The organism is Eudoraea sp., from assembly GCF_039969275.1.
GTDB lineage: Bacteria > Bacteroidota > Bacteroidia > Flavobacteriales > Flavobacteriaceae > Eudoraea.
This window is the reverse complement of record NZ_JBDVOC010000007.1, coordinates 403,699-519,041: the sequence shown is the minus strand read 5'-3', so window position 1 is coordinate 519,041 and position 115,343 is coordinate 403,699. Positions and strand designations below refer to the sequence as shown.

The following is a 115,343-nucleotide window of genomic DNA, read 5'->3' as shown; positions in this document are numbered from 1 at the left end:
CTGTCTCTTTGCCATCCGGCAACATCAACAGGATCAAAAAGTTCCTGCCCTAAAAGTCGGCTTGTATCAATCACATTAAGTAAAGTTCCATTGTCATACGCGAAATTGGTTTCATTAATTAGATTAAGGTAAATATCAAACGGACTCTTTATAATGACTCCTATTGCTTCATCATCAAAAAAGTGCTGACTTGAGAAAAGTTGTGTAAGCACAGGGGCAATTTCAAAGTTATTGGCAACAAAGGTGCTTGCCATACCTGAAATTATCGTTTGTGCATTGCCGGCGTCATCACTGGAATCAGGATGAACAAAATATTCGTATAATTTCCCACATATAAACCCGGCTATTTCATTTGGTCTTTGTTGGAAAAGGATATTTATTACATCATCATAACCCCAATTGCCAGTCTGACCTAAGATAGTTTTAGGGCCGGCGTCAAATCGTGTAGGATCAAAAAGAACAGGTTCACAACCTATTTCACCTCTTTCAACATAACCAGTTAGGGCTTTTGCTGTTTCAATAATATCCTGTTCGGTATAACCGTTTCCTTCACCCAATGTAAAAAGCTCATACAATTCCCTTGCATAATTTTCATTGGGATTGTTACCATTGTTATAAACACCATCCAAATAATATAGCATGGCACTGGTAAGGCCCATCTCACTAATAAAGGTTCTGAAATTACCAATGGCGTTTCGCTGAAGACAATTCACATAATAGTAAAGGAAGGAATTACAATCATAGACGTCCAATTCCGTAACTAAATGGTTACTCCAGAAAAAGCTTAGCCGCTCCCTGAGATTGTTATTCAACATACCATTGGTATAGCTTATCCGCCATTCCTCTCTTTGGGCACGTCTAACTTGTCCTGCCGCATCATCGTCGGCCGGATAGTTGCTGTTGTTCCAATCTGCCCATGCAGGAGCAGGAGTAGGGGCCATATTGACCGCTTCATTGATTAAGCTATTTACCAAATTTCCGGCCGTTTGGCCAACCGCCAGGTTGATAGTCTGTACTGAGGCACTAAAACCCAGTCTTCTGTACAAATGCGCCGCCCTATTTTTATCCAAGGGTGTTGTGTACGGCGCTAATGTAGAGGTATTACAATTAACGAAGTATTCCATAGTTTTTTAGGCTTTAAGAACGTTCATGTGTTTAGGGGCAAATTCTTAACGCTTAAACTTAATGGATATTATGGTCATCCAAGTATATTCGTTATTCTGCAAGGAAATTACAATCTTCTTCTTGAAATTAGGACCAATTTCCCCAAATTTTCGACAAACTGCTTTATTTTTTAAGAAATTGGACAATTTATGGGTTCTCATAATGAGTTTGGGAAGGAAGGTGAAGAATTAGCTACAGCTTATTTAGTGGAAAAAGGATACCGTATTATATGTCGTAATTACCGCTATTTAAAAGGCGAAATTGATATTATTGCGCAAAAGGGTAATATAATTGCTATAATTGAAGTAAAGTCGAGAAGCTCTGCATATTTTGAAAATATTGCTGAAACGGTAAGCAAAAAGAAAATAAGGTTGCTGGTAACCGCGGCGGATTATTATGTAAACACAAATAAATTTGAGAGGGAGGTAAGGTTTGATATCATTACTATTCTTAAAAAAAAGAACAAATTTCTCATAGAGCATTTGGAGGACGCTTTCTATCATTTTTAAAAATTTGTTTTATTTATAACATTATGTTATTTTTGAAGCAATACTTAAAATATGAAAACAATCTCGTCTGTTGTAGAACATTACATTAAAAAGAAACCATTTTTACAAAGCGCTCTTGCACAGGGAATTATTAATCTCACTTCTCTATCGCGACTTATCAAACCGGAAATTCAGGAAGAATTGGGGAAAGATATCAGAAATGGGGCTATAGTTATGGCGCTTAAACGTTTGTCCGATGATCTTGAATTCAGAGCGACCCACAAAATAATAAAAGTTCTTAAAAATATTGGGGAAATCACTGTACGCTCATCACTAACTGATTTTACTTTTCTGGTTTCTGATACTATTTTAGAGCACCAAACTGAACTCCTGGAAGAGGTTAATAAAAATAAAGATGTCTTTTACACTTCGTCAAGAGGAGTTAATGAAATTAATATAGTAGTAAGTAATAGTTTGGATGGCACCGTAGAAGAATTATTTAAAAAAGAAAAGTGTACACAAAAGGCGGAAAACCTGTCTTCCATTACTGTAAAACTTCCCGCAGAGAATGTTTCAGTTCCGGGGATTTACTATTTCATTTTTCAGCGATTAGCGTGGGAGGGAATTGTCCTATACGAAGTTATTTCTACAACCAATGAATTCACTATTATTGTAAATGACGACCAGGTAGACATTGCATTCAAAACAATAAAGAATTTAAAATCTTTGTAAAACAGCGATTATAGATTAATGCTGATCTGCTTTATAGGGCCCATATACAGCATCCCGGAAGCTTTTATGCAGACCTATTTGGTCATAAGGAAATAGTTGTACAAATAAGACGGCTGTAAGTTTATTTACCGGGTCTATCCAAAATAGGGTACTCGCAGCGCCATCCCAAAAAAATTCACCTACTATGCCGTTGTTTTCTTCCACAGATACAGGAGGACGTAATCTAACTGCGAAATCTATTCCAAAACCTACCTGTCCCTTGCTTGGCAGAAAGGACCGCTTTTCAATACTGTCATCCAAATGATTTGTAGACATTAATTTTACGGTTTCAGGTTTTAAAATGGTAACAGAATCCAACGTCCCTTCATTAACCATCATAAGAGCAAAACGCATATAATTGTCTAGTGTTGAAGTAAGTCCAGACCCGCCCCTGGTTAAAGGCCAATGATTAAAATAATCAGTTTTTGATTCCTCGTTGGGCAGTTGGCTGAGTACACCGTTGTCATCTTGTAAATACATAGCTGAAAAACGATCACGGTCATTTTGCGGGACATAATAACGAGTCTCTTTCATACCAAGTGGATCCAATACATTTTCCCTCACATATTCACCATAAGGCTGTCCGGAAATCCGTTCAACCATAAAAGCCTGAACATCTACGCAGGGCCCGTATTCCCATTGTTCACCCGGATGAAAATAAAGAGGGGTCTCACTCATTTTTTGAGCCATTTCCTCAAGGGTATTGTTCCTGTTTAATGCATCTGCTTCTTTTATTAATTTACCCAGACCTGGGATGTCAGCGTTTCTTCCAAATCCTGCAGTATGGCGGGTAAGGTCGCGGATAGTCATGGAACGTTTAGGATCTGTTAGAACTGGATTACCCGAAGCATCTTCGCCCTCATAGACTTTAATGTTGGCAAATTCTGGCGCATATTTGGAAACCGGATCGTCTAACTCAAAGGCACCGTCCTCAAACAAGGTCATAAGTGCCGTTCCGGTTATGGGTTTGGTCATGGAATATATCTGCACAATAGTATTGCGGTCCATGGGCTTTTTCATCTCGCGATCGGCATAGCCGAAGGCATTGTAATATACTTCCTCGTTTTTTTCATAGATGAGTGCCGACACCCCAGCTATTTTACCGGAATCAACAAAACTTTTTAAGGTAGAGTCAATACGACTAATAGCCAAATTATCTATTGTTGCTGAAGAACTTTTAGATTCCTCAGGAGACTTATTAGATTCTTTACAAGCAACATTAATTAGTAAAAAACCCACTAAAATAAATAGTCTATACTTTTTCATATATGATTCGTTTTTGTTTACTCATAATGCATAGTTAATAGTTATACCGTCAAAATTTCATTAAAACAAAGTTTACCCCTTACACTTATAAGGTAGTTATCAAAGCCGTACTGTAAGGCGTGAAGAGATGTATATTTATTTACCTGGCAGATGATACAGATAAAGATAATGAAATACCGCTAAGCCAACGTAAGTAGTTTATCATATTAAAAAAAAAGCTGTAAGTTCTTTTCAGGGAAGCATCTCCGGGAATTTACTCTAGAAGCTTGTTAGCGAATATTAGATTAAATTTAAATAACTATCTTCTGATTTTTTGACAATGGTTGAAGTACTTCCAGGGCTTTATTTACAGATTTAATATGATCGAAAATTAAAAGTAGCCTAAGCCCGTTACGGGTTTGTTTTTCTTTAAGTGTACATGTTTCATTATGCTGTTGTGCATAGGTAAGAACGTTTGAAAATTCCGGGCTTTGGAAAAAGGCAGACTCCTGATCTGAAATAAAGTAGCCCAATAGTTTTTCTTTTTTTAAAACTACTTTTTCTAATCCAATACCAGTGGCAATCCACTTGATTCGTACTGAGTTTAGCAAATCCTCTACCTGTGTTGGATACGCGCCAAATCTGTCAAGTAGTTGAGACTCGAATTTTTGAAGTTCTTCTTCAGTTTTAAGGGTATTTAATTCGGTATAAAGGTTTAATCGTTCTGTGGTGTTATTAATATAATCATCGGGGAACAGTAATTCAAAATCTGAATCTAACTGTGTATCCTTTACAAATATTTTTTCCTTTCCTTCAGTTTCCTCATAAAGGTCCTTGAATTCATTTTCTTTTAATTCCTCAATAGCTTCGGACAATATTTTCTGATATGTTTCAAAGCCAATTTCGTTTATAAATCCACTTTGTTCGCCCCCCAACAGGTCTCCTGCACCTCTAATTTCCAGGTCTTTCATTGCTATATTAAAACCACTTCCCAATGCGGTGTACTGTTCCAATGCCTCAATTCGCTTCCTTGCATCGGGAGTCATTACCTCATATGGGGGTGTAATAAAATAACAAAAGGCCTTCTTATTACTTCGGCCAACACGTCCCCTCATCTGATGCAGATCACTTAGTCCAAAGTTATTTGCATTATTAATAAAGATGGTATTAGCATTTGTCACATCCAAACCACTTTCTACAATGGTAGTAGAGACCAACACATCAAATTCCCCGTTCATAAAAGCCAGCATCAAAGTTTCCAATTTCCTGCCCTCCATTTGGCCGTGGCCTATACCTACTTTTGCATCAGGCACCAACCGCTGTATCATTCCTGCAACCTCCTTAATATTTTCTATTCTGTTGTGAATAAAAAATATTTGCCCGCCTCTTTGAATTTCATAGGATATGGCATCACGTATTACTTCTTCATTAAATTGTGTTACATGACTTTCAATTGGATACCTGTTTGGCGGTGGTGTGTTTATAACAGATAAATCCCTCGCCGCCATTAAACTAAATTGCAGCGTTCTTGGAATAGGAGTAGCCGTAAGCGTAAGAACGTCTACATTCTCTTTTATTGATTTTAATTTGTCTTTTACTGCTACTCCGAATTTTTGTTCTTCGTCAACTATAAGCAATCCCAGGTCTTTAAACTGAACATTTTTGCTAGCCAATTGATGTGTGCCTATAATGATATCTATTTTGCCTGATTGTAATTCATCAAGAATTATACGCTTCTCTTTTGCAGTTCTGAATCGGTTGAGATAATCTACTTTAACCGGCATTTCTTTCAATCGTTTGGAGAATGTTCTGTGGTGTTGAAAGGCAAGGATAGTGGTAGGTACCAACACCGCCACTTGTTTTCCGTTTTCTGCCGCCTTGAATGCCGCCCTTATGGCAACTTCAGTTTTTCCAAACCCAACATCGCCGCAAACCAGCCTATCCATAGGCCTTTCACTTTCCATGTCTTTTTTGATATCTTCTGTAGCAGTGCCTTGATCGGGGGTGTCCTCATAAATAAAAGAGGCTTCCAGCTCCAGTTGCAGGTAGCTGTCTGGTGCGTATTGAAATCCTTTGTCCAGTCTTCTTTTAGCATATACTTTAATAAGATCAAAGGCTATTTTCTTTACTCTCGACTTTGTCTTTTGTTTAAGTTTTTTCCAGGCTGCAGATCCTAATTTGTAAATTTTAGGGACAGCTCCATCCTTTCCATTGTATTTGGAGATCTTGTGCAATGAATGAATACTTACATAAAGAATGTCGCGCTCACCGTACATTAATTTAATGGCCTCTTGTTTTTTGCCTTCTACATCAATTTTTTGAAGCCCTCCAAATTTGCCTATCCCATGGTCTATATGGGTAACATAGTCGCCTATTTCCAGTTTGTTGAGGTCTTTTAGGGTAATGGCCTGTTTTTTGGCATAACCATTTCGCAAATGAAATTTGTGATAGCGCTCAAAAATCTGGTGGTCTGTATAACATGCAACCTTGAGGTCATGGTCTATAAAACCCTGATATAATGGAAAGACTTTTGTTTTATAATGTACATTTTCATCTACTTCATCAAAAATGTCATGGAACCTTCTGGTTTGTACTTCCGAAGAACAGAAAATATAATTTTCATAACCCTGGAGGTTGTTCTCATTGAGATTAGTGATAAGTAAATCAAATTTCTTGTTGAAAGAAGGCTGAGGTGTAGTATTAAAATCTAAATGCTCAGAATTTGGAATATTATCAAAACCACCTAAAGTAGCAAGGGTAAAACTTGTTAATTGTTCTTTAAGCAAGTTGGAATTAGTAAATAATTCTTCGGGTTTTGATTGTTTTATGTCAGAATTGAGTTCTACAAATGCCTTTTGCGCTTTTTCAAAAAACAAATCAATCCTGTTATATATTAATTCAGGGTTTTTTAAGAATATGACGGTATCTGCACTAATATATTTCAGGAAGCTTTCACGACTTTCATTGAGGTGTTTTTTTTCAACATTGGGAATTATTCTAATCCTGTTAACCTGGTCGGTTGATAATTGGGTTTCTACGTCAAAAGTCCGGATACTCTCTACTTCATCACCAAAAAATTCTATTCTGTAGGGTTCATCATGCGAAAAGGAAAAAACATCCAGGATACCACCGCGTACAGAGAATTCACCAGGCTCAGTAACAAAATCGACCCGTTTGAAATGGTACTCAAAAAGCACTTCATTTAGAAAGTCCAATGAAAGCGTATCAGACTTATTTATTTTCAGGGTGTTTTTGCTCAGTTCTTTTCTGGTGACAACTTTTTCAAAAAGCGCATCGGGGTAGGTAATGATAACGGCAGGTTTTTTACGAGAATTTATGCGGTTCAAAACTTCGGCCCTAAGTAATACATTAGCATTATCGGTTTCTTCAATTTGGTAGGGCCTTCGGTAGCTTCCCGGATAGAAGAGCACATCCTTTTCACCTATGAGTTGTTCAAGATCGTTAAGTATATATGCGGCTTCTTCTTTATCATTCAAAACCAGGAGAAAAGGTCGGTCTATTTTATTGAAGATTGCAGAGGTTATAAAGGAAAAAGAAGATCCGCTAAGGCCATTTAAAGTAATATTCGGCCGGTTTTGGACAATAAAATCCTGCAGTTTCCTGAGTTGAGGAGACTGTGCATACAGTTGCTGCAATGAAGATTTGGTCAACCGTTAAATTTTTTGCAAATATAAATGCTGAATGTATGGCAGACCAAGATTTGGCTCAAATTTTTATAATAATGTCATCCGCAATGGCAAAAACTTCATCTTTCTCCGCTTTTTTCATGGTGTAAGTTCCTGTAAATTTGCCGAATGCAGGAAGTATTAATTGGTCTTGAGTCTTGAAAAAACAGGGAAGGCGAAGTGATTGTTTTCCTCTACCTCTAAGCTTAATTGCCGGATGAATATGACCTGAAAAATTGAAATATCCTTGTCGCTCTTCCGGATGATGAGTGAGCAGAAATTTTTCTGAGGTTAACTCTGATACTACCTGAATTCCAATTCGCTCATATCTCAGAGGTGAAATAATATCGTGATTGCCCCTGACTAAAATAAATTTCAACTCAGAATTCTTAACCCATTTTTCAAAGAGTTCCCATTCCCGGTTTAAAGAAGAGTGAAACAAATCACCTAAAAAACAAACCACTTTGGGATTAAAAAATGCGATAGTTGAATCGAGTAATTCAAAATTTTTGTAAATGGCACTCTGAGGTACTGCTGCACCGAATTTTCTAAAATGGGAGATTTTACCCAAATGCACATCACTGATCAGAAGGATGGCCTGTTCCTGCCAAAAAAGGGTGCCACTTGGATGCAGGATGAAATTCTGATCTTGAATTTGAATGGTTTGGGTCATCTTTTCAAAGATAGAGAATGTAATATTTATGAGATAAATGAATTCTTATTCGAATTGCCATTTCACTGATCTTTCATTTGCTTTTGGTTAAAATGGCCGCCATTCTTTTGATACGGTCCGCCAGCTTTTCGCTGGATAGTTTTTCCCTCAATCTGTCCGTGATTAATGGGAATGAGAAGGGTGTAGGACTGGTACAAGACCTCCACACGATGTCTTGCCCGGCAATACGTTCCAGAGCAATTCGCAAACGACCTTCCTCCAACTGATGCTCAAAAGTCTCTCTGAACGCCTGCTGAAACAATAGGTTATCCGATTCATAATCCCTGAAAACATCAAATAAAAGTTGCGAATTACTCTGCAAATGCTTCATTTTGATACCTTTTTCCGGGTATCCTGTAAAAACCATTCCACTAATCACCGCAATGTCACGGAACTTTCGACGCGCCATCTCGGTTGAATTCAAACTTTTTTGAAGATCATCAATCAAGTATGAGGTCGTAAATAAATTGTTATCAAGAACCTGTTGCATATCCACTTCTTTATCCGACAAGAGTTCAAAGCCATAGTCATTAAAAGCAAGGGAAAAAGTAATCGGAGATAACAGGCTAATTCTGTAACTCAGTAAACTGCCCATCGCCTCATGTACAAACCGGCCTTCAAAGGGATAAAAAATATGATGGTAACCTTCCTGAGTTTGAAAGGTCTCTATTAAAAATTCATCGGGTTTAGGGACAATACTTTCCAATTGCTGTCTGGTAAAGATGGAGTTTAGCGCCCTAATCTCAGGAGACTGATCTTTTGGGTCCAATTGAACTGAATAAAGTTCCTCTCTCAATAATTTTGACATCTGTGCAGATAGTGTTAATCTACCACCCATCCATGCCGGGACCTTGGAGGATTTTTTGGATGAATTTCGCACCTGAGCCTGCATTTCCTTTATGCGAATAAATTCAAGATTTCTCCCTGCAAAGGTAAAAACATCACCCTGCTTTAATTTGGAAATAAAAGATTCTTCAATGGTTCCTATATAGCCTCCTTTTTGATAACGAACAGTAATATTTGCATCGCTAACAATGGTACCTATCTGAAACCTATGCCTCATGGCAACCCCACGATTGGTAACTTTGAATTTTCCATTTTCATCCACCTCTACCTTTTTGTATTCGTCATAGGACTGCAAACTTTGACTGCCCAAAACAATAAAGTTTAAAAGCCAGTGCCATTCATCGACTGTGATGCTTTGATAACAAAAGGTTTGCTTAATTTCCGGAAAAATCTTCTCCGGTAAAAATCCATCTGAGACTGCAAGAGTTATTAAGTATTGGACCAGTACATCAAAACTATTTAGATAGGGGATCCTGTCTTCAACTGCTTTCTTTTCTGCAGCTTTTTTCAGCGCGGAAGCTTCCACAAGCTCAATAGCATGGGTAGGAAGGAAATATATAATGCTTTCTTCTCCCGGTCTGTGACCGCTTCTTCCCGCCCTTTGCATAAACCTTGCAACTCCTTTAGGACCACCAATTTGAACTACGGTTTCCACAGGGGCGAAATCTACTCCAAGATCCAGGCTGGAAGTACATACCACAGCTTTTAGACTTTCATTTCTTATGGCTTGTTCTACCCATTGCCTTGTTTCCTTATTAATACTTCCGTGATGCATAGCAATTTCGCCGGCCAATTCCGGATGTTTTTCCAGGATTTTTTGAAACCAAATTTCACATTGACTTCTGGTATTCGTAAATAGTAGGGTTGTTCTGCTATTATTTATTATGGGAATAACTTCATCAAGCAAGCGCAGGCCCAAATGGCCCCGCCAGGGAAAAGTTTCCATCTCTTTGGGAATAATACTCTTTACGGTGATCTTTTTTTTGAGATTTGCTTTAATAAGCACAGAATTTTGGTGAGCAGAAGATTCCGGACCCAAAAGTACTTCCCGGGCCTGCTCAAGATTGCCAATCGTAGCGGAAATACCCCAAATACGTATATCTTTTGCAATTCCCTTAAGTCGTGATAATCCTAGTTCTGTTTGTACGCCTCGTTTGGTACCCAGCAATTCATGCCATTCATCTACCACAATCGCAGAACAGTTCTTAAAAATTGTATCATATCCTTTTGTGGCTAAAAGCAATTGCAGACTTTCTGGGGTGGTGATAAGCAGGTCGGGCATAATTCTCCGTTGCCTGGCCCTTTCGGAAGTTGAAGTATCTCCTGAACGTATACCTACGGTAAGTGGAGTATCCAGATCCTGTATTACTCTTTCTGCAGATTGCTTAATTTCCTGCGACAAGGCCCTTAAGGGGGTAATCCAGATTGCTTTAAGTCCTTTATTATGTTTAGTCTTATAATCAGGATTATTTTTGATATAGTTCAGGATTATAGGAAACCACAATGCATAGGTCTTACCACTCCCGGTAGGAGCGTTTAGAAGACCGTGTTTTCCGTTTAAAAAGGCTGACCAGGTTTTTAGTTGAAATGGGTGAGGCTTCCAATCTTGTTGCCTAAACCAATCTTCTGCCAGATTATAAAGTTGTTTTTTTGTCATTCTTTCCTTTCTGGCTTTTGATCTTTTATAGGGGGTTATTCCTTTCCTGCATGAGATTTTGCTTTCAACACAAAATGAGCCTGCGGATAGCTTAGTGAATTTACAAATTTCTCTTAGAAACCAATCAGGAATATAGAATCCCAATTTGAAGAGATTTGTTAAATATTTTGAATATTTATTAAAAGTATAACCTTTAAAAAAAGTATCTTTACAGCTTAAATCAGTACTGTTTTATGGCTATAATAGATTTATACTTTCATAGTGAACATCGTCGAAATTTAGCACATTTTGCCTCTTTAGCATCCCTTGCTGCAGCTGATGGCGAAGTTAATCCTAAAGAAAAAGGTCTATTAGACCGTTTTGCCCTTAAACTTGATATTTCCAATGAGGAATATAGAGAAGTTATGAAGAAATCTAACAAATATCCCATAACTCCTTCAAACAGTTTAGAAGAACGCCTTGAACGCTTATACGATCTATTTAAATTGATATATGTGGATCATATGGTTGACGATGAAGAAATGGTCTTGCTAAAGAAATACGCTATAGGATTGGGATTTCCAGTTAAAAAGGCCAACCGCATAATAGAAAAGTCCGTAGCCATATTTAATGGAAGGTTTAATTTTGATGATTATCTGTATATCCTAAAGCATTAGGAAATAAATAAAAATCGAAAGAATTACCCTTTTTGTAGGGCCATAAATTCCTCCGCTTTTTCTACCATTTTAGGGCTGCCACAGAAGAAAGGTACACGTTCGTGTAATTCTGTTGGTTGTATTTCCATAATTCTTGTAAAACCATCACTGGCTTTTCCATTTGCCTGCTCTGCTATAAAGGCCATAGGGTTGCATTCGTAGAGAAGCCGTAATTTACCATTAGAAGCAACGCTGCTTTTTGGGTACATATAAATACCCCCTTTTATCATATTTCTGTGAAAATCTGAAACCAGAGAACCAATATATCTTGAAGTGTATGGTCTGTCATCTTCTTCTAATTGGCAGTATTTGATATAATCCTTTACTCCCTGATGAAAATGAATATAGTTACCTTCATTCACCGAATATATTTTACCCGTTTCCGGATACTGCATATCCGGATGAGAAAGATAGAACGTACCTATGGCCGGATTTAGAGTAAAACCGTTAACACCATGTCCGGTAGTATATACGAGCATAGTTGAGGTGCCATAGATTATATAACCTGCCGCTACCTGGTTAATGCCTGGCTGAAGAAAATCTTCAAGGGTAACAGGGGTTCCAACAGGAGTAATTCTTCGGTATATTGAGAAGATGGTACCCACAGAAACGTTTACGTCAATATTAGAAGAACCATCTAAAGGATCAATAAGGACAACATATTTATTCTGATGTTTTTCATCATGGCTATTAATGCTTATAAAATCGTCTTCCTCCTCCGATGCGATACCGCAAACGATTTCCCTGTTTTTTAAGGTCTGAATAAATTTTTCATTTGCAAGTACGTCAAGTTTTTGCTGATTTTCACCCTGGATATTCGTGTCTCCTGCCGCTCCGAGGATATCTACAAGTCCTGCCTTATTAACCTCATGGTTTACTACCTTACAGGCAAGTCTTATGGCGTTTATCAGTCTGGAAAATTCCCCTGAAGAGTATTGGAATGAAGTCTGATTTTCAATGACGAATTCACCAAGAGTTTTATTTTTTTTATCCATGAAGGAAGGTTGTTTTATTTGAGTACAAATATCGGTTATTTTGTTAAACTATAAGGTTTTCGTAAACGCATAATATTTTAAATTTATAACTTTGTGTTTGATTTGTAACAGTTATGGAATATCAAATAAGGAAAGCAGTGGCAGAGGATATGCCGGCAGTTTTGGAATTAATAAAAGAACTGGCAAGATTCGAAAAAGAAGCGAATGCCGTTGAGATGACAGCAGAGGGTCTGGTAAATGACGGATTTGTTAATGAGAAATTATTTCATTGTTTCGTTGGGGTAATGAATAACAGGGTTGGAGGGATGGCATTGATATATCCCAGGTATTCAACCTGGAAAGGTCCTGTGATACATTTGGAAGATTTAATTGTTTCGGAAGCCTTCCGAGGAAGTGGCCTTGGTACGGCCCTGCTTGATGAGGTTGTAAAATTTGGAGCGAATTTGGGCGTTAAACGTATATCGTGGGATGTACTCGACTGGAATGAACCGGCCATTGATTTTTATGAAAAGAAAGGAGCCAGGGTATTGCGCGATTGGGATGTGGTGCATTTAGATGAAAGAGGTATTCAGGAATATTTAAGCAAGTTATGAGAGTATTTAAGTTTGGAGGAGCATCTGTTAAAGATGCTGAAGGAATCAAAAATTTAGTTAAGGTCCTTGAGGAGACAGGACATCAGAACACCTTTTTAGTGGTTTCGGCAATGGGAAAAATGACCAATGCAATGGAGGCTGTAGTTAAAGCGTATTTTGATAATAAGGTGGGATTAAAAAATGCTTTTGAGGAAGTAGTCTTGTATCACCAAACTATACTGGAGGACTTATTTGAAGATAAAAAGCATCCGGTTTATCAAAAGGTTGCTCTTCTTTTTGAAGAAGTACAAGGCTTTTTAGCCTGGAACAAATCTCCTAATTACAGTTTTGTTTATGACCAGGTAGTAGGATATGGGGAATTACTTTCAACTACCATAGTGAGTATGTACCTAAATGAAGTTGGTATAAATAATTCCTGGATGGACATTCGAGATTTTATAAAGACTGATGACAACTATAGAGATGCGAGGGTAAACTGGGAAAAAACACAACAGTTAATTTCAGAGGGTGTAGAAAAGAATAAATTATATATCACACAGGGGTTTTTGGCTAGTGACGATAATAATTTTACCACAACACTTGGCAGAGAAGGTTCTGATTATACTGCTGCCATTCTGGCCTACTGTCTCAACGCCAATTCTGTTACAATATGGAAAGATGTACCCGGAGTTCTTAATGCAGATCCGAGGTATTTTGAAGAGACAAGTCTTTTAAACAAAATATCTTATCGCGAGGCTATAGAACTGGCTTTTTATGGGGCATCTGTAATCCACCCCAAGACCTTACAGCCACTGCAGAGAAAGGAAATACCACTGCACGTAAAATCGTTTATTAATCCTAAAGATACCGGCACTACAGTTGGCAAAGGTATAAAGATTGAACCTGAAATACCTTGTTTTATCGTTAAGAAGAACCAGGTGTTGATGAAACTCTCATCCCTGGATTTTTCATTTATTGTTGAGGACAGTATAGGTGACCTCTTTAAATTGCTTCATGATTATAAAATGAAGGTAGACCTTATTCAAAATTCCGCAATTAGTTTTTCCGTTTGTGTAGATAATAAGTTTAACCGGCTTAATGATTTATTGGATCAACTATCTGGTAAGTTTAAGGTAATCTGTCAGGAAGACGTTTCTTTGTATACCATTCGACATTTTAATACAGACGCCATAAAATCATTGCAAAATGGAAGAGATGTTCTTTTGGAACAACGCGGTAAAGAAACTTTGCAATTAGTAGTAAAGGAATAAACAAAAAGGGATTTTTTTCCTATGTTAAAATTGGGGTGCTCTCTCAGTGATTTTCCTATATTTACTCATATATAGTTACACAATCTATGGGTTTAGTTACCATTAAAGAAGTTACCAAAGCAATAAATCTCCAGCGGTATGGTTTTTTCGGAACATTCATGGGATGGATCCTGGTAAGGTTAACCAAATTGTCAGACATTAATAAGTTTTATGACAAGCATAAACAATTGGAAGGACCTGAATTCCTCGAAGCCATCCTGGAACATTATGAAATAAACTTTGAAATTCCGGAAGATGATATTAAACGATTACCCAGGGAGGGGGCCTATATAACTATTAGCAATCATCCGCTGGGAGGAATTGATGGGGTTTTATTGCTGAAGTTAATGTTGCGACAAAGACCCGATTTCAAGATTATTGCTAATTTTTTACTTCACAGGGTAGAACCACTGGCTCAATATATCATGCCTGTGAATCCTTTCGAAAACCACAAAGATGCCCAAAGCAGTATTGCCGGTTTCAAAAGTGCTTTAAGCCACTTAAGGGATGGACACCCCCTGGGGATATTCCCGGCAGGGGAAGTATCTACATATAAAGATGGGAAACTAATAGTTGACAAACCCTGGGAGGAATCATCTTTAAAACTTATTCGAAAAGCTGAGGTGCCTATTGTCCCCATTTATTTCCATGCAAAAAACAGTAAATTATTCTATCATTTATCTAAGTTCAACGATATTTTCAGGACAGCCAAATTACCTTCTGAAGTTACTACTCAAAGAAACAGGGCCATCAAAGTAAGGATAGGGCAACCCATTAGCGTGAAATCGCAGAAGGAATATGAAAACCTGGAGGAGTTTTCAGAACTTTTGCGTAAAAAAACATATATGCTCGCAAATGCGTATGAAAAAGAACGCTTGATAGATCAGATACCCACCTCTTTAAAAATACCAAAACCTCCAAGAAAGATAGCAGGGGAAATAAGGACAGAGGTAATACTAGGCGAATTAGAAAAATTAAGAGAGAAGGATTGTCGTTTATTGCAAAGTAAGAATTATGAGGTATTCCTGGCCCAGGAAAAAGATATGCCTTTTATTCTTAAGGAAATAGGAAGACAAAGAGAACTTACATTCAGGGCAATAGGCGAGGGCACCAATAATTCTATCGATCTGGATAAATTTGATTATTATTATCACCATTTATTCTTATGGGATAACGATGAAAAAAAAATAGTAGGTGCCTATAGAATGGGGATGGGTTCCGAGATATTTAAGAACTACGGGATTGATGGTTTCTATCTACAGGACCTGTTTGGGTTTGAACCTGAACTGTACGGAATGATGCGCCAGTCAATTGAAATGGGCCGCGCCTATATTGTTAAGGAATACCAGCAAAAACCAATGCCTTTGTTTTTGCTTTGGAAGGGAATAGTTCATACCACGCTAAGACATCCTGAACATAAATTTTTAATAGGAGGTGTTAGTATAAGCAACCAATTTTCAAACTTCTCCAAATCCCTTATGATAGAATTTATGAAATCAAACTATTGGGATCCATATGTAGCACAATATATCAGGCCGAAAAAAGAATTTAAAGTGAAATTAAATGATGCGGATAAGGATTTTATATTTGATGAAACGGAGGCAGATCTCAATAAATTTGACCGTTTAATTGATGAGGTTGAACCCGGCAGCCTTAGGTTACCAGTACTTATAAAAAAGTATATTAAACAAAATGCCAGGGTAGTAGCATTTAATGTTGACCCGTTATTTAATAATTCGGTAGACGGCTTGATGTATATAAAAATAGCAGACTTGCCAGAGAGTACGGTAAGGCCTGTGATGGAGGAATTTCAGGCAGAGTTGGAAAGAAAACTTACTGAAAATAGCGAGACTTCCTAATTTAATCCCTTCTCTTCAAATCGTTTACAAAAACCTTTTAATTTATACCTACAGTTTTACTTCGTCTTTCAAATAGTAAATTGTCTTTCCAAACCCCGTCCAACTGGCCTATCCTTTTGCGTTTACCCAAATATCGAAATCCTACTTTCTCATGAAGTTTGATGCTACCCTTATTTTCCGGAAAAATGCCAGATTGTAAAGTCCAGAAACCTTCCTTTTCACTAGCGGGAATAAGTTCTTCCATAAGAAGTTTACCAAGACCGAAACCTCTTGCTTTTTCTGCTACATAAACACTTACCTCGGCAACACCACCATAAACACACCTGCCAGAGACCGGGGATAGTGCTGCCCATCCTGCGACTTTATCATCTCTTAATGCAACTAATCTGCATCTTGAAATATGATTTCTGTTCCATTGCTCATAGGAGGGAACCTCCTTCTCAAATGTTGCAAAACCCGTATCAATGCCTTGCTTATAAATTTGAGCAACTGCCGGCCAATGAGCCTCGGACATTTTCCTAATTAGGAAGTCGGGCTTCGTTAAATGGTTTATGGACATCTTGGCTATATTACCGAATTACTAACAGCAACCTCCACCTGGAGAACAACAGACTTCTTTTTCCGCATTAACTTCAATGGGGACCACACATTCCTCTTTTGCCTTACAGTCTGTTTTTTCCACGGAAAGTTTAATAAGTAAACGGTCTTCATGTATTTCGTATTCATCAATAAATAGCTGAGCGGTGTGAAAGTTAGCATTGCTATATTCAATCTTAAGCTCGGCTTCCAATTCCATTGGTTTAATTCCGTTTACCCTGTTAAGAATTTGAAGTGCTTTAGAAACAGACATATACTTAGTCTTGTCTAATTCGGACGGACTTTCCCAGAGTTGAACTATGGTTTCTTTCCAAAAGTCAGTTCCTGCTCCACAATCCACAGAGTCAACCACAATATTTTTTACCTCGGTAAGGTGATAGTTGGCGCCCACCAGAGACCCTTTGTTGTAGTCAAATACTAATTCTTTACTTCCGTTATCCCTTAGGAGAGATAAAAATTCTTTTGTTTTCATTAATTTGTTTTTAGCAACAGTTCACATTTGTTTTATTAAAGAAGTCATTAATTATCGCTTGTATTTCCACCCATTTCTTTTGGTTGATGCAATAACAGACCCTTTTACCACTTATTTCACCCTCAATTAAATCAATGCTTTTGAGTTCCTTTAAATGCTGGGAAATGGTAGGTTGTGCGAGTCCTATTTCTTCAACAATATCGTTACAAATACAGTCTTTCTGACAGCTAATATGCTGTAAGATCGCAATCCGGGCCGGGTTGGCCAATACCTTTAATATGGTAGCCAATTGATTTTGTTCGGCAGTAAATATTTGCGTTTTGGTTGTTCCCATTACATATTTATATATTGCAATATTACGATAATAAATGCAATAAAAAAAGTCAGATCGTAAAAAACCCGACTTTTTAGATTTTAGAACCAGGGCTTTCTACCCACCTGGTAGGTGTTATAGAAATCCTCATCAGACTTGGTGAGGTAAATAATACCTTCTATTAATCCAATCATACCACTGATCCATACCATGAATATACCTATACCAATGCAACTAAGCACGAAGCCAACAATGGTTATTCCCAACAGGATAAATCCTTCCTTCTGATACCCTAATATAAACTTATGAACTCCAAAAGCACCTAATACAATACCGAGTATCCCTGCAAGTATTTTTTTGTTTTCTGCTTCAGTTACCCCTTTCACGCCCTCAGAAAATTCATCTGCAGTTTTCTTGGCGTCCTCAGTGAAATCACTGGCAGCTTCTTTAGTTTCTTCTGCAAATTCTTTAGCAGATTCTTTGGCTTCATCTGCAAACTCTTTAGCAGATTCCTTGGCTTCTTCGGTAAATTCCTTGGCCTTCTCTTTGGCTTCTTCAGTAAATTCCTTGGCTTTCTCTTTGGCTTCCTTGGCTTTCTCTTTGGCTTTACCTTTAGCTTTATCAAAGGCACCCTCTGCTTTGTCTTCAGGATCCTTATTTTCTTCTGACATGATTATTTTGTGTTGGTTAATACTCTCTTAAATGTAGTAATTATTTTGGTATCAAAGAAATGCTTTATCCACTGGTTCCCAAAGCTCTAGCTTATTGCCTTCCGGATCCAGGATCCATCCAAATATTCCATACTCATATTCCTCAATTTCTCCAACAATGGTAACACCTTCCTTTTTTAAAGCGGCTAATAATTCTACCAAATTTTCTACCCGAAAATTCATCATAAATTCTTTTTTGCTGGGTTTAAAATAGGAGGTATCTTCTTTAAAAGGACTCCATTGTGTAGAACAATCATTTCCTTCCTTATCTTTCCACCAGAAGGTGCAGCCGTATTGGTCCGTATTCAATCCTAGATGATTTTTATACCAGTCCTTTATTTTATCAGGATCTGCAGTTTTAAAGAAAAACCCACCTAATCCGGTAACTCTTTGTTTCATAATAAATCGCTTATTTTTTCCAGGCCTGTTCGTAAATAGTTATCCATTGTTCAACAGTCATCTTTGATGCTAATTCACCTATTAAAGAATAGGGAATATGATTTATGTTTTTAAAACGAATACAACTTTTACCCATATCTAATTTGGTTTTTACATGTTTAGGATATGCCGAAACAAACCATTTTAACAAACCTTTATTGCTATAAATTCCCATATGGTAAAGAGCTATGAAGTTTTTTTGCGAAGCAATATTTATAAATGGTAAAGGAAGCACGGGATTCGTATGGTATCCATCCGGGTATATTGCGTGAGGCACCACGTACCCTATCATCCCATAGCTCATAACTTCCTGAAAACCCTCAGGAAGGTTTTTTAAGATAGTTTCACGTAACTTCATTATGGGCTGTTTCCTGTCCGGAGGTAATTCGGCAATATACTCTTTAGGCGTTTTGGCATTTGATTGCATAGCTGTTCTATTTTCGTTGAAATACTAAGGCCCCTATCAAAGAAACTACTATACCAATACACAACACAGTAATGTACATAAGCATAGCCATAAATGCACTGCTGTATACCGGAACTTCACCTTCATTCCCTATCCCTTGCAAACATTATATTTATAAAATCAAACCCTTTGTTACTCAACGAAATTATCAAGCAATAGAGTTGTATTTTATATTTAAGACTTTTTCTTTTTTTTGCCCTTTTTGTTATCCTTATTAATAATATTTTGGACAGCCTTTCCAGGAACAATTCTGGTAAACCCATGAATTAATCCTTGAACAATATAATTAATAGGTGATCGATATACGTTTCTCCTCGACTGATACGCCGCTACAAGATAATTGTGCTTACCGGGTAAATTATTTGCCCGAATTGCAGTATTGGCAACTGCAGAAAGCAACACTTTCTTCTTAGATTTATCCTTGCTCTTTTCGCTAGTCAATTTCACATGTAAGTCACTATAATCAAATACCAGATTGTTTTGGGATTGAACTGCACCGGCATTCATATGAAACTGAATTCGGCTCATTTGTCCGGTTACCATTTCAACGCCAGCCAGGGGTTTTAAGGTTGGGTTTAAGCTGGTCATATCCATTGCTCCAACATCTACGGCTAATGAAAATGTTTCTTTATCATATGGAACGCTTAAATCAATATTAATTCCAGCCTTACCAATTAGGCTGGCACTAATTGTTGCGTCTAACTGACCTTTATTTATTTGTTCTTTGGGTATGTTAGTGACCTCAGTAATAGTTCCATTAATTTCCTGAAATTTAAGCGATCCTGATTCACTTTTTTTAACTCCAAGTTCGCCATAGGTTACCGAAGAATTGGAAATTTGAATGGAGTCTATAAGAATTTCCATGGGAATTGAGTTAATAATACCTTGAAACATAGGTTTAACTACATCCGGAGGCCTGGGAATATTCTTATTTCTTTGCAGTTTAATGTTCAGTTCGTCAATGGAAACCATTTGGGCTACAATATCTAATTGTGTATAAAATTTATTTGAATGCTCAAACTTATGTATACCAATTTCTTTTACATTTAACTCAATGATATCGTTTTGGACCCCCGCACGCTTACTAACTTCAATCCAATCGATAGAATAGCCCAGGGAAATATCACTCAATAAAATCTCCTTCTCTTTCAGGTTGTAATGAAAATGACCTAATTTAATATCTGTATAGTCGTTGGGTTTGAATGTTACACTATCCAGATCTACATTTATATTACCGACTTGAAATGGTATCAGGTTTTTAAATTTCAAAGAATCAGTTTCTATTTCGGTAGCCAGTATATTTAATCGCTTTACCTGACCTTTTATACCTTGTGAATCAGGATCTCTTAGAATAATAGAACCATTTTGAATGCGAAAATGCTTTAGATCTGCACGCGATAATATATCACCAAACATTTCCTGAAACCCTTTGCCACTGGTACTTTTAGTAGTGTCTGCACTAAGTGTGACTTCAAATAACGGTTGTTCAAAAGCAATCTCATTTAAATTCAATTTTTTTCCAAACAAGAATTTTCTCCATACTATCCCTTTAATGGTAGCATAATCTACATGCCCAATAATTACGGTTCCTTTTCCAGGGTTTAAAGGTACAATACTAACATCGTGTAAAGTTACCCCTTTAAAAAAGGTGCCTAAATCAAAATCAGAATACGTAATGTTGTAAGCTCTATCAGGATTTGAATTTAATCTAGCCTGGAATGTCGATTCCAACCTCCATTCAAAACCCTTCATCATGATAAATAATATCCCAAGAACTATTAGAACCCAAATAACAATCTTTTTCATATTATTATAAGTTATTTTTTCTGTTTTACTAATTTACGGCCTTTTGATGAACAATGTTTTATTGCATAATCAATCCAATATAAATACAAGACGCGTTACAAGTCCGTGGTTTGAACCTGTTTGTCCTGTGCGATCAAGTGTTGAATACCTGTAGTTTACATTAGCCTGTAAGGCTGAAATAGGACTCCAATTTAATCCAAGTGAAAATGTGTCCATTTTACCACCATCAATACCATTATCGGTCAAATCAATGGATGACCATCGGCTGTAAACTTCCAACTCACCCCAGCCCCCTGAATTAATTCCATTGGCGACCTTAACTCTTTTGAAAGTACCACTTCGTTTATTATATTGACGCATTTCCCCGGTAATTACATAAGAAGCCACTACATAGTACCCCTTAAAACTGGGGTCATTGAAGGTAGAAGAACGGACATTGGATTGGATATACTCACCCAATAAAATGAAAGGTCCTTTTCTCCATGCCATTTCCAACCCATAGTGAAAAGTTGATTCTGCATCATCAAGCAGGTCGGTATCAACCGAAACCGGCCCACTGAAAATCTCAGTTTTTGTTTTATAGCGAATCCCTCCTGCCGCATTGGAATACCGACCTGCTATCCCAAGGTGTAAGAGATTGCTTTCATCTTTGGTGATAAATGGCAGTCCTGTAATACGCCCTGTCAGGACCGTGGGATTGTCAGAAAAAGATCGATCTGTCTCAATCCAGTTGTTAAATACTCCGGCAGCCCAGGTCATTCGTTCCTTCACAAAGGTATTATTGATGACGATCCCAATATTTCTGGCTGGCAAAAGGCCATCTGCAACTGACGCCCGCTCCTGCTGACTGGGTTCGTATATCATGGCTGATAATCTTGAAACAGAAAAAGTTTCCTTTGTTTTTCCCAGGCTCAATGTAGCTGATCCTACAGGAATATCTACTCTGTAATCATAAAGTACAAATTCACTTAGATCACCTTGCTTAAAACCCCGATCAAAAGCACGTGTACCAAAAGTAAAAAGATACATCCAGGGTTTTTTGAAATTGAAGGTGCCGCCTAAACCGGCCCGAAACCCACGGATGGAACCTCCTTTGAATTCGCTGAGATCACCTACCTGTTCTTCATTTACCGGTTCATCTGAAAGCCAGCGCGTATTTTCCATAAGAATAGCGCCTCCGAACACTGCAGTAATTGGCTTTGTCCTGAATACATTCCATTTTCGTTTATTTTGATAGGATAAGGGCAAAGCCACGGCTGGTGGTGCATACGATTGCCAGCCACTTATTTGCTCTTGAGAATCAACATCAATCCGGATCAACTTATTCAAAACAACTTCTCCCTTAGAAACAGCGAATACTGCAAATGATTTGGTGTCGAGCAACACGTCATCATTTATTCGAGGATCCTGATCGAGGATAATAAACGCTGCCGGGTTTCCCACTTCAAGTTTGCCAAGAATATATCCCCCATTAGCATCAAAAGCAATATCAGCTTTGGTCATGGCGATCTTATCCTGAGTCACCATTACAAGTTTCTTTTGATCAATGAGAATACTGACGACCACATCCCCGGTTTTTCCTGCCTGATCGATCACCGTTACATTCCGGATCATGATCTTTTGCATATCATTTATCATATCTTGTGTAATCCCAAAAAAAGGAATCATCATCAGAATTGCTGCATAGAGAAACTTAGTTTTTACCATTATGATCTATTTGGTTTTGCATGGCATAAGAATATTAGCCGATTGCGGGCTTCAATCCTTTCAAGTTGAAAGAGAGTTGAAGCGGGCTACTACATTTTATTTTACTGCTATTTCCATTATTATTTTTATACATTGTTAGCTGTAGATTTTTTAAAACCAATTCTTTCTTTTGAAGTAAATTATCATTACAATAAATACGATAATCATTATAAACCAGGCTCCAAAATATCCCCATTCCCAGTTTAATTCGGGCATATTTGAAAAATTCATCCCATAAACACCAGCAATAAAAGTCAAAGGGATAAATATTGTGGCTACAATTGTTAGGATTTTCATTACTTGATTCATTCGATGTCCCTGAACCGAAAAAAACAAATTTATGCTGCTTTCCAATCTCACTTCAATGTACTCACAATCATCAATAAGAGATAAACAAAGGTCTCTTAGTTCATAGAAATATTTGATGTGTTTTTCATGTATGAAACCAAATTTTTCTCTTTCAATTTTTGTTACAAATTCTTTTATTGGAATGATCGTCTTTTTTATCTGATGAATTTGTCGTTTATAAAGCTCAATTGTTTTTAAGGTAAAAGGTGATGGGTCAGTTTCTGTGTCAACAAGTCCCAGCTTTTCAATTTTACCATCAATATCATTTACTGTTTTAAAGTAGTTATCCAAAATTGATTCAAGTAATAAAAACAATAGATAATCGGAACCACGTTCACGTATTATTCCTGCTTTATTCCTTAGTCTTTGTCTGATATGATCGAAATAATCTGCCTTTTTTTCTTGAAATGAGACTAAGAAGTTGCTCCCCAATATGAAACTTAACTGTTGCTGTTCGATTAGTGAATTATTTGTAGGAATAATAGATTTTAAAGTAAAAAACCAATGTTTTTCAAATTCCTGGAATTTCGGTCTCTGATTTACATCGAGTATATCCTGAATTGCCAGATCATGAACCCCCAACTTACTGCAAATGTTTTTTATCTTTTCAACATCATGTATTCCATATACATTGAGCCAATATTGATATTCATTTTGTTGAAAACCGTTGAATTCCTTTTGAATATAATCTGAATCTTCAATACATTCCGCTTGATTGTATTTGAATAACTGAAGGCTGAGTGTTTCAGTATATTTAACCCCAGTAAAGATTGGGACTGAGGGATTTGTCTTTTTCCTATTTAGAATTTTTCTCATCTTATTTTAAGTCCTTTTTGTAAACAATTGTTCTGTAAGGAAATGGGATTTCAATACCTTCTCTGTCAAATCTTTGTTTTACAGATTTTAAAAGATCACAGCTCATGGAAAAGGCATTACTAATATCTGCAGCCCAGAGATATGCTTTGATATCGATTGAAAAGTCAGAAAGTGAGATAACACGAACAGCTACCACAGGAGCGTTATTAGAAATTTCTTCTTTAGTTCGATTGTCAATTAATAACGGGTGATTTTGCGCTTCATCCCGTATGATATCAATTGCCTTGTCAATATTAGAATCGTAGCTAATTGAAAATACCACATGCTTCCTTATTTTTTCATCTTTAATATGACTATTAATAATAGTTTCATCACTTATGACACTATTTGGAATTACAATTCTCTTGTTTTCAAAATCTTTGATCAAAATATGCCTGAGCGTAATCTCTTCAACAGTACCCCTTAGGCCATCTTTAAATTCAATGATATCAGATACTTTTACAGGTTTAAAAATTAAAATAAAAACACCGCTAATTATATTAGACAATGCACTTTGTGATGCAAACCCAATAACAACAGCTAATATACCTGCACCCGCAAAAAGGGCAGTTCCAAGTGACTTTAAATATGGTATTTGGGAAAAGATAAAAATTATAGCTGCTGTGTATATTATAAATCCAACTGAATTTTTAATGAATAAAAAGTTCGTAGGGTCTGTTTTTAATTTCTCCGCATAATTCTTAATATATGCACTAAGCAATTTCCTTAAAATTAGTGATAGAACAATAGCAATGGCTAAAGTTATAACTACCAATAAAATGTAATTCATCGTTTCTTTACTCATTGCTATTGTCTTCTTTTAAGTTTATAATTACTATTAATTTATGTTTAGCTTATTTAACTTCCAACGGCTTAGGAAATTTCCAGTTTCCATCTAAAATATTTGTTCCGTCAACTGCCTGATTCCTTCTTTTTAAACAGGTTTGGAATCAGTATAATTTGCAACTGAAACATATTGGTTTTAAAGTTTTGCTTGAGCCCATAGGACCCCGTATACTTTGCATTGGTATATAAATTGGGCAAGAACCAATAACTAATTCCTAAACCGAATACACTCATCTGATCTTTAACCGAAGGATCCCAATAGACGTCACTACCAGAATCTTCACCCATTTGCCAGGCGTGTCCACCCTGTAGCGTTACTTCAAGCTTTTCAGATAAATACTGGCTGATGCCGTATTCCATAATAAACCGGCTTCCCGGTCGTACGTCAGCATCTTTTATGTTTCCGTGAAATTCATAAGAGGGCATAAACATGAAAGCAGTAGATTTGTCTGGTTTGGGATAATAATAAGAAGCCATTTGAATGACGTGTGACCAATAACCAAGACCGATATTGTCATCGGCACCTGTTTCATATCTTCCGGTAGGAGCATAAAATAAATATCCGCCGGTAAAATCGAATTTATCCAATGTCCAGGATAACATAAGGGGAGAAACGGTTAGGTCTCCAAAACCGGAAGCACCTCCTTCAACAGTCTTACCATTTAGTAATTCACCGAGGCCAACCGTTGCTTTTGCGGTAGTATAATTTGGAGCTGCAATAAAAAGATATTGGGCATTACCTAAGAAGGGAAGATTTGGTGATGCATAAACGAGCATAAGACTATTAATGTAGCCCGAGATATCAATATCCAAGGGTATAGTATTTCCCAGGGGGCCTTCTATCGTATTTACTTTGTTTCCATTTCGGTCGTAATAGGAATTTGCATTTACAAATATGTTGTAGTCAAAAATAAATAGTCCGTCTTGGCCCGGATTTGCATAATCACGAACGCCATTGATACCAGGTACATATCCACCAGATTGAGCAGGGGATACAATTTGAGCCTTAGTATTCAAAATGCCCAGCACCATAAAAATTGTAGTTAGAATAATGCTTTTTGTTTTCATTCGTTTTCTTGACTTAGTTTGTTAGCTACAAACAGAATATTCATCTGTAATCCAGCTATTTTAAATGAAGCCCAAGGCTTAAGTATAAAGGGCATTTTCCTGCCCGACCGGCAGGCGGGAATACCCTTTATACAAAGTTTTATTATTTAACAGGCTTCGGTTTGGGAAATGTCCAGCTACCGTCTAATATTTCAGCTCTCGGTCTGTATAACCTCACGAGGTAATTCCAGCCATCCATGATTTCAAGATAATTATCTGCACTTGGAACACCTCCGAAGTGGATCGTAGCGCTTCCATCCTCTGCCTTCTTTGCGGTGATTGAGTTGTAAGAATAGATGCCCCGTGTATTTTTTGGTATCCAGGACTCACTGTCGTATACGATCACAGACCAAAAGGCATCAACCGGCACATCATCCTTCACAGTAAGGGTATAAGCTGTTTTTCCGTCATTCTTCTCTAGAGGAAAATTGACATAAATAGCGTCATGACTTGGCTGACCACCCCATCCGAATGCAGTACCCAACAGGCGGTTAACGGGATCGAGTTTGTCCTTCTCGCCAAACCATCCAACGGTAGACCCCATAGTAGAGCCCAGCACATTGATCGCATTACGCAAGGTCTCGACACCCTGCTTATCCCAATTCGGCAACTCAAGTTTACCCATCTCGGCCTGTTCGACTACGACCGCATCCTGCAGGTCGTGACAAATCTTAATATCGGCAGGGTCATTAGGATCCGCAAAGGTTCGGATGCCAATTAAGATATATCGGGTCCCCATTTCCTCCATCGTATAGGTCTTTGTTGCTGGGCCGTAGATAGAAGGTGGAATGTTGTGATCCTGACTAATCGCCTGCATTGACATGTACCGACCTCCGGCGTCTGGTATCGTTATGGTCAGCGGTGAAGTAAGGTCAAAGACTCCGAACATATAGTACGTGTCGCGGTTTCCGCGAACGGTCACCTGGTTGTCAACATTATAGCGCGTCCGGTTGATGGCGAATTTGCCAAAGGCATCCATAGCCAAGGCGTATCCCTTCATTTGAACGTCGCTCTCGGCACGAACGTAGTTGTCGATGGTGACCTTAACGAGGTCCTGAGCCTGTGCTGGCGCAACGGCAAAGGTTGAAAGCACAGCAATTAGCAATGCCGAAGTAATTTTATTAAATCTCAATTTTGTTTTCATAATTATCATGTTTTACTATTATTTCACTTTTGTAATTTCACTAGGTCTCCAACTTTTATCTATCCATGCTTCTAAAGGACCATACATTCTAAACCCAGCGAACCAACTTTTTCCGGGAATGGTTTGTAACCAATTATTCTCAAAACCAGCAGGTGCTTCAGGACCAAGATAGATGTCAACCGATCCATCGTCATTCATTTTAAGACCTTCGGTTTGACTTCCAACTGTTGGAAATTTCTGGTCTGTTTGTAGTTGAGAACGTGTTTGTGTGTCATAGACTGTTACGGCCCAAAAATCTTTGGCAGGAGGATTAGCCGGAACATGTATTTTATAGGTAAGTGCCCCATCCATAGGCTGTTTGTCAGCATCTACATAGGCAATACCATAATCAGAACCAGCTCCGGGAATAGTAACGGCCATTGCCGGTGTAACAGCGGTGTAAGGATAGTAGAACATAACCCTTGCATCTGTATTCATGGTCTGTCCGTCCTTACCGTTAAAAAATACATTTTTATCAACCCATGCCATTAACCAGGCGCTGTGGGTATCAGGATAAACTTCTATTCCATTCATGTTATCCACACTTCCGCTAACCCTTGGGTACCATACTATTGATCGGGCAGTAGCATTTGCTATGGCAACAGCATCTGTTAATATGCGTTTCATTCTTTCATCAGGATTAAATTCTTCGCCTTTCTCAATACCAATTGAAGCTAATAGTCCGCGAGTTTCTGCATCAATCATTTCCAAGGGTTCTTCCTGAATAACAGCATTTACATGCTCATAAAAATGATAATCGTTGTCGTGGATTGTATTTATATGTTTCCCTGATCCACTAATAAACTCCATTTTAGAAGGATTGTCTTTTTGTGCTAAAGGATACACCTTCAGATTTTCTGTTACGTTTTTGACCGCAGCTTCCATACCATTGGCGATGGAGCCACGCATAAATGTCCAAACTCGGTAAGTAGGAGATTTTACTACAAAATAACCTGTTGGAATGTCTCCCTCGTAATCAGGTGGTAGTAATAAGAATTTTCCACCTGCTCCCTTATCCGGACCCATAGGACCCACATCCTGCATATACCTGAACCATGCATCATTAAAAGCGCCCAGCATACCCGGTGGTACTTCAACAACCGTTGCTCCGGTTTCTTTCAAATTAAAGGTTGGTAATACATAAAGTGTAGAGGTGTTACCCGTTAAAAAATAAGGCTTCGAATCCATTAATTTGTCATAAATAAACACTTTATTATTATGGTTAGTTCCAAGAGCTTCAGGTCCCACCATAAGCTGTCTTACAGAGGCTGCAGACATACATTTTAAAAATACATCCACACCACGCATTCTGTCCAGGTTTTCGTAAACCAATTCTGCAGTTTCAGGAAGCGGAGCTCCATCCGTGAATTTCAAGGTCCCAATAGAAGTTTCAACGACGTCAGGGGTATGAAGCCCCTCCGGTAGTTCAGTTGTTTGCGCATACGTCTTTAGCTCTTTAGCGGGAGACTTTGCTTCCTCTGTTTTTTTACCATTGTCCTGGCATCCTAACATAGCCAAGGAGAACAATGCTATTATCCATAATTTTGAATTCATAATTGTCATTTTTAAAGTGTTGCTATTCATCTGTTTTATTCTTATTTATAATTAAGGTTTATTCCTTTTTAAGGTATATATCGCGTAATTTTTTTTGCATGGTGGCATCAATGCCCAAGCCTTCTGAAAAGTAGTTCTCGATGGTGCCGTAATTAGTCTGCATTTCATCAAAAGATGCTTCAAGATACTCTTCTTTGACACCAAAAATGGCCTGCGGAATAGACGGTTCTCCACCTCCCGAAACGTAACCGTCAATTACCTCTTTATAGAGTGGAAGGATATAGTCATTGCTGCGCAGGTAATCTTTCATCACAGTTTCTTTGGGCACATCGAGTAGCGTTAATAAGGCTGCTGCTGCCCATCCCGTGCGGTCCTTGCCCGTGGTACAGTGAAACAATGCAGGTAACTTATTTTTATTGGCCAGCGAAGTAAAGAACTCGTGGTAGGCCGTTTTTGCGCTGGACAAGGAGACGAAATCACGGTAGGACGTTATGAAAACGGCTTCAATTTTACCATCGCCCAATTCTTTGTTTCCTTCTTCCGGATCCTGCAATAACGCTAAAAGATTTGTTGGTGCAGATCCGCTAGCGTCTTTCAGTACGTCTAGCCAGATATTGTTCACACCGGGAGGAAGTTCGTCTGGCAAAGGTGTTCGTTCTGCCTCCGTCCGCAGGTCATAGTCATTCTTAAGTCCGAGTTTAGCAATCTTCTCCATGTCTTCCGGACTAATCTTGGCAAGCTGATTAGAGCGATACACGAGACCTCGGACGACAGTTGCGCCATCGTTTGTTTCGTATCCTCCAAGATCACGCAGGTTCGGCACCGAAGCGATTCCGAGGCTTATACCGGGTTCAGAAAGAATTACTTTTTTTGCTGTTGTTACTTCAGTAGCAGCTGATGGATCCTGCTTGTTTTTGCAACTAGTGATTCCTACAAGCAGCACCAAAATTAGAACTACTTTCATTATTCCATCTAAATGGATCTTAATATGTTTAGTTTTCATTTTAATTAGTTTCATTATTTAAGTTGATTATTTTTAATGTTTGCCAATATCGAAATGTGATTACCCCTAGGTTTATCATTAAGATGAATTGTGGATTTCTCACAAAGGGCGGTTATTGCACCGGATAGTATTGTGAATGCTTTGCTTATGATTGCTCGGTGCATTTGATCTTCCGTTTCCCATTCCCCTATAATGGTGTAGGATTGAAGATTGTTAGTTTCTTTAATTTTTAGACTAGAACAGTCTTTTTGTAGTTCCTCACTGAGATGGTATAGCGTTTGTTTAAACTCAACGATCTTAGACGGTTTTATCCTTAATGCTATTTTCAATCGTTCCATAGGCTGTTTAAATTATCTTACCAACACCGTTTTAAAACTTGTTCAGTAGGACAATTTGTATTCAATTGTTAGGCCAAATTTTTAAAAAAGGCATAACAGTCTTGCAATCAAATATGTAGATTGATTTTTTGTATTGTATATGAAACTAAGCAATGAGATAAAACATGATATATGATGAAAAACAATATATATCATGATATTTAAAGAAGTGTATTAGGAATGCTTAGGATGTTTCATTCCTAACTTTTTAATTCGAGACCGAAGTGTCTCGGGATGCATATCCAGAATGAGAGCGGCCCCTTTAGGCCCATTAATTCGCCATAGGGTTTGTGCGAGTACTTTATTGATATAGTCTCGTTCATGATCCTCCAAGGATTGGAGCTTTTTTTTGGTAACATTCTTAGTTGATGGCATCGGTTCCATTGATAAAGTTGAAGAATGAGAGAGAATCATAGCACGTTCAATGATATTTTCAAGCTCACGGATGTTACCCGGCCAATGATATGTTTTTAGTTGCTCCATTACTTTTTTTGGAATTTTGGTGATATTTTTCCCAATCTTCTGGTTAAATCGCCTGACAAAATATTCTACTAATAAAGGGATATCACTTACTCTTTTTCTCAATGGTGTAATGGTGATGGGAAATACATTTAAGCGGTAATATAAATCCTCACGAAAACGCCCCTTTTGGACTTCCTCCTCCAGGACCTTATTAGTTGCTGCGATCACCCTTACGTTAACTTTCAGTGTACGTGGATTTCCAATCCGTTCAAACTCTCCTTCCTGCAGCACTCGTAATAATTTGGACTGAAGTTCTATGGGAATTTCGCCTATCTCATCCAGAAACAGCGTTCCGCCATCGGCCAACTCAAATCGGCCAATCTGTTTTTGGACGGCATCCGTAAAAGCACCTTTCTCATGCCCGAATAATTCACTTTCAATTAGAGTTGCTGGTAAGGAGGCGCAATTTACCGTGATAAATGGTTTGTCTTTCCGTTTGCTTTTTTGATGTAAATAGCGCGCAAACAATTCTTTTCCTGTTCCTGTTTCCCCTTCGAGCAAAACAGTGGTGTCCAGGGCGGCAACCTGATCCGCCCGGTAAAAGATGTGTTTTAGACTGTCGCTTTCACCAATGATCTCGCTGGAGGAATTAGCATTCATCAGCTCCTGACGCAGGTAAATATTTTCTACTTCCAGTTGATCTTTTAACTCCCTAATTTCTTGCAGTTGGATGGTGATTTTTCTTTGAGCTTGCTTCATCTCAGAAATATCAATAGTTTGTCCAACAAAAAAAGATTCGTCTCCAACTTTAACCAACTTTCCGGACCCATAATAGTCGGGCACTATTTTACCATCTTTAGTAATAATATCATATTCAACACTACGTTCCTTCCCATCCTCAATTATTTTCTGGAGTTCTTCCGTTACCTTTTTGTTATGCTCTTCACTTAGGAAATCACTTGGGTATTTATTAGTTAATTCCTCCGCAGAATATCCTGTGAGATCTTGATAATTCTTATTCCAACGTATTAACCTTCCCTCCAAATTCATGACATAGGTTAGTTGTGGCATTCCTTCCATAATAGCCTCTGTCCATTCTTTTTCTTCTAATAGTTGTTTGAGAGCGATTTTTCTGTGCATCACATTAGCCAAAATGTTTCCCACAATTTTAATTTGATTGATTGTATGTTTTTTCCATTCTTGCTGTTTACGAACCGTAGATAAAGAAAGGCCGAAATGAACAGCATTGTCAATCTTTAATGGAAGTAAGAACAGCGACTTTAAACCCATTTTTTCAATTACAGCTCTATCATGACGGGCATTATTGGGAAATTCGGTGATTTTGGTGAAGGCCAATAACTTGTCTTTCTTGATGCTCTTATAGATGAATGGCAGAAAGTCTTCTCCAATTCCCGTAATTGGAGGAATGTTAATACCGGGTCGAGAATAGAAATAGGAAATGACAAATTTGGTTTGATCATCAGAGAAAGTACCCAGATGACAGCGATCTGCCTCAAAGAATTCTACAATCGATTTCAGGCTCGATTCAATAGCTGCATCTATAGATTCGAGTGGCAGATTTGCCAGTTTTGCTGATAAATCTCCGAGCATTGATTCAAAGCTGGAATTTTCGATCAAAACTTTTGTGTGTTGATTTGCTATTTTATCTTTCTGCATATTCATTACAAGATACATTTCATATTCGAATATCAAAAGAAAGCTATTATGATAAGACCCTCTTAATAAAGATAGTGCATTTGAAAATTTAGACAATAATTTTCACTATTGATTTTTTGATCGCATACAGTTTTTTTTACACCTTAAATTGACCAATTCTGGATTTGATTTTATCTACAATTGTCTGTGCTAATTTCTCCTTGCTCTCAATGGTCCACCCGGCAACATGCGGAGAGAGAATAACATTTTCGGCATCAATTAGATATTTAAAAGTATCCGGAAGTTCACCTTCTGCAAACATATCTTCGAAGGAGGTTTTTTCATATTCAAGTACATCTAATCCCGCACCTAATATTTTACCAGATTTTAAAGCGGAAACCAGATCTTCGGTCACTACGCATTTTCCTCTTGCCGTATTTAACAACCAAAATGGTTTTTGAAATGCACTGATAAATTCGGTGTTAATCATTCCCAGGGTTTCGGGCGTTTGAGGTACGTGCAGGCTTATTATGTCTGATCTTTGCTCCAATTCCATGATCCCTACCTGCCTGGCATTTTCATCAGATACGCCCCCAACTATGTCATAGCAAATTACTTCAACATCAAAACCACTGAGTTTTTTAGCAAAGGCTTTCCCTGTATTGCCATAACCAATTATACCCACTGTTTTGCCATCCAATTCAAATCCTCTATTCCCTTCTCTGTCCCAAATTCCCGATTTTACTTCACGATTGGCTTTGGTGAGCTTATTAAAAAGCGCCAATAATAATCCCAGGGAATGTTCCCCTACAGCATTACGATTTCCTTCGGGAGCGGCTGCCAGATAAATTCCTTTATCCCAGGCGTAATCCACATCAATATTTTCCAATCCAGACCCAAGCCTACCAATAAATTTCAAGTTTTTAGCTTTGTCCAGAAAGGATTGGTCTATGCTAAATCTGCTTCTGATAATAAGCCCGTCATAGAGGTGAATTGTCTTTTCAACCTCAGATTTCGGTGCAGTATATTCTTCAACATTTTCAAAACCCAGAGCTTTGAATTCCTCTATGAGCAAAGGATGGTTGTTGTCTAAGTGGAGGATTTTCATTCTTGTTTAAATTTTAGGATATTCAGTTTGTGTCCTTGCGTGCTGTACCTTACCGGTGTGCGCTGTTGTTAACTTTTCAAAGAGTAATAAATGTACTTCTTCATTGTTTTTTGTAGACGGATTGTGTTCTACCCCTTTTGGGACAACTATAATTTCGCCTGCTTTCACTGTCTCTGTCCGGTCTCTGAATTGCATATACAAAGTGCCTTTTAAAACCTGGAATAGTTCATCCTCATTTTCGTGGGAATGCCATACAAACTCTCCCTGAATCTTTGCCAGGATTACCTGCATATCATCTACCTGCGCTATTTGATGCGGGTGCCATGTTTTACTAAATGCGGCATGTTTCTGTTTTAAATTTATAGTTTTCATTTTCATTAACTTAAGTCTAATTTTTTATAAAACAAATCTTACTCCTTTTTGGTTTCAGGCTGGTCTTTTGCATCAAATTCAAAAATATCATTTCTGGCATAATGACCTATTACATCAAAATCGAGTTTGTTTAACTTAATTTCTTCAAGATCTATTTCAGAGACAAGAACTCCGGCTTTATCATATAATGGACCGGCAAGAATTTTTCCGTTAGGAGCCACTATAATACTGCCTCCCCGACACATTGTTTCGGGTTCATTAGCAACAAGTGACTGGTAGTTTTCAGGATACATAGATTTGGTAAAATACTGGTTGCAACCAAGTACGTAGCATCTGCCTTCCAAAGCGATATGTTGCATAGTGGAGGTCCATTCTTCCCTGGCATCTGCCGTAGGGGCAATATAAATTTCAACCCCTTTTCTGTACATTGACATTCTGGCCAGAGGCATATAATTTTCCCAGCAGATAAGTCCACCCAACTTGCCAATATTAGTTTGATAGGTAGTTAATGATTCACCGGAAGCTTCTGCCCAGATGATCCTTTCTGTGCCTGTAGGTTTAATTTTCCGATGGGTGCCCAGTAACCCCGAAGTTGGGGATATATATAGCATGGAACAATAAAGGCTGCCACTTATATTATCTTTTTCGGTTACTCCAATAACCAGGTAGGTTTTATTTTTTTTTGAAATGTCTTCGAGTCTTTTAAGGTCTTCACTCTGCACATTGAGGCTGTTTTCATAGTATTCAGCATAAAGCTTGCGCCCCTTTTCAGATCTGCTGCCTATGGTGGCGCCGAAGGTAAATCCTCTTGGGTAACCCGGAATAAAAGATTCCGGAAAAACCAACAAATCACATCCCTTCGCTGCATATGTTTTCGTAAGCCTTTCAACTTTAGAAATGGTTTCTTTTTTATTAAAAAAAACAGGGCTTTCCTGGACTAATCCTACTTTTATTGGCATAGATTGAAATTCTTAAATAGAATTTATTTTAGATTTCGGGGACTCTAAGGTATCCAATTTTAATAAAAGTGAGGTCTAAATTCCCAAAATAACTTTTGCTATCCAGAAATAAATCAAGATCCCGAAGATATCATTACTTGTCGTAATAAAAGGGCCTGTAGCAATAGCCGGATCTATACCCCTTTTGTTTAGAAACAAGGGAATAAAGGTTCCAATTATTCCGGCAACGATGATTACCACAACCAGCGAAATTGAAATGGCAAGTGCTGCAGGAAAATTGCCTTGCCAGAACCAGGTAAAAACTAAAAGAACCATTCCCAGGATTAGACCATTTAGTGTGGCCAGGAGCATTTCCTTAATCAGGCGGTTACTAATGCTACCCTTGAGGTCATCATTTGCAATTCCCTGTACTATGATGGCACTTGATTGCACTCCAACATTACCGGCCATGGCGGCAATTAATGGTGTAAAAAAGAACAGGATTGCATGATTACTTATCAGTTCTTCAAAGCCTCCCATGATAGCTGCTGCCCCAATACCGCCTATAAGGCCCAAAAACAGCCAGGGTAAACGGGCTCTGGTTAACTCCCAAATACTATCATCGGCCTCCACATCCTGCGAGATACCTGCCGCCAGCTGGTAATCTTTCTCAGCTTCTTCCCTTATTACATCTACGATGTCATCAATGGTAATTCTGCCAACCAACCTCCCAATCTCATCAACTACGGGAATGGCTTCCAGATCGTATTTGGACATAATTTTTGCCACTTCCTCAGGTTCTTCGTTTACGGTAACCCTATCCACTTTTGGAATATAAATATCTTTAATCGGAGATTTGGTTGAGGTGGTTAAAAGATCCTTAAGTGAGAGCCTGCCTTTTAGTTTGTCATCGTCATCTACTACATAAATAGAATGTACCCTTGTCACATTTTCTGCCTGTGCCCTCATTTCTTTAACGCAGGTAAGGACGTTCCAATTTTCATTTACTTTTACCAATTCCTTGGCCATAAGTCCACCTGCAGAATCTTCATCATAGCGTAAAAGATCTACAATATCCTTGGCATGATCACGGTCCTCTATTTCCGAAATTACTTCTTCAACAATTTCCTCAGGGAGTTCTCCCACGATATCCGCGGCATCATCGGTATCCAGTTCTTCTAATTCTTCTGCGATTTCCTTGGAAGACAAATTATTAAGGACAGCCTCCCGCATATCATCATCCAATTCAATGAGTACGTCGGAGGTTTTATCACTATCCAGAAGTTTAATAAGATAAGTAGCCGATTCTTCACTAAGATCATTAGCAATTTCTGCGATATCGGCATAGTGGATCTCTGCCATGAAAGACCTTAAATCTGCGTCTTTCCCGGATTCTATAAGCAGTTCAATTTCTGCCAGCAGCTCGTCTGTGAGTTTAAATGGAGTCATCACCTATCTTCTTGGTCAGCGAAATAAATTGGGCTACAGCCAATTCTTCGGGACGCCGGTCAAAGATAGCATCTTCTTTTAGATTATCAGAAAGGTTAAATATTTTTAAGCTGTTTCTTAAAGTCTTTCGGCGCTGGTTAAAACCTGTTTTTACTACCCTAAAAAACAATTTTTCATCACAATCCATTGTTAAATCATCTTTTCTTACAAGTCTTAACACCCCCGACTCTACTTTTGGAGGGGGATCAAAAACCTCAGGATTTACAGTGAAAAGATATTCTGCATGATAAAATGCCTGGACCAAAACAGAAAGAATGCCATAGGTTTTATTTCCTTCTTTGGCACAAATGCGTTGAGCCACCTCTTTTTGGAACATCCCTGAAAATTCCGGAACCCTGTTTCGAATCTCCAATAACCTGAAAACAATCTGCGTAGAAATGTTATAAGGAAAATTACCGGTTATGGCAAAAGGCTCCATATTAAATAAAGTTGAAAGATCGTATTTTAGGAAGTCGGCCTGAATTACCTCAAGGGAATTGTTTTGCTGCAGAATTTCATTGTGTTCCAACTGAAAGCTATGGTTGAGGTAAATAATAGATTCCTCATCCAGTTCCATAGCGACAAGGTTCATAGAGCGCTGCAACAAATATTTTGTAAGGACTCCAGTACCGGGCCCAATTTCAAGTACATTGGTATAACCGTCCATTGAAAGCGTATCGGCTATTTTTTTGGCAATTTCTTCATCTCTAAGAAAGTGCTGCCCCAGATATTTTTTAGCTTTAACCGGACTTTCTACCTGGTAGGCACTCTTCTTAAACGAGCTGTGTTTTTTACGTTTTTTGGCCATAGTCTAATTCGGTTGCGGAGTTGAGCTTATATAAGCCCAGGCACTTTTTCCGGAGTTCAGAACTACTTTAATTCTTTTATAAGCCGGTCCTTCATATTTATCAACTTCCAAAATTTCTTCATTACTACACATAAAGACTCTGCCATTCACAAAATCCGCAGGCTCATCCGAACTTTGCATTACAGGATATACACCAACTACTTTCTCATCTGATAACTTATAACCTATAAGGGTGTCGTTAAAACCGGAAAGTGTTCTTGAAAAAACAGTTAACTGTATATTTTCCTCCTGCAAGGTACCGTAAGTAAAAAGATATTCAGTTGCATTTAATCTATGTGCAGTATACTCTTTAATCACAGCCAGTTCAGTTCTAAAGGCTACAAATTTATTTCCGAAGTGCTTTACTACATCCTCGCGCATTCTTTCGGCATCCTCAGCGTAATATTTATCTAAAATTTCCTTGTTTTCAGCGGTGTATTGTATAGAATAGGTAATTCCTCCCATTTCTTCTTCCACAAGTACTTTTGCCATTTTAGCCTTTATGAATTTTCCAGTCTCCAGGACCTCCGGAATATGCGTTTCCTGCATCCATTCTAACCATTTATCGTGAACAGTTTCATCAATATTAATGGTAACATTGTAGATAATCATACATCAAATATTATAAGTCAGTAAATGCAAATTTAGTTAATACTATCGCCACGCAATATTCGGAAATTTTTGCGTGCCTGGGGAAAGTAGTAGCTGTCCTGATAATTGTAAATTATTTTCTCGTAATGTTCTTTAGCTTTCTCGGTTTCATTTAAGATGTTTCGATATAGCTCTGCAAGTGCAAAATGCGCATCATCGGCCAAAATATCATTTCCATAAAACTCAACAATTTTAAGATAGTTAAATTCTGCTGCCTCATAATCTTTGATAAGTACCAAAAGCTCACCTTGTTTTAAAAGTGCCTCATCTTCTATTTTTTCTCCCTTGTGATTTATGAGAATATCATCGAGGACTTTAATCGCTTCATTCGTGTTCTGCTGATAAGACAGGAGGTCTGCTCTGGCATACTTCTTTAATGCGATCTGAGTTGAATCTTCCAAAGAATTATCTGAAATTAAAAGGCTTAACTGCATGGCATCGTTTGCAATAAGTTGCGAAGTTGAACCTCTCAGGACCTTTAATTGAGTAAAAGCCCAATCAAAATCGCCCTTGTAAAAACTCGTCTGAGCTACTTTAAATCGCGCATCCTGCCCTAAAACATCATTTTTTAAACTTTTTTGGACCTGGGAAAAATTAATTAGTGCTTCGTTGAATTTCTGATCAAAAACAAGGATATCTCCAAGGGCAAGTTTTACATAAGCTTTACTGAAGCGTTCCAGGGGGAGATCTAAACATTTCTTAAGGATAGCAATAGCCTCCCGGGGTTTACCTTTTTTAAAAGTGAGGAAATGGGAATAGGCAATTTGCAATTGTAAGGTGTGATTTTCATATCCATATACTTCCATTAAAGATTCGAACCGGGCTTCTACTTCATCTAACTGTTTTGTGTTAGCGTCTATAAGTTCAATGTCAATAAGATTCAGGCGTGCATTGAGTTTGATTACCGGATCTTTAGAATTTTTATCGATATAGGTAAAAATTGCTTCAGCATCATCAACGGCATTGTCCTCCAAAGCAATGTCACCCAGACCAATCAAACGTTGCAATGTAAAAGACCCGGATCTTTTATAGATGGCTTTTTCCTGATTGAAGGCACTGTTGTATTGCTTTTGTTGCACAAATAACCAGCTTAAAATTTCATTCCAAAGGATATCCGGATTTTTTTGTGCCTTTATCAGCAGTATTTTTTTGAGCTTGAGGTTGTTAGGATTCTCAGGGTCTGAGGTAATAAAATTATCAAGATTCCGAAGTACATTGGTCTGAGTAGCCTTTCCTGCAGAAATTAGTTCCAAATAGGAGTCGTACATCCTTTCTATATCTCCTTGTTCTCCATAAATACGGGCCATTTGAAAATTATAGTCTAACTCCGGGTTTAGCTCCATAGCTTTCGAGTAGGCCCTTAGTGCATAGTCTAAAAGCGCATAGCGCTGAAATCTGAACCCTATACCATAACCAAAGTTTGGATTTACCTCAATTTTTGAAAGTGCAATTTCATAATTCTCTTTAGCCTTTTCTGTCTGGTCCTGCAGAAGGTAATTATACCCCAATTCAATATAAATAGTTGGGTATGGGTTACCTGATTCTATTTTCCTTAAAAGAAAGGCCTGGGCTTCTTCATACTTTTCCAGTTGCTGGTAGCACGCAATCAGACCTTCGGCATAATCTGTACGTCTGGGGTTTTTTTCTGCCAGATTTTTATAAAAGACTTCCGCTTTCTTAAATTCACCATCTTTGAAATACTGCTTTGCCAGAAAATCTTCTTGTGTCCAGCATTGGGAGGTACAGATAAGACAAATAAATAATAAGGCAAATCTCATATTGGAAATTTATCAAATTTAACCAAGCTCTATAAAAAACACTGTCAAAGAAAACATAATATCGCTGAACTGACCTTTTTCCCGTATTGATTAAGCATCAATATAGGGTGCAAATAATGGTAATTCGCTCAATAAGTCAATCAAGTAAAATAATTTAATCTATCCTACTAAAACCTGTATAAGGGACCAGGATATCAGGAATATTTATCCCGTCAGCGGTCTGGTAATTTTCCAGTATCCCTGCCAAAACCCTTGGTAATGCCAGTGAACTGCCATTAAGCGTATGAGCCAATTGTGTTTTGTTGTTTTCATCTCTGTAACGAAGCTTTAATCTGTTCGCCTGAAAAGTTTCGAAATTAGAGACTGAACTAATTTCCAACCATCGGTCCTGAGCAGTAGAAAACACCTCGAAATCATAGGTAAGGGCTGCGGTAAAGCCAAGGTCGCCGGCACAAAGACGCAGGACTCTGAAAGGCAACTTTAATTCCCTCAAGATATTTTTTACATGTTCTACCATAGCATCCAATGCCTGGTAAGAATTATCCGGATGTTCTACCCGTACTATTTCCACCTTGTCGAATTGGTGCAGACGGTTGAGCCCCCTTACATGCGCCCCGTAGCTGCCTGCTTCCCTTCTGAAACAAGGAGTATAACCCGTATAGCAAATGGGGAGATCATTTTTATCGAGGATAGAATTTCTTAAAACATTGGTTACAGGCACTTCTGCTGTTGGTATCAGGTAGAGATCTTCCTCAGTAACATGATACATCTGACCTTCTTTATCCGGGAGTTGTCCCGTGCCATAGCCGGAAGCTTCATTAACCAGGAGGGGTACCTGCATTTCGGTATACCCAGCTTCCGTATTTTTATCTAAGAAATAGGCAATCAAGGCTCGTTGCAAACGGGCGCCTTTACCCTTGTATACCGGAAATCCTGCCCCGGTGATTTTAACACCCAGTTCAAAATCTATGATGTCATATTTTTTTGCCAGCTCCCAATGTGGTTTGGCATCGCCACCCAGCACAGGAATATCTCCTTCCCTGAAGACTTCTTCGTTATCTTCTTCACTATTTCCGGCCGGGACTGATTCATGCGGGACATTGGGAATTTGATAAAGTGCTTCCTCCAGCTCGTCTGCAACAGCATTTAGTTCTTCGGTTAGCCTTTTAGAATCTTCTTTTAGCTGAGTTGTTTTTTGTTTAATCTGGTTTGCTTCTTCTGCTTTTCCACTTTTAAATAACAAGCCAATCTCTTTGGAAAGTTTATTGCCTTCTGCCAGTGTATTATCCAAATCTGTTTGAAGCGCACGTCTTTTTTCATCAAGGTTAAGAACCTTATCCAAATGAAGTTCTGCATCAAAATTGCGTTTTTTTAAAGCTTTCGCAATCTGATCTTTATTTGTTCGTAAGGCTTGTAATTGCAACATGTTAAGATGTTTTAAGGCGCAAATTTAGGGTTAAATGATCAATGTATCAATTTGGAATGGCAACATTTTATTTTATCACCCATATTTATTTAACAAAAAGGATTCCTATTTAGAAGCCGGTAATTCAGCTTTAGATTCTTTAGAGGGCAAAATCCAGTTATTATGCCAAAAATAGTCCCATCGTTCTGTGGCGAGATCTACGTCAGGATCTATAAAGGGTTTTAATTTACTGCCATTAATCCGGACCCTGGAATTAACATAAACGGAAATATCTGCACCGTCTTCAGAATAAATTTTCTTAAGGTGCTGTGCAAACTGCCAAATAAGATCGGGATATCCCGAAATTCTGCCCCTTTGCTTTTTTGTTAAGCAGTCCCTCAGATTAACATTAATGACATTGCCATTATCATTATTTATCACTTTAAAACTAATTATACCAGACCTGCTTCTGAGCATCATCCGCCAACTCAATCTATGTCCCTCTTCGGTCCATAGAACATCATCTTTTATAAAATGATGTCTTAAGGGAAGAATAAGTTGTATTGTAAAGTAAATTGCAAATCCCAGAAAAAAGAGGTTTCTGTATTTAGGGATAATGACTTCAGAAGGTTCCGGTAACGGTTTCTTTTTAAAGAATATCCGCCTAATAGTTTCCGGTTCAAAAAAGAAAACGGTAAAAGCCAGGGCAAGGTAGGGAAAGATCCCAATTTGAAATACGACAGAATTGAACAGGTGAAAGAATATCGCGAAGGCAAAAGCAATTTTTCTGGAGGGTTTCCACAGTAAGGCAGGAACTATGAGTAAATCGAATAAAATTCCCATGACTGAAATAAACTTATGGACCCAGGATTCCTGTAACAAATCACCTATGAGCCAAAAATGAGCCTTGTTTTGCATTAGTATTCCAACAAAACTAAAATCGAGCCAATCTGCGTAGAGTTTGGCCAGGGCTGCATAGGTATACACAATAAAAAGTTGTAGTACTATTATCCATTTTACATAGCTGTACATGCTTTCACTCCTAATCTGTGGCTTAGCCCTGGCATCTAAGGAATATGCCTGGTTAGCCGGGAGAAAACACATAATAAGTGAGATTAGCACCAACAAATAATAGTGATTGTTATATGATGTTTTTTGCATCAGGTAAACAGCTGTCCAGAGAATGGTAAATGAAAGTATACTGAACCTATACTTATAACCAAGAGCAATGAAAATTCCCAGGGTACCCATAATAAAAAAGTAGATATACATGCCCGGACCGGGTAAGGGTTGTAACCATTCAAAACCAATAAAGGAGAATGTAAATGTGGGTTCTATCAAAGTTCTCCTGACCCATCCTGTTAAGATGGCACCATAGCATTCCAGGCTGATAAGAATCCCCAGAAAGATGCGAAAAATTAGTAAAGGACTGTTGTCTATTCTTTTAAAAAAAAAGGAATTAAACATCTAGCTTGAAATTAAGGCAATTGACGTTTCTTTATCTTTTAGCAACTGCGCTTTAAGTTCCTCCAACGAGTTGAACTTATGTTCATCGCGGATGCGTTCCAGGATATCTACCTGGATATTTTGCTCATATAAATCTGCTTTAAAATCAAAAAAATGGATTTCAATACTCTTTGAGGAACCATTTACAGTGGGATTAAAACCGATGTTCATCATCCCATAATAAAGTTTGTCATTAAGGATGCTTTTTACCACATAAACCCCGTTTTTAGGGATGAGTTTATATTCTTCTGCAATAAATAAATTAGCTGTGGGAAAGTTTAATTGTCGCCCCAGACCTTTACCTTTTTTAACATCACCCGTTAACATATAGTTATATCCCAGGTATTCATTGGCAGTCTTTATATCTCCTTCTATAAGCGCATTTCTGATTTTTGTAGAACTTACAGAAACATCATCAATTTCCTGTGCCGGAATTTCTTCAACTTCAAAATTTAGAGTATTACCAAAGGCGGAAAGATCCTGGATATTGGCATTTCTGTTACGGCCAAAGCGGTGGTCATAACCTATAATAATTTTTTTGACCTTTAATTCATTCACCAGGATGTCTCTAACGAATTCTGTAGAAGAAAGGCGTGAAAATTCAAGAGTGAAGGGATGAATAATCAGGTAATCCAGGCCAATAAATTCTAAAATTTTGATTTTTTCCTGGATGGTATTCAGAAGCCTTATTTCGGTATCTTTTTGTAAAACCATTCTGGGATGCGGGAAAAAAGTAAGTACCGTAGCTCGCAGACCAGTTTTTTTGGCATCATTTATGAGGCGTTCAAGTATTTTTCTGTGACCTATGTGAACACCGTCAAAAGTGCCAATGGTTATGGCAGTAGGGTGCTTTTTATCGTAATTGGAAATGCTTTGAACTGTGACCACACAAATAAAATAATAAAAAGGCTTACTTTTAAAACTTTAAAAATCCCTTGATGTTAGCAAAACTACGTCTTGTTTTATCAATTTCCATATTATTTCTCTCCTTTTACGGATCTTCGCAATCCAAATATTGGGGGCAGGAAATTTCTCCCAGTAAGTTTTCTTCGCCTTCACTATCCAATCCGGACGTGACTAAGGTAAGGGTTTTTGATTTGGACCAGGCATCTTTATCTGAGGAACTCTTATCTATATCTACCCAAAAGAAAGTTACCGGAATAATTTATTTTCCAGATGTTAAGGGGAAACTAAGGGCGTTCAGAGTTTCAGAAAATTCGGTCCTGGCGCCCGAATTGGCAAAAAAATATCCGGGTATAAAGTCCTATTCAGGTTATAGTTTGGATGGAAGTAAAGACCGTATTCGATTTAGCATTTCACACAAGGGTGTACAAAGTATGATTGTTCATGCAGGAAGCGAAAAGACCACTTTCATGGAAAAAGTCTTAGATGGAGGCGGTGCTTATGTAGTTTATGACAGAAGTTTACATTCTAAGCTCAACAGCGACTTTATATGTTTTACCCAATCAGCGATTGAAAAAAGTTTAAACGGTTCCGTTTCAAAACTTGTGGATGATCAAACCCTTAGAAAATACAGAATAGCAATTTCTGCTACAGGAGAATATACCGAATTCCATGGAGGAACCGTGGCCGACGCCCTTGCGGCAATAAATGCTACACTTACGAGGGTAAACCAGGTTTTTGAGACCGATTTGGGTGTTACTTTAGAATTGATTGCCAATACAGATTTGGTGATATTTACAGACCCTGATACCGATCCCTATGGAGGAAATTTAAATTCAGAAGTTCAAAATACACTTACCTCAACAATTGGCGAGGCAAATTATGATGTGGGTCATTTATTTCATGAAGATACAGATGGAGGTAATGCGGGCTTTATAGGTTCTGTTTGTATAGATAACCAAAAAGGAAGTGGATACGCTGCCGCCTTAAATCCGCAGGGTGATATCTATGATCTCGATTTTGTATCACATGAATTGGGGCATCAATTTGGTGCAAATCATACCTGGTCCTTTGAATCTGAAGGCACTTTGGTTCAGGCAGAACCTGGTACAGGAACCACGATTATGGGATACGCCGGTATAATACCCGGACAAAACGTTGCGCCAAACGGGGATGACTATTTCCATTATAACAGCATATTTCAAATCATAGAATATCTTCAGACTACAAGCTGTGGAGAACTTACGCCTTTAACAAACAACCCTCCGGTTATTAATCCTATTCCTGATTATATTATTCCCAAAGGAACACCATTTGTATTGGCAGGAAATGCCATAGATCCCGATACTACAGATATACTTACTTATGTATGGGAACAGATTGATGACGGCGTGGTCACTACAGAAAATTTCGGACCCGATAATCCAAGTGGCGCAAATTTCAGATCTCTTAAGCCTACTACAGATCCCGACAGATATTTTCCAAAATTATCGGAGGTTAACCAGGGGAATCTTACGCAAACCAATCCACCGATAAATTCGGCCTGGGAAACGGTTTCCAATGTGGAACGCGAAATGAACTTCGCCTTAACCGTTAGAGATAACGCAGCAGGAGGGGGTCAGGTAGCTTCAGAGCTGGTAAAGCTTAATGTTTTAAATAGCGCGGGACCATTTGTTGTAAACTCTCAAAACACAGCGGAGACCTATACGGCCGGATCTGTACAGATCATCAGCTGGGATGTCGCCAACACGAACAAAACACCAATAAATACACAGGAGGTAGATATATTTCTTTCTACAGACGGAGGTTTGAGTTTTCCAATACAGCTGGCAACCGCAGTTCCAAACGATGGCAGTCACGAGGTTATTGTTCCCGGCAATAGCACTACAACGGCCCGTATCATGGTTAAGGGCACAAACAATATTTTCTTCAGTATGAACACTACTGATTTTGCAATTGAGGATTCTGAAGTTATCTTGAATTTTGCAGACCTCAATTATGAAGTTTGTGAACCTAATGACCTTTTGACACCGTTTATATATGAAACCTATTTGGGGTTTAGTGAGGAAGTTACCTTTAGTGTTCAAGGTATGCCTGCCGGCCTCACAGCAGTTTTTACACCGCCAACTGCAACAATAAATAATACTCCGGTTTCCATTACTTTTTCAAATACAAATCTTGTTCTTCCCGGGAATTATCCTGTGACCGTCACAGCCACTTCTTTGAGCATCACTAAAGAGGTAACATTAAATATTAATATTAACGATGCCAACTTCTCAGATGTGGTTTTACAGACTCCCATTGATATGGCAACAGGGGTAGGTCTGCAACAACAACTTAGCTGGGAGTTGAATGCGCAGTACACCTCATACGATATAGAAATTGCCACAGATATGCTGTTCACTTCAGTTATTGAATCTTCCAGCGATGTTATTTTTAACACTTATTTACCCGAAAATCTACAGGAAGAAACCACTTATTACTGGAGAATAAAACCAAAAAATTCTTGTGGAGAAGGAACTTTTGGTCCACCATTCAGCTTTACGACTATAACAATCAGTTGCGACATTGAAACGGCTAAAGACCTGCCCGTAGATATAACCTCTATAGGTACACCAACAGTAACTTCTAAAATTACATTCTTAAATGATTTGCCGATAACGGATGTAAATGTAGGCTTGGAATTAGAGCATACTTTTCTGGCAGATCTGATAATTAGTATTACATCGCCCCAGGGTACACAAGTTATTTTAACTTCCAACTCTTGCGGGGAATTGGAAAATATTGATGCTGTTTTTGACGATGACGGAGATGCTTTTATCTGTGGTGGCGGAGCGGCGGCAATTAGTGGTACGGTAAGCCCCCTGGGTTCACTGGCCTCCTTTAATGGTGAATCTTCTTTTGGCGAATGGATATTAACAGTTTCTGATACTGCCCCGGCCGATGGGGGTAGCATTAATGACTTTTACCTGGAAATCTGTGGTGAAGGTGAATTGAGACCTGACGATGATGGAGATGGTGTTTTTGACGATGGGGATGACCTTTGCCTCGGAACACCTCCCGGAACCGAGGTGAACACAGATGGATGTCCCGTTTTTCGTTTTGCTACGGATAATTTCAATCTGGTAATAGAAAGTGAATCCTGTATTACCAGTGATAACGGATCATTTGAAATAACGGCTGTAATGTCTATGGATTACACGGTTAGTGTATCGGGCAACGGATTGAATATTACCGAGGACTTTACCAAGGATTATAAATTGGAAAATTTAGCTGCGGGCACTTACTCGGTTTGCATAAATGGAACGGACGGAGTAAATACTTTTGAGGAAATCTGTTTTGACATAGTAATAAATGAGCCCGAACCTTTAAGTGTAAGTTCTGTGGTCTCCCTAGATGGGTTGCAGGCAGTTCTGACGTTATCAGGTGCCCGATTGTATAATATTGAATTAAATGGGAGCCTTACCCAGACGGAAGGTTCAGAAGTTGTACTGGATCTGAAACAAGGGACAAATACCCTAAAAGTTTCTACAAATCTGCCCTGTCAGGGGTCATATGACGAGACAGTTTTTATTTCCGCTGCTCCATTTATATATCCGAATCCTGTAGTTGAGACTTTAAACATATTCTTAGGACCATCTTCAGATCTGGTTGACATTGTTATTTTTGCTTCTGACGGCCGACTTATCAGTAGTCAAAAGTATGAGGGTAATGAGGATACACTGACACTTAATTTTGCTGGATTACCTTCAGGGTTGTATTATGTAAATGTCAGAGGAGGAAATCTTAAAAGAACTTTTAAAGTGTTGAAGCGATGAGAATTGTTTTAGTAATTTTCATAAGCCTGCTTTTTACGGCCTGTAAAAAGGACTCACCCAAGCCACCTTCAGCGGCGGGTTTAGTTTTCCCTTTACAGAACTCTCTGTGTACTACTGGAGTAAACATAACTCCCACCTCAAGCAGGGTAGAGTTCATGTGGCAAACTGCAAACAACACAAATACCTATGAATTAAGGGTAACGAATCTTTTAACTGATATTACCCAAACGGTTAATACGCAATCCACCAGTACAGAACTTACCATAGAAAAAGGAGCTCCGTATTCATGGGTAGTTATTACCAGGAATACAGAAGTACAGGAAACTGCATCAAGTGCAACCTGGCAGTTTTTTAATGCGGGTTCCCAAATTACCTATGCTCCCTTTCCGGCACAAATAATAACACCATTATCCGGGGCTTCGGTGGTTCGGGATATCAATGGAGAAATCGTTTTGGAATGGTCCGGGGCAGATGTTGATGATGATATAGTTGGTTATGAGATATTTCTTGATACTGTATCTCCTCCCCAGGTTTTGGTAGCTTCGCCTGCATCTTCTGTTTCCAGTATTAAAATAAATACAAGTGCTAATACAGTATATTATTGGAAGGTGATCACCAAAGATATTGAGGGAAATAATTCAGATTCAGGAATTTATTCCTTTAGGGCGTTATAAATTCTAAGCATTTAAGTTAATAAAAAAGGTCTGTGTGAAAAGGCAGGCTAGGTATTGTTATACTCATTCATGGTTATCTTTACCCCGGCAAGGACAAAAGATGCGATAAGTTCATTGGCTCTCTCCAGCCGTTCAGGCAGTGCAAGTTTTTCTTCATCATTCCATTTTCCAAGCACATAGTCTACTTGTCTTCCCTTATTAAATTCAGAACCAACTCCAATTCGCAATCGGTTGTAATTCACAGTTTGTAAGCTGTTTTGAATATCCTTAAGACCATTGTGGCCGCCATCACTTCCTTTAGTTTTTAGCCTTAGGGTCCCAAAGGGGAGGTTTAAATCATCGGTAATGACAAGGATATTTTCTAATGGAATTTTTTCTTTTTCCATCCAGTATTTTACAGATTTACCACTGAGGTTCATATAGGTAGATGGTTTTAAACATAAAACACTTCTGCCTTTTATCTTGAAGGAACCCAAATCTCCTAATTTCAGGGTCTCAAAGGAGAATTTTTGTTTTTCAGATAGCTTGTTAAGCACCTGAAAACCAATATTATGCCTGGTGTTGGCATATTCATTACCTATGTTTCCCAAGCCAATTAGCAGGTACTTTTTCATGGAATCTGTTTCTTCTAATAGTCGTTTTTCCTTCCCAAAAAGAAATTCAAAAAATCTTTTCATACCCTCAATTGGTTAAGGGTAAAAATACAAAAGCATCCCGAATCCTGATATATTTGGATGGGATGCTTAGTATGAATAGCTTTAGTTTATTTATTCAGCACCTTCTTTTGGGGCTTCTCCACCTTCAGCGCCAGTTTCTGTTGCACCTTCAACGCCTTCAGCACCTTCAGCACCTTCTTCTCCTTCTTCTAATCCTTCTTCATCTTCAACTTCATCTTCAATGGCTGCACGAGCAGTTTTAACCTGTACGACCACAGTAGAATCTGGTTGTAAAATTATAAAATCATCATTTAGTAAAGATTCTACCAGGATGTTATCTCCAATTTTTAAATCAGAAATATCTATATCAAAGAAATCGGGAAGATGGTCTGGTAAAGCTTTAATGGTTAGCTTCCTGTTTCTGAATAATAAACGCCCCCCATTTCTTACTCCCGGGGAACTACCATGTAAACGAACAGGAATTTCCATTGTAACCTCCTTGTCATCAAACAGTTGGTAAAAATCTACGTGTAGAATTCTATCAGTTACAGGATGAAACTGTATATCCTGCATTACTGCTTTTACTTTGTCACCTTTTTCCAAATCTACCTTTACAGTGTGGGCGTTTGGAGTGTACACTAATTTTTTGAATGCTAATTCATCCGCTGAAAAGTGTAATGGTTTTTCCCCTCCGTATACCACGCAAGGAACCTTTCCAGCATTACGTAGGGCCTTCGTTGCCTTTTTGCCCACGCTTTCTCTTTCTGATCCTTTGATTGTAATTGATTTCATTATCTAAGTTTAATTAATATTTACATTAAAAATTTGGACGAAATTGAGGTGTTATGATGAACTCTGTGCATAACGTCTGCAAACAGGTCGGCACAACTCAAAACTCTTATTTTTCCACTTTCTTTCTTGATAGGGATAGAATCTGTAACGATCAATTCTAACAATTGCGATTTTTCTATTTTTTCATAGGCATTACCTGATAACAAAGCATGTGTGGTTATAGCTCTTACACTTTTGGCGCCTCGTTCCATCATAAGATCGGCGGCTTTGGTTAATGTCCCGGCGGTATCCACCATGTCATCTACCAGTACTACATTTTTGTCCTGTACATCGCCAATAAGTTCCATATGCGATATTACGTTGGCTTTAGATCTTTGTTTATAACAGATCACCACATCAGATTGGAGTGCTTTGGAATAGGCATAGGCTCTTTTTGAGCCACCCATATCGGGAGAGGCGATGGTAAGGTTCTCTAAATTAAGTTCTTTAAGATACGGCAGGAATAATGTAGACGCAAACAAATGGTCTACTGGTTTTTCAAAGAACCCCTGTATCTGATCTGCATGCAGGTCCATAGTAACTATCCGTGTTGCCCCGGCAGCTTCTAACATCTTGGCTATTAGTTTAGCGGCGATAGGAACTCTTGGTTTATCCTTTCTGTCTTGTCTGGCCCAACCATAATAGGGAATTACAGCGGTAATATGCCTGGCCGATGCCCGCTTTGCAGCGTCTAACATTAGCAGCATTTCCATAAGATTTTCAGAACTTGGATTGGTAGAACCTATTACAAAAATTCTTGTCCCGCGAATAGACTCTTCAAACGAAGGTTGAAACTCCCCGTCGCTAAAATGAGAAAACAAAACCTTGCCTAAATCCGTGCCATAAGACTTGGCAATTTTTTTACCTAATTCCATACTCTGGGTGCAGGCAAAAATCTTCGGTTCTGGTACTTGATAAGCCATGGTTAATCTCTTGTTTACTAGTTTCTTAAAACCCCTGATTCTTAAGGAGGTGCAAATTTAAAAATTTATTTGGGTTGCTAAAGGATAAATGTGGGTTATTTTAGTTTTGTAAACGAAATTATTTTTTAGCTTTGCAGTCCGTTTGCCTCGGTGGAGCTCCGGATTGTTATCGGGATGGTAGACCTGCCTGACTACAGACGGGATCGCTGGGGTTGGTATTTGAAATCATGGTTTGGGTTTATATTATATCTGGTTTAAGTTATAACTATATTTATTTAGGAATCCACTAATGATTCATGCAATAGGATTTAAAGACACAATAATTGAGTGCCACATTTAAAATGCTCGAGTGGCGGAATTGGTAGACGCGCTGGATTCAAAATCCAGTGTCCTTGGACGTGTGGGTTCGATTCCCACCTCGAGTACATAAAGAGAAAGCCGAGATTTAGATTTCGGCTTTTTATTTTAGGTACAACAATCAATTAAATTTTAATGGTAATATTTAGTGAATGTGTTTGATGGCATTTATTGATAAAAACAATGCCCTTTTTTGGACGGGACTTGAACTTTAATTTCAACTCAGGGGAAGGCTATGGTGTCATAGGGTGTTATTTTAACTTTGGTGCAATTGGAGAGGTCTTTAGGTAATTGTTACCCACTCTATAGTTACCGAATTAACAATTAACAATGGGCAATGATCTGAAGTTATCCCAAGTCACAATAAAGACCATAAAATTGCAACCGCTCTTGTGTATCGTTCTCCTAAATAGTATTGCCCTCAGCTCAAGAATGACCGTCCCTGAGGTAGTACTGTCCCAATATCCATAACCTTACCTTACTTTAGCCAGTAACGATAACCAAGAGGTAATCTGGCTGAACAGTGTAAAATTTTCAATAACCCTTATTTGTCCATTAAAGCCCCATTTGTCCCTTTCTTTTGGGTTGTTGAGCATAGTTTTTAGCATGTTGGCCAAACTAGGTATATCAGTGGGGTCCTCATTAATTTTTCCGTTGATATTGTGCTGTACCTGAAACCGCAATCCTGCTGCGCCCGAGACCAAAACCGCTCGCTGTTTCCACATGGCTTCGGTGGCCGTTAATCCAAATCCCTCCTGGATGGAATTTTGGACAATGATATTCGAAAAGCGCTGCAAGGCGTTTACAATCAAGGCATTTTCTTTGGGATTGTCCAATGGAAGCAGCAGTATGGCAATATCTGCCTGTAGTTCGGGATCGATGGATCGGTACTGTTCAATCAATTCGTTCAGCACTTCCTCTCCTTCAGGATCGTCAGATACAAATGCGGGATCGGGTCCGCCCAAGATCAATCGGGTATATTTAATTCTTTTATAAGGGACACTGGAACTATCAGGGGAAGCTTCATTTTCCCTTTTCATCATAATAAAGGCATCCATAAGTTCCTTAAAACCTTTCAGCCTGTCCCAACGGGAGATTTCGGTAACAGTGGGTCTATAGAGAAGATCCAAATTACTATCGTGGTTAACCGTATTAAAGGTGCCATCTGGCATTACACGCCTTGCCTGATGTCCATAAAAACCGTAAAGCAAAGGTTCACGGCCATTAATGATGCCCGATTGCAATAAGATGCTGATACATTTATCCATATGTAATGTTCTGTTCTTATGGCTCAAGGGATCGATGGCAGGGGGTATAATGGCGGTTTTTTTCTTCAGTTCTTCAGGAACATAGGAGGGGAGACTGAAAACGAAGTGATCATAGGATTCAAAATACCTTGATAGAAATGACCACACTCCTTTGGTCGTTTCATTTTGCTCCTCCAAACCGATATGACATCGCCATACCATTTTTACATTTCTCTTTTTAGCTATCATTGCCGCGAGTGGCATAGGTTGTGGATCATGGATCACTACCAGGTCCCCATCCCGTATAGCAGCAACAGCTCGATCTGCGTTCTGGGTGTTTACCTGTTCAAAAACAGCACGATCTTCATCGGTAAATATGCCGTTACCACTGCCATGTATGGCATTGTGTATTCGTTTGGTAAGGTTAAAAAATGATTGATCCCTCGCCTCAATGACCATCCACTCTATTTTTACACCCAAAAATCGCATAATCCGCATTTGGCTGGGAAGCATCTCTGCCACTCCGCCACCTGTGGCCGTTGAATTGATCATCCATATGGTGCAGCCTTTAAGGTCCACAACGGATTGTTTTGTGGCCACTAAAAATTCGTCCACCAGATTATTTAGGCTACCATACGCTTTGTAGTCTTCAATTTTGGCGCCTTCCTTGATATTTATTTTTTTCATAAAATGTTGGTTTACTTTATCCCAAATGATTAATTGGATTTAAGATACTGATAAAGAAGGACAGTAAAATACAAAGGGAATGACAATGATTTTACTCATTTCACATTCCCTTTGCTATAGTATTTCAATATTGGCATTATCCAACAAATTAACAGGTTTGATTCTCAGCCTTTAACTTAATAAATGCACCCTGAATACTATAAAGGAAAGATATAAAAAATTTTAGATAAAAAAAGATTTTTCTGTTTTTAACAATTGTTATTCATGCCTTTTTTATTTCATATTTCATATTTCCTGCGTCTGGTTTAACCTCTACCGGGTGATTGTGTGAGTCCTCCAATTTAATGAGAGCAAATATTTCATTTGGGATAAGTCTTTCGAGATTTTCAATATACCCTCGACCATTTCTAATTACACCCTCTTGTGAGTAATCAATTATTGTATATTTATGTTTACTTCACATCCATATTTCAACTATTATGTTTTGAAATCAATTCACGATACTGTTCCGCTTCTTCTTTCGAATGATTCCCAAAATCATCTTTAATATCATGCGATAGGCTATTATTTTTTAGAAATGTAGAAATTCTTTCTAATTCTCCAGGGGAACCTTTTATCTCAATTCTTGCAAATTATCTCCTCATTTTCATGATTCCACTCCACCTCAACAAAGAACTTGCCAATAGCGTACAGAACGTACTTAGAATTACCTTATAAACGTGTAATATTACAAAGTAAAAAATAAATTAGAAGAGTGAAATATACGAAAATCAACGATTATTAATTACCATGTTTAATTTTTTCAAATCGCCATTCGCTTAACTGTTTTAATCTGTTCAATACATTCGAGGTTACACGGTCATGGATCGACTCCCATGTTCGGTTGATTAAATTCACTTTTGACCATTTTTCTTTGCCATAAAAGTTGAATCCGACCATCATGAACAACTGTGATTGTTCTGTTTCCTGTTGATCGGCGATCGAAGTTCGTACATAAAATGTGAAAATGCCAATTGGGTAGCCACCACTGCATTCATATAACAAAAAGCGGGCATTGTCCATTCCCATAGGATCAGGGATTTTTTTAATAACAATAGCGTTGGTCACGAATAATGGGACAAAACTCCATCCAAACAGGTTGAAGGAAAGATTTTCTAAGCTATTGTTTCTTTTTTCGACTTTTGCAATATAGTTTGGCCAGCATGTTGAATTGCCATCCCATTTGATTAATTCCTCGAAAATATATTTTGCCGGTGCGTTTACGCCTATTTTGTGAACGTTCAATATCTTATAAGCAGACACTTTAACTCCTAGTCGTTGTAAGATTCGATAACTGTAGTTTTCCCTCTCGGAAATTGTATCGAAATCAACCAAAGTGGGTATGTCTGGTTTATGTAATAGGAAGTATCTTATATCAGAAAGAATTGCTTTGCTTTTATTTGGAGGTTTTAACGGGGTCGATTGAATTCCTTCATTGCTGAATCGTGCATCCAAGGCTTTCTTTTTGTCGAAGATCTTTTTTTGGGATTCCCGTGTTAAGGCCTTTGCAAGAGCTTCGGTATAGCTTAGGGTTTGAAAAGGGATCAACTTTTTGATATCCGTGTTACCGCAAATTACATTATTAACGCAGCTTTCCATTAATGACCTGATTATATTGGGAGGTACCGGGGTAAACCAGCTTGTTATTTTGGAATAGATATTCATAGCGGAAAATCCTGAATTAATAAAGACCCTTTTCTTATTCAGAATCTTTGCCTGGGTTTTGATCATCATTCGGTAAGTAAGAATATCTTGACCGCCAATATCAAATGTTTTTCCTGTGGTTTCTTCTTTTTCAAGGCAACCCACCAAATATTTAATTACATCGCATATGGCAATCGGTTGACAATTTGAATTGGCCCAGGCAGGAAGTAAAAAAAATGGACAATTCCGAACCAGATGGTTAATGATTTTGTAAGAAGCGCTTCCCGAGCCAATGATGACCGCAGCTCTTAGAAAAGTAACCGGAGTTTTTCCCCTTTGAAGATATTTCGCCACTTCGAGCCTGCTGCTGAGGTGATCGGACAAAGTTGTTTGTTTATTTCCCAGGCTGCCTAGGTATATAATTCTTTTCAAATCGTTCTCTTCCGCGGCCTTCTGAAAATTTTTAGCAGCTAGGGCATCAATTTTTTTAAATTTATCGACCAAATGTAAAGAGTGGATGAAGTAATACGCACAATGAATTCCCTCCAAGGCTTTTTTTAATTGAGAATAATCAAGAACATCGGCGACAACAATCTCAACTGAGGGCCATCGCTCTTTGTATTCAAGTAAGAATGACCGGACTATTACCCTGACCTGATATCCCCTTGCGACTAATTCAGGAATAAGTTCCCCGCCAATATAACCGGTAGCCCCAGTGACCAGAATTTTGTTTTGGGTAGCAGTTTTGGTTGGTAAATTGTAGCAGAATCGCTCTAGATCGGCTTCCATATTGTATACCTGATATTTTAGATTCACATGGGATATTTCTTGTTCACCACTATGAATCATTGTTGGAATTGAAAATAACTTTCCATTAATTTATGCATAAGTATTCATTTTCATGGTATAAGAGATAACAATTGTGTATTGTGCATATGCAAAGCATCAGGAATGTCAGAGTTGACTAAAAGTCAAAATTATAGAATTAATAAGACCACTTTACTAAACTAATAAACATTCAAATCACGTTCAATAAATTGCAAAGTAATTCAGTCCCACCCGAGGTACAAGGTTGAAAGCTTAACAAGTTGATTATTTAACTGTTAAGCTTTTTGTATTTTGATCAAACCCTACTAATCCATTGACCCTTTGAAAGTGAGTAAAGCATCACTTTTGCTAAAAAGAGGTTCCTATAACAATATACCATCCAAATTGTGAATTAGGGTTGGCCCATGCAACATCAATACCCACACGGGTATTAAATGCTTTCTTCATCACATATCGCAACCCCGTTCCATAATTAGAAATCCACTGACTATGTGGAAAATCAGAGAATGAATCAAATGCTTTTCCTGCGCCTAAAAAAGCTACCACAGCCCAGTTTTTATAGAACAAAGCGCGCCATTGGGTTTCTACTTTAGTGGAGATATCTCCTTGATAATAAAGTGCTGGTACTCCTCTCAGCGCTACATAGGGTTTAAGATAAAATGGTGCGTCACCGCCAACTGTTTGATAATCTAAATGATAAATGGAATGAAGCCAACTATTAATAGGTAAATAGAATTTGTAAAATAAATTGAATGTTGCAAACTGTTCAGTAGAACCAAGCCATTTGGCATTATAATTTAATTCAAAACCACCATAATGACCTTTTGTCGGCGAAATAGTATTGTCACGATTGTCATAATGGGTCCGGAGCCCTAAGGCTGAAAATGTAATCGTTTTGTCAATGACTTTGCCTATTGAATCTAAGACAGGTTCGTCTGGATCAATAATATTTAAACTACTTTCTATACTTGAATAGCCATACTGAGGGCCAATAAAAACATTACTTTCTCCAATTCTAAAAAACACATGATTTGCTATGCCCCAACCATTTAGATTTACTTCAATAGGATTGTCAGAAAGATCAAGAGATCCTAATTCATAAAAATCAAGATTCACATTAAAAGACAAAATTGCTCCCGCATATCTTAACTTGTCATTATTCCAGGAATGGGTATGAGCTCCACCAGCGACCCAGGTTTTTTTGGTTGTTCCTCCTCCAAAAGCTGCCGTTATAGATGGCGGCGTATTTTCACGGGTTTCTTTCTTATTAGGGTGCATATAGGCAAGTGCCAGGACCAGTCCAAAACCAATATTTTGATCTGTTATAAAATAGGGAACTGGCAGGAAACTACCCTTTTTTGCATCTTTAATAGTGTCCCTATTTTTTGTTTGCTCATGAACACTGGTAGACGTAGACATTGTTAAATCGGAAGCAGGCGCTAGCTGGGCAGAGAGTGTTATATTTCCTATAAAAAAGAATATAATTAAGGTAACTTTAAATAATATGTATCTATACTTTTGCGTCCATATTATTTTCATTTTTCTAATTTACAATGAATTAAGCATCTCAGATTGCTACCCTGAATTTTATATGAGGTATTGCTACAAAATCATCTTCCGGGTTTAACGTTGGATTAAATACGAATTGTATACCTGGAGTTACCCATATATTACGAGTGAGCGATATCCTCCAATATGCCTCTATTCCCGTTTGATCACGCGCCTCCTCACCAAAGATCTCATCAATAGGATTCATGTAATAAAATCCGACACCCGTCTCTCCGTTAACGTTTAAAAGGTTTTTGTAAACTGCCCCAGCGGTCACTGTGTGATTCGATAATGTCCCAGTAACACCTCCTCCTTGAGCCGTATTGTATGTGTATTTTGCAAATCCAACCCAGTTACCCCATTGCTTTTCTCCAAGAATACTGAAACCTCCTCCTGCTTTGTTTGGCAGTGTTTCAGGAGATCTAGTGCTTCTCTCATCAGCGTAGAATACCAATAGACTCAAATGATCGTAATCATCTTTGCCTCGTACCCAGTTATAACCCACCTCACCTGCATAAAAAAACTCACCTCTTGAAACAGTGGACCAGTCAAAGCCTTGAAGATTCGGATCTCCATTCATATCATTCAATGTCCCAGAAATGTAGAGACCTGATCCCTTAGCAGGTAACCATTTAAAAGCAGCACCGAAGCCAAATGTCGGAGTGGGCATTGTTGGATGGAAAGCAAATGGGCCAGTCGTAAAGGAAACCCTTGAATCTTTGAAACGAAATGGATCGATTATCACAGTTGCAACTTGATTCCCGATTCGGAACATAACATCGCGTTCTCCTAAGCCGATCCATTGCTCCCAATACAGATTCTCAATGGCAAAATTCCAATTGGTAAATTCTACATTTGTGGTAATACCTCCGATATCTACAATTCCAAAGTTCGATGGAACCGCATTGTTTCCAAGCCCTCGACGATCAAACATACTGAAGACTAAACTTCCTTTATTTTTCTTATTTCTGTTGATTAAAGTCCATTTGATCATAAATCCTGTCCATTGACCAACAGCTTTGTCATATATTGCATCGGGAGCGACAGTGGAGGCCGCCTGAGTTAACAGTTGGTAACTAACTCCAAATTTTAACCCAGTCTTATTGTACACTTCATCCTTCCAATCAAAATAATTTTGGGGAACACCAATATCAAAAAGAAAGCCTGGTTTTGGGACAATATCATCAATTACTTGTTCCGGGTCCATTGGATTTATCCGATTTTGACGCTTTATTGTATCCTGTGCAATACTCCAGTTACTAAAAAAAAGAAAAATGGATATGGCGAGGCAAGCAATAATTAACTTTTGACTTATTATTTTATTTAGTTTTTCCATTTGAAATTTTATTTACCAATTTATCCCAACCGCTAACATGGCTGAAATCGCAACATCATTAAGGGTTATATCGACGAAAGTTCCGGGAGCAATAAAGAACATTTGCTTTTTTCCAATGAAGAATGTGTATTCGGTTCCCATACGAAAAAATCCTTCTGAATGATTCTCCTCACCAGCAATACCAAACCCAGAAAATACCGGCCACTTATTGGTTATGGAAAACGCCACAATTGCGGCAAGCTGGACACCCTCAAATTGGACAAAGTTCTTTTCCCAGTCAATGTCGAGTTGTAAGCCCAGTTCCCATTTAGGATTTAGTCTACGCAAGTAATCAAATCCTATATTTGAGAAGGATCCCCCATTAAAAACCTCACTAGCCCTGCCAATGCCAATAGTAAACGTATTCAGTGGCATTTTTTCTTGCGCCTGAATGATTTCGCTGCCAGTTTGGTTTTCTTGGGAAAGAGCTACTGATGCAATTAATGAAAAGAAAATAATTGCTAGAGTTCTAATCCCAAGCCAAAAATCACTAACCAACTTCAACTGTACCATCCTCACGGATTGCGATCGGATCGCCCATTTGAACTGCCTCAAGAAACTCGTCACCCAACATGTCGATCGTCACGATACGCTCATCCTTCCAGATATCCGCCATGAGTACGCCGGCAGCGGCCAGCGTGTCGATCGGCTTCGAAAACAGCAGAGCCTTGGGGCCGACGCCGATGGCCTTCATCCCCATCAGGCACATGCCTCCCATGGTTGATCCAACCGTGGTCGTGGTGCAAAGGATTGCTCCTGAAAGGTCTTTTTGATACAACTCCTTGTTGCTGGAATCAGTACAGGGTGCGGCATCAGTTCTCCCAGCAAACATGTTTTCCTGATACGAGCCACTTGTGTTGAACGCTTGCCTCGATACGGTTGCTTTGCCGCTGATCTGGCCCGGCAGGACCACCCGTCCTTTAAATGATTTCTTTGCCATGATTATCTATCTTTTATCTTGTGTTTATCTATCTTTTATCTTGTGTTCTTTCTCATTGCTCGCCGGTGAAACCAACCTTAATAGGGTACCTTTCCGGTCATCGCAATATTCACCAGATTTTCGTCGTCGTAAAGCCGTAATCTGGTGTAGAAGCGACCCTTGTTCGAGTTGGTTACACCTCGTTCGATATCCGCCATGCCCTTTAGTCCCTGGTACGCTGGCGTGCATATGTTCACGAAGTTAGCTCCTGCGCGCACCATATCCCTATACATGATAGGGTGCTGGTCCAGCAGTTTGTCCCTCACGACTACAGGCTGGGCCATGACAACCGGAATAGCGAACTTTTCCTTCCCAGAGGCTTTAAGCGCCTTGGTCAAATTCTCACTCCAAGTCACCATCTCAGTATATGTGTTGTGGGGGCAACCAATGTAGACTGCCGTAGGATCGCCATTCGGGTCTTTCCACAGATTCTGAAAACTGTCGCGAACCCGCTTGTACTCAGCATCGTCTATAACATAGGTCTGGTAGTCGTCAGCCATCAGGTCATCTTTATGGTCGATTGCCTCGGGAGTAACATTCTCCACGTGGTAGAGCCCAACGGCGCCACTTGAAGCGGTGGCAGAGCCAAATGCTTTCAACTTGCCCATTGCAACTTTGTCGGGCTTGCCGTCCTTCATGCCAATCCACTGGTCGATTCCGGTGATATAAGGAATCTGCTCAACTACTTTTGTGCCGACTGCTCCCCCAAGTGCGCCCCAATGTGGTTCCTTGGAGAGCTTTACTTCGATGTGCCACTTGGCCTTACGGCCTTCGTCGGTCAATACGCCAAACTCAGGTACCTTCCCTGCGATGGCGCATAACATCTCCATGCCGGTCGCCATGCGGTTTACACGCACACCAAGCACCGAGTTACCGTAGTTCACTGCCGAAGACTCGGCCCAGGTCACTGCTGTACCCGGTTCCGCGGTATTGCCTATCTCTGGAAGATAGCAGGCGCAGCTCCAATTATTAAGTGGGCGGGCACCTAAACGTGTATGTACCTGGATCAGACGGCCCTGTAGCGGGAAGCTTTCGAGCTCCATGGCTCTCTTGACCGGATCCTGCCCGACAGTATATAGATCGAGTGCCATTGGGTTAACCGTGTATGGCGCGAATGCTTTAAGGCCAGCATCTGCGATCTCCTCGAACATCTCGAGGACCGGTGCAACCCAGGGTCCCCCGGTATACAACGACGAGTGTGGCGCTCCTCCGCATTCAGCAAGTCTTTCAGCTCCAAATAGTTCGCCGTGCATGACGATCGTTTTAAGAACCTTTGCCATTACCTCCCCCTTACTGCCGTTCAGGATGTCTTGCTCCTCCTGAGTTAAGGTCATCTTGTGCGGATTTTCAGGGTTGTGTTCCTTTAAGCCGGTATCAGAACCCGTTCCGGTCAGATTATCCGCAATGGGATTACCCTCATAGTCGATACCGAATTGGTCGCAGTGCACGTGGTCATGTGCATTCAGGTTGTCTTTGTCTGGATTTGCGACACTAAAACTTTTTGCCTTCTGAACACTTGCGGTATCCTCCTCTGCACTCCAAGGCGAATTACAGGCGTAAGCCGTTCCCAGAGCGGCAACGGGTATGGTTTTTACAAAATCTCTACGTTTTAATTTCATGATGTATCTTTTGTTTCTGCCCGTGTGGGCATTTTGTTTTTATATTACTTGACTACCATTAGGGTGATCAAGTCCAAAAGTTTTTGATGCTTCTTTTGTATAGTATGACACCTTATACAATGCTAAAGCCAGCGTCGATCGAGTAGAACTGGCCGGTCTGGCCGGTGGCTGTGCCATCAATCAGAGTGGCCACGAAACTTGCCGCGTCCTCGGGCTGGACAAACCTCTGCATTGGGAACGTAGCCGCCACCTCCTTGGCCTTTTCCGGATCCTTGTCGGCACCCACCATGTGGAGGTAGCTTGGGTATTCCATGCCGGCCGTTCCGGTGGCGTTGACAGTGACTCCGTTCGGCGCGACCTCCAGTGCCGTGGCCCGAACGAGCGCGTTGGCGGCGGCGCGCGTCGCACAATAAAGCGCTACGAAGGGTTGTGGCCGCGTCGCGCCTGCGCTAGTGTTGATGACCACCTGCCCCGATTTTTGTGCGACCAATGGGGGGAGAACGGCCTGGAGCGCGTAGAACACGCTCTTAAGGTTTCCCTCGTACACAGTATCAAGGTCTTTTTCATCCCCTGTCAGGACACTGGCGTTGACATGGGTTCCGGTCCGTATGCAGGCGGAATTGAAGCCGCCGAAGACTTCCTGGGCACGATCTACCAACTTCTGGAAGGTTTCGGGCTTGGATTGATCCCCGGTGTCCGGTACCACCTCGACCTTCGCCCCGAGATTACGCAGTTCCTTGACTAACTCCATGTCCTGGGCATCGCCGAGGACCAGGTCGTGATTCCGACGCACCATTTCGCGAGCCAGGGCAGGCATCATATGGTTCCAGGAGTCGAAGAGAATGGTCACCCGTCGCTTGTCGGAACCGCTTGTCTGAGCGTTCATCGTCGAAGGTTGCATACCGAACGCCGTAGCCCCAGCGAGGCCTGCCAGTCCCATTGTTCCCTTCTGTAGAAAGTCTCGGCGCGAGTCCATAATCTTTAGCTGTTCTTTCTTCCCGTCTACGAATTTGTGTTTGTCCTTCTTATTATCCATAATTGCTATTATTTTAATAAATACTTAACTCATCGTGCTAGTGATTTTCTAGTGCTAATGTTTTCCAAAGTTCGAATAAATTTAGTGTTGAAAACAACCCTAAATAGTTGTAGAAAAGTTGTATTTAATTAATGAAACATAAACTTGTTAGACCTAAAAGATTTGTTTTTTTTAAAATTGGCTCATTGCTATGATTACACCTCAAACCGCAGGAGCAATAAAAGGATTGAAAAAAATATAGAATATGAATAAGTCAAGTAATCCTATGTGAAATACAACTTCTTTGGCATTATTTATAAATACGCTCTTTGGGTTTTGTTTATTCCTTATTATTTCAACAATTCATATGAATAGCTATCACTAGCTTTTCAACATTTTAACGGATAAAATTGTCATATTATAATCGTAAAGCATATTCAACAAACCCGAAAGAGCTGATTGATCATTAATCTTTCCTCTGAGCACGGATACTGGCTTTCCATTTAAAGATCTTTCAACACTGATTTTCAACCCTTGAAATTTTTCAATCCAATTTTCTTGTAACACCCCTTCCACTTTAATCTTATAGATAGCGGATTCTTGAAAACTAAACTCAGATTCGATTTTTGTAGCCATTTTCTACTTAGCCTTTATATATAAGTAAAACAACTTTTAACTATTTAGACAACAATTTTTTTACTGCCCAAGCATAAGCGCAATGCAATTGATTCCACGAGGCAGTAACAAATTTAGGATGGAAAGGTAGTTCCGTGCAATACCGGAAAGTTGTACAAAAGTTGTATTTTGAGGGCTAAGTTAAGTACCCATATTTTTTAAATGTAGGATATGTTAATATCACTATATAATACCTTCTTCTTTTGCCCTGTTAACAAGGCTAAGTCTGTTCTTTACATACAATTTCTGAAACATATTATTAATATGCTTCTTAATGGTCTCTTCAGAATTGAATAGTTTGTAAGCAATTTCCTGATTGGTCATTCCCAGTGCAACACATTTCAGTACATCAAATTCTTTTTTTGTGAATACATTTAACGCATCCTTCTGTTTACTCATGGATTTTTCAAAAGTTCGATTTTGTCTGACACTGCCCTTTTTAGCTGATTCATCATCCAAAAACTCCTTGTGAAATTTGTTATTTTTAAACCAATGGTCGGCTTTCAGCTGGAGGGTTTTAATTTCTTCCTGGCTGTAATACACGCTTAATTGATGCCTCAGTAGTATCTGAAAGAGAGGGTGATATCGATACCACTTGCCGTTAGTATCAAGGGGTGTTATAAATAAATTTAAATTTTTCAGCCACTCTATAAATTCTTTAGCTTCAATACCTAATTCATTCAACAGGTCTTCACAAAACTTGTCAAGTAATGACGATTTAACCATCGATTTTCTTAAGTTTTCGGGTAGTTGGGATAATACTTCTGAAATCAAATAATTAGAAATTAATTTCAACCCACCATCAAGTTTATTCAATACCTTATTAATATCTTCAGAACTCTTTATTGTCATAGACACTAAGCGAATGGCAATTATCCATCCTTCTGTTTTTTTGTGCAGGTTCTGAACTTGTGAATCACTTAGCTCAATATCAGTAGATTGATTAAAAAACATCGCAATCTCATGATTAGTAAAACTAAGATCAGACATCCTTATTTCGGTGATCTGACCCTTCAGACGCAATGTTTCAAGGTTTAAAGCAGGATCACGACGAGTTATAAGTGTAAGGTGTACACAGGGCGGTGGATATAGTAACCATTCATCCAAAAACCTAAGAATGTTTTTATCATTTATGTTGTGAAAGTCATCCAAAACCAAAATAAGATTCTGATCTATATTACAAAGCTCATTGAAAAGTAACAATGTCAGTTCTTTGAAAGTGGGAAGGGGATCATTTTTGATTACCTTTTCTGATTTTGACATAGACCCCGGATGTATTTGATTCAGCGCAGTAACCATGTAAATTAGAAATACCCGCAGGTCATTATGTTCATCACAAAGTGACACCCATGCATGGAATCTTTGTGTTTGCTCTAACCATAAGCTAATAGTTGTACTCTTACCAAATCCAGCTCCGGCGGAGACCAAGGTGAGAGGTCTATTGATGTTTTGTTCCAGCTCCTCCGTTATTCTGTTACGGGATAAATAATAATCCATAATTGGAGGAGGTACTAACTTTGATCTCAAAACGCTGTACTCAGGGAGATTTTCATCTTTATCCAGCGCAGTCCGTGTAACGCCCGAACTTAGGAAAATATCTCCTTGGGAAACTTTTTCAATGGCCCTGATCAAATCTTCCGGGATATCATCTTTTAAAAGATACCCAAGCGCTCCCCCATCCAACATTTTTTTTACAAAATTATGGCCTGAATGAATCGAAAGTGCGATAATTTTTATATCCGGCTTCTCTTCCAAAATTTTTTGAGTAGCAATAATTCCAGAAACCTTTGGCATAGTGATATCCATGATAATGACATCCGGGCTTTTCTCAAGGGCCATTCTTATGGCTTCTTCACCATCACAAGCTTCACCCATGATTTCAATGGTCTTCTCATCTTCAAGAATAGATCTAATACCAGCACGGGTAAAAGGATGATCATCCACAATCAATATTTTAAGCTTCATATTTTTGAATCATTAATCGGAATTACTAATTTAATATTTGAACCTTTACCAATAATTGAATTTACCACCAAAGATCCATCCAGATCATTTAATCGTTCATAGATACTAAACAATCCGTAAGAATCACTTGTCAATCTTAATCGATCCGGGTTGTAATCGAATCCTCTTCCATTATCCCTAACAGTAATTTCAAGTGATCCATTATTTATACAAAAATTCACATCCAGCTTGGTAGCCTGGGCATGTTTCACCACATTATGCATCAATTCACAAATGCTTCTGAAAAGCAAATAGCGAGTGTTTACGTCAATGGGTAGATTCTTAGCTTCACCTGAAATACTGGCAGCGACGCCATGTTTAAACTCAATCTGTTCTTTCATCCAATCTTGTACTGCCGAATATAATCCGATCTCATTTAACTGAGGAGGACTCAGGTTAAAAATAGCATCACGTGTAGCCTGGATGGCGCGACGTAGCGCCTGAGAAATATTTTCAATCCTATCAATAATTTCAGGATCTTCTTCTACCTTATTAATCCTTGACAGCTGTATTCGAATGGAGGCCAATAGTTGTCCCACATGATCATGCAGGTCCACAGCAACCTGTTTTCTTATTACTTCTTCAGTAATGGTTATTTTCTGAGCCAGATCTTTTAGCCGTCGCTGATATTTGAGAACTTTCTCCTCTGCCAGCTTCTGTTCCGTGATATCTCTGAAAATACTCTCAACACCCAAAGGTTCACCTTTGCTGTTATAATACATTTTGGCATTAGTAGATACGGTTATTATATTTCCATCTTTTTTGACAACATCTATTTCAAAATTTTCAACTTTTTTAGTTTTTTGGAGTTGGTTAACCATTTCAATTCTTTGTTTTGGATCTGCATAAAAGTCTGTGAAACTTTTACCCATGATCTCCTTTGATTTATAGCCCAATACTTGGTAGATAGAAGGTGAGACCATCAAGCATTTTCCATCATTGTCAGAACGGGTGAATACATCTGTCATGGACTCAAAAACCTCCCTGAATTTCTCCTCGCTCCGTTCCAGTTCGAGATAAACTCGTGCATTGCCTAAAGCCAAGGCCATTTCCGACGAGAGAAGTATGAGCAGATCCACACGTTCTTTGGTGAAAGCACCCGTCATCAGGTTATTTTCCAGATACAATATGCCGCTTATTTGATCTTGATTTATAAGAGGTATACAAAGGATTGACTTGGACTGTCGGTGTTGAATAATGTCATCACCAGTGAAGTTTCCCTCATTTGCTGCGTCCACAAGAACGATTGTTTCATGAGTGCGAGCCACGTAATTGATGATGCCGGCAGACACCGTTTCATTCGCTTCAATACGGATTGCCTGCAACACCTGCACTTTGCTTTGATCCACATCCGCGATGGCCTCAATGATCCACTCATCTCCTCGCGCCAATATCAAAAATCCATTTTGTGCTCCGGCATTTTCAATGACAATGCGCATCATCTTTGCCAGCAGTTTGTCCAGCACCATTTCTCCGGCAATGGCGTGTGAGGCTTTGATCACTGTGTTTAAATCCAATTGTGTTTGTTGCTGTGCACCGGAAATTGGGGAGGGTCTGGAAGTGAACAAACTGGGATCCTGTTTTTCAAGGTGCTTGACTAGTGCAAGAGCGCCCCATTCTTTGTAAGCTTCGTGAGCTTTGAATTTATAGATTTTAAAAAATTCTTCAAATCCGTATTGTTTGTAATATTTGGCGGCCAAGTCATAACACAGCGCTAAATCCTGTTTGAAACCGTTCTTCTTTGCCGCTTTGATGGCCTTCTCGTACAACGATGGGGCCGTTTCGGGACTTTGTATCCTGGCTTGTTCGGCCCTCGCTAATTGGAGCATGTGTTCAAAATTAAATGGAGCAATCCCGGCCCATTCTGTTAACAGTTCCATGTTCCTATTAATACGTTCCGTTAACAACTCCTTTTGTTTTTCATCTGTAGTTTCGGACAGCCTCAAGCAAGCTAGAGTATCGTAAAAGTAAAAAGGTGGGGTAGGATAACATGCGTAAAGAGATGATTCACATTTATGTGCTTTGTTTCCAATTTCGAATGCCTCAGCGTAGCGACCAAAATGGATAGAAATAGTTTGTAGTGCCTGATAATCATAAAAGAGATGAATGTCATCCTGGCTTTCTCCCATACCTTTTGCTACTTCTTGTTTAAGCCTCCAATATTTTTCAGGGCAATATGAAGATATTGAAGAATCCCTCAGGTAATTGGAGAGAGCAATTATCATACAATTGGTAAAAAAACAATTGAACAACGAATGCTTTTTCAGGAATGGAGTGTAATTTTGTGTTACTTCAATTACATTCTCCAGATTTTTGCCTGAACAGAACAAACTCATTGTACCCTTGGCTATGGAATAACTTGCGTATTCTAAGTTCCCCTGATCCACGCCAACTTGAAAGCAGTGGAAAAGATTTTCAATATTTCTATTCAGAGGTTTTAGGTATTGAAAAATATATCCGTAAGTGATGACTTTTACAGGACATTCTAGTTGGTAGTTTGAAAATTTATCCGCCATACTGATTGCAACCTGACCGGCAAGATACCCCGTCTTAAATTGACGAATGGCTAGATTGGAAAGTATCATGGAACAGTAAGCATAAGCTAGTGCTGAGTCTGAAGTGTTCCCGTTATGCACCAGGATATCAATGCTAACGCAAACAGAAAGGACCAAGAGGTTCTGGTTCGAGAAGTAATTTGGAGTTAGGAGGCTGTTTATTATATGTACTTGGTATTCTAATTTTGGCTCAACCAGTTTCGGAAGATTAATCAGCTTGTCAGCAGTTTGCATGCCTAATAATTCAATCGTCTCCGCCAGTGCCAAAGAAACCTCTTCCTTAGATACTAAGGTGTTTAAATCCAGACCAAGCTCCCTCAAATATTTCAAACCAATATTGATTGCATTCTCATGGTTCATCTGGGTAGTTTCATGTGCAATTTTGATGTCGATCACCTTTATTTTTTCACCTATGGTCCTGGCATTGTTCAAGACAGCATCACCCCACTCTTTCATTATGTCATAGTCACCAGATAAAGAGGCCACTTCAGCAGCTTCTGTGAAAAGATCGAGACTCAAATCGTAATTGTTATCCCATGCATTTTCGCCTAGAAGTTCAATGCCTAAACCGAAATACTCCAAGGCTGACTCATAGGCTGTAGACAACTTGGCTCTATTACCCGCAATTAAATTTAGCTCAGCCAGTTGAGTTCGTTCCGAAGAACTCGTAAACAACACGGCCCCGAGATTCAACTGGTTGACAATATCGAAGATCCTGTCTTCCCTTTCGTCTTCTGGAATTCGTTCCAGCAATATGCGCCCGATCTCAAGGTGGGTCTTATTTTTAACTTCTTCAGCAATCAGGGAGTAAGCCACTTGTTGGATACGGTCATGGGCGAATTTGTATTTACCGTTTAAGGGAAGAATAACCTCCTCCTGCAATACCATTTTAAGAATGGCATCTATTTCATTACGCTTCTTCTGTGTAATGAGAGACAGGGTTTCGATGTCAAACTGATTTCCAATACAGGCGGCCAATTTCAAAACCTCCCGGGTTGCGATTGGAAGTTTCCTCATTCTTCTTGAAATCAATTCAACTACGTTCTGGCTGATTTCCAATGCCTTTATAGTTTCAATATCCCAGTTCCAGTGCCCGGCGGCATCAAAAGTGAGCAGGTTTTCATCATTAAGGGTATGCAGGATTTGATGTGTAAAAAAAGCGTTCCCTGCCGTTTTGGAATAGAAGAGTTCGGCAATTGGGTGGGTGTCATCGCGAGATGACTGGAGCGTGTCAGCAATCAGAGCGTTGACATCGTTTATCTCAAGGTTTTGCAGTGTAATCTGTGTCATGGCGACCTGATTGTCTTTCAAGCTTTTCAAGAAAACGATTAATGGATGCGCTTCGTCAACCTCGTTATCCCGGTATGCGCCTATATACTGTACGTGGCTCAGGTCGGGATCGGTGACCAGTACCTGCAGGAGTTTAAGTGAGGCGGAATCGATCCAGTGAAAATCGTCAAGGAAGATAACCAGCGGATGTTCCTTGTCTGCCACAACTTTAATGAAATTCTGAAATACAGAATTGAAACGATTCTGCCCTTCCGCGCCGTCAAGGGCGGGAACATCTGGCTGATGGCCGATGATGAGTACCAGGTTCTGGATAATGTCGGTTAACACCTTTCCGTTAGGGCCCACTGCCTCCAGTATTCGAGTTTTCCAATCTGCCAGTCTGTCATCGCTTTCCATTAACAGGATATTCACCAGTACGCTGAAGGCCTGTTGCCAGGCAAAGTAGGGAATGTTGCGCTGGTACTGGTCGAACTTACCTTCAATGAAATATCCTCGCTTCGCGGCGATCGGTTTTTGAACTTCTTTAACCAGTGCGCTTTTACCGACCCCAGAATAACCAGCCACAATGATCAGCTCTTTACCATTTGTAGATATGCGCTCAAATGAATCCAACAAGGTTTTTAATTCATTCTCCCTGCCATACAATTTTTGTGGAATTCGAAATATACCCCTAAGATCCGATTTCCCTAATTTAAAAGGCTTGATCGATCCGTTCTGCTTCCACTGCTGGGCGCATAGTTCCAGATCATGTTGTAGTCCGTAGGCCGATTGGTAACGGTCATCGGGATTTTTCTGTAGTAATCGAAGGATGATGTTCGATATTTGTTCAGGAACCTCAACTCTCTTAGCGTGAGGCTCGGGAGGTATGCCGGCGATATGGAGGTGAATCATTTCCATGGTATCATCCGCAACAAAAGGCGGCTCCCCGACCAGAATCTCAAAGAATACTATGCCCAGAGAATATAGATCGGTGCGATAATCGACCTGTAGGTTCATGCGCCCGGTCTGCTCGGGTGATATATATGGCAAGCATGCTTTATTTGATAATGGTTTTTCATCTCTATTAGAAAAATCAACTAATTCGGCCTTCAGGTATTTCTGATCCCAATTAATATTTTCCGGGCAAATAGCTCCATGGATTTGCTCTTCCTTATGAGTTTTAACCAAACTTGCAGAAACAGAAATTGCAAAATCTATAAACTCCTTTATTGGCATTGGAATGCCAACTTTAAAATTTTTGAGTTTAGTTTGTAATATTATATTGCTCATATAAAATAGTTGACCTTTATTGGCTCTTAATCTATCTCAACATAATATGGAGTATTAGTTGTATTCACCCTATTTCTTCACTACAACATCGATAGGGATAAAATCCGACTTTCCCTGAAGTACTTTATCAAGTTTTGTTCAAAACATTAAATTTTAAAGCCTACGTTATAAATATAAATGATTTTAAGAATGTGACCAAAATTAGGTTTCTCAGCGTGATTGCAAATGCAGGGGAGTTTACAAGCACATAGATCTGATGAAAATAAGGTGTTTATTTTGTTGGCTTTTTTAGTGTACTTCTGACAACCAATTAGAGTCGGAATAGCTGTTTGGCTATAAGAACCCTGAAAGTTTTGTAGATGTTAAGAAAATGCTGTACAGGGGAGTCAAGGAAAGTCTTTTGGCAGATTATTATATGAATTAAATATTGGGGTATTTTGGCAATCTCTCAGGGATGATCTATAATCGAATATGGTTTTACTATAGAAGGCCGAAAGTACTGAGAAAGGATGCTATAATTAGTCAGGGGTAATGAATCAAGCAAAGAGACTATTGGTATGCCAGGAATAGGATAAAGTCTGATAGACCTAGGGAAATTTTAGCCATGGCATATAGAGTCTATAATATCATTTTGTATATATAGAACGGATGCTTGTATATTTTTTAAAGGCGTAAAACGGCAAATTCTGAGGAAGGAAAATGAATTTAGCAACTGTTTGGCCACGGAAGTAATTATAGTTGCAAAGAAGGCGTGAAAACTTTTTATAAAGGAACTATACCAACTTAGAGTAACACAACAATTTACGACTTGATGGAATGAGATATAATACATCAACAGAAGACTATAATTCAGCAAATGACAAATTAACTGCGTTTAACTTTTAATGCTGTTATAGATAATTGTAGTTGTGTTCATTTCCTTGCTTATGGATCTATCAATTGGTTTTTAGTGTTTAGGATGAAAAATATAGCGGTCCTAAGACAAAAAATTATCCTTTTTCTCTATTTCTATTTCTATCTTGTGAAATAATCTTTAACTTGTTACCTTATTAATCAATTAAACCTAGATACAATGAAATTAATAGATAGCGAAATAGACCATTATTGGGTTCACTTTCAAGCCGGAGGAGCTGATAAAAGTCGCGTTTACCCACGCGCCCTTGTAAAATGTTATAATCATGATGATTTTGTTGTACAGATAAACTTCTATCCTGATAATAAGAGCGTGCCTGAAAATAGTTACGATAAAAGAAATAAATTGGTGTACTTGCGCTACCCTATGTCAATGTATCCGAATGTTATAGACATTTTGAGAAATGAAAAACCAATATACTTTAGTTATTCTCTAAACTTGAATATGGGCTACATTAGAACTGGTAAAGAACCCATTGGAGAAGGAGATAACGATGCTGATTTCTAACAAAAACGGCATGAGAAACATCAGTTTTTAATTGATTTTTGGCGATTAATAATCGTTAATTCCTGACAAATATCAATTAGTATTCATTAATATTGATTCCAAATCAATGGTTTACTTAAAAATTATAAACCCGCAGGGATTTCCCTGTGGGTTTTTTTTATTTAAAACTAAATCACTTTCCACAGGTGTTGCCCGGGATTCCAACCGGGGGTAGTTAATCGACAAAGCGCACCGCTAATCCCATTCATAAATTATTAGATTTTGAAGTGTTTTCAAACTGTGAGCTCATTTCGTACAGTTCAACCTGTTTATCTTCAAATACGACTAAAATCCTTAAAAAAAAGTAAACCAGGTATGAGCTTTGTCGTCTAACTAACAACCAAAAATCTTAGTTTATGAAAACAATACTACTCATCAAGGAAATATATAAGGACGGATTCAGGAACCTTGGCAATATTATTGTGAAAAAATATTTTAAAGCCTTTGCATGGTTTAGTTTTATCATGTTCTTGATAGTGCTATACGCGCTCATTTACAGGATATCAACCGGCTTTGCCTTTGACTAGTCTTTGTAGAACGTTTCCTCACTTTTTAATTAATCATCAAAGAGTCTTTTGATAAAGGCTTTATACTGATGTATATAGTAAGGTCAACTATTATTAGCTATGAAGCCTTTTTTAAATTTAAATAAATACTTGGTTGAGAATTTTGGTAGACCAGGTAGATTATTGGCAAAATATCCGGCAGTACTCTTTGCCTGTTTGTGTTTTGTAATTTCGATTTTCATTCTGGTAATATATTCCTTTTAATACCACATTTTCTTTTTTGGCCCTGTTGGGCGGTTTTATTCGGCTGTTCATCCATAAGGTGCAATAAATCGAAATTCCATAAACCGCGACTTATATCGCTCTGTGTTAGTAAGAATTCATTTTATCAAATAAATATGTTTTTAATCTATAATTTGAAATAGAAATTGATAAAATATGGAATTTGGCAGCATAATAATTTTTTAAGATTTGGGATATGAAAACAGCTTTACTTATTAAAGAAATCTATTTAGAAGGTTTCAGGAATTTGGGAAATTTTATTGTGCAGAAGTATTTTAAGGCTTTTGCCTGGTTTAGTTTTATAATGTTTTTTATGGTCCTTTATGCCTTTATTTTCAGGGTGTATACAGGATTCGCATTTGATTAATTATTAACTTAAAATAAAATACTATGGCTCAAAGAAATAAAGGATATAGTGCAATCGACTTTTTAGTAGCCGCAGGATGTTTGTTTATTTCTGTGATGATGTTTATGATTATGACAGCTGCAGGAGTCCAATAGTCTCTCCTTCGCCCTAGTGGGCTTCGGAGGATAAGACCCCACCTTCGCCCTAGTGGACTTCGGAGGATAAGACCCCTCCTTCGCCCTAGTGGGCTTCGGAGGATAAGACCTCACCTCTGCTCTTGCGAGCTGGGGGTAGATTAAATGTAAAACCAAAAATACATTAAATAACCAACCTAAATATTAATTAGTCCCTGTAAGTGATAAACTTACAGGGATTTTTTGCTACTACTCCCCACCCGTTCCTTATAATCTCTATTCCAGGGTTCTTATACAGAAATTGTGCATTTTATCTGGGAATTCTGTTCCCTTGACTAAAAGAATGGCAGAAAACTAAACTTAGAACGGCTTTTGAAGTCTTATAAGTGAATTCTAAAATTAGTGTTATGAAAACTATAGACTTACTTAAGGAAATTTATTTGGAAGGATTCAGGAATTTAGGAACCCTTATTATAAGAAACTATTTTAAACTTTTTGCGTGGTTTTGCTTTGCAATGTTCTTAATTGCACTCTATGCATTTATCTTTAGAGTAACTACAGGATTTGCATTTGACTAAGTAATCCGGTCATTTCCGGTGGGTGATAGGATATTTATGCTATTAAAGCTATTTTATATACTAGACATTGCTAGAAGGAGCAGATATTAATTCTGAATGTATTTCTATCTTCTGGATGCTTTTTGCCCTTAATAGTATGGCCAGTAATATCCCATAAATAAAATTAGAAATCCCCACTTCAAAACCATGGCCTAGTCTAACATAGGCTGGCATGAGGTCATTTGGTGGAATCAAAGGGGCTATGCCACCAAGGATCGCAAAAGTCAGGCCTATTAATATAGCCTTTTTTACCACCGAAATGTTCAGAGTCTGAAGCATTAATAATGCTATACTAATAAATATAAATCCTCGTATGAATAGTTGAGTATTGATCAAAACATCAAAAGGTGGGATCTTGCCTTCATAAAACTGAAGCAATTGTGGGTATACAATGGTTAAAACTAATCCCGCAATAATATAAAGAAGGAGATATAAAATATCGGCTACAAGGATTCTCCAGAACCAGCCTATAAAAGACCTTTTCGAAAAAATCACTGCTTCCTGCACTATTTTAGTTCTGAATATATAAACATAGAGCGGGGCAAATGTTACCGATATTAAAAATCCTCTTATTATTTCCAGGGCAGTTTCCTGACGAGAACTGACGTTAAAAATATAGGCCTCTATTAGAATATTAAAGTGACCAATTAGGAAATAGATTAGAAAAACTGAAATACTTAAGCGTATTCCACCAAGGCTAGATGACATTATATAATATCCCAGAAGAAAGGCAACCAGGTAGTTAGAAAGCACACCCCAAAGCAAATTATCAATGGCTGAGGTTTGGCCAAGCAACATATTGAAGAGCATGTAGAGCACTGTAAGCAGTAATGCTCCTAATATTGATTTTATGAACAAGGTAGTTTTCATTTTTCTATTTTTTTAAGGTTGAAATTGTTTTTCCACACCATTTTAAGGTAGTTGTGTAGGAGGCTATGCCATGTTCAAAAGCCAATCTGGCGTTCAAAGGCAGGGTATTATATTCTCTTTTATGATATTCTTTAAGCGATTTAATATATTCTTTCAGTACATCTTGAAATGAACTTAGAAATTCTAGTTGGACTTCTCTTTTCAGTAAGTTTTCCATAAAAGCAAATCGAAGTAAGAGGTCATTCGGGTTTTTGGCTACATCCGTAGCTTCTATAGGCTTTAAAAGCCATTCTATAAGAAAGGATTCCCCTTTTGTAGTGCATCGAAACATACTTTTCTTGGCGTTACCTTTAACCGAGTTTACCACCAGTCCTAGTTCTTGCAATCTTTTAAGAGCCGGATAAATGACTCCCGGGCTACTGCTATAATTCCCTAAAGCGGTAGTGTCAAATTTTTTTCGGATGCCATAGCCTGTTTGTGGCTGTTCATGGACTAAGCCGAGAATGGCATAATCCAGGGATGTAGGTTTTCTTGTTGTTTTCATAATGATACGAATCGTACTACTAAAATAATACGTTTCGTATTAAACACCAAATTATTTTAAAAAAAAATTATTCTTTTTAAAATAATACATAATAAATATGGAAAAAATCCATAAAACAGGAAATAATCCATAACTTAGCTGTCCTTTTAGACAGTTATGCAAAAGACCATTCTTCATCTGGATCTGGATACCTTTTTTGTATCCGTAGAGCGGCTCATTAATTCCGAGTTGCAAAACAAACCCCTGCTGGTAGGTGGCACCAGCGACAGGGGAGTGGTGGCTGCCTGCAGCTACGAGACCCGGGGTTTTGGCATACATTCCGGGATGCCCATGAAAATGGCACGGGAACTTTGCCCTGAAGCCGTTGTCATCCGCGGTAACGCAGGCACCTACAGCAAGCACTCCGACCTGGTCACCGAAATCATCAAAGAACAGGTCCCTGTTTTTGAGAAATCGAGTATAGACGAATTCTATGCAGACCTCTCCGGGATGGACCGCTTTTTTGGCTGCTACCACTACGCCTCCGAACTGCGAAAAATGATCATTAAGGAAACCGGGCTCCCCATTTCCTTCGGGCTGTCTGTAAACAAAGTAGTCTCTAAAGTAGCCACCAACGAGGCCAAGCCCAACAACCAGCTCAAAGTAGATTTTGGCTATGAAAAACCCTTTCTGGCCCCGCTCTCTATCAAAAAGATCCCTATGGTGGGCGACAAAACCTATCAGACGCTCAGAAACCTGGGACTCAGAAAAGTAAAAACCGTACAGGAAATGCCTATGGACCTTATGCGACGCGTACTGGGGGCTAACGGCGCTGTCATCTGGAAACGGGCCAATGGGGTAGACAATTCCCCCGTGATCCCTTTTTGTGAGCGTAAGTCCATTTCTACAGAACGCACCTTTGACCGCGATACCATAGATGTTAGTAAACTAAAAGGCATCCTTATAGCCATGACAGAGAACCTGGCCTACCAGCTCCGCAGGGGGGAAAAGCTTACCGCCTGCATTGCCGTCAAGATCAGGTATTCAGATTTTAATACCTATTCCAAACAAGTCCGGATCCCCTACACCAGTGCAGACCATATCCTTATCCCCAAAATCCTGGAGCTGTTCAGAGTCCTGTATAACAGGCGTTTGCTGGTGAGGCTTATAGGTATCCGCTTTAGCCATCTGGTGCCGGGCAATTACCAGATCAACCTGTTTGAAGATACCGAAGAAGCCCTGAACCTTTATGCTGCAATGGATAACATCCGGGAGCGCTTTGGCGATAAAAGCGTGCTAAGAGCCTCCGGCCTTGGCGCTAAAACCATTGGCAGAATGCACAACCCCTTTAACGGCCAACCGCCTATAGTGCTGGCGCATAGAAAACAATAAAATTATAAATGAAAAATCACAAATCACAAATCACAAATTTCAAAAAAGAGAGATATGAATAAGGTATATGATCTGGAAAAAAGAAGCTACTTGTTTGCTAAAGACTGTCGTTTTTTGGTTAAAGCGTTGCCCAAAAGCTTGAGCAATATTGAGGATGGAAGGCAGCTGATAAGATCTTCGGGGTCTGTAGGTGCAAATTACATTGAGGCTAATGAAAAATTAGGAGATAAAGATCTTGTGATGAGGCTTAAAATAGCAAGGAAGGAAGCCAAAGAATCAGAGTATTGGCTTAGACTTTTAAAAGAGTTGAATACTAATCATAAGGAAAGAACAAAAGAATTAATAAGCGAAGCCTTTGAACTAAAAAATATACTGTCATCCATTATTAATAAGACTTCCAATAAAAAATGATCTCTTATAATTTGACATTTGAGCTTTTAAATTTATTAACCGTTCTCTTGGAATTTGATATTTGAGTTTTGGAATTTATACAGCTATGTATTTAAATTGCCACAGCTACTACAGCCTCCGATACGGGACTTTTTCCGAAGTAGCCCTCTTAGAACTCGCCCGGGAAAACCAGGTGACTCAACTGGTACTTACAGATATCAACAATACTTCTGCAGGCCTCAACTTTGTCCGCAAAGCTCCGGAATACAACATAAAGCCTATTTTGGGAATCGATTTCAGAAACGGGGCAAACCAATGTTTTGTTGGCATTGCCAAAAACAATAAAGGCTACCAGGAACTAAACGCCTTCTTATCTGTCCACCTCCACGAGGAAAAAGAAATCCCCCAAAGAGCTCCGAAGTTTAAACACGCCTACGTAATCTACCCCTTTGAAAAGGTGCTGCTCAATGACCAGAGCGATTTCCGGGAGCAGGAGTTTATAGGAATTTCCATAAGGGATCTAAGAAGGCTGCCCTTCTCCAGCTTAGTAGAAAAAAAAGACAAACTGCTGGTGCTGCAACCCGTTACTTTCAGGAATAAGCGCGATTTTAATGCGCACCGATTGCTGCGGGCCATAGATAAGAATGTACTGTTAAGCAAGCTCTCTAAGGAAGAAGAGGCCAGCGAAGAGGAAAAAATGTTTCCCATTCAAAACCTGGCCGCGGCCTTTACAGAGTTCCCCTTTATTCTTGAAAACACAGAATGGCTGATGAATTCCTGCAGCATCCATTTTGATTTTTCCAAAAACCGCACTCCCCAGAACCTGCAGACCTATTTGGGAAGCAAAGAAGAAGATGAAAAACTGCTGGAGCAATTGTGCCATGACGGGCTCCCTTACCGCTATCCCGTGGTGGACAAGCCTATCCGGGAGCGACTCCAAAAGGAGTTGGGCCTCATTAAAGAAAAGAACTTTGTTTCCTATTTTTTAATCAATTGGGACATTGTTTCCAAGGCCCGTGAAAAAGGGTTTTTCTATGTGGGACGCGGCAGTGGCGCTAACAGCATTGTGGCCTATTTGCTTCGTATTACCGACGTAGATCCCATAGAACTCGACCTGTATTTTGAGCGCTTTATTAACCTCTACCGGGCCAACCCGCCCGATTTTGATATCGATTTTTCATGGAGAGACAGGGAAGAGATTACCCAGTATATTTTTGACCGTTTTGCGCATGTCACCCTTTTAGGCACCTATGTTACCTTTAAACATAAGGGCATTGTACGCGAGCTGGGGAAAGTCTTTGGACTTCCAAAAGCAGAAATTGATGTTCTAAGCGATAGGCACTACCAGCTTTCCCAATTAGATGAGGTATCGCTGCTGGTATTAAAATACGGACAGTTAATAAAAGGCTTTCCCAATTACCTGAGCATCCATGCGGGGGGGATCTTAATTACCCAAAGACCCATCCACTATTTTTCGGCTACGCATTTGCCGCCAAAGGGCTTTGCTACTGCTATGTTTGATATGGTCATTGCCGAAGATGTAGGCCTCTATAAATTTGATATTTTGGGCCAGCGAGGCCTGGCAAAGATCAAGGAAACACTGCAGATCCTGCAACTTAATAATCCAGAGGAGTTTCAAAAAATAGACATCCATAATATCAAAAGATTTAAAGAGGACCCGCATATTAACCAGCTCATAAAAACCGCCCAGTGTATGGGGTGTTTTTATGTAGAATCGCCTGCCATGCGGATGCTCCTAAAAAAGTTGGAGGTAGATAATTATTTGGGCCTGGTAGCGGCGAGTTCCATTATCCGTCCCGGGGTGGCCAAGAGCGGGATGATGCGCGAATACATTCTGCGGCATCGTGAAGAGGGCAGGGCAGAGGAGAAGGGCCACCCGGTGATGCTAAATATTATGCCTGAGACTTATGGCATTATGGTCTACCAGGAAGACGTTATAAAAGTGGCCCACTATTTTGCCGGACTTACCCTCGGCGAGGCCGATGTGCTGCGAAGGGGCATGAGTGGAAAATTCCGTTCCCGGGAGGAGTTCCAGAAGGTGCAGGACAAGTTTATGGACAACTGCCGCAAAAAAGGTTATGAAGAAGGGCTGATCTCCGAGATCTGGCACCAGGTAGCCAGTTTTGCCGGTTATGCTTTTGCCAAAGGGCACTCTGCCTCCTATGCCGTGGAGAGTTATCAGACCCTGTTTTTAAGGGCCTATTACCCTCTCGAATATCTGGTGGCGGTTCTTAACAATGGGGGTGGTTTTTATCGTTCCGAATTTTATGTGCACGAAGCCCGGATGATGGGAGCAAGCATACATGCGCCCTGTATAAACAAGAGCTTTGCGGTAAACTGCATTTATGGTACAGATATCTATCTGGGCTATATGTATTTAAAAGAACTGGAGAGCCGGGTGATGGACCGTATTCTTAAGGAGCGGCAGCTGCATGGGGTCTTTACTTCTTTGGAAGATTTTTTAGACCGGGTACCTATTTCCATAGAACAGTTGAGTATCCTTATTCGTATAAACGCGTTTAGATTTACAAAAATTAATAAGCACAAACTCTTGTGGGAGGCGCATTTGTTTCTTTCCAAAGGCACTATAGTAGACCACCCAAAATTGTTCCCACCCACCCATCAAAAATTTAAGATCCCCCGCCTGCATACTACAGACCTGGAGATGGCCTTTACCCAGTTGGAGTTGCTGGGGTTTTGTCTGTGTTCTCCTTTTCACTTGTTAAAGGAACCCCCTAAAAATGCAAATGGCAGTAGGGATTTGGAGCGGTATTTAAACAGGAATATAGATATCTATGGCTATTTGGTTACCGTTAAGAATACGAATACGCATACGGGAAAACGCATGCATTTTGCCACCTGTGTGGACCAGCATGGAGAGGTGTTTGATACGGTCCTTTTCCCCCCTGTGGCTGCCAAGTATTATTTTAGGGGCAGGGGCATTTACCGGTTTTACGGCAGGGTAGTAAGTGAGTTTGACTTTTTAAGCATAGAGACCATAAAGATGCAAAAGCAGGAAGTGATCCAGGACCCCAGGTATGCAGATATGAAGACCGCTAATAAAAGACGGTTGACAGCACCCAAAAAACAGAGTTAGCATTTTTTGAGGATAAGAAATATTATGTATTTTTAAAACCAGCGGTTTCCCTGCTTTTAATTCATAAAAGGAAATAGGGAAAAAGATTCTAATCTGCTGTAACTTTTATAAAGCCAGAATGATAATGCACCTAATTAAGACCACCAATTGATCCGGACTCTAAATCATAAAAATCAGCATGTAGCCCATGCTATCCGCTCAGTTTTTCAGGCCTCCTACGCTATAGAAGCTAAACTTTTAAATGCTACAGATTTTCCGCCCCTTAAAAGAACAGTAAAGGAATTTTTAGATAGTAAAAATGCGTTTTACGGTTACTACGTGGAGGATACTTTAGCTGGGGTTGTGGAGGTAAAAGCAGATGAAAGCAACACCCATATTCAAAGTCTGGTGGTGCACCCTAACTTTTTTCGGCAGCGGATAGGCAGTGCCCTGGTCCAATTTGTACTGGATACCTATACTACAAAAACTATTACTGTAGAAACCGGCCTGGCTAATGAACCGGCCAAAGATTTGTACTATGGTTTTCATTTTAGAAAAGTAAGGGAATACGATACTACCAACGGCATTCGCAAAATAGCTTTTTTGCTGCCAAGAGCTTAATCTCTTTGTAGTTCGTACTTAAAAGCATAAAGTTTAACTGTAACATTTTTAGGGAGTTGCTATCTTTTATAGAAACAGTAACCTATGGAAACCAAAAAAAATCATCGTTTTTTTAAGAAACTGAACCTCTTACTCATCCTTACCAGTTTTACTTTTGCGACCAGCTGGCTCCCATTTATCCGGGGAATTGCCGATGGGGAATCCTACCAATGGGGTGCCAATTTCTTTGGTACAGTCTTTTACGGTAATGGGATTGGTGGTGACTTCTATTATGTAGCCATAAATGTACTTTTATTTCTGGTGCTTATGTACTCCTTTTACTGGATAAAAAACAGGATAGTATTCTACATTTTCTTGGCAGTATGGTATGGCAGTATGATTGCCAACTCCTTTTATGAGGTCTTTGTGGGAGAGGGCTATATGTTTCACGGAGATACAATGAACATTCATTTAGATCTTTCCTTTATAATCATCCCTTTTATGATTTTGATAGGGGCTTTCGTGATAAATGTGATACTGGAAGACCGCAAGCATTCATTTCTGGCCAAAAGAACTAAAAAAAATAAATTCTGGGCAATACTTTTATTGGCACCAATTCCGGTGCAGATAGTCCTCTTTTATATGGGCGAACCTCATGGCATTACAGATAAGATAGGGGTAATTATAGCCTTGTTACAAGTCGCCCTGGCCTGGACAGCCTTTAAGGGGTATAATATTATAGAACAGGACTAAGTCTTTCTATAATGGTTCTCATTTTAGTTGGTTTAACTATCGGAGCTATTTTTTCTTAGGTCTGGGTATAATACCCGTTCGTTTTCCCCATTCCAGCCACATTTCTGCCATTTTACTAACCAGGTCAGGATGCGTTCCTGCTAAATCATGCATTTCTGTACGGTCCGTTTCCATATCAAACAGTTCCCAATTTGCTAATTCCAACTCATCTGTTTTATCCCAGATATAAGAGTTCTTTTTACTCGCTTTGGAAATCAATTTCCACTTGTCCATACGAACTGCCCGGTTACCTTCGTGTTCCCAATAAATGGCCTCTCGTTCCAGACCTTTACCCTCCATAAGAGGCACTAAACTTTTACCCTCCATAGGCTGAATTGAAGTCCCATTGTAGTTAACAGGATATGCTTTACCACCCAGCTCAACACAGGTTGCCATGATGTCTATTAAATGGGTTGGATTTTTTCTGAATTCCCCACCCGTTTTAATTTTTGAGGGCCAGTGCACAATTAATGGAGTGGCAATCCCTCCTTCATGCACCCAATGTTTGTATTCCCTAAAAGGGGTATTACTGGCATTTGCCCAGTTGAGGCCATAGGCCGTGTACCCGTCCGAAGGTCCAGGCCACCCTTCTTTCATTATTTTTACAGGCTTCCCGTCCCGGCTGGCAAAAGGGATCATCTCCGTTTGTACTTCATCCGCAGCCAGAGCCGCAACATCTTTTTCATCCGGCCTGTTTTTTATCCAATCCAGCTCTTCGGCACAGGCGCCATTGTCCTGCAAATAAAAAATTATTGTATTCTCCAGTTGTCCTTTGGCTTTAAGCGCATCCACCACCTGTCCAATACCTTCATCCATTAATGTTGTCATGGCGGCATAGGTTTCCATATTGGCAAGCTCCCACTCTTTATCCGCGAGTTTATCAGACCAGGGTTTCACAAAAGAATCCCGTGGAGTTAGTTCCCAATCTGAATTAGCCAATCCCATTTTTTTCATACGTTCAAAACGGGCCTTTCGCATTTCATCCCAACCATTATCATATTGGCCCTTATATTTGGCAATGGCTTCAGTCGGTGCCTGCATGGGCCAATGCGATGCGGGATAAGATAAATAAAGAAAAAAGGGATTCTCCCCCTTATGTCCTTCAATACTTTTTACTGCGTAATCTGTAAAAGCCGTAGTGCTGTAAAAATTCTCTGTTGGCGGCACATATTCATTGTCTTCTGCCAAAGATCGAGGATCATAATGGCTGCCTGCTCCTGAAATCATCCCATAGAACTTATCAAAACCCCTTTGCCTTGGCCAATTACTTTTATCTGGATCTTCAATAACATAAGGTGTTATGTGCCATTTACCAGACATATAGGTAGAATAGCCGGCACCTTTCAGAGCCTCTGCGATGGTTACTGCATTACTACTTAAATCTCCCCTGAATGCTGGTGTTCCCCTGTCGTACTCCATATGTCCTATGCCTGCTTGTTGAGGATACAAACCCGTAAGTAAAGAGGCACGGCTGGGACAGCATCGAGCCCCGTTATAAAATTGGGTAAACCGTAAACCATTTGCGGCTAGTTGGTCTAGTGCCGGGGTATTAATTTCACCTCCGTAGCAGCCAATATCGGAATATCCCATATCATCTGCCAGTATCAGGATAATATTTGGAGGAATCTCCTTTTTGTGTATTTCCTTGGGCGATTCACAGCTTTGAAAAATGGTTAGAAAAACCAGTATTAAGAAAAAAGCTGTTCTTTTCATTGAGCAGGAGTTTCATTTATCCAAACTGCCATTTCACCATTTCCCCGATGTGCCCAGGCGTAATATGGGATGGCTGTAAGGGTGGGGCTTTCAATTTTACCAAGTCCTCCAAGTAAGCCTGTTTCAAAAGAATAGGTAAATTCTTCATCTGCTGGCACCAAGGTATTCAGGACACCTTTGGGGTTATCCACTTCCTCAGCACAATAGACCAATGGCCCCCGTTCTAAGGCTATTTTACCTTTGTTGGCCAATACAAGATCATTACTTATTACTTTGCGGACAGGCATTTCAAATGAGATAATTATTTTATCGTTCTGCTGCCAGCTGCGTTTCTCCAGAGTAATATAGCCATTTTCAATTACAGGATCCCTGGTTTCTCCGTTTACAGTTAAGCTAATCGCAGGGGTATAACTGTCAGTATATTTATATAGGTCTCCATCCATGACTTCATTCCTCGCCCATCCCGGAACCCTTAATTTAAAATCAGCAGCTACGGCTTCACTATTCAAAACTTCCAGTTCAATCTTTCCATCCCGGGGATAATTTGTGGTCTGACTCATTTGCAGGATTTGATCTCCTATGGGAATCTCAGCCTTGTTACCCATATACAGGTTTACATATACTTCGTTACCCCTGGTAGTGTAGATATAGCCCGGAAGTGAAGGTAAAATACGGACAACGTTTACCGGACAGCAAGAACAATCAAACCAGGGTGATCTGCCACAAACCCCCTGGTTAAACTTGGTAAACCCATCGGCTTCCAGAGGGTTGGGATAGAAAAAGGTATTGCCTTCGAAAGAGACACCGGCAAGAAAACCATTATAAAGGGTTCTCTCAAAAACGTCCATATATTTTACCTTACCGCTTTTGAGGAACATACGTTCATTCCATAGCATTAGTGCAATGGCTGCACAGGTTTCTGTATAAGCCGTCGCATTTGGAAGCTCATAATCAGGACCAAAGCCTTCATACTTGGGTTCGGCGCCAATGCCCCCGGTAATGTAAATCTTTTGGTGTACAATATCATTCCAAATTTTATCCAGCGCTTCATCATAAGCGGTTTCACCTGTCAGGGCTGCCACATCAGTAGCTGCAGCGTAGAAGTATCCGGCTCTTACTGCATGCCCAACAGCCTCTTCCTGTTCTGCAAGTGGCACATGATCCTGTTGATATTTTCCTGCATATTTCCCCTCAGTAGTATTATGTCCCTCGGCATTTCCGCGTTGATCTATAAAAAACTTGGCCAGGTCCAGATATCTTTTTTCTCCTGTGACACGGTAGAGTTTCACCAACCCAAGTTCTATTTCCTGATGTCCGGGCACGCCCATGTTTTTCCCGGGTCCGAACACCTCATCCACGAGGTCGGCATTTTTAAGGGCCACGTCCAAGAGGGTTCTTTCACCCGTTGCCTGATAATGAGCCACTGCGGCTTCATACAGATGTCCCACATTATACAATTCGTGGAAGGTTTGAAGATTCGTCCATCTTTCGGCCCCTCCCCCGTCCGCCGCCTTTTCCGGATCTATAGTGCGGTTGGTATATAAATAACCATCGGCTTCCTGAGCCGAAGCGATCTTTGCAATTAAGTCGTCTAGAAAGGATTTGAGCTCGGGATCGTCGTGTACCTGTAGCGAATAACTGGCACCTTCTATTACCTTAAACACATCAGAATCATTAAAAAAAATACCCTCAAATTCACCTTCTTCCAGTCCCCCGGCAATGGCAAAATTTCTAAGCCTTCCGGTTTCCTCGCACTTTTTAAAATTATAGGGCAGGGTTACTTGTCGGTTGGTTTCCAAACGAGGGGTCCAGAAATCGTCCTGGATATGTACCGACGTAAAAGGCACAGGCTGAATAGGGTAGTCTAAAATGGCTGGCGAGGCATTAGCTAGATCGGGTTTAACTTCTTTTTCCTGGCAGGAAACCGTAAGTAATAGCCCCGTGACTAAAAGACATTCTAGAAAAATGGAAGGCAAGTATCTGCAGCCCTGCTGCTTTTCAAGGAAGGCCTTAAAGATCAGCGACGACCAATCGACAAAAAGATTTAGACTTTTATTTTTCATATTTCCGGCAGATAATGGGAGTAACTCAAGTAAGTAATTTTATGCCCTGTTTTTGTTTTTGACGAATATTAATTTATGTCTACTTTTAGCGCTCTCTCTTTGCTCTATCTCGAATTTTCCAATTGATTTAATTAAAGGAGTCAATTTCTGGAAACCGTAGTTTCTGGGATCAAAATTCGGTTGTTTCTTCTGCAGCAAACTGCCGACATCTCCCAGGAAAGCCCATCCATCGTCATCAGATAAGTCGTTTATAGTTGTGGCAATTAATTTAATTTCCTTTGAAGTAATTTTATCGACAGTATCTTTAGATGAAGTTTTTTGATTTTCAGGTTCTGCTTCTTTAGATTGGTTTTTCAGAATTTCAATGTATACAAATTTGTCACATGCGACAATAAACGGATTTGGCGTCTTTTTTTCTCCAATTCCTATTACCTGCATTCCCGCTTCCCTTAGACGGGTGGCCAGGCGGGTAAAATCACTATCGCTGGATACCAGACAGAAGCCATGTACTTTTTCCGAATACAAAATATCCATAGCATCAATTATCATTGCTGAATCTGTAGCATTCTTTCCTGTTGTATATCCATATTGCTGAATGGGAGTTATCGCATTCTCAAGGAGTAGATTTTTCCATTTGGTCAAACGAGGTTTGGTCCAGTCACCATAAATCCTTTTTATCGTGGGGTTACCATACTTGGCTATTTCTTCCATCATCTCTGTTATATATGCTGACGGAATATTATCACCGTCGATTAGTACGGCTAGATTGAAATTCATATTATTTTATTTTGATTCAACTTTATTTAATTTGAGGATTTAATATCGTTTTCTCTTTGATGTTAATTGCCAAACAACTAAATAAACACTGCAGGAACTTAAAGCGGTTTCTGGCTCTAAGATACGCAATCCTTTACACCCACGGGAAAGTTTAATTGGTTGTTACCTACAAGAATAATTTTTCAAAGAATTTCATAGTGTAATCCTCTGAATTTTGCGAAGGTACCTGTTTAATTACAAGAGAATTCTAATCATCAACTGCAATTAATTCCGGTCTCTTGCCTAAATGATCAATGATCTGTTCATAAGCCAATGCAAACTCCAATACCTTTTTATCATCTCCGAATTTACCCATGACCTGCATACCCATTGGCCTGCCTTGCGCATCGAATCCCACCGGGACATTAATTACCGGAATGCCACCCAGACTGCCTAAAATAACTACTTCCATCCAGCGATGATAAGTGTCCATCTCCCGCCCATTTATTTGTTTAGGCCAGTGTATCTCTTTTGGAAATGGGAATACTTGTGCGGTGGGTAAAACCAGGAAGTCATATTCACCAAACATTCTGTCTAATTCGGCGTACCATTTTGTGCGAATCATATTTGCTCGCTCTACATCTTTCTCATTAAAACGCAGACCCTGTTCAATTTCCCAGATCAACTCTGGTTTTAGCAAACCCCGGGTGTCTGGATCCTCATAGTAATCCAGCATATCCATACGCCCATAATGACGAAGGACGGTCCAGCTCTGCCATAGATCTGACATATTAAAATTGGCCTGCATCGACTCCACCTGTGCCCCGGCAGTGCCTATGTCTGCAAGACTGGCTTCACATAATTCTATTATTCCGGGCTCCATCGCCAAATAATTATTGAGATTGCCCATCCAGCCAATTTTTATTTTATTGAAGCTTAGGGGAATTAAGTTATCAAAATCGGGATTACGTGAGATCGTCTGTAATAGTTTAATAGTATCACGGGTATTTCGCCCCATAGGTCCGGAGGTCCAAAGAAGCCTGTTTTCCGCATCCCCTTCATCCATCACCACATTTGTACTCGGTCTGAAACCTATTACATTATTAAATGCTCCTGGATTTCTAAGGGAACCCATCATATCACCACCATCTGCAACAGGGAGCATACGTGTTCCTAAACCACAGGCTGCACCTCCACTACTACCACCACAGGTTAATTTCGGATTGTAAGCACTTCCCGTAGTCCCGAATACTGGATTGTAGCACTGTGAACCTAAACCAAATTCCGGAGTATTTGTTTTACCAATAAAAATGGCACCTTGGTTTCGAATTTTTGCCACCAAAGCACTGTCTTCTTCAGCTATGCGCTTAGCAAACATGGGCGATCCACTTGTGTAAGGCAGGCCCGCCACTGGTGCCAAATCCTTTACTGCATGAGGCATGCCGTGCATCCATCCCCAATATTCATTTTGGGCCAGGGCCTGGTCTGCGTGTCTTGCCTGACTCAATAATTCATCGTCACTAACCATACTTACAATGGCGTTATATACCGGATTGTACCGATGAATTCGCTCCAGATATGCCTGCATAACCTCCACACAACTGACCTGTTTTGTTCTTATTGCGACTGAAAGGTCAGAAGCGCTGAGATCGGTCAGATCCGAAGAAAGATTAGCTGCAAAAAGTGTATTCGAAAAAGGGAAGGGTACGGAAAGTACAGCACCATAAGCTGCGGTATTCTTTATAAATTTTCTTCGATCCATAGTGGTTTTTAAGTATTTTAATTCCCTTATTCCAGGGCAAAAGCAACCTAAGTGTCATTAGATGGAGTACCCATCTTACCCCCGTTTTAAGTGATAAAAATATATTGTTCTCTGTTTAAAGTTGATCTAAATCCGGTACAGTGAGCTCATCTATATTCCATTTTGCCCTTTTGGCACCTGCCTGGTATGCACTTTCCAGGAAATCGAGTAAAGCTTTTCGCGGGTTCGTTGAATTCTTAACATCTTCGTATCGCAACAGGCCCATAGGGCTACCATTACTATCCTGCCAGAATGCCCCTTTTGGTTGAAGAGATTCCTCATCTACCCCAACAGGGGAGGGGTAGGTGTAGGCGTAGTACATAGGCTCTGGTACATTAGTGTCGCCCACCCAAAATCCAAAGCTAATTTGTTCATGGGAATAACTTTCTTTTTCCAAAATCCTCGCAGATTTATCCATAGGAGGAAGCTTTTTCCCCGAGAATCGGGTTACCGCCAAATCAAGGTGGTGCCAGTAAATATGAACGGGACAGGTTTTGCCGTAGAAACGACCACTAAATTCCTTAAAAACGTTGCTATTCCACAACATGAGTTTCCAGAAGGTGTTAATATATTTCCAATCATAATGGTGGTACTCTGTAATCTCATTAAAATGTTTTTCGATGCCCACATCAAATGGTTTATCAATAAATTTTGGATATACCCCAATACCATGTAATTCAGCCATAAATCCGTTATAAAAATCGCCAATTGTAGGATTATTATCCAGTGATAATACAATATCCTCACCAGAACTTCGAGAAATGATAACCGCTTTTCTTTTTATATTAAACTCCATTTCAAAACTGTCCAACCCATCATTTATGGGGATGCTATAGGTACCAAAGCCTCTAGGGGTAACGTAGAGTGTTATGTACCACCAATGGTTTTTTCTGGTGGTTGATTTCAGTCTGGTCTTACCCAATATTTGGAGTAGTAAATGAACGGTTACCCTGGTTTCGGTCCATTCATCAAAAGGTAATGCTGGTAGTTTTTCAGTTTCCATTTATTGTTTTTCCATAGGATTAAATCATCTAAAGATTGCTATCCTTTTTAATAATTAATGTTGCGACTTTACTTGTTCATTTTTTGTCTGGCCTTCTCTCCTTTCTTTAGCATCATTCAAAATATAATTTTTAATATTACTAATATCTTCTTTAGATAATCGGTCACCAAAATTTGGCATTCCTTTTTCAAGAAAAATACCTTCCCCGGCAATCTGTGTTATCATGTTTAAGGTTTCGGGTTGGGAATAAGCTAAGTTAGGAATACTTCCGCCACCCGTGGGAAGATTACCACCTCCATGGCAGTGGGTACAATACTTGAGGTACAATTTTTGGCCATGGTCTATTTGAGCCGTGGTGGCTTCAAAATCAAGGTCCACCAGTTGCTGAGCTGGCTTTTTATCAAAAAAGGGCATGGGTTCATTCCTGCCCAGGGCAAAGGTATAAATGGTACCGGGATTTATCTGTTCTGTAAACTTCGTCCAGAGTCCCATTACGCCACCCCAACCTACAGGGATAGTGATATATTGTACATTATCTATTTCATAGGTGATGGGAGGGGCAATAATTCCGGTTGCTAATGGATAGGACCAAACTTTTTCTCCTGTAACGGCATCGTAAGCTACAAAGTCGCCTTCTGAAGTTCCCTGAAAAACAAAATCGCGCGTGGAAAGAACTCCTGCATTCCATGGGGTGAGTTGTTTTACATTCCATACTTCCTTTTGCTTTATAGGGTCCCAGGCTATCAGTTTACCAAAACCTCTTCTGGCCATCAGATCTTCATGGACTTTTTTTTCCGGGTCAAAATCTGAACCCGTGTTCCAGCTTCTTCCGTCCTCTTCATGTTTCCAGTTGGCAGGTTGCCCGTAAAACATACCATTTTCACGTGCGGGGATATAAACTAATCCGGTAACAGGATTAAAAGCCATAGGTTGCCAGTTATGTCCTCCTAATGCCGATGGCGATATTTCTGAATTCATATTTGGATACCTGCTAAAACTGCTTTCTATTGGCCGGCCAGTTTCTTTATCGATACTCTTTGCCCAATTCGTATAAACATAGGGTTCAGCAGAAATAAATTCCCCGTTAGTGCGGTCTATCACATAGAAAAACCCGTTTTTAGGAGCCTGCATCAGCACTTTGCGGCCTGTACCTTCTATATCGAGATCAGCTAAAATAATATGTTGGGTTGCTGTATAATCCCATGTATCACCAGGGGTGGTCTGATAATGCCATTGATATGTTCCATCATCAGGGTTTAAAGCCACAATGGAGGATAAATATAGGTTGTCACCTCCTCCCGGACTTCTGATATCCCTATTCCATGGAGAACCATTGCCTACGCCAATGTACAAAAGCTTTAAATCCGGATCATAAGCCATAGCGTCCCAGGCCGTACCACCACCACCAAATTTCCACCATTCTCCGGTCCAGGTTTTTGCAGCATCTTCCATGGCTTTAGACTCAAAACCATCTGCAGGATTACCGGGTACAGTATAAAACCGCCAAAGCTGCTCTCCACTTAGGGCATCGTAGGCAGAGATGTAGCCTCTAACTCCATATTCCGCTCCTCCATTTCCTATGATTACTTTTCCGTCAATTATTCTAGGCGCTCCTGTTATGGTATATCCTCTGCTCTGATCAACGGTGAGCACCTCCCAGGATTGTTCACCTGTGGTTGCATTTATAGCGATTAAGCGACCATCAAGAGAGGCTACATAAACCATACCTTTATAGATGGCGACCCCTCTGTTCACCACATCACAACAAGCCTTTTCGCCATGTCCTTTGGGAACTTTAGGATCATAGGTCCAGATAAGTTCACCCTTTCTGGCATCTATGGCATATACTACGCTCCAGGGTCCCGAAACATACATAATACCATCTACCACAATTGGCGTTGCTTCTATTCCACGTTTGGTTCCCAGATTTATGCTCCACGCCAATCCTAAACTATCTATATTGGATTTGGTGATCTGGGCTAATGGACTAAACCTGTCTTCTTTATAGTTTTTCCCATAACTGAGCCAATTTCCGGGGCTTTCATCGGCAGCCAGAAGGCTATGCTCATCTATCTTATTAGTAACAGAAGTGATATGTTCTTTTGAGCCTGGTGCCGGATCTGTGGCGCAGCTGGTTAATGATAAAATTAAGACAATACCAAATAGAAATCTGAAAAGTTTTTTCACGGTTGGTTGGTTTTTTAGTTACGCTAAATCCCATTTTTTCCTGGGTTTTCTGGAGAGCAGTGTATTGGCTTCCTTATCCCCAATAAATTTTTCTTTTTCAGCATTCCACTCGAGCTTTCTATTTAGCTGCCAGGAAATTAATCCCAAATGCATGGGTAGCGTCATCTCCCTGGCATAGGACAGGTTTGATTCTGAAGGTTTACGCGATTTTACCGCATCTACAAAATTCTGCTGATGGCCGGGTGAACGTTGCAGGGTTTTTGGAATTTCAGGAATATCGGTAACGGTCTCACCGTTAATGGTAATCTCCCGGGTTTCATAATCACAAATTAGGGTGCCCTTTTCGCCTTCAAAATAAGCACCTATTCCTCTGTCTGCCGCACCGGGAACATCAGGGGGAGTGGAAGTCCAGAACAGTTTCAAATCCTGAAATTCATAGTCCACGTCTATCCACTTTGGTGTATTGGCTATCCCATCAGCTACTTCCCCTCTGGCTGAGATACTCTTCAGGCCTTTTGGCTGAATTGCCCAGTAAACAACATCGGCAATATGGCACCAGAAATCGGCAAATACCCCGCCAGAATAATCCATAAAATACCTGTAGGTAAAATGGCATTTTGCAGGAATATAATCTACATAGGGCGCAGGTCCCAGCCACATATCCCAATCCAGTGTTTTGGGAATAGGTTTGATTACAGTCTCGGTCAAATCCGGAGGTCCACCAGTTTTCCACAGCCTTACCGTATGGACTTTTCCAATGGCCCCTGCCTGGATCAATTCAACTACTCTGTGGTAATTATCTGTGGCATGAATTTGCGTTCCCAATTGAAAAACACGATTGTATTTCCTTTGGTTTTTAAGTAATAATTGCCCTTCTTTTACATCGTATGAAAGTGGTTTTTCGCCATATACGTCTTTCCCAGCCTGGAAAGCCAATGTGGCAATCTGGCTGTGCCAATGATCCGGGGTAGCGCAGGTGATGGCATCGATATCTTTTCGGTCTAAAATCTTCCTGAAATCCCTATAACCACTCACTTTAGGTCCCGATTGCAGGCTTTCCAAAGTTTTTAAGCTCTCGGCTAAATGCAATTCATCTACATCGCAAAGGGCAACCACCTCTACTTCATCTAAACCAGCGAACCATTTCATATGGTTGTTCCCCATGCCACCAACTCCAATATGGGCCACACGAAGTCGGTCACTTGCCGCTACTTTCCCTGACAGCGAGGGTAGGAGGGTTAATCCCAAAAGGCCCAGGCTACTTTTTTTAACAAATTCCCGACGGTTGTGTTTAGGTGCTTTCATAGTAATGTTTTTTGCACTTTTAAAGTACAAAAAAAAGTGTCACTATTTCCATCCGAAGTTATAAGAGTGTGGTCCCGGCACTGGGATACCCTTCAAAAGAAGTCAGTTTAATATTAAATTCCTTTTCATATGCTTCAGATGCCGATTTAATAAATGCATCTGCTGCATCTTCATGAACCAGGTTGATGGTGCATCCACCAAAACCACCACCCATCACCCGGGCACCTAAAACCTCCGATATATTTTTTGAAAAGTTCACTAAGAAGTCGAGCTCCCTGCAACTTACTTCATATAAAGTTCGCAGGCCTTCGTGCGTTTGGTACATCAAAGCCCCTAGGGTTTTTAAATTTCCCTTTTTTAAAGCTTCTACAGCATCCAAAACCCTGTTGTTTTCTTCCAACACATATGTACATCTATCCAGCACTTTCGGATTCAAAGCCATTTTACAAGTCTCGATCATCTTGAGATTGGCATCCCTGAGCGATGCTACATTGGCGTATTGTTTTTGCAGGATGGTTACTCCTTCTTCGCACTCTTTTCTTCTGGTGTTGTACTCACTACTGGCCAGGCTGTGAGAAACATTGCTGTTTAATAAAACCAACTTGTAGGGAGCTATCACAAATGGTACATAGGTATGCTCCATACTTTTGCAATCCAGCAGGATCACATGATCTTTTTTACTCATTACTGAAGCAAATTGGTCCATTATCCCACACTTGGTGCCTACATAGTTGTGTTCCGCATCCCGGGACAGCGCCACGATCTCGTGTTTAGACAACCCAAGGTCAAAAAGTTCATTCAGCCCGAAGGCCAGACCACATTCCAGGGCAGCCGACGAACTGACCCCCGAACCAACCGGCAGATCACTTTCTATAGCACATTGAAATCCTTTCAGTTCCTTATTTCTTTTATAAATTTCATACAACACTCCCAGGATGTAATTTTCCCATTGGGTGTTGCTCGGGGCAATATGTTTAAGATCTACAATAAGTGGCTTTTCATATCCCTTACTTCTAATTTCACAATGGGTGTCAGTATTATTTCTTTCAAGTGTAAAGCGAATTCTCTTGTCTATGGCCGTGGGCAGGACATATCCCAGGTTATAGTCGGTATGCTCACCAATAATATTGATCCTCCCCGGAGAATCTACAATCACTTTATCCAAAACCTTGTCAGCCATTATTTGTCACATTATTTGTCAATTGAGATCTTTTGCTTTTAATCTTAAAATTTTCTTTCGGGGTCAAATGGTGCAATATCCATTGCGGGTTTTTTATTGTCAATAATTTCCGAAACGAATTTCCCGGTAACTGGCCCAAGACTCCAGCCCATCATGGCGTGACCCGTTGCAAAAATAAGGTTGCCATAGATCTTACTTCTACCAATATAAGGTAAGCCGTCCGGACTTACCGGACGGAGCCCGCTTTTAGCATTTGCTTTGTCTTCCATGCTTATTTCTATTTCCGGGTAATAGTTTTTTGTGGCCCTCGCAATGGCCTCAACACGCTCTTTTCTAATGGCATCATTAATACCAGAGAATTCCATAGTTCCGGAAAAACGGGTAAAACCCTGCATAGGCGTCACGGCTACTTTGGCTTCCATAAGTACAGCGGGAATACTTATCCCCGTTGGTTTTTTTACATTAATTGAATATCCTTTTCCTGCCTGCAAGGGGAGATCAATAGTCAGTTGTTTGGAAATTTTACCACTCCAGGAACCTGCCGCCAAAACCACTTCGTCGGCATTGTAGGATGCTTTGGAGGTTCTTATTTCGGTGATTCTGCCTCCGGAAGTTGAAATTTCCAGCACTTCTTCATTGGTTTTTAGATCTACGCCGGCTCCCCTGAGATATTTCACCATCTTGGGCATAAATTCAGTAGGCGTGGTATGGCGGTCGCATTCATAATGAATCGCTCCTTTTACATCTAATTCTACATTGGATTCCAGTTTTTTTAGTTGGGCCAGGTCCAAATTTTTTACTTCAAGGCCAAGAGAGCGGGCTTTCTGTGCCACGTCCATTTCATCTTCCCCGGCTTTGTCTGTTTTGTACAACATTAGCAGACCTTTTCGTTCCAGTTGAAATTCACCTAGATCACCGGAGGCATAGATGTCTTCAAACAAGTTTCGACTTAAGATATTAATATCCTTAATCACCGGAATGGCCTTTGCAACTTTGGCAGGGGACGAAGACTTGTGAAAATACCAGGACCATCTGAAAAAATCCGGGTCCCAGCGTGGTTTCATATAAAACGGACTTGCCGAATTAAACATCCATTTAATACCCTTGGCGATCATTCCCGGAGAAGCCAGCGGAATAATATGGCTTGGAGTAATATAACCTGCGTTCACAAAAGAAGCCCCGGCAGTAATGTCAGATTTATCTATAACGGTCACCTGATGACCGGACTTATTAAGATAATAGGCAGAACTCAAACCGGCAATCCCTCCACCAATAATAATTATGCGTTTACTCATATTAAATTACTTGAAACCCCTCTGCAAATGGGTCATCATCATCAATGTTTATTCTATTGTAACCATAAACCCTGGCCCATCCTTTAATGCTGGGGATTATAGCCGTTTTGTTGTCTAAAGTAGTAACTTCTTCAATACGTCCTATAAACTGGGACCCGATAAAACTTTCGTGGATAAAATCTTCACCCAGTTTCAGGAGGCCTTTTGCATGCCATTGGGCCATCCGGGCTGAAGTTCCCGTGCCACAGGGCGAACGATCAATAGCATTATCCCCATAAAAAACGGCATTCCGGGCCGTGGCATTTGGCGCTAAGGTCTTACCGGTCCACAGAATATGACTCACATCTCTGATGGTCTTATTTTCCGGATGTATAAATTTATTGGGGTATTTTGTATTGATAGCCTCCCGTATTTCGCGGCTATACTGAATGAGTTCCGTGGCGGTGTAATCCTGCAGCCCGCTAAAGTTTTTCTGGGGATCAATAATGGCATAAAAATTCCCGCCATAGGAAACATCAAATACCAAATGGCCTAAATGAGTGCTTTCAATACTTAATTCCTCAGCTGCAAGAAAAGATTTTACGTTGTTGAATTTTACCCATTCTACTTTTTTAGCTGTTTGCTGATATTCAACTTCAACTAAACCTGCAGGGGTTTCCATACGAATTTTTCCAGGAATTTTAGGGTGTATTAGCCCTTCTTCAATTCCAATGGTTATGGAACCAATAGTACCATGGCCGCACATAGGCAAACAGCCGCTGGTTTCAATAAATAGGATACCCAGGTCGTTTACAGGGTCTGCCGGAGGGTAAAAAATACTGCCACTCATCATGTCATGACCACGAGGTTCATACATAAGGCCTTTACGAATCCAGTCATAAGATTCCAAAAAGTGCTGCCGCTTTTCACTCATGTTCCTGCCCTTCAAATCGGGGCCGCCCTGAGCCACAACCCGCACGGGATTGCCGCAAGTATGAGCATCAATGCATTTAAAAGTAGTTATAGCCATTGGCCCGTGGTCTGTTAAATCGCTGCATCAGTATAAACCCCATTTACCAATCGTAAAATTTGCAGGGGATTCTCATCTTTAAGGGCATCAGGCAGAAAATCCTGGGGCCAGCTCTGGAAAGCCACTGGCCTTACCCAACGTTTTATCGCATAAGGCCCCACTGCCGTAAACCTGCTATCTGTTGAAGCGGGGAATGGTCCGCCATGCACCATAGAGGGGCAAACCTCCACCCCGGTGGGAACGCCGTTAAAAATAATCCGGCCAACCCGACTTCCCAGGGCAGCGACCACCTTTGCATGTTCTCCTACTTCCTGTTCATTTCCTAAAATGGTACCTGTAAGTTGACCTTCTAAATGGTCTAGTATGGTTGTGAGCTCGTGGGCATCCTCGCATTGAACAACAATTGAAAAGGGGCCAAATACTTCCTGGTGTAGTTTAGGGTTCTCCAGAAAATTTTTCCCTTCCGTTGTAAGTACAAGCTGTTGGGCAAAATAGGGTTGGGGTTCTGTTTCAAAATTTGCTATTGGGCTCGTACCGGTAAGGGCAGCAGCAGTTTGCTTCCCTTTTTCGTAATTACTGTAAATATTAGGGTGTAACATACAGCTGGGCTCCAGCTTCGCAATTTCTTTCCCCAGGGAACTGATAAAGGTATCCAGAGTTTCACTTTTCAGGCCTAAAATAAGTCCGGGATTAGTACAAAATTGCCCTGCGCCCAACATAATGGATCCCGCGTATTGTTCTGCCCAATAACTTCCTTTTTCTTCGAGGGCAGACGGCAATACCACCACCGGGTTAATGCTGCCCATTTCTGCAAAAACTGGAATTGGTTCCGTACGCTCATTGGCTAATTTGTACAAGGCAGTTCCACCTCTGATACTTCCGGTAAATCCAACCGCTTTTATCACCGGATGTTTAACAAGTTGCTGACCCACTTCTATTCCGCTGCTATTCAGGTTGGAAAATACCCCATTGGGCATATCTGTTTTTTTTGCTGCTTTTTGAATGGCTGAGGCTACCAGTTCACCGGTTCCTGCATGCATAGGATGGCTCTTTACAATAACCGGACAGCCAGCTGCAAGTGCACTGGCAGTATCACCACCTGCGGTGGAATAAGCCAGTGGAAAATTACTGGAACCAAATACCGCAACTGGCCCCATAGGGAAAAGCATCTTTCTTATATCCGGTTTTGGTACAGGAGTCCTGTCTGGCAGCTCAGTATCAATACTGGCCTCGACCCAGGAACCATCTTCCAAAGTGCTGGCAAAAGTTCTTAACTGGCCTACGGTGCGCCCCCGTTCCCCTTTAGCCCTGCCTTCGGGCAGTCCGCTTTCAAGGCAATAGGTTTCAATAAGCAAATCACCGAGGGCTTCTATCTCATCAGCAATAACTCTTAAAAAGCCGGCCTTGCGTTCGGCGGAGAAATTTCTATAACTTTCAAAAGCTTCTGAGGCCAGTTTTGCGGCTTCATTCAGTTCTTCTTCTGTGGCTTCATAAAAAGTCCATTCGTTCTCCAGATTTAATTTGGGGTTAAAAGTTTTATAGGTCTTGTTGCCATTGGCAGAGTGTTTATTTCCAATATAATTTTTTCCTGTGATCATAGTTTTGTTCGTTATGCAGAATGATAAGATGTTTTGTTCAAGGTTTTATAATCTGGTAATATTGGTCTGGATTTCATTCCTTCTTCGATAATTTTTAAAACCCTTTGGCGTTCATCTCCACGCAGCGGAAGCCTGGGAGCTCTCACATTTTCCGTGCCTATTCCCGTGGCAACTTCAGCTAGTTTAATATTCTGCACCAGCTGTGGGCTTATATCCAGTTCCAACAGCGGTAAAAACCAGCGGTAGATTTCCAGGGCTTCGACAGTTTTATCGGCTTTTGCCAATTCATAAATGGCAACGGTTTCCTGTGGAAATGCACAGACGAGGCCAGCAACCCAGCCATCGGCCCCCATTAATATACTTTCAAGTCCAAGGGTGTCTACCCCTGTAAGTACTTTTAACCGATTTCCAAATCTGTTTTTTATCCTGGTGATATTAGAAATATCGCGCGTAGATTCTTTTACCGCCTGTATGTTGTCGCATTGCAGCATTTCCTCAAACATATCTAAAGTAACTTCAATTCCATAATCTACAGGATTGTTATAGATCATGATAGGAAGGTCTGTACTTTGGGCAATAGCCTTAAAATAGGTAACCGTTTCAAAATCATTTGCTTTATAACGCATTGGGGGTAGCATCATAAGTCCGCTCGCACCATACTTCGCAGCATTATTTACTGCCCTAATAGCCCCTTTGGTAGATTGTTCTGCTATGTTTATGATAACAGGAATTTTCTCATCTACAATGCCAACAGTGGTCTCAATAAGGATTCTCTTTTCATCATCTGAAAGCGTACTGGCTTCTCCCAGGGTACCTCCCAGTATAATTCCCTTAACACCAGCCTGGGCCTGTGCATTAATATTTACCTCAAACATCTTTAAATCCAGGGTATCAGCCTCTGTGAATTTCGTGGTTACTGCGGGCATAACACCCTTCCATTGTACTTGCATAGTTATCAGAAATTAATTGTAAAATGTAAAATTACTTATTTTACCACATCGAATTTATAAACTGTTGTGGATTTGTATTTATCTCCCGGTTCTAATAAAGTGCTCGGGAAGTTTGGCTGGTTTGGGGAATCAGGAAAATGCTGTGTCTCCAGGCAAAAAGCATTTCTTTTCATATAAGGTTTCCCACTTTTACCAATACTGCTCCCATTTAAAAAGTTGCCACCGTAAAGTTGTACACCAGGCTCTGAGGTGTATACTTCCATTATCCTGCCACTGGTGGGTTCAGTAACCCTGGCGGCCAGGAGAAGTCCTTCACTATTTTTTGGAGATTCATTGAGTACAAAATTATGATCATAACCTCCTCCAATAACCATTTGAGCATGATTGCTATCCAGGTCTGTGAGGATTGTTTTCGGCGAGGTAAAATCAAAGGGAGTGCCATCAACACTTTCTATGGTTCCGATAGGGATAAGTCCGGCATCGACCGGAGTATAGGCAGAGGCGTTAATCATCATTACATGATCATTAACATCACCCTCGCCTTCCCCTTTAAGGTTAAAATAGGAGTGGTTGGTTAAATTAATAACAGTGGTTTTATCTGTGGTGGCTTCATAGATAATTTTTAGTTCATTGTTATCTGACAGAATATAGGTAACCTTTACATCCAGGTTACCAGGATAACCTTCCTCCTTATCCGGAGAAATGCGGGTAAATTCAATTTGGTTGGGTGCAGTTTGCCTGGCTTTCCAGATTACACTTTCAAAACCAATATTACCGCCGTGCAAATGGTTTTCCCCATTATTTTTTGCAAGTTTATACTTTGTGTTCTTAATAGAAAATTTACCCTTTGCAATACGATTTCCATACCGGCCTATTACAGCTCCAAAGTTATTTTTAGCGCCACTCATATAGGTGTCCAGTGTAGAAAGCCCCAGAACTACATCGCCCATTTTTCCATATTTATCCGGGACATGTAAAGCAATTAATCGCTGTCCGTAATTTGTGAAGTCGGCTCTTACGCCACTTTTATTTATCAGAGTATATAAGTTGACACTATCACCTTCAATAACTGCTTTAAAATCATCAGGATTTATTGTATTGGCATAGGAAATCTTTTCTTCTTCCATCTCGGGTTTTTTACTCTTATTATTATCCTTACAACCTAAAAATATTAACGAAATAAGAATTATAGAATTTAAGGTATTGATCTTCATAATGAATTAATTTTTCGATTAATAAAAGTAGCGAAAACTTTAAAGGAAAGGGAGTAACAAAATAGATTATTGCCAGAATTGTACTTATAATTTGATTGCAGGCTTGTTCATTGGGAGAGTGGGTAACATTTTTTGAAATTATATGCTTATTTTAGTCGGATGCATCGATTTTGTACTAAGATATTAGTCCTGTTATTTTTTGTTCAATTTTCTTTACAGGCACAAGTTGAGGAAGATAAAGCCCTTCATTTTGCAGCAGGCGCATTTTCGGGGGCAGCCGGGGCATTAATCGCTTCAAAAATAAGTAAAAGGAATCGTTTTTGGACGGTAACCGGTTCTGTGGCCGCTAGTCTTTTAGCAGGCCTAACCAAGGAGGTTATTGATAAAAGTAATGGAGGTAAATGGGATAATGGCGATTTGGGGGTAACGGTCCTGGGAGGGGTAACCGTTGGTGTTAGTATTGAATTGTTTTCCAAAAAAAGTGGAAAATACTATGTTAAGAGAAAGAAAGCAGGTAAAAATGTCAGTATGTCAGAAGGGTTCCCCCAAGTTCCATAGCTATATATCAATAAATAATGTTAAATAAACGTTAAAAACGAACAGACTTGTTTGTACGTTTTAAATTATACATATATTTGTCCCATGCAAAAGCAAAGTGTAAAAGAAAGGATTATTGAAACGGCTTCCAGGTTGTTCTATTTTGAGGGTTATAATCAAACCGGGATCAACCAGATTATTGAAGAGGCGGGTGTGGCTAAATCCAGTATGTACCAATCTTTCAGATCTAAGGAAGAGATTGCTGTGGAATACTTACAGCGCAGACATAAGATGTGGATGGGTAATCTTTCAGACTTTGTATCGGATAAAAAAAGTGGGAATGATAAAATAATTGGAGCATTGGGGTATATTAAAGATTGGTTAGAAGAGGTAGAATACAGAGGTTGTGGATTCCAGAATATTGTCACTGATCTTCCGAAAGGTCAGAATTCAATAGCAGATCAGGTATTGCTTCATAAGAATGAATTACTCAATTGGCTGAGACAGGAATTAAAGGAAGAGAATTATAACAATACAGAACTAGAAATTTTGGCTAAGGAGATTATGGTCATCATGGAAGGAGCCATTATCCTGGCACAAATTCAAAAAAATTCCTGGCCGGTGAATTCGGCTGAGAGTACACTAAGGAAACTATTGGCAGAGTAATTTTTTTTAAAATTAGAAAACAGACTTGTCTGTACGATAAATAAATAATAATGATTAAAGAATATAGAATAATTAATAACAATTAAATATAAATAGAAATGAAAGTTTTAACAGCAATAGGTTTCGAGGAAGCAAATGAACAATCAAAGGAAATATTTACAAATATTAAAAAAAGCATTGGCATGCTACCCAATCTTTATAGCTCCATGGGGGTATCGGATAAATTATTGGGAGGCTTTCTGAACTTTTCAGAAATAATTAAAAGCGGTGAATTCTCTAAAAAAGAATATGAAGCAATAGCCTTGGCAACGTCACAAACTAATGGTTGTGCGTATTGTTTGTCTGCCCATACCGCTCTTGGAAAAATGAATGGTTTTACGGAAGACGAAACACTAAACATTAGGACAAATAGCATTGCGGACCCAAAAATTAATGCACTGGTAACACTTGCCAGTCAAATGGTGGAGCATAGAGGACATCCATCTGACATTGTCATCCAGAATTTTCTGGAAGCAGGATATAGCAAAGCTGCCTTTGCAGAATTAATTGCAGTAGTTGCATTAACTACAATTACTAATTACGTATTCCACAATGGAGGCTTCGAAATTGATTTTCCAAAAGCAAAAAATATTGATCAATTACAAATAGTTTAATCAAACCTTATCATATAACAATTTAAAATTATTGAAAATGAAAACTACTAGAAAAACAATATTACAAACAAAAGGATTCATGTTATTAGCCATGTTCCTAACATCATTATCCGTTTTTGCTCAGACCAGTACAAAAAGTAATTTAACTGTTACTATTGAAAACGAGGTAGACTATACGCAAGTACTGCATAAGACAATTAAAATTAAAGGGATAGAAATCTTTTACCGGGAGGCAGGAAGAAAGGATGCTCCTACCATTTTATTATTACATGGATACCCGACATCTTCACATATGTTTAGAAATTTAATTAAAGACCTCGCAGATGATTACCATTTGCTGGCTCCGGATTATCCAGGTTTCGGAAGAAGTGAACAGCCGGCTTTGGAAGATTTTGATTATAGCTTTGAGAACATTTCTAATTTAGTTCAGGAGTTTGTAGATACTTTACAAGTGGATACCTATAGCTTATACCTTATGGATTATGGAGCTCCAATAGGATACCGAATTTTCCATAATGATCCACGAAGAGTCGACGCATTTATAGTACAGAATGGAAATGCCTATGATGAAGGGTTAAAGGATTTTTGGAACCCGATAAAGAAATACTGGAATGAATATAACCTTGAAAATGGCAAACCCTTGGAAGGGTTTCACTCTCCGGATGGTTTAAAATGGCAGTATACTCATGGAACACAAAATCCTGAGGCTATAAGCCCGGATAATTGGGAATTAGATTTACGTCATATCTCCCGTCCTCAGAATAATGAGATTCAGTTGGCATTATTCTATAGTTATCGGACCAATGTTCCGCTATATCCTGTATGGCAGGCCGATTTTAGAGAGTTTCAACCACCAACATTAATTGTTTGGGGAAAAAATGATTACATCTTTCCTGCTGATGGGGCCTATCCTTACAAAAAGGATCTTAATAATCTGGAGTTTCATTTACTGGATACCGGGCACTTTGCGCTGGAAGAAAAAGGAGATGAAATAGCACATTTTATAAGCTCTTTCTTATCGAGAAATAACATTAAATAGGAAAATAATGAAAGCAACTAAAATTGTTAAAAGTAAAACAGAGGTTGAACAAATTTCAAAACCACAAATAAATTTTTCACAAAGAAGAAATGTCTTTCCAAGTTATTATGAAGGCATATCAATGATAAAATAAAATATTATGAAAGCAAATAACAGCAAAGAAGTAGGATCTAAAGACAGCATCTTGTCTACACTTCGACATGAATATTGGAGGAATAAAAGACGTCATTCCTATATTACAAAACTAAGATTCTCTTAAAAATTTAAGACAGAACCTGGAGGAATTTAATTGATACTCAGCGGGTTTTGGAATGGAAACAATCCAAGCCCCGCCTTTTTTAAAACAACAAAATGGAACAAAAGAAATATCCTTTACCCCCTTTTACTCAGGAAACGGCGAAAAAGAAGATACAAATGGCTGAAGATGCCTGGAATAGCAAGGATCCTGAAAGAGTATCCCTCGCCTACACTAAAGACAGCGAGTGGAGGAACAGATCTAAGTTTCTAAAGGGGCGTAAAGCCATTCGAGAATTTTTATCGAACAAATGGGAGCAGGAACATCATTATGTATTAAAAAAAGAATACTGGGCACATGGCGATTACAGAATAGCCGTACGATTTGAATATGAGTACCGTGATAATCATGGCCAATGGACGAGGGCTTATGGGAATGAAAACTGGGAGTTTGATGAAAACGGGCTAATGAAAAAGCGTTTTGCCAGCATTAATGATGTACCTATTACTAATGAGGATAGAAAATTAACGATTACATAATCTTCAATTAAGTAAAATTATAGATGTAAACTATGGGTTTACTATAAGACAATATAACAACAACTTTTAACCTAAAAACTGGATATATGAAAATTGCAATAAACGGAATGGGGCGCATTGGAAGAGCGGCTCTAAAGATAATTTTGGACACCCCAGGATTAGAGTTGGTAGCGGTAAATGATATTGTTACTGTAGAGAATACGGCTTATCTTTTAAAATATGACTCTGTGTACGGTATCTATGAAAAAGAAGTCTCGCAAAATGGAGATACTCTTATTGTATCAGGGAATAAAATACGATATACTTCTGTGAGAAACCCGGAGGATTTACCCTGGGGAGAATTGGAAGTAGACTTGGTTATTGAAAGTACCGGATTATTCACAGCACAGGAAGATGCCGAAAAACACATTAAAGCCGGGGCTAAAACTGTTATTATTTCGGCACCTACAAATAGTGTTGATACCCCTACGGTTGTGCATGGTGTGAATTCTAAAGATGGACATACCAGTGTATTTTCCTGCGCCAGTTGTACTACGAATAATATCAGTCCGGTTGTTGAAATATTAGGTCGCAGGATTGGTATTAAGAAGGCCATAATGACTACGGTACACGCCTATACGGCATCGCAAAGTATTGTAGACGGTCCTTCAAAGAAAAATTTCAGGATGGGTAGGGCAGGAGCTGCGAATCTGGTGCCTACAACTACTGGAGCGGCAATAGCCACAACAAAGGCCTTGCCACAGTATGCCGGAAAGTTCGATGGAGTGGCAATACGAGTACCTATACCTGTTGGTTCAATTTCGGATATGACTTTCGTAATGGAGAAAAATGTTACCTTAGATGAGGTGAATACTATCCTTAAAGAAGAATCCGAAACCAAGCGTTATGATAAGGTTTTGTCAACTACTTATGAACCTATAGTATCATCTGATATCGTAAAAAGTCCTTATGCTTCTACTGTAGATTTAAGTATGACGCGCGTTGTAGATGGGGATTTACTAAAGATAATGACCTGGTATGATAATGAATGGGGTTTTACAAATCAAATGATTCGTCAGATCCTGGAAATCAAAGGATGATACAGAATTTTCGTCCATATATGAAAATTTGTGAGAAGCTTGCAACTAACGCCTCTGCAAGAGGTAATACGGCCGTAGGAAGCCTGCTAATTTATGAAAATAACATCGTAGCCCAAGCCGAAGAGGCTACATTTAGCAAGCAAGACATTAGTTGCCACGCCGAATTGGAAGTGATCAAAAAGGCAAGAAAAATTCTTGGCAGGGATATGGCAGGTGCAACTTTGATTACTACAAATGAACCATGTGTTATGTGCAGTTATGCCATACGATTTCATGGGATAAGTACAGTAGTCTTTAAAAACAGATCCGAATGGGTAGGTGGAGCTAGTAGCTCTTTTAATTTACTTACTTCCAAAGATGTACCCCCTACTTGGGGAGATCCGGTTAGATGTATTTTGTTAAATAAATAAGTGAGATGTTATGAACTATGCCAAATTAGCGTTTTCTGATCCTATTAAGGCCCTGCAGAAAGAGCAAGGAAGTCGTCAGGGTTATGAGCGGATGGAACAATTTACTTTTCCAGATGGCCTTTCTAACAGGGAGTTGAGCTTTATTAAAGAACGTGACAGTTTTTATGTGGCTTCATTTGGGGAAAATGGGTTTCCATATATCCAACACCGGGGAGGCCCAAAGGGATTCCTGAAGGCAATAGACCTGAAGACGTTAGCATTTCTGGATTTCAGGGGAAACAAGCAATACATTACAACCGGTAACGTGGAAACACATAACAAAGTGTCTTTGATTCTGGTAGATTATCCAAACAGGGCAAGACTTAAAATTTATGCTGAAGCTGAGGTTGTCTCCTTATCCGAACAACCAGAATTAGTTGAAAAACTGAAATTAGAAGATTATAAATACAAAGCCGAACGTATTTTTCTTTTTCATATTAAAGCTTTTGATTGGAATTGCCCGCAGCATATTACACCAAGGTATACCGTAGAAGACATTTCTAAGATGGCGGAAGAAAAGAACAATTATATTGAGAACTTAAAAGCGGAAATTAAGGACTTGCAGGCAAAATTGGAAGGTTGTGGACCACAGTAGGATATGTACAATCAAAAATGCTTGCAAATAAGAGCCTGGTTATTTCCGCTTTGAGTATATTGAATATTTAATTATTTAAAAACATGTCTATACTTCAATTTGATGCAATAATCATTGGTTCTGGTCAAGCAGGAACTCCATTGGTATTTAAATTAGCTACCGAAGGAAAGAAAGTAGCATTTATTGAGAAAGAACACTTCGGAGGAACCTGCCTAAATATAGGATGTACGCCAACCAAGACCTATGTTGCCAGTGCCCGTAGAATGTGGGATGCCCAGCATGGAGAAGAACTTGGTGTAATAATACCCGAAGGTGTAAAAGTAGATCTAAAAAAAGTAAAGTCACGAAAAGACAGCATTATAAAAGCTTCAGTAGATGGGATTACAGCCGGAGTAAGGAATAATGACAACATAACTTTCTTTGAAGGAACTGCTCGTTTTTTAGCAGAGAAAATAGTAGCGGTGCGGGAAAAACAATTATCGGCAAATGAAATTTACATCAATGTTGGTGGTCGCCCTTTTATTCCAGAAGGGTTTGAAGGGGTTAATTACCTCACCAATCAGACCATTCTGGAGTTGGAAGAACTTCCTCAGCATTTAATAATTGTTGGAGGAAGCTATATAGGACTGGAATTTGGACAAATGTTTAAAAGGTTTGGCAGTAAAGTAACCATTATAGAAAGAAGTGCCAGTATTATTAGCCGGGAAGATGATGAAATAAGTGATCGAATTTATAGTTTTTTAAAAGACGAAGGAATAGACTTTCGTTTGAATGCCAACTGCATAAGTGGTCATCAAAATGAAGATGGAAAGATAGCCGTAGAGTTAGATTGCTTGCAGGGACCACCGGAAGTTACAGGCACCCATTTATTGTTGGCAGTAGGAAGAATTCCTAATACTGATACTCTAAACTTGTCTGCAGCTGGTATTAAAACCAATGACAGAGGTTATATAGAAGTAGACGATTCCTTACAAACCAATATTAAAGGTATTTATGCCTTAGGAGATTGTAATGGTAAAGGAGCCTTTACGCATACAGCATACAATGACTATGAAATTATAGCTCAAAATAAATTTGATGGTAAAAACAGAAGAGTATCAGATCGTTTTTTAACTTACGGTCTTTTTGTAGATCCGCCGCTAGGACGAGCCGGACTGACTAAAAAAGAAGCTTTGAAGAAAGGCTATAAAATTTTGGAAGGAACAAGACCAATGAGCCGCATTGCAAGAGCTAAAGAAAAAGGAGAGACTAATGGAATTATGAGTGCCATAATAGATGCTGAAACCAACAAAATATTAGGTGCAGCGATCCTGGGAGTTGGGGGAGATGAAGTTATTAGTAGTATCCTTAATATTATGTACGCAGATCTTCCATATACGTTAATAAGAGATTCTGTTCAAGTTCATCCAACCATCTCTGAACTAATTCCAACAATGTTGGAAAGTTTAAATAAAATCAATTAAGTTGCATCGACATCTTGATATGTATTTAAAAGAGAATAATACTATAAGTGAAGAATCACATCGAAAAGTGATTACACATTTTGAAACATTGGAAACAAACGAAAGAAAATCCGGTTAAGCCCTATTAATAGATAAATTTTAAGCCATAAAACTATTTTGGATATAAACAAAAAACTAAAGCAAAAATATGAGGCTCTGGGTGAAAATCCGGAAACTTACCTGAAAGGCTTGCTTCATGCCAAACCAATTACGTATTGGGATTATGTAGAAACTGATACCTTATTGTCATTACAAAAACCACGTACTCATTTTAAGGATGAAACCATTTTTATCATGTATCATCAGGTTACCGAATTAATGCTGAAGATGATGAGACATGAATTAGAACAGATTTCGGAAGAGGAATTCCCGACAGAAACTTTTTTAATTACCAAAATCAACAGACTAAATAGGTACACTACAATGCTTATTACCTCTTTTGATATCATGAAGGATGGCATGGATCATGACGACTACAATGAATTTCGCACCACGTTGACTCCGGCTAGTGGGTTTCAAAGTGCCCAGTTCAGATATATTGAACTGTACTGTACCCGGCTGGAAAACTTAGTTAATGATGAAGGGCAAGATCGTTTATCCACCAAACCTAGCGTAGAGGAATATTTTGAGCATATTTATTGGAAGGATGCCGGATTAAACCGTGAAACGGGTGCAAAAACCCTGACATTGCAACAGTTTGAGGAAAAATACCTGGATAGTTTAATTGCCCTCGCCAAAAAATTACAGGGATATACTCTTGAGGATAAATTTCTGAAATTAAAAAACCCTTCCGCTCAATTAACTGAAAAGCTAAAGGAATTTGATCACCTTTATAATGTAGAATGGCCATTGGTACACCTTCGAACTGCAGATTATTATTTAAATGTGAAGGGTGAAAACAAGACTGCAACGGGGGGTTCTGAATGGAAGAAGTATCTACATCCGAAACATCAGCAGCGCAAATTTTTCCCAACTTTATGGACTGAAGATGAAAAGATGAACTGGGGAATTCCTGAACAATGATAACTCAATTTTAGAAGTGTAGAGAATCATTCTCGAATTAGGTTTTACTCCTTAAACTAAGAGAGAGGCTTTCTCCTATATACTCAAGATCACCCTGGGGTTGGTCCTGCAATGCCTCTAAAGAAAAGAAAAATAAATGGTGATGTTCTATTGATGGAACATTTTTGATTGGCATCAGTAGTTTAAGGCCATTCTTTCCGCTTAAAGTAGCAGAGCATAAATAAAACCCCTCAACCTTCACTTCACAAAGTGCAAAACACCTGTTTTGAATTTTAAGTTCCTTATAAATTTTGAGAACCTTTATAGGACCTATATCTCAACCACTAGTTTTCCTTTGGCTAAATTGTTTTCCATATAGGTGTGGGCCTCAACTATTTGGTCTAGACGGAAAACTTTGTCAATGTTAAGGGTTATCACCCCATCCGCAACCGCATCAATAAAATCTTGCAGTAAGTCTTTCTTTAAATTAGCAGCGTCTCCCATATATACTGTTAATCTTCCTAAAGAGGGGATGTCACCCATAGGGGTGAATTCCTTAAGCGTCCATTCACCGCCCAGTATTCCTGTCATACATACTGTTCCCTGGCGTTTTATACATTTTAAAGAATCCTTTAATGTTTTTATACCAATTAATTCCAATACCTTGTTTACGCCATCAGGGTATAATTCTTTAAGTTCCTTAGAAATTGTTCCATTATCAATAAGAACATGAGCTGCCCCGTTTTCTATCAAAAAATCCTTCTTAGCTGAATTTCTGGTTGTAGAAATGACCGTCAATCCTAAATGTTTTGCTAACTGGCAGGAAAGTAAGCCTATGGATGATGTTCCACCTCTGATAAGTAAGGTTTCACCAGACTTAACTTCTAATGCCTGGGTTAAAGACCCTGAAACTGTTTGGAACATCTCAGGAATGGCCCCAAGGGTACTCCATGGTAAATTGCTCTCAAAGGGAAATACTATTTTTAAAGGTACTAAGGTATACTCAGCATAACCCCCGTCAAAATCCCTGCCCATACCACCCATAATAGCAGCCACCTTCTGACCTTTATTATAGGTACCGGACGGGTCTTCTTCTACCGTACCTACACATTCTATTCCCTGGATTCTTGGAAACCGGACATCTGGAGAATGGCCCTGACGGGTAAATAGTTCAGATCTGTTTAAACCAAAAGCCTTAATTTTTATTAAAACCCAACCGCTTTTGGCTTCCGGGACAGGTTTATCCTGAATTTCAATGACTTCCGGTTCGCCAGATCCTATGGTAATTGCCACTTTCATATTCTTCTTTTCTTTCAATAAACTTAGGTATTTAATTTGATTGACAAAATAACGCAGGTACCAAATAGGGATATTCTATTGGTGATTCTAAATCTGATACGGTGAAAAAATTAAATTGATCGTCTATTTTGTGGCTTTTACATAAGCTATCAAATACCTGAGCGTGGTTATTTTGCCATAATCCTCTTCCGGGGTTGTGATCCCGAATTCCTTGTCAAGACCAATTATTAGTTGCAGAAAGTCGAATGAATCGATACCAAAAACTTCCCTGATATTGTCATCCATTCCAAGTTCCTCCGGATCAATGTCCGGTGCTATTTCTTGTAGCAATCTAAGAATAGTTGCTTTTGCTTCCTCATCTTTCATAGGGCTTCGGGCTTTTGCAGATTTTTCTTTAGGGCCATTAAAAACCTACTCCCCAGATAACCATCAATGGCCCTGTGGTCTGCGGCGAGTGTAACATGAACAACGGGGCGGGTGCTCAATTCACCGTCCTCGGCCCAGGCCTCTTCTACAATATTGCCAAAACCTAAAATGGCAACCTGAGGCGGATAAATAACCCCAAATACTTTATCTGTACTTCCTTCCCCAATATTGGAAACTGTAATGGTAGATTCGCTTAATTCTGAACTTCTCAATTGTAATGCCCTTGCACGCGGTATCAAATCGTTCAACAGGTCCATTAACTGATTCAGGGATTTATTGTCTGCCTCTGGTATCGCCGGAATCACAACTCCTCCTTGCCGCAATGAAACGGCAAAGCCTATATTGATGGAATCTTTCAATTGCAGTCCATTTTCCCAAAAAGCATTAACTGAGGGCACTTCTTTTATAGCTTTCGCTGTTGCTTTAATCAGCAGCACAACGGATAGCAATCTGTCTTTAAGCTCCCTTTGCCTATTCGATTCGCGCAACCAATCGAGCGCTTTTGACATGTCGATCCTTGTCTCAAGGTAAAAATGAGGAATCTCTCTGTTGGACTTGCTCATGGCAGTAGCGATTGCCGCTCGCAAACCTTTCACAGCTATTTCTTTTTTGCCTCCCGTAACTTCTACATGCGATTCTACTTTCATAACAACAGCCAGGTCAATATCCTTTTTGACAATACTGCCTTCCGGACCGCTTCCTTTTATGGTTGACAGATCGATTCCTTTTTCCTTCGCAATTTTTTTCGCCAGTGGGGATATCTTTAATTGATCATCAATTTTTATTGAACCCTTATTTACTATTTGTTTTATGGGTTCTTTTTTAATCCTGGATTTCTTTTTGACAGACACTTTTTCCCCAACCGGGATGATGTTGGCCATTACCGTTCCTACAGGTACATTTTCTCCTTCTTTGACAATAAGCTCCGCGATGGTACCTTCATCAAAGACTTCTATTTCGATCAAACCTTTTTGGGTATCAACATCCGCTATGATATCACCCCGTTTAACAAAATCACCATATTTTACCCTCCATTCTACAAGTGTGCCATCCTCCATATCGGCACCAAGACTGGGCATAGTAAATTCAATCATACCGAATCATTTTTAAAACCGAGTCAACAATATCCTGTTTCTGTGGAATCGATGCGTCCTCCAAATGTTTGGGATATGGAATGGGCACCTCAATTCCGCAAAGCCGCTCTACCGGAGCATCCAAACTAAAAAAGGCATTCTCCATAATTCTGGAAATGATCTCTGAGGATATACTGACCGAACGCCATGCCTCCTCTACGATCAATGCTTTATGTGTTTTAGCTATGGAATTTATGATGGTTTCATTATCGATAGGATTGAGTACACGAAGATCAATTATTTCCACATCAATCCTGGATGAGGCCAATATTTCTGCAGCTGCCAAAGCTTTGTATACCCCGGGACCATATGTAATGATCGAAAGATCCTTTCCCTCCCTACGTACTTTTGCCTTATCAAGATCCACAGCGCCAGAGCCGGAGGGGATTTCCGATTCCATGTTGAGTAGGGAAGTATACTCAAAAATCACAACAGGATCAGGACTCTCCAGGGCGGTTGAGAGCATTCCTCTGGCATCCTCATGCGTGCCGGCGGAAACGATCTTCAATCCTGGAATGTGTGCATAGAATGGTTCCCAGCTGTGAGAATGCTGGGCCGCGAGCTGGTTGCCAATTCCCGAATTCATTCGGATGACCACAGGGACATTTATCTGCCCTCCCGACATATGTAATAAAGTAGATGCGTTGTTAATGATCTGGTCTAGTGCGAGCAGGCTGAAGTTGACTGTCATTACTTCCACTATGGGTCGCATCCCTGCTAAAGCAGCACCTATACCTGCTCCAACAAAACCTGATTCTGACAAGGGAACGTCCATGATACGATCTTCACCAAATTCCTCAAGGAATCCTTTACTTACTGCAAAGGCACCTCCATAACGCCCTACATCTTCTCCCATCAGGAATACCTTATCACTATTGATCAGGGCTTCGTGGATTCCACGTTTTAATGCCTCCCTATACGTAATTTTCAATGTTGTTTTATCAGTCATAACTATGGGCTATAAACAAATTTTTTTAAATCTTCAACAGGTTCAAAAGTTCCCGCTTCTGCAAAATCAACGGCTTTTTGCACTTCAGCTTTGACCTTGTCCTCTATAGTATCAATATCATCCGGGGAGATTAATTCGTTTTTTAATAATTGATTACTAAATGTTAGAATAGGATCACGTTTTTTCCATTCATCAACTTCCTTTTTCTCACGATACAACTGGGCATCGAACATGGAGTGCGCTCTAAAGCGATAGGTGTTGCATACCAGAAAATATGGTTTTCCCGTAGATTTGATGTATGCTGTGGCCTTCTCAACTGCATTCTTCACTTCCAGCACATCCATTCCATTGGCCTTTGCTGATTCAACCCCGTATGCAGCTCCTTTTTTTTCCAGTTTCTGAACAGAATGTGAAAAACGGAGCGCGGTTCCCATGCCGTAAAGGTTGTTTTCACAGAGAAAAAGAACAGGGACCCCCCATAGGGCAGCCAGGTTCATTGATTCATGGAATTCTCCTTCTGCAATTGCCCCTTCACCAAAAAAACAACAGGTAAGATTGTTAAGATTTTGTTTTTTGGATGCCAGTGCCATTCCGACTGCCATGGGTAAATGGCCTCCAACAATGGCATTTCCTCCATAAAATTTTTTGGAAGTATCAAATAAGTGCATTGAGCCTCCACGTCCCATGCTACACCCCTCTTGTTTGCCATACATCTCGGCCATGATGCTTCCCGGATCAAGGCCCCTTGCCAGTGCATGGCCATGTTCACGGTAGGTACTCAGTATATTGTCATCTTTTGTTAATGACTGCATAGCACCAACGGCGACTGCCTCTTCACCAATATAGAGATGCAGAAAACCACGAATTTTTTCTTTGGTATACAATTCGGCAGACTTTTCCTCGAACCTTCTGATCAGGATCATCTGGTACAGAAGTTTAAGGCCAAGTTTTCTGGTGATTGCCGGATTTGTCTTTATTCCTTCTTTTTCCATGTTATTCCAATGTTGATTTGTCTCCTTCGGGTAATCCCAGTTCTCTCGCTTTTAATAATCGCCTCAGGATTTTGCCACTTTTTGTCTTGGGCAAACTGTCTGTAAATGTTATTTCTTTAGGAGCTACTGCCGGTCCTAATTTTTTACGTGTAAACCCTTTGATATCCAGTTTCGTTTTATCATTCCCTTCATACCCGGGTTTTAAAACTACAAAGGCCTTAACCAGTTCCCCTACAAGGGGGTCTGGTTTCCCTATGATAGCCGCTTCAGAAACTGCGGGGTGCTCCATTAATGTACTTTCCACTTCAAATGGCCCTACCATATGGCCAGATGTTTTGATAATGTCATCGGCCCTGCCCACGAACCAGAAATAGCCATCTTTATCTTTCTTTGCCAGATCGCCGGTAACATACCATTCTCCTTTAAAGCATTTCTTATAGCGTTCCTCCTCATCAAGATATGCCCTGAACATGGACGGCCATCCTATTTTTAGCAAAAGATGTCCTTGTTCCATGGGTTTTGATAAGAGATGTACTTCGTCCTCAACAATGTTTCCAATTGCAGCCTCGATTCCTGGTAATGGTTTGCCCATAGAACCCGGGCGTACTTCCATCGAAGAATAGTTTGAAATCATGATGCCACCGGTCTCCGTTTGCCACCAGTTATCGCAAATGGGCATTTCAAAAGTCTTTTTACCCCAAATTACTTCCTCTGCTTGCAAGGGTTCCCCAACACTATGTATTAGACGCAGGTTAGAAAGATCATACTTTTCCAATGGCTTAAAATCAAGGCGCATTAATCTGCGGATAGCCGTTGGAGCAGTATACCATACATTTACACGGTGTTCTTCAAGAATGGAATACCAGCGGGCTGCGTCGAACTCTTCTTCATCAACAATGTTGGTAACCCCATTGACCAGAGGAGCAATGATCCCATAAGAAGTTCCGGTAACCCATCCCGGATCTGCCGTACACCAGAATATATCCCCGGGTTGGAAGTCGAGAACATATTTTCCGGTAACGTAATGTGTAAGGACCGCTTGATGAACATGTAAAGCACCTTTTGGCATCCCGGTGGTGCCGCTTGTAAAATGCAATAAAGCAGGATCTTCCGGCTGCGTATTTTTGATTACATATTCATTTGGGACTTCATCCATTAATTGGGATAGGGACAAGACTTTAGCGTCCATATGTTGTTTTGCATCCGTCAATAAAATATACCGAAGCAAAGGAAGCCGATGCATCAATTGTTTTATTTTTGGCTGATATAGTTTTGTTGTAGTTATCAAAACCTTTGCTTTCCCTTTACTTAAACGTTGAAAAGCAGGTTCTGGTCCAAAAACTGAAAACATGGGACAAAATACCGCTCCGTTTTTTAGTGTCCCCAGTGCGGCAACATATAAGGAAGGAATTCTTCCTACAAGAGAAAAAATGCTATCGTTCTTTTTTATAGCCAGCTTTTCCAGAACATTTGCGAATCGGGAGGTCTGAATTTTTAAATCGGCATAGGTGAAATCTATAAACGATCTATCCTTCCGAATCCATCTAAGCGCAACCGTATTGGCAAGATCGCTATTGGCGTGCCTGTCCACTGCTTCGTGCGCGATATTGAGCCCGCCTCCCGGGAGCCTGTCTAAATATTTATATTCATTTTCCCATTTAAACCGACCACACAAAGAATCATAATCTGGCATATTTGGCGTTTTCTTCCGTGTTATGTATAAAGTGTCTTTCATGATAAGTGGAATCAAAAAACTATTATTTAGGCATCCAATATAGTTTGCAATTATTGGTTTTGTAATGATCTTTATCAGTGAGGGCACTTATTTTCAACTTATATTAAATGCTTTAAAAGCGGCTTTTCCGAGGAAGATGTTCTTATGGAAGGGGTGCTATTAGAAATATTTGTAGCCATGTCCTATGCGCCCAAAAAAAGCATAGTTTGGGTGGTAGTTCAAATCGTATAAACAGAAAATATTCTTTTTTGCTTTTAAAATAATATCAATTCCAAACCAGGGTCAAAGTATGCTCATTCGCCCATTCCACTTTGGTGCCAAACTTTTTTCCTTCCCGGTTCAATACTTTCTTTATCCAATTGCAATCCTCTTTATTGGGCTTGTTTATTTGTAATTTCCTGATTTGAGTGGGGACCATCATTAGCGAGACAAAATCTCCTTTTGTGCAATCCCACTTAATAAAATACATCAGGCCCAGATCACTGCGGTAAGATTCATGGCCACCGATTCCTTCATAATCATTCAGAAAATCTCCACAACCATATATTACGAGCTTGTTTTTATAAACTTCCAGCCCCTTGAAATGGTGTGAAGAATGGCCATGGATAATATCGACCCCAGCATGGTCAATCAGGTTATGTGCGAATCCCCTATGGGCTTCCTGAACTTCATAACCCCAATTGCCGCCCCAATGGATAGAGGCCACCACCAGGTCTCCCGGCCGTTTTATTTGTGTGATTTCCTTTTCGATCCATTTAATGGTCTCCATAGACAAATTAGTAAGTACATTCAGTCCCGGACGATGCTCAGTTGCTTTCCAATTATGTGGTATCCCGCTTGAGGATAAGCCAAAAGCGAAGACCAGAATCCTGCCCTTGCCCTTAACAGTTAAAATACACGGTGCTTTGGCATCGCTGTTATTCCTGCCAGCGCCGGCATATTTTATCTGTGCGCTCTCCAGCGTCTCCAGGGTGTCCAAAAGCCCTTTTTGGCCCCAGTCCAGTACATGATTGTTGGCTAAGACACAGCAATCTACATTGGCAATGTCCAGGCACGAAATATTTTTGGGGTGCATGCGATAATTTATGCCTTTGTTGAGGTAATCCTCACTACTGGTTATACTAGTCTCCAGGTTTATTATCCGGGCATCGGCTTCTTTCATGGCCCCTATGGCATACCCCCAGATGTAGGCAAAATCTACAGGACGTTCAATAGCCCCGTTTGCTTTTTCGGCAAGTTTTACATAGTCCTTCGCATTTTTTAAATAGGATTCGTAAAGCACCGGATCATTGGGATGGGGCAAAATCTGGTCTATGCCCCGACCGGTCATTACATCACCACAAAGAAACAGGGTAAGTGATTGATCCATCTTAAAATAGCATATAAAGAAGGATAAAAATAGACATTCAGGAAGAACCACAAAATGATTCAGATCATGGGATATGAAAGGTAATAAGGCACTTTTTGCCTAAATAATTTTCTCATATTACAGGGATAATGCTATGTGCAATCATTACTATAGCCGGTTTTAACAACATTCTTTTATTTAAAGGAATACAAAGGTCTATCTGCCATATTCAATAATTCCTTACCTAAAGAAGAAAACACAACGATATATTCAACTACCGAACACCGGGCAAACAAATTGGCGCAAAAGAATCCCAACCTATGACACTTGATAGATGCCTTTGATCTAGTAAATGAAAATGGTATGGAAACCAGGAATCAAAAGACCGCTTAAACTTTAGTAATCATAAACACTCTCTACGATTGAGACAATTAATATTATTGCTATCGTTCCTGCTACTGCTGTAATTAAGAAAGTCATATCAAATGGTTTTTAATATTTCTACAAAATTGATGCTACAATTAATTGAATCCTATGACTTAAATCATAGTTCATTAAAACACCAAAAAAGTCTACAAAGTGGACAAACACTTTTGACACTATGGACTAAATACAGAAGACGAGGTTCATTTAATTTAAAATATGGGAGATACTGAGTTTCACTCCTTACTTATCGAATTAAAAGAATGAGATAATTGGTAAAGGAGTGTTTAAATGCGGTAACAACTTAGATAGATATAGAAATGTTCCTAAGGCGATTTAATAGGCTAAGTAAAATGAATGTTAGGTAGCTGAGGCATTCGTTGTTATAAATTCAAAGTAACCCACTGTTGGCAAAACCGGCTATGTCTTTTATATCCTTCGCTCCCGGAGCAAGCGCCAAGTTTGGAAATAAAAAACCCCTCATACTATGTATGAAGGGTTTACTTTGTGGCGGTCTGGACGGGACTCGAACCCGCGACCCCCTGCGTGACAGGCAGGTATTCTAACCAACTGAACTACCAGACCGTGGCGTTTAGCGTGTGCAAATATACGTTGCTAAATGAATTCCACAAACAATTTTTTTAAAATTCCGTTCGGGCTATAAAAAATTTTGACGTTCTATCATAAATGTA

95 protein-coding genes, 2 tRNA genes and 1 pseudogene (2 of these 98 only partly in view) are annotated in these 115,343 nt (G+C 39.6%); 28 read left to right on the top strand and 70 right to left on the bottom strand.

Annotated features, from left to right (window positions below; all coding sequences use genetic code 11):
* Positions 1-1,124, bottom strand: partial view of a DUF1800 domain-containing protein gene (locus ABJH90_RS06865; RefSeq protein WP_348137835.1) — the 5' portion only. It extends 385 nt beyond the left edge of the window; 1,124 of the gene's 1,509 nt are visible here — the first part of the coding sequence; the start codon lies at positions 1,122-1,124; the stop codon falls past the left edge of the window.
* 189 nt (positions 1,125-1,313) lie between these two features.
* On the opposite strand from ABJH90_RS06865, the gene ABJH90_RS06860 reads away from it, so the two are divergent.
* Both ABJH90_RS06860 and ABJH90_RS06855 read left to right on the top strand, forming a co-directional pair.
* Positions 1,314-1,673: a YraN family protein gene (locus tag ABJH90_RS06860; protein ID WP_348137833.1), complete on the top strand. Its 360-nt coding sequence runs from the start codon at positions 1,314-1,316 to the stop codon at positions 1,671-1,673.
* 51 nt (positions 1,674-1,724) lie between these two features.
* Positions 1,725-2,384, top strand: coding sequence for an aspartate kinase (locus tag ABJH90_RS06855; protein WP_348137831.1), 660 nt, complete (start codon positions 1,725-1,727; stop codon positions 2,382-2,384).
* A gap of 15 nt (positions 2,385-2,399) precedes the next feature.
* On the opposite strand, the gene ABJH90_RS06850 is transcribed toward ABJH90_RS06855, so the two are convergent.
* The 4 genes from ABJH90_RS06850 to ABJH90_RS06835 all read right to left on the bottom strand — a co-directional run bounded on the left by ABJH90_RS06850 (position 2,400) and on the right by ABJH90_RS06835 (position 10,569).
* A complete protein-coding gene (locus ABJH90_RS06850) occupies positions 2,400-3,689 on the bottom strand; it encodes a serine hydrolase domain-containing protein (RefSeq protein ID WP_348137829.1) in 1,290 nt (429 codons plus the stop codon).
* 290 nt (positions 3,690-3,979) lie between these two features.
* Positions 3,980-7,339: a transcription-repair coupling factor gene (gene mfd / locus ABJH90_RS06845; RefSeq protein WP_348137827.1), complete on the bottom strand. Its 3,360-nt coding sequence runs from the start codon at positions 7,337-7,339 to the stop codon at positions 3,980-3,982.
* Positions 7,340-7,394: 55 nt separating this feature from the next.
* Entirely contained in the window at positions 7,395-8,027 is a 633-nt protein-coding gene (gene pdeM, locus ABJH90_RS06840; protein WP_348137825.1) for a ligase-associated DNA damage response endonuclease PdeM, read from the bottom strand.
* 73 nt (positions 8,028-8,100) lie between these two features.
* Positions 8,101-10,569, bottom strand: coding sequence for a ligase-associated DNA damage response DEXH box helicase (locus ABJH90_RS06835; RefSeq protein WP_348137823.1), 2,469 nt, complete (start codon positions 10,567-10,569; stop codon positions 8,101-8,103).
* A gap of 233 nt (positions 10,570-10,802) precedes the next feature.
* Here ABJH90_RS06835 and ABJH90_RS06830 point away from each other — a divergent pair, with 233 nt between their 5' ends.
* On the top strand, positions 10,803-11,225 hold the full coding sequence (locus tag ABJH90_RS06830; protein ID WP_348137821.1) for a TerB family tellurite resistance protein: 423 nt from the start codon (positions 10,803-10,805) through the stop codon (positions 11,223-11,225).
* Between the two features lie 23 nt (positions 11,226-11,248).
* Here ABJH90_RS06830 and fbp read toward each other — a convergent pair whose 3' ends face one another.
* Positions 11,249-12,259, bottom strand: coding sequence for a class 1 fructose-bisphosphatase (gene fbp, locus ABJH90_RS06825; RefSeq protein WP_348137819.1), 1,011 nt, complete (start codon positions 12,257-12,259; stop codon positions 11,249-11,251).
* Positions 12,260-12,372: 113 nt separating this feature from the next.
* Here fbp and ABJH90_RS06820 point away from each other — a divergent pair, with 113 nt between their 5' ends.
* From ABJH90_RS06820 to ABJH90_RS06810, 3 genes are all read left to right on the top strand, one after another.
* Complete coding sequence (locus ABJH90_RS06820) at positions 12,373-12,852, top strand: GNAT family N-acetyltransferase (protein ID WP_348137817.1); 480 nt, start codon at positions 12,373-12,375, stop codon at positions 12,850-12,852.
* On the top strand, positions 12,849-14,102 hold the full coding sequence (locus tag ABJH90_RS06815; RefSeq protein ID WP_348137815.1) for an aspartate kinase: 1,254 nt from the start codon (positions 12,849-12,851) through the stop codon (positions 14,100-14,102). The genes ABJH90_RS06820 and ABJH90_RS06815 overlap by 4 nt, the downstream gene beginning before the upstream one ends.
* A gap of 86 nt (positions 14,103-14,188) precedes the next feature.
* The gene (locus tag ABJH90_RS06810; protein WP_348137813.1) at positions 14,189-16,000 is read left to right on the top strand and encodes a lysophospholipid acyltransferase family protein; all 1,812 of its coding nucleotides are present in this window, start codon (positions 14,189-14,191) and stop codon (positions 15,998-16,000) included.
* 37 nt (positions 16,001-16,037) lie between these two features.
* Here ABJH90_RS06810 and ABJH90_RS06805 read toward each other — a convergent pair whose 3' ends face one another.
* The 26 genes and pseudogenes from ABJH90_RS06805 to ABJH90_RS06680 form a co-directional block, all read right to left on the bottom strand.
* Positions 16,038-16,559, bottom strand: coding sequence for an N-acetyltransferase family protein (locus tag ABJH90_RS06805; RefSeq protein WP_348137811.1), 522 nt, complete (start codon positions 16,557-16,559; stop codon positions 16,038-16,040).
* A gap of 21 nt (positions 16,560-16,580) precedes the next feature.
* Positions 16,581-17,069 (bottom strand): DUF6428 family protein, encoded by a 489-nt coding sequence (locus ABJH90_RS06800; protein ID WP_348137809.1) that lies wholly within the window; start codon positions 17,067-17,069, stop codon positions 16,581-16,583.
* Between the two features lie 10 nt (positions 17,070-17,079).
* Positions 17,080-17,403 (bottom strand): metalloregulator ArsR/SmtB family transcription factor, encoded by a 324-nt coding sequence (locus ABJH90_RS06795; protein WP_348137807.1) that lies wholly within the window; start codon positions 17,401-17,403, stop codon positions 17,080-17,082.
* Between the two features lie 80 nt (positions 17,404-17,483).
* Positions 17,484-18,053, bottom strand: a complete 570-nt coding sequence (locus tag ABJH90_RS06790) for an NINE protein (RefSeq protein ID WP_348137805.1) — start codon at positions 18,051-18,053, stop codon at positions 17,484-17,486.
* Positions 18,054-18,104: 51 nt separating this feature from the next.
* Positions 18,105-18,491, bottom strand: coding sequence for a VOC family protein (locus tag ABJH90_RS06785; protein WP_348137803.1), 387 nt, complete (start codon positions 18,489-18,491; stop codon positions 18,105-18,107).
* Positions 18,492-18,501: 10 nt separating this feature from the next.
* Positions 18,502-18,957: a DUF1801 domain-containing protein gene (locus tag ABJH90_RS06780; protein WP_348137801.1), complete on the bottom strand. Its 456-nt coding sequence runs from the start codon at positions 18,955-18,957 to the stop codon at positions 18,502-18,504.
* A 213-nt stretch (positions 18,958-19,170) separates the two neighbouring features.
* Complete coding sequence (locus ABJH90_RS06775) at positions 19,171-20,802, bottom strand: DUF748 domain-containing protein (RefSeq protein WP_348137799.1); 1,632 nt, start codon at positions 20,800-20,802, stop codon at positions 19,171-19,173.
* Positions 20,803-20,871: 69 nt separating this feature from the next.
* Positions 20,872-22,509 carry a porin gene (locus ABJH90_RS06770; RefSeq protein WP_348137797.1) on the bottom strand — a complete coding sequence of 546 codons (1,638 nt, stop codon included), beginning with the start codon at positions 22,507-22,509 and terminating at the stop codon, positions 20,872-20,874.
* Positions 22,510-22,659: 150 nt separating this feature from the next.
* Positions 22,660-23,712 (bottom strand): magnesium/cobalt transporter CorA, encoded by a 1,053-nt coding sequence (gene corA, locus ABJH90_RS06765; protein WP_348137795.1) that lies wholly within the window; start codon positions 23,710-23,712, stop codon positions 22,660-22,662.
* 1 nt (position 23,713) lies between these two features.
* Positions 23,714-24,556 carry a mechanosensitive ion channel family protein gene (locus ABJH90_RS06760; protein WP_348137793.1) on the bottom strand — a complete coding sequence of 281 codons (843 nt, stop codon included), beginning with the start codon at positions 24,554-24,556 and terminating at the stop codon, positions 23,714-23,716.
* Between the two features lie 107 nt (positions 24,557-24,663).
* The gene (locus ABJH90_RS06755; RefSeq protein ID WP_348137791.1) at positions 24,664-25,665 is read right to left on the bottom strand and encodes a transporter; all 1,002 of its coding nucleotides are present in this window, start codon (positions 25,663-25,665) and stop codon (positions 24,664-24,666) included.
* Positions 25,666-25,807: 142 nt separating this feature from the next.
* A complete protein-coding gene (locus ABJH90_RS06750) occupies positions 25,808-26,452 on the bottom strand; it encodes a DUF1214 domain-containing protein (RefSeq protein ID WP_348137789.1) in 645 nt (214 codons plus the stop codon).
* 414 nt (positions 26,453-26,866) lie between these two features.
* Positions 26,867-28,441 (bottom strand): DUF1254 domain-containing protein, encoded by a 1,575-nt coding sequence (locus ABJH90_RS06745; protein WP_348137787.1) that lies wholly within the window; start codon positions 28,439-28,441, stop codon positions 26,867-26,869.
* Positions 28,442-28,499: 58 nt separating this feature from the next.
* Positions 28,500-29,444, bottom strand: coding sequence for a tyrosine-protein phosphatase (locus ABJH90_RS06740; RefSeq protein WP_348137785.1), 945 nt, complete (start codon positions 29,442-29,444; stop codon positions 28,500-28,502).
* 551 nt (positions 29,445-29,995) lie between these two features.
* A complete protein-coding gene (locus tag ABJH90_RS06735; RefSeq protein WP_348137783.1) occupies positions 29,996-31,966 on the bottom strand; it encodes a sigma 54-interacting transcriptional regulator in 1,971 nt (656 codons plus the stop codon).
* Positions 31,967-32,096: 130 nt separating this feature from the next.
* Positions 32,097-33,047, bottom strand: a complete 951-nt coding sequence (locus ABJH90_RS06730; RefSeq protein ID WP_348137781.1) for a 2-hydroxyacid dehydrogenase — start codon at positions 33,045-33,047, stop codon at positions 32,097-32,099.
* Between the two features lie 6 nt (positions 33,048-33,053).
* Positions 33,054-33,419, bottom strand: coding sequence for a cupin domain-containing protein (locus tag ABJH90_RS06725; RefSeq protein ID WP_348137779.1), 366 nt, complete (start codon positions 33,417-33,419; stop codon positions 33,054-33,056).
* Positions 33,420-33,457: 38 nt separating this feature from the next.
* Positions 33,458-34,378: a carbon-nitrogen hydrolase family protein gene (locus tag ABJH90_RS06720; RefSeq protein WP_348137777.1), complete on the bottom strand. Its 921-nt coding sequence runs from the start codon at positions 34,376-34,378 to the stop codon at positions 33,458-33,460.
* A 75-nt stretch (positions 34,379-34,453) separates the two neighbouring features.
* Entirely contained in the window at positions 34,454-35,806 is a 1,353-nt protein-coding gene (gene mgtE / locus ABJH90_RS06715; RefSeq protein ID WP_348137775.1) for a magnesium transporter, read from the bottom strand.
* Positions 35,793-36,653 (bottom strand): 16S rRNA (adenine(1518)-N(6)/adenine(1519)-N(6))-dimethyltransferase RsmA, encoded by an 861-nt coding sequence (rsmA, locus tag ABJH90_RS06710; RefSeq protein WP_348137773.1) that lies wholly within the window; start codon positions 36,651-36,653, stop codon positions 35,793-35,795. The genes mgtE and rsmA overlap by 14 nt, the downstream gene beginning before the upstream one ends.
* Positions 36,654-36,656: 3 nt before the next feature.
* Positions 36,657-37,010: a gamma-glutamylcyclotransferase family protein gene (locus ABJH90_RS06705; protein ID WP_348137975.1), complete on the bottom strand. Its 354-nt coding sequence runs from the start codon at positions 37,008-37,010 to the stop codon at positions 36,657-36,659.
* Positions 36,996-37,304 (bottom strand): annotated as a pseudogene (locus tag ABJH90_RS06700) (DUF4286 family protein); the annotation flags it as partial. The pseudogene ABJH90_RS06700 and the gene ABJH90_RS06705, both read right to left, overlap by 15 nt.
* A 32-nt stretch (positions 37,305-37,336) precedes the next feature.
* Positions 37,337-39,121, bottom strand: coding sequence for a tetratricopeptide repeat protein (locus ABJH90_RS06695; RefSeq protein ID WP_348137771.1), 1,785 nt, complete (start codon positions 39,119-39,121; stop codon positions 37,337-37,339).
* A gap of 154 nt (positions 39,122-39,275) precedes the next feature.
* Entirely contained in the window at positions 39,276-40,547 is a 1,272-nt protein-coding gene (gene serS, locus ABJH90_RS06690) for a serine--tRNA ligase (RefSeq protein WP_348137769.1), read from the bottom strand.
* A gap of 105 nt (positions 40,548-40,652) precedes the next feature.
* A complete protein-coding gene (locus ABJH90_RS06685; RefSeq protein WP_348137767.1) occupies positions 40,653-41,993 on the bottom strand; it encodes an HTTM domain-containing protein in 1,341 nt (446 codons plus the stop codon).
* Positions 41,994-42,920 (bottom strand): bifunctional riboflavin kinase/FAD synthetase, encoded by a 927-nt coding sequence (locus ABJH90_RS06680; RefSeq protein WP_348137765.1) that lies wholly within the window; start codon positions 42,918-42,920, stop codon positions 41,994-41,996.
* 50 nt (positions 42,921-42,970) lie between these two features.
* Between ABJH90_RS06680 and ABJH90_RS06675 the strand changes: the two genes are divergently transcribed.
* Together ABJH90_RS06675 and ABJH90_RS06670 are read left to right on the top strand one after the other, a co-directional pair.
* Complete coding sequence (locus ABJH90_RS06675) at positions 42,971-46,753, top strand: reprolysin-like metallopeptidase (protein WP_348137763.1); 3,783 nt, start codon at positions 42,971-42,973, stop codon at positions 46,751-46,753.
* Positions 46,750-47,427, top strand: a complete 678-nt coding sequence (locus ABJH90_RS06670; protein ID WP_348137761.1) for a hypothetical protein — start codon at positions 46,750-46,752, stop codon at positions 47,425-47,427. Before ABJH90_RS06675 ends, ABJH90_RS06670 begins: the two co-directional genes overlap by 4 nt.
* Positions 47,428-47,474: 47 nt before the next feature.
* Here ABJH90_RS06670 and pth read toward each other — a convergent pair whose 3' ends face one another.
* From pth to ABJH90_RS06655, 3 genes are all read right to left on the bottom strand, one after another.
* Complete coding sequence (gene pth / locus ABJH90_RS06665; RefSeq protein WP_348137759.1) at positions 47,475-48,104, bottom strand: aminoacyl-tRNA hydrolase; 630 nt, start codon at positions 48,102-48,104, stop codon at positions 47,475-47,477.
* Positions 48,105-48,194: 90 nt separating this feature from the next.
* On the bottom strand, positions 48,195-48,875 hold the full coding sequence (locus ABJH90_RS06660; protein WP_348137757.1) for a 50S ribosomal protein L25/general stress protein Ctc: 681 nt from the start codon (positions 48,873-48,875) through the stop codon (positions 48,195-48,197).
* Between the two features lie 20 nt (positions 48,876-48,895).
* A complete protein-coding gene (locus ABJH90_RS06655) occupies positions 48,896-49,837 on the bottom strand; it encodes a ribose-phosphate pyrophosphokinase (RefSeq protein WP_348137755.1) in 942 nt (313 codons plus the stop codon).
* Between the two features lie 343 nt (positions 49,838-50,180).
* On the opposite strand from ABJH90_RS06655, the gene ABJH90_RS06650 reads away from it, so the two are divergent.
* Positions 50,181-50,262 (top strand) — tRNA-Leu (locus tag ABJH90_RS06650).
* Between the two features lie 405 nt (positions 50,263-50,667).
* On the opposite strand, the gene ABJH90_RS06645 is transcribed toward ABJH90_RS06650, so the two are convergent.
* The 11 genes from ABJH90_RS06645 to ABJH90_RS06595 all read right to left on the bottom strand — a co-directional run bounded on the left by ABJH90_RS06645 (position 50,668) and on the right by ABJH90_RS06595 (position 68,968).
* Positions 50,668-52,128: a glycosyltransferase gene (locus ABJH90_RS06645; protein WP_348137753.1), complete on the bottom strand. Its 1,461-nt coding sequence runs from the start codon at positions 52,126-52,128 to the stop codon at positions 50,668-50,670.
* Positions 52,129-52,908: 780 nt separating this feature from the next.
* Positions 52,909-54,627: an NAD(P)H-binding protein gene (locus tag ABJH90_RS06640; protein ID WP_348137751.1), complete on the bottom strand. Its 1,719-nt coding sequence runs from the start codon at positions 54,625-54,627 to the stop codon at positions 52,909-52,911.
* Between the two features lie 360 nt (positions 54,628-54,987).
* On the bottom strand, positions 54,988-56,178 hold the full coding sequence (locus tag ABJH90_RS06635) for a BamA/TamA family outer membrane protein (protein WP_348137749.1): 1,191 nt from the start codon (positions 56,176-56,178) through the stop codon (positions 54,988-54,990).
* A gap of 28 nt (positions 56,179-56,206) precedes the next feature.
* Positions 56,207-57,523 (bottom strand): carbohydrate porin, encoded by a 1,317-nt coding sequence (locus ABJH90_RS06630; RefSeq protein ID WP_348137747.1) that lies wholly within the window; start codon positions 57,521-57,523, stop codon positions 56,207-56,209.
* A 12-nt stretch (positions 57,524-57,535) separates the two neighbouring features.
* The gene (locus ABJH90_RS06625) at positions 57,536-58,075 is read right to left on the bottom strand and encodes a hypothetical protein (protein WP_348137745.1); all 540 of its coding nucleotides are present in this window, start codon (positions 58,073-58,075) and stop codon (positions 57,536-57,538) included.
* The gene (locus ABJH90_RS06620; protein WP_348137743.1) at positions 58,053-58,502 is read right to left on the bottom strand and encodes a DUF126 domain-containing protein; all 450 of its coding nucleotides are present in this window, start codon (positions 58,500-58,502) and stop codon (positions 58,053-58,055) included. The genes ABJH90_RS06625 and ABJH90_RS06620 overlap by 23 nt, the downstream gene beginning before the upstream one ends.
* 77 nt (positions 58,503-58,579) lie before the next feature.
* Positions 58,580-60,160 carry an aconitase X gene (locus ABJH90_RS06615; RefSeq protein WP_348137741.1) on the bottom strand — a complete coding sequence of 527 codons (1,581 nt, stop codon included), beginning with the start codon at positions 60,158-60,160 and terminating at the stop codon, positions 58,580-58,582.
* Positions 60,161-60,272: 112 nt separating this feature from the next.
* Positions 60,273-61,196 carry an SDR family oxidoreductase gene (locus tag ABJH90_RS06610; RefSeq protein ID WP_348137739.1) on the bottom strand — a complete coding sequence of 308 codons (924 nt, stop codon included), beginning with the start codon at positions 61,194-61,196 and terminating at the stop codon, positions 60,273-60,275.
* Positions 61,197-61,556: 360 nt separating this feature from the next.
* Positions 61,557-61,811, bottom strand: a complete 255-nt coding sequence (locus tag ABJH90_RS06605) for a hypothetical protein (protein WP_348137737.1) — start codon at positions 61,809-61,811, stop codon at positions 61,557-61,559.
* Positions 61,812-62,033: 222 nt separating this feature from the next.
* Positions 62,034-63,815: a response regulator gene (locus tag ABJH90_RS06600; protein ID WP_348137735.1), complete on the bottom strand. Its 1,782-nt coding sequence runs from the start codon at positions 63,813-63,815 to the stop codon at positions 62,034-62,036.
* Entirely contained in the window at positions 63,812-68,968 is a 5,157-nt protein-coding gene (locus tag ABJH90_RS06595; protein ID WP_348137733.1) for an AAA family ATPase, read from the bottom strand. The genes ABJH90_RS06600 and ABJH90_RS06595 overlap by 4 nt, the downstream gene beginning before the upstream one ends.
* A 1,072-nt stretch (positions 68,969-70,040) precedes the next feature.
* On the opposite strand from ABJH90_RS06595, the gene ABJH90_RS06590 reads away from it, so the two are divergent.
* The 4 genes from ABJH90_RS06590 (at position 70,041) to ABJH90_RS06575 (ending at position 72,273) form a co-directional block, all read left to right on the top strand.
* Positions 70,041-70,388 carry a hypothetical protein gene (locus ABJH90_RS06590; protein WP_348137731.1) on the top strand — a complete coding sequence of 116 codons (348 nt, stop codon included), beginning with the start codon at positions 70,041-70,043 and terminating at the stop codon, positions 70,386-70,388.
* Positions 70,389-70,783: 395 nt separating this feature from the next.
* Entirely contained in the window at positions 70,784-70,954 is a 171-nt protein-coding gene (locus tag ABJH90_RS06585) for a DUF6747 family protein (protein WP_348137729.1), read from the top strand.
* Positions 70,955-71,411: 457 nt separating this feature from the next.
* Positions 71,412-71,582 (top strand): DUF6747 family protein, encoded by a 171-nt coding sequence (locus ABJH90_RS06580; protein ID WP_348137727.1) that lies wholly within the window; start codon positions 71,412-71,414, stop codon positions 71,580-71,582.
* Between the two features lie 520 nt (positions 71,583-72,102).
* Positions 72,103-72,273 (top strand): DUF6747 family protein, encoded by a 171-nt coding sequence (locus tag ABJH90_RS06575; protein WP_348137725.1) that lies wholly within the window; start codon positions 72,103-72,105, stop codon positions 72,271-72,273.
* 60 nt (positions 72,274-72,333) lie between these two features.
* On the opposite strand, the gene ABJH90_RS06570 is transcribed toward ABJH90_RS06575, so the two are convergent.
* Both ABJH90_RS06570 and ABJH90_RS06565 read right to left on the bottom strand, forming a co-directional pair.
* The gene (locus ABJH90_RS06570) at positions 72,334-73,182 is read right to left on the bottom strand and encodes a hypothetical protein (RefSeq protein WP_348137723.1); all 849 of its coding nucleotides are present in this window, start codon (positions 73,180-73,182) and stop codon (positions 72,334-72,336) included.
* Between the two features lie 4 nt (positions 73,183-73,186).
* Positions 73,187-73,726, bottom strand: a complete 540-nt coding sequence (locus ABJH90_RS06565) for a PadR family transcriptional regulator (protein WP_348137721.1) — start codon at positions 73,724-73,726, stop codon at positions 73,187-73,189.
* 156 nt (positions 73,727-73,882) lie between these two features.
* On the opposite strand from ABJH90_RS06565, the gene ABJH90_RS06560 reads away from it, so the two are divergent.
* From ABJH90_RS06560 to ABJH90_RS06540, 5 genes are all read left to right on the top strand, one after another.
* Complete coding sequence (locus tag ABJH90_RS06560) at positions 73,883-75,097, top strand: DNA polymerase IV (protein WP_348137719.1); 1,215 nt, start codon at positions 73,883-73,885, stop codon at positions 75,095-75,097.
* A 54-nt stretch (positions 75,098-75,151) separates the two neighbouring features.
* Positions 75,152-75,508, top strand: a complete 357-nt coding sequence (locus ABJH90_RS06555) for a four helix bundle protein (protein WP_348137717.1) — start codon at positions 75,152-75,154, stop codon at positions 75,506-75,508.
* Between the two features lie 85 nt (positions 75,509-75,593).
* Positions 75,594-78,605 (top strand): DNA polymerase III subunit alpha, encoded by a 3,012-nt coding sequence (gene dnaE / locus ABJH90_RS06550; RefSeq protein ID WP_348137715.1) that lies wholly within the window; start codon positions 75,594-75,596, stop codon positions 78,603-78,605.
* A gap of 147 nt (positions 78,606-78,752) precedes the next feature.
* Positions 78,753-79,205, top strand: coding sequence for a GNAT family N-acetyltransferase (locus ABJH90_RS06545; protein ID WP_348137713.1), 453 nt, complete (start codon positions 78,753-78,755; stop codon positions 79,203-79,205).
* A gap of 84 nt (positions 79,206-79,289) precedes the next feature.
* Positions 79,290-79,937 carry a hypothetical protein gene (locus ABJH90_RS06540; RefSeq protein ID WP_348137711.1) on the top strand — a complete coding sequence of 216 codons (648 nt, stop codon included), beginning with the start codon at positions 79,290-79,292 and terminating at the stop codon, positions 79,935-79,937.
* Between the two features lie 45 nt (positions 79,938-79,982).
* Here the strand turns inward: ABJH90_RS06540 and ABJH90_RS06535 are convergent, their stop codons facing one another.
* From ABJH90_RS06535 to ABJH90_RS06475, 13 genes are all read right to left on the bottom strand, one after another.
* Complete coding sequence (locus ABJH90_RS06535; RefSeq protein ID WP_348137709.1) at positions 79,983-81,689, bottom strand: arylsulfatase; 1,707 nt, start codon at positions 81,687-81,689, stop codon at positions 79,983-79,985.
* Entirely contained in the window at positions 81,686-83,752 is a 2,067-nt protein-coding gene (locus tag ABJH90_RS06530) for a glycoside hydrolase family 127 protein (protein ID WP_348137707.1), read from the bottom strand. Before ABJH90_RS06530 ends, ABJH90_RS06535 begins: the two co-directional genes overlap by 4 nt.
* A 39-nt stretch (positions 83,753-83,791) precedes the next feature.
* Positions 83,792-84,529: an NYN domain-containing protein gene (locus ABJH90_RS06525; protein ID WP_348137705.1), complete on the bottom strand. Its 738-nt coding sequence runs from the start codon at positions 84,527-84,529 to the stop codon at positions 83,792-83,794.
* 247 nt (positions 84,530-84,776) lie between these two features.
* On the bottom strand, positions 84,777-86,270 hold the full coding sequence (locus ABJH90_RS06520) for an amidase (protein ID WP_348137703.1): 1,494 nt from the start codon (positions 86,268-86,270) through the stop codon (positions 84,777-84,779).
* Positions 86,271-86,385: 115 nt separating this feature from the next.
* Positions 86,386-87,312 carry a DUF5996 family protein gene (locus ABJH90_RS06515; protein ID WP_348137701.1) on the bottom strand — a complete coding sequence of 309 codons (927 nt, stop codon included), beginning with the start codon at positions 87,310-87,312 and terminating at the stop codon, positions 86,386-86,388.
* A gap of 54 nt (positions 87,313-87,366) precedes the next feature.
* On the bottom strand, positions 87,367-89,499 hold the full coding sequence (locus tag ABJH90_RS06510; protein ID WP_348137699.1) for a PQQ-dependent dehydrogenase, methanol/ethanol family: 2,133 nt from the start codon (positions 89,497-89,499) through the stop codon (positions 87,367-87,369).
* Between the two features lie 18 nt (positions 89,500-89,517).
* Positions 89,518-90,804: a Gfo/Idh/MocA family oxidoreductase gene (locus ABJH90_RS06505; RefSeq protein WP_348137697.1), complete on the bottom strand. Its 1,287-nt coding sequence runs from the start codon at positions 90,802-90,804 to the stop codon at positions 89,518-89,520.
* A 58-nt stretch (positions 90,805-90,862) separates the two neighbouring features.
* Entirely contained in the window at positions 90,863-91,984 is a 1,122-nt protein-coding gene (gene galK / locus ABJH90_RS06500; RefSeq protein WP_348137695.1) for a galactokinase, read from the bottom strand.
* Positions 91,985-92,028: 44 nt separating this feature from the next.
* Complete coding sequence (locus ABJH90_RS06495; protein WP_348137693.1) at positions 92,029-93,279, bottom strand: FAD-dependent oxidoreductase; 1,251 nt, start codon at positions 93,277-93,279, stop codon at positions 92,029-92,031.
* Position 93,280: 1 nt separating this feature from the next.
* Positions 93,281-94,288 (bottom strand): 4-hydroxyproline epimerase, encoded by a 1,008-nt coding sequence (locus ABJH90_RS06490; protein ID WP_348137691.1) that lies wholly within the window; start codon positions 94,286-94,288, stop codon positions 93,281-93,283.
* Between the two features lie 14 nt (positions 94,289-94,302).
* On the bottom strand, positions 94,303-95,886 hold the full coding sequence (locus ABJH90_RS06485) for an aldehyde dehydrogenase (NADP(+)) (protein ID WP_348137689.1): 1,584 nt from the start codon (positions 95,884-95,886) through the stop codon (positions 94,303-94,305).
* An 11-nt stretch (positions 95,887-95,897) separates the two neighbouring features.
* A complete protein-coding gene (locus tag ABJH90_RS06480) occupies positions 95,898-96,836 on the bottom strand; it encodes a dihydrodipicolinate synthase family protein (RefSeq protein WP_348137687.1) in 939 nt (312 codons plus the stop codon).
* A 35-nt stretch (positions 96,837-96,871) separates the two neighbouring features.
* Positions 96,872-98,050 (bottom strand): aldose epimerase family protein, encoded by a 1,179-nt coding sequence (locus ABJH90_RS06475; RefSeq protein ID WP_348137685.1) that lies wholly within the window; start codon positions 98,048-98,050, stop codon positions 96,872-96,874.
* Positions 98,051-98,209: 159 nt separating this feature from the next.
* On the opposite strand from ABJH90_RS06475, the gene ABJH90_RS06470 reads away from it, so the two are divergent.
* The 10 genes from ABJH90_RS06470 (at position 98,210) to ABJH90_RS06425 (ending at position 106,367) form a co-directional block, all read left to right on the top strand.
* Complete coding sequence (locus ABJH90_RS06470; protein WP_348137683.1) at positions 98,210-98,608, top strand: hypothetical protein; 399 nt, start codon at positions 98,210-98,212, stop codon at positions 98,606-98,608.
* 84 nt (positions 98,609-98,692) lie between these two features.
* Positions 98,693-99,253 carry a TetR/AcrR family transcriptional regulator gene (locus ABJH90_RS06465; RefSeq protein ID WP_348137681.1) on the top strand — a complete coding sequence of 187 codons (561 nt, stop codon included), beginning with the start codon at positions 98,693-98,695 and terminating at the stop codon, positions 99,251-99,253.
* Between the two features lie 98 nt (positions 99,254-99,351).
* Positions 99,352-99,906 carry a carboxymuconolactone decarboxylase family protein gene (locus ABJH90_RS06460; protein ID WP_348137679.1) on the top strand — a complete coding sequence of 185 codons (555 nt, stop codon included), beginning with the start codon at positions 99,352-99,354 and terminating at the stop codon, positions 99,904-99,906.
* 37 nt (positions 99,907-99,943) lie between these two features.
* Complete coding sequence (locus ABJH90_RS06455) at positions 99,944-100,945, top strand: alpha/beta hydrolase (RefSeq protein WP_348137677.1); 1,002 nt, start codon at positions 99,944-99,946, stop codon at positions 100,943-100,945.
* Positions 100,946-101,296: 351 nt separating this feature from the next.
* The gene (locus ABJH90_RS06450; protein WP_348137675.1) at positions 101,297-101,719 is read left to right on the top strand and encodes a nuclear transport factor 2 family protein; all 423 of its coding nucleotides are present in this window, start codon (positions 101,297-101,299) and stop codon (positions 101,717-101,719) included.
* An 86-nt stretch (positions 101,720-101,805) separates the two neighbouring features.
* Positions 101,806-102,798: a type I glyceraldehyde-3-phosphate dehydrogenase gene (gene gap, locus ABJH90_RS06445; RefSeq protein ID WP_348137673.1), complete on the top strand. Its 993-nt coding sequence runs from the start codon at positions 101,806-101,808 to the stop codon at positions 102,796-102,798.
* Positions 102,795-103,208, top strand: coding sequence for a nucleoside deaminase (locus ABJH90_RS06440; RefSeq protein ID WP_348137671.1), 414 nt, complete (start codon positions 102,795-102,797; stop codon positions 103,206-103,208). The genes gap and ABJH90_RS06440 overlap by 4 nt, the downstream gene beginning before the upstream one ends.
* 10 nt (positions 103,209-103,218) lie before the next feature.
* Entirely contained in the window at positions 103,219-103,842 is a 624-nt protein-coding gene (locus tag ABJH90_RS06435; RefSeq protein WP_348137669.1) for a pyridoxamine 5'-phosphate oxidase family protein, read from the top strand.
* Positions 103,843-103,925: 83 nt separating this feature from the next.
* A complete protein-coding gene (locus ABJH90_RS06430; protein ID WP_348137667.1) occupies positions 103,926-105,305 on the top strand; it encodes an FAD-containing oxidoreductase in 1,380 nt (459 codons plus the stop codon).
* 153 nt (positions 105,306-105,458) lie between these two features.
* On the top strand, positions 105,459-106,367 hold the full coding sequence (locus tag ABJH90_RS06425; protein ID WP_348137973.1) for a tryptophan 2,3-dioxygenase family protein: 909 nt from the start codon (positions 105,459-105,461) through the stop codon (positions 106,365-106,367).
* Between the two features lie 309 nt (positions 106,368-106,676).
* Here ABJH90_RS06425 and ABJH90_RS06420 read toward each other — a convergent pair whose 3' ends face one another.
* The 9 genes from ABJH90_RS06420 to ABJH90_RS06380 form a co-directional block, all read right to left on the bottom strand.
* Entirely contained in the window at positions 106,677-107,663 is a 987-nt protein-coding gene (locus ABJH90_RS06420; RefSeq protein WP_348137665.1) for a zinc-binding alcohol dehydrogenase family protein, read from the bottom strand.
* A gap of 105 nt (positions 107,664-107,768) precedes the next feature.
* The gene (locus tag ABJH90_RS06415) at positions 107,769-108,011 is read right to left on the bottom strand and encodes an acyl carrier protein (protein WP_348137663.1); all 243 of its coding nucleotides are present in this window, start codon (positions 108,009-108,011) and stop codon (positions 107,769-107,771) included.
* The gene (locus ABJH90_RS06410; protein WP_348137661.1) at positions 108,008-109,165 is read right to left on the bottom strand and encodes a dihydrolipoamide acetyltransferase family protein; all 1,158 of its coding nucleotides are present in this window, start codon (positions 109,163-109,165) and stop codon (positions 108,008-108,010) included. The genes ABJH90_RS06415 and ABJH90_RS06410 overlap by 4 nt, the downstream gene beginning before the upstream one ends.
* On the bottom strand, positions 109,158-110,153 hold the full coding sequence (locus ABJH90_RS06405) for a pyruvate dehydrogenase complex E1 component subunit beta (protein ID WP_348137659.1): 996 nt from the start codon (positions 110,151-110,153) through the stop codon (positions 109,158-109,160). The genes ABJH90_RS06410 and ABJH90_RS06405 overlap by 8 nt, the downstream gene beginning before the upstream one ends.
* Positions 110,154-110,155: 2 nt before the next feature.
* Positions 110,156-111,145, bottom strand: coding sequence for a pyruvate dehydrogenase (acetyl-transferring) E1 component subunit alpha (gene pdhA / locus ABJH90_RS06400; protein ID WP_348137657.1), 990 nt, complete (start codon positions 111,143-111,145; stop codon positions 110,156-110,158).
* Position 111,146: 1 nt separating this feature from the next.
* Positions 111,147-112,880, bottom strand: coding sequence for an acetate--CoA ligase (gene acsA, locus ABJH90_RS06395; RefSeq protein ID WP_348137655.1), 1,734 nt, complete (start codon positions 112,878-112,880; stop codon positions 111,147-111,149).
* 265 nt (positions 112,881-113,145) lie between these two features.
* Positions 113,146-114,249, bottom strand: coding sequence for a CapA family protein (locus ABJH90_RS06390; protein WP_348137653.1), 1,104 nt, complete (start codon positions 114,247-114,249; stop codon positions 113,146-113,148).
* Between the two features lie 910 nt (positions 114,250-115,159).
* Positions 115,160-115,236, bottom strand: a tRNA-Asp gene (locus ABJH90_RS06385).
* Positions 115,237-115,309: 73 nt separating this feature from the next.
* Positions 115,310-115,343, bottom strand: the 3' end of a protein-coding gene (locus ABJH90_RS06380) for a DUF58 domain-containing protein (RefSeq protein WP_348137651.1). Its footprint extends 896 nt past the window's final position; only the last 34 of its 930 coding nucleotides appear in the window; its start codon lies beyond the right edge, outside the window — the gene reads right to left on this strand; it ends in the stop codon at positions 115,310-115,312.

Coding starts and splice junctions, on each gene's coding strand:
- ABJH90_RS06860 (WP_348137833.1), top strand. CDS start 1,314: ATGGGTTCTCATAATGAGTTTGGGAAGGAAGGTGAAGAATTAGCTACA.
- ABJH90_RS06855 (WP_348137831.1), top strand. CDS start 1,725: ATGAAAACAATCTCGTCTGTTGTAGAACATTACATTAAAAAGAAACCA.
- ABJH90_RS06850 (WP_348137829.1), bottom strand. CDS start 3,689: ATGAAAAAGTATAGACTATTTATTTTAGTGGGTTTTTTACTAATTAAT.
- pdeM (WP_348137825.1), bottom strand. CDS start 8,027: ATGACCCAAACCATTCAAATTCAAGATCAGAATTTCATCCTGCATCCA.
- ABJH90_RS06835 (WP_348137823.1), bottom strand. CDS start 10,569: ATGACAAAAAAACAACTTTATAATCTGGCAGAAGATTGGTTTAGGCAA.
- ABJH90_RS06830 (WP_348137821.1), top strand. CDS start 10,803: ATGGCTATAATAGATTTATACTTTCATAGTGAACATCGTCGAAATTTA.
- fbp (WP_348137819.1), bottom strand. CDS start 12,259: ATGGATAAAAAAAATAAAACTCTTGGTGAATTCGTCATTGAAAATCAG.
- ABJH90_RS06820 (WP_348137817.1), top strand. CDS start 12,373: ATGGAATATCAAATAAGGAAAGCAGTGGCAGAGGATATGCCGGCAGTT.
- ABJH90_RS06815 (WP_348137815.1), top strand. CDS start 12,849: ATGAGAGTATTTAAGTTTGGAGGAGCATCTGTTAAAGATGCTGAAGGA.
- ABJH90_RS06810 (WP_348137813.1), top strand. CDS start 14,189: ATGGGTTTAGTTACCATTAAAGAAGTTACCAAAGCAATAAATCTCCAG.
- ABJH90_RS06805 (WP_348137811.1), bottom strand. CDS start 16,559: ATGTCCATAAACCATTTAACGAAGCCCGACTTCCTAATTAGGAAAATG.
- ABJH90_RS06800 (WP_348137809.1), bottom strand. CDS start 17,069: ATGAAAACAAAAGAATTTTTATCTCTCCTAAGGGATAACGGAAGTAAA.
- ABJH90_RS06795 (WP_348137807.1), bottom strand. CDS start 17,403: ATGGGAACAACCAAAACGCAAATATTTACTGCCGAACAAAATCAATTG.
- ABJH90_RS06790 (WP_348137805.1), bottom strand. CDS start 18,053: ATGTCAGAAGAAAATAAGGATCCTGAAGACAAAGCAGAGGGTGCCTTT.
- ABJH90_RS06785 (WP_348137803.1), bottom strand. CDS start 18,491: ATGAAACAAAGAGTTACCGGATTAGGTGGGTTTTTCTTTAAAACTGCA.
- ABJH90_RS06780 (WP_348137801.1), bottom strand. CDS start 18,957: ATGCAATCAAATGCCAAAACGCCTAAAGAGTATATTGCCGAATTACCT.
- ABJH90_RS06775 (WP_348137799.1), bottom strand. CDS start 20,802: ATGAAAAAGATTGTTATTTGGGTTCTAATAGTTCTTGGGATATTATTT.
- ABJH90_RS06770 (WP_348137797.1), bottom strand. CDS start 22,509: ATGGTAAAAACTAAGTTTCTCTATGCAGCAATTCTGATGATGATTCCT.
- corA (WP_348137795.1), bottom strand. CDS start 23,712: ATGAGAAAAATTCTAAATAGGAAAAAGACAAATCCCTCAGTCCCAATC.
- ABJH90_RS06760 (WP_348137793.1), bottom strand. CDS start 24,556: ATGAGTAAAGAAACGATGAATTACATTTTATTGGTAGTTATAACTTTA.
- ABJH90_RS06755 (WP_348137791.1), bottom strand. CDS start 25,665: ATGAAAACAAAAAGCATTATTCTAACTACAATTTTTATGGTGCTGGGC.
- ABJH90_RS06750 (WP_348137789.1), bottom strand. CDS start 26,452: ATGGAGGAAATGGGGACCCGATATATCTTAATTGGCATCCGAACCTTT.
- ABJH90_RS06745 (WP_348137787.1), bottom strand. CDS start 28,441: ATGAATTCAAAATTATGGATAATAGCATTGTTCTCCTTGGCTATGTTA.
- ABJH90_RS06740 (WP_348137785.1), bottom strand. CDS start 29,444: ATGAAAACTAAACATATTAAGATCCATTTAGATGGAATAATGAAAGTA.
- ABJH90_RS06735 (WP_348137783.1), bottom strand. CDS start 31,966: ATGAATATGCAGAAAGATAAAATAGCAAATCAACACACAAAAGTTTTG.
- ABJH90_RS06730 (WP_348137781.1), bottom strand. CDS start 33,047: ATGAAAATCCTCCACTTAGACAACAACCATCCTTTGCTCATAGAGGAA.
- ABJH90_RS06725 (WP_348137779.1), bottom strand. CDS start 33,419: ATGAAAACTATAAATTTAAAACAGAAACATGCCGCATTTAGTAAAACA.
- ABJH90_RS06720 (WP_348137777.1), bottom strand. CDS start 34,378: ATGCCAATAAAAGTAGGATTAGTCCAGGAAAGCCCTGTTTTTTTTAAT.
- mgtE (WP_348137775.1), bottom strand. CDS start 35,806: ATGACTCCATTTAAACTCACAGACGAGCTGCTGGCAGAAATTGAACTG.
- rsmA (WP_348137773.1), bottom strand. CDS start 36,653: ATGGCCAAAAAACGTAAAAAACACAGCTCGTTTAAGAAGAGTGCCTAC.
- ABJH90_RS06695 (WP_348137771.1), bottom strand. CDS start 39,121: ATGAGATTTGCCTTATTATTTATTTGTCTTATCTGTACCTCCCAATGC.
- serS (WP_348137769.1), bottom strand. CDS start 40,547: ATGTTGCAATTACAAGCCTTACGAACAAATAAAGATCAGATTGCGAAA.
- ABJH90_RS06685 (WP_348137767.1), bottom strand. CDS start 41,993: ATGTTTAATTCCTTTTTTTTTAAAAGAATAGACAACAGTCCTTTACTA.
- ABJH90_RS06675 (WP_348137763.1), top strand. CDS start 42,971: ATGTTAGCAAAACTACGTCTTGTTTTATCAATTTCCATATTATTTCTC.
- ABJH90_RS06670 (WP_348137761.1), top strand. CDS start 46,750: ATGAGAATTGTTTTAGTAATTTTCATAAGCCTGCTTTTTACGGCCTGT.
- pth (WP_348137759.1), bottom strand. CDS start 48,104: ATGAAAAGATTTTTTGAATTTCTTTTTGGGAAGGAAAAACGACTATTA.
- ABJH90_RS06660 (WP_348137757.1), bottom strand. CDS start 48,875: ATGAAATCAATTACAATCAAAGGATCAGAAAGAGAAAGCGTGGGCAAA.
- ABJH90_RS06655 (WP_348137755.1), bottom strand. CDS start 49,837: ATGGCTTATCAAGTACCAGAACCGAAGATTTTTGCCTGCACCCAGAGT.
- ABJH90_RS06645 (WP_348137753.1), bottom strand. CDS start 52,128: ATGAAAAAAATAAATATCAAGGAAGGCGCCAAAATTGAAGACTACAAA.
- ABJH90_RS06635 (WP_348137749.1), bottom strand. CDS start 56,178: ATGAAAATAATATGGACGCAAAAGTATAGATACATATTATTTAAAGTT.
- ABJH90_RS06630 (WP_348137747.1), bottom strand. CDS start 57,523: ATGGAAAAACTAAATAAAATAATAAGTCAAAAGTTAATTATTGCTTGC.
- ABJH90_RS06625 (WP_348137745.1), bottom strand. CDS start 58,075: ATGGTACAGTTGAAGTTGGTTAGTGATTTTTGGCTTGGGATTAGAACT.
- ABJH90_RS06620 (WP_348137743.1), bottom strand. CDS start 58,502: ATGGCAAAGAAATCATTTAAAGGACGGGTGGTCCTGCCGGGCCAGATC.
- ABJH90_RS06615 (WP_348137741.1), bottom strand. CDS start 60,160: ATGAAATTAAAACGTAGAGATTTTGTAAAAACCATACCCGTTGCCGCT.
- ABJH90_RS06610 (WP_348137739.1), bottom strand. CDS start 61,196: ATGGATAATAAGAAGGACAAACACAAATTCGTAGACGGGAAGAAAGAA.
- ABJH90_RS06605 (WP_348137737.1), bottom strand. CDS start 61,811: ATGGCTACAAAAATCGAATCTGAGTTTAGTTTTCAAGAATCCGCTATC.
- ABJH90_RS06600 (WP_348137735.1), bottom strand. CDS start 63,815: ATGAAGCTTAAAATATTGATTGTGGATGATCATCCTTTTACCCGTGCT.
- ABJH90_RS06595 (WP_348137733.1), bottom strand. CDS start 68,968: ATGAGCAATATAATATTACAAACTAAACTCAAAAATTTTAAAGTTGGC.
- ABJH90_RS06590 (WP_348137731.1), top strand. CDS start 70,041: ATGAAATTAATAGATAGCGAAATAGACCATTATTGGGTTCACTTTCAA.
- ABJH90_RS06585 (WP_348137729.1), top strand. CDS start 70,784: ATGAAAACAATACTACTCATCAAGGAAATATATAAGGACGGATTCAGG.
- ABJH90_RS06580 (WP_348137727.1), top strand. CDS start 71,412: ATGAAAACAGCTTTACTTATTAAAGAAATCTATTTAGAAGGTTTCAGG.
- ABJH90_RS06575 (WP_348137725.1), top strand. CDS start 72,103: ATGAAAACTATAGACTTACTTAAGGAAATTTATTTGGAAGGATTCAGG.
- ABJH90_RS06570 (WP_348137723.1), bottom strand. CDS start 73,182: ATGAAAACTACCTTGTTCATAAAATCAATATTAGGAGCATTACTGCTT.
- ABJH90_RS06565 (WP_348137721.1), bottom strand. CDS start 73,726: ATGAAAACAACAAGAAAACCTACATCCCTGGATTATGCCATTCTCGGC.
- ABJH90_RS06560 (WP_348137719.1), top strand. CDS start 73,883: ATGCAAAAGACCATTCTTCATCTGGATCTGGATACCTTTTTTGTATCC.
- ABJH90_RS06555 (WP_348137717.1), top strand. CDS start 75,152: ATGAATAAGGTATATGATCTGGAAAAAAGAAGCTACTTGTTTGCTAAA.
- dnaE (WP_348137715.1), top strand. CDS start 75,594: ATGTATTTAAATTGCCACAGCTACTACAGCCTCCGATACGGGACTTTT.
- ABJH90_RS06540 (WP_348137711.1), top strand. CDS start 79,290: ATGGAAACCAAAAAAAATCATCGTTTTTTTAAGAAACTGAACCTCTTA.
- ABJH90_RS06535 (WP_348137709.1), bottom strand. CDS start 81,689: ATGAAAAGAACAGCTTTTTTCTTAATACTGGTTTTTCTAACCATTTTT.
- ABJH90_RS06530 (WP_348137707.1), bottom strand. CDS start 83,752: ATGAAAAATAAAAGTCTAAATCTTTTTGTCGATTGGTCGTCGCTGATC.
- ABJH90_RS06525 (WP_348137705.1), bottom strand. CDS start 84,529: ATGAATTTCAATCTAGCCGTACTAATCGACGGTGATAATATTCCGTCA.
- ABJH90_RS06520 (WP_348137703.1), bottom strand. CDS start 86,270: ATGGATCGAAGAAAATTTATAAAGAATACCGCAGCTTATGGTGCTGTA.
- ABJH90_RS06515 (WP_348137701.1), bottom strand. CDS start 87,312: ATGGAAACTGAAAAACTACCAGCATTACCTTTTGATGAATGGACCGAA.
- ABJH90_RS06505 (WP_348137697.1), bottom strand. CDS start 90,804: ATGAAAGCACCTAAACACAACCGTCGGGAATTTGTTAAAAAAAGTAGC.
- galK (WP_348137695.1), bottom strand. CDS start 91,984: ATGGCTGACAAGGTTTTGGATAAAGTGATTGTAGATTCTCCGGGGAGG.
- ABJH90_RS06495 (WP_348137693.1), bottom strand. CDS start 93,279: ATGAGTAAACGCATAATTATTATTGGTGGAGGGATTGCCGGTTTGAGT.
- ABJH90_RS06490 (WP_348137691.1), bottom strand. CDS start 94,288: ATGGCTATAACTACTTTTAAATGCATTGATGCTCATACTTGCGGCAAT.
- ABJH90_RS06485 (WP_348137689.1), bottom strand. CDS start 95,886: ATGATCACAGGAAAAAATTATATTGGAAATAAACACTCTGCCAATGGC.
- ABJH90_RS06480 (WP_348137687.1), bottom strand. CDS start 96,836: ATGCAAGTACAATGGAAGGGTGTTATGCCCGCAGTAACCACGAAATTC.
- ABJH90_RS06475 (WP_348137685.1), bottom strand. CDS start 98,050: ATGAAGATCAATACCTTAAATTCTATAATTCTTATTTCGTTAATATTT.
- ABJH90_RS06470 (WP_348137683.1), top strand. CDS start 98,210: ATGCATCGATTTTGTACTAAGATATTAGTCCTGTTATTTTTTGTTCAA.
- ABJH90_RS06465 (WP_348137681.1), top strand. CDS start 98,693: ATGCAAAAGCAAAGTGTAAAAGAAAGGATTATTGAAACGGCTTCCAGG.
- ABJH90_RS06460 (WP_348137679.1), top strand. CDS start 99,352: ATGAAAGTTTTAACAGCAATAGGTTTCGAGGAAGCAAATGAACAATCA.
- ABJH90_RS06455 (WP_348137677.1), top strand. CDS start 99,944: ATGAAAACTACTAGAAAAACAATATTACAAACAAAAGGATTCATGTTA.
- ABJH90_RS06450 (WP_348137675.1), top strand. CDS start 101,297: ATGGAACAAAAGAAATATCCTTTACCCCCTTTTACTCAGGAAACGGCG.
- gap (WP_348137673.1), top strand. CDS start 101,806: ATGAAAATTGCAATAAACGGAATGGGGCGCATTGGAAGAGCGGCTCTA.
- ABJH90_RS06440 (WP_348137671.1), top strand. CDS start 102,795: ATGATACAGAATTTTCGTCCATATATGAAAATTTGTGAGAAGCTTGCA.
- ABJH90_RS06435 (WP_348137669.1), top strand. CDS start 103,219: ATGAACTATGCCAAATTAGCGTTTTCTGATCCTATTAAGGCCCTGCAG.
- ABJH90_RS06430 (WP_348137667.1), top strand. CDS start 103,926: ATGTCTATACTTCAATTTGATGCAATAATCATTGGTTCTGGTCAAGCA.
- ABJH90_RS06415 (WP_348137663.1), bottom strand. CDS start 108,011: ATGAAAGATGAGGAAGCAAAAGCAACTATTCTTAGATTGCTACAAGAA.
- ABJH90_RS06410 (WP_348137661.1), bottom strand. CDS start 109,165: ATGATTGAATTTACTATGCCCAGTCTTGGTGCCGATATGGAGGATGGC.
- ABJH90_RS06405 (WP_348137659.1), bottom strand. CDS start 110,153: ATGACTGATAAAACAACATTGAAAATTACGTATAGGGAGGCATTAAAA.
- pdhA (WP_348137657.1), bottom strand. CDS start 111,145: ATGGAAAAAGAAGGAATAAAGACAAATCCGGCAATCACCAGAAAACTT.
- acsA (WP_348137655.1), bottom strand. CDS start 112,880: ATGAAAGACACTTTATACATAACACGGAAGAAAACGCCAAATATGCCA.
- ABJH90_RS06390 (WP_348137653.1), bottom strand. CDS start 114,249: ATGGATCAATCACTTACCCTGTTTCTTTGTGGTGATGTAATGACCGGT.